Source organism: Mesorhizobium sp. U510 (genome assembly GCF_059180695.1).
This window is the reverse complement of sequence record NZ_CP180532.1, coordinates 4,687,533-4,801,308: the sequence shown is the minus strand read 5'-3', so window position 1 is coordinate 4,801,308 and position 113,776 is coordinate 4,687,533. Positions and strand designations below refer to the sequence as shown.

The 113,776-nt window shown below is 62.9% G+C and carries 102 protein-coding genes and 1 pseudogene (2 of these 103 only partly in view); 56 read left to right on the top strand and 47 right to left on the bottom strand.

Annotated features, from left to right (window positions below):
* On the top strand, positions 1-1,134 hold the 3' portion of the coding sequence (locus tag ACLGL5_RS25025) for a hypothetical protein (protein WP_069093431.1). 438 nt of this gene lie to the left of the window's left edge; only the last 1,134 of its 1,572 coding nucleotides appear in the window; its start codon lies beyond the left edge, outside the window; the stop codon is at positions 1,132-1,134.
* 65 nt (positions 1,135-1,199) lie between these two features.
* Here the strand turns inward: ACLGL5_RS25025 and ACLGL5_RS25020 are convergent, their stop codons facing one another.
* Together ACLGL5_RS25020 and ACLGL5_RS25015 are read right to left on the bottom strand one after the other, a co-directional pair.
* Positions 1,200-1,853 (bottom strand): hypothetical protein, encoded by a 654-nt coding sequence (locus tag ACLGL5_RS25020; protein ID WP_019858401.1) that lies wholly within the window; start codon positions 1,851-1,853, stop codon positions 1,200-1,202.
* Positions 1,850-2,149, bottom strand: coding sequence for a DUF3572 domain-containing protein (locus ACLGL5_RS25015; RefSeq protein WP_027046883.1), 300 nt, complete (start codon positions 2,147-2,149; stop codon positions 1,850-1,852). The genes ACLGL5_RS25020 and ACLGL5_RS25015 overlap by 4 nt, the downstream gene beginning before the upstream one ends.
* A gap of 247 nt (positions 2,150-2,396) precedes the next feature.
* Here ACLGL5_RS25015 and ACLGL5_RS25010 point away from each other — a divergent pair, with 247 nt between their 5' ends.
* From ACLGL5_RS25010 to ACLGL5_RS24970, 9 genes are all read left to right on the top strand, one after another.
* A complete protein-coding gene (locus tag ACLGL5_RS25010) occupies positions 2,397-2,768 on the top strand; it encodes a response regulator (RefSeq protein ID WP_006334976.1) in 372 nt (123 codons plus the stop codon).
* A 33-nt stretch (positions 2,769-2,801) separates the two neighbouring features.
* The gene (locus ACLGL5_RS25005; protein ID WP_019858398.1) at positions 2,802-4,175 is read left to right on the top strand and encodes a PleD family two-component system response regulator; all 1,374 of its coding nucleotides are present in this window, start codon (positions 2,802-2,804) and stop codon (positions 4,173-4,175) included.
* Between the two features lie 513 nt (positions 4,176-4,688).
* Positions 4,689-6,155: an FAD-dependent monooxygenase gene (locus ACLGL5_RS25000; protein ID WP_083246768.1), complete on the top strand. Its 1,467-nt coding sequence runs from the start codon at positions 4,689-4,691 to the stop codon at positions 6,153-6,155.
* Positions 6,156-6,316: 161 nt separating this feature from the next.
* Positions 6,317-7,051 carry a FadR/GntR family transcriptional regulator gene (locus ACLGL5_RS24995; RefSeq protein ID WP_027046881.1) on the top strand — a complete coding sequence of 245 codons (735 nt, stop codon included), beginning with the start codon at positions 6,317-6,319 and terminating at the stop codon, positions 7,049-7,051.
* Positions 7,048-8,235 carry a PLP-dependent transferase gene (locus tag ACLGL5_RS24990; protein ID WP_069092257.1) on the top strand — a complete coding sequence of 396 codons (1,188 nt, stop codon included), beginning with the start codon at positions 7,048-7,050 and terminating at the stop codon, positions 8,233-8,235. Before ACLGL5_RS24995 ends, ACLGL5_RS24990 begins: the two co-directional genes overlap by 4 nt.
* 29 nt (positions 8,236-8,264) lie before the next feature.
* Positions 8,265-9,542 (top strand): ABC transporter substrate-binding protein, encoded by a 1,278-nt coding sequence (locus ACLGL5_RS24985; protein WP_038647038.1) that lies wholly within the window; start codon positions 8,265-8,267, stop codon positions 9,540-9,542.
* Between the two features lie 183 nt (positions 9,543-9,725).
* Positions 9,726-10,649 (top strand): carbohydrate ABC transporter permease, encoded by a 924-nt coding sequence (locus ACLGL5_RS24980; RefSeq protein ID WP_019858392.1) that lies wholly within the window; start codon positions 9,726-9,728, stop codon positions 10,647-10,649.
* Positions 10,649-11,497, top strand: a complete 849-nt coding sequence (locus ACLGL5_RS24975; protein WP_069092256.1) for a carbohydrate ABC transporter permease — start codon at positions 10,649-10,651, stop codon at positions 11,495-11,497. Before ACLGL5_RS24980 ends, ACLGL5_RS24975 begins: the two co-directional genes overlap by 1 nt.
* Before the next feature lie 4 nt (positions 11,498-11,501).
* Positions 11,502-12,569 carry an ABC transporter ATP-binding protein gene (locus tag ACLGL5_RS24970; protein WP_019858390.1) on the top strand — a complete coding sequence of 356 codons (1,068 nt, stop codon included), beginning with the start codon at positions 11,502-11,504 and terminating at the stop codon, positions 12,567-12,569.
* 586 nt (positions 12,570-13,155) lie between these two features.
* Here the strand turns inward: ACLGL5_RS24970 and rpmG are convergent.
* The 8 genes from rpmG to ACLGL5_RS24930 form a co-directional block, all read right to left on the bottom strand.
* Positions 13,156-13,323: a 50S ribosomal protein L33 gene (rpmG, locus tag ACLGL5_RS24965; protein WP_006201775.1), complete on the bottom strand. Its 168-nt coding sequence runs from the start codon at positions 13,321-13,323 to the stop codon at positions 13,156-13,158.
* Between the two features lie 153 nt (positions 13,324-13,476).
* Positions 13,477-13,935 (bottom strand): YqfO family protein, encoded by a 459-nt coding sequence (locus ACLGL5_RS24960; protein ID WP_494372788.1) that lies wholly within the window; start codon positions 13,933-13,935, stop codon positions 13,477-13,479.
* Between the two features lie 111 nt (positions 13,936-14,046).
* Positions 14,047-15,225 carry an MFS transporter gene (locus ACLGL5_RS24955; RefSeq protein WP_010909702.1) on the bottom strand — a complete coding sequence of 393 codons (1,179 nt, stop codon included), beginning with the start codon at positions 15,223-15,225 and terminating at the stop codon, positions 14,047-14,049.
* Between the two features lie 78 nt (positions 15,226-15,303).
* Positions 15,304-16,044 (bottom strand): NUDIX hydrolase, encoded by a 741-nt coding sequence (locus tag ACLGL5_RS24950; RefSeq protein WP_069092255.1) that lies wholly within the window; start codon positions 16,042-16,044, stop codon positions 15,304-15,306.
* Positions 16,045-16,117: 73 nt separating this feature from the next.
* Complete coding sequence (locus ACLGL5_RS24945) at positions 16,118-16,570, bottom strand: DUF983 domain-containing protein (RefSeq protein WP_069092254.1); 453 nt, start codon at positions 16,568-16,570, stop codon at positions 16,118-16,120.
* Positions 16,570-18,876, bottom strand: a complete 2,307-nt coding sequence (rnr, locus tag ACLGL5_RS24940; RefSeq protein WP_494372787.1) for a ribonuclease R — start codon at positions 18,874-18,876, stop codon at positions 16,570-16,572. The genes ACLGL5_RS24945 and rnr overlap by 1 nt, the downstream gene beginning before the upstream one ends.
* 6 nt (positions 18,877-18,882) lie before the next feature.
* Positions 18,883-21,504, bottom strand: a complete 2,622-nt coding sequence (gene topA, locus ACLGL5_RS24935; protein WP_019858383.1) for a type I DNA topoisomerase — start codon at positions 21,502-21,504, stop codon at positions 18,883-18,885.
* Between the two features lie 367 nt (positions 21,505-21,871).
* A complete protein-coding gene (locus ACLGL5_RS24930; protein WP_019858382.1) occupies positions 21,872-22,249 on the bottom strand; it encodes a COG4315 family predicted lipoprotein in 378 nt (125 codons plus the stop codon).
* 177 nt (positions 22,250-22,426) lie between these two features.
* Between ACLGL5_RS24930 and ACLGL5_RS24925 the strand changes: the two genes are divergently transcribed.
* From ACLGL5_RS24925 to ACLGL5_RS24910, 4 genes are all read left to right on the top strand, one after another.
* Entirely contained in the window at positions 22,427-23,173 is a 747-nt protein-coding gene (locus ACLGL5_RS24925; protein ID WP_019858381.1) for a cytochrome c biogenesis CcdA family protein, read from the top strand.
* Between the two features lie 158 nt (positions 23,174-23,331).
* A complete protein-coding gene (gene glmU, locus ACLGL5_RS24920; protein WP_069092252.1) occupies positions 23,332-24,708 on the top strand; it encodes a bifunctional UDP-N-acetylglucosamine diphosphorylase/glucosamine-1-phosphate N-acetyltransferase GlmU in 1,377 nt (458 codons plus the stop codon).
* Between the two features lie 204 nt (positions 24,709-24,912).
* A complete protein-coding gene (gene glmS / locus ACLGL5_RS24915; protein ID WP_069092251.1) occupies positions 24,913-26,736 on the top strand; it encodes a glutamine--fructose-6-phosphate transaminase (isomerizing) in 1,824 nt (607 codons plus the stop codon).
* A gap of 90 nt (positions 26,737-26,826) precedes the next feature.
* Positions 26,827-27,579, top strand: a complete 753-nt coding sequence (locus ACLGL5_RS24910) for a DUF502 domain-containing protein (RefSeq protein ID WP_019858378.1) — start codon at positions 26,827-26,829, stop codon at positions 27,577-27,579.
* Here ACLGL5_RS24910 and recG read toward each other — a convergent pair.
* Positions 27,531-29,639 carry an ATP-dependent DNA helicase RecG gene (recG, locus tag ACLGL5_RS24905; RefSeq protein WP_069092250.1) on the bottom strand — a complete coding sequence of 703 codons (2,109 nt, stop codon included), beginning with the start codon at positions 29,637-29,639 and terminating at the stop codon, positions 27,531-27,533. The two genes, ACLGL5_RS24910 and recG, sit on opposite strands and share 49 nt — an antisense overlap.
* A gap of 92 nt (positions 29,640-29,731) precedes the next feature.
* Between recG and ACLGL5_RS24900 the strand changes: the two genes are divergently transcribed.
* The 4 genes from ACLGL5_RS24900 (at position 29,732) to ACLGL5_RS24885 (ending at position 35,863) form a co-directional block, all read left to right on the top strand.
* Positions 29,732-30,019, top strand: coding sequence for a succinate dehydrogenase assembly factor 2 (locus tag ACLGL5_RS24900; RefSeq protein ID WP_019858376.1), 288 nt, complete (start codon positions 29,732-29,734; stop codon positions 30,017-30,019).
* Positions 30,020-30,092: 73 nt separating this feature from the next.
* A complete protein-coding gene (gene mfd / locus ACLGL5_RS24895) occupies positions 30,093-33,590 on the top strand; it encodes a transcription-repair coupling factor (RefSeq protein ID WP_069092249.1) in 3,498 nt (1,165 codons plus the stop codon).
* 135 nt (positions 33,591-33,725) lie between these two features.
* On the top strand, positions 33,726-35,099 hold the full coding sequence (locus tag ACLGL5_RS24890; protein ID WP_019858372.1) for a class II 3-deoxy-7-phosphoheptulonate synthase: 1,374 nt from the start codon (positions 33,726-33,728) through the stop codon (positions 35,097-35,099).
* A 194-nt stretch (positions 35,100-35,293) separates the two neighbouring features.
* On the top strand, positions 35,294-35,863 hold the full coding sequence (locus ACLGL5_RS24885; RefSeq protein ID WP_223217725.1) for a DUF4337 domain-containing protein: 570 nt from the start codon (positions 35,294-35,296) through the stop codon (positions 35,861-35,863).
* 83 nt (positions 35,864-35,946) lie between these two features.
* Here the strand turns inward: ACLGL5_RS24885 and ACLGL5_RS24880 are convergent, their stop codons facing one another.
* Complete coding sequence (locus ACLGL5_RS24880; protein ID WP_069092248.1) at positions 35,947-37,017, bottom strand: diguanylate cyclase; 1,071 nt, start codon at positions 37,015-37,017, stop codon at positions 35,947-35,949.
* A 415-nt stretch (positions 37,018-37,432) separates the two neighbouring features.
* On the opposite strand from ACLGL5_RS24880, the gene ACLGL5_RS24875 reads away from it, so the two are divergent.
* Positions 37,433-37,849, top strand: coding sequence for a GFA family protein (locus ACLGL5_RS24875; protein WP_064985753.1), 417 nt, complete (start codon positions 37,433-37,435; stop codon positions 37,847-37,849).
* 78 nt (positions 37,850-37,927) lie between these two features.
* On the top strand, positions 37,928-38,287 hold the full coding sequence (locus ACLGL5_RS24870) for a diacylglycerol kinase (protein ID WP_019858368.1): 360 nt from the start codon (positions 37,928-37,930) through the stop codon (positions 38,285-38,287).
* Between the two features lie 23 nt (positions 38,288-38,310).
* Here ACLGL5_RS24870 and ACLGL5_RS24865 read toward each other — a convergent pair whose 3' ends face one another.
* On the bottom strand, positions 38,311-38,898 hold the full coding sequence (locus ACLGL5_RS24865) for a DedA family protein (protein WP_038647009.1): 588 nt from the start codon (positions 38,896-38,898) through the stop codon (positions 38,311-38,313).
* Positions 38,895-39,458 carry a DUF1003 domain-containing protein gene (locus ACLGL5_RS24860; protein WP_064985701.1) on the bottom strand — a complete coding sequence of 188 codons (564 nt, stop codon included), beginning with the start codon at positions 39,456-39,458 and terminating at the stop codon, positions 38,895-38,897. The genes ACLGL5_RS24865 and ACLGL5_RS24860 overlap by 4 nt, the downstream gene beginning before the upstream one ends.
* Before the next feature lie 86 nt (positions 39,459-39,544).
* Here ACLGL5_RS24860 and ACLGL5_RS24855 point away from each other — a divergent pair, with 86 nt between their 5' ends.
* The 6 genes from ACLGL5_RS24855 (at position 39,545) to ACLGL5_RS24830 (ending at position 47,679) form a co-directional block, all read left to right on the top strand.
* Positions 39,545-40,261, top strand: a complete 717-nt coding sequence (locus ACLGL5_RS24855; RefSeq protein ID WP_019858364.1) for a DNA-3-methyladenine glycosylase I — start codon at positions 39,545-39,547, stop codon at positions 40,259-40,261.
* A 151-nt stretch (positions 40,262-40,412) separates the two neighbouring features.
* Positions 40,413-42,089: an NAD+ synthase gene (locus tag ACLGL5_RS24850; protein ID WP_069092247.1), complete on the top strand. Its 1,677-nt coding sequence runs from the start codon at positions 40,413-40,415 to the stop codon at positions 42,087-42,089.
* Between the two features lie 45 nt (positions 42,090-42,134).
* Positions 42,135-42,545: a GNAT family N-acetyltransferase gene (locus ACLGL5_RS24845; protein ID WP_064985697.1), complete on the top strand. Its 411-nt coding sequence runs from the start codon at positions 42,135-42,137 to the stop codon at positions 42,543-42,545.
* A 393-nt stretch (positions 42,546-42,938) separates the two neighbouring features.
* Entirely contained in the window at positions 42,939-44,744 is a 1,806-nt protein-coding gene (locus ACLGL5_RS24840) for an ABC transporter ATP-binding protein (RefSeq protein WP_069093429.1), read from the top strand.
* A gap of 234 nt (positions 44,745-44,978) precedes the next feature.
* Positions 44,979-46,160, top strand: coding sequence for a hypothetical protein (locus ACLGL5_RS24835; protein ID WP_069092246.1), 1,182 nt, complete (start codon positions 44,979-44,981; stop codon positions 46,158-46,160).
* Between the two features lie 145 nt (positions 46,161-46,305).
* Positions 46,306-47,679, top strand: coding sequence for a glutamate--tRNA ligase (locus tag ACLGL5_RS24830; protein ID WP_019858355.1), 1,374 nt, complete (start codon positions 46,306-46,308; stop codon positions 47,677-47,679).
* Here ACLGL5_RS24830 and ACLGL5_RS24825 read toward each other — a convergent pair.
* From ACLGL5_RS24825 to ACLGL5_RS24810, 4 genes are all read right to left on the bottom strand, one after another.
* Complete coding sequence (locus tag ACLGL5_RS24825; protein ID WP_494372786.1) at positions 47,597-48,799, bottom strand: DUF2865 domain-containing protein; 1,203 nt, start codon at positions 48,797-48,799, stop codon at positions 47,597-47,599. The two genes, ACLGL5_RS24830 and ACLGL5_RS24825, sit on opposite strands and share 83 nt — an antisense overlap.
* A gap of 72 nt (positions 48,800-48,871) precedes the next feature.
* Complete coding sequence (locus ACLGL5_RS24820) at positions 48,872-49,552, bottom strand: outer membrane protein (RefSeq protein ID WP_069092244.1); 681 nt, start codon at positions 49,550-49,552, stop codon at positions 48,872-48,874.
* Between the two features lie 194 nt (positions 49,553-49,746).
* Positions 49,747-52,071, bottom strand: coding sequence for an NADP-dependent malic enzyme (locus ACLGL5_RS24815; RefSeq protein WP_494372785.1), 2,325 nt, complete (start codon positions 52,069-52,071; stop codon positions 49,747-49,749).
* Between the two features lie 176 nt (positions 52,072-52,247).
* Positions 52,248-53,027, bottom strand: coding sequence for an SDR family oxidoreductase (locus ACLGL5_RS24810; RefSeq protein WP_069092243.1), 780 nt, complete (start codon positions 53,025-53,027; stop codon positions 52,248-52,250).
* 119 nt (positions 53,028-53,146) lie between these two features.
* On the opposite strand from ACLGL5_RS24810, the gene ACLGL5_RS24805 reads away from it, so the two are divergent.
* A complete protein-coding gene (locus tag ACLGL5_RS24805; RefSeq protein ID WP_027046875.1) occupies positions 53,147-53,962 on the top strand; it encodes a UDP-2,3-diacylglucosamine diphosphatase in 816 nt (271 codons plus the stop codon).
* A 125-nt stretch (positions 53,963-54,087) separates the two neighbouring features.
* Complete coding sequence (locus ACLGL5_RS24800) at positions 54,088-55,353, top strand: MFS transporter (protein WP_069092242.1); 1,266 nt, start codon at positions 54,088-54,090, stop codon at positions 55,351-55,353.
* Here the strand turns inward: ACLGL5_RS24800 and dgcA are convergent.
* Positions 55,273-56,256, bottom strand: a complete 984-nt coding sequence (dgcA, locus tag ACLGL5_RS24795; RefSeq protein ID WP_069092241.1) for an N-acetyl-D-Glu racemase DgcA — start codon at positions 56,254-56,256, stop codon at positions 55,273-55,275. The genes ACLGL5_RS24800 and dgcA overlap by 81 nt on opposite strands.
* A 77-nt stretch (positions 56,257-56,333) precedes the next feature.
* On the opposite strand from dgcA, the gene ACLGL5_RS24790 reads away from it, so the two are divergent.
* Genes ACLGL5_RS24790 through ACLGL5_RS24775 form a run of 4 tightly spaced genes read left to right on the top strand, consistent with a single transcriptional unit; the run spans position 56,334 to position 60,411 of the window.
* Positions 56,334-57,521: an ABC transporter permease gene (locus tag ACLGL5_RS24790; RefSeq protein ID WP_494372784.1), complete on the top strand. Its 1,188-nt coding sequence runs from the start codon at positions 56,334-56,336 to the stop codon at positions 57,519-57,521.
* 4 nt (positions 57,522-57,525) lie between these two features.
* Positions 57,526-58,335: an ABC transporter ATP-binding protein gene (locus ACLGL5_RS24785; protein ID WP_019858346.1), complete on the top strand. Its 810-nt coding sequence runs from the start codon at positions 57,526-57,528 to the stop codon at positions 58,333-58,335.
* Positions 58,336-58,349: 14 nt separating this feature from the next.
* The gene (locus tag ACLGL5_RS24780; protein WP_019858345.1) at positions 58,350-59,723 is read left to right on the top strand and encodes an MlaD family protein; all 1,374 of its coding nucleotides are present in this window, start codon (positions 58,350-58,352) and stop codon (positions 59,721-59,723) included.
* Positions 59,724-59,760: 37 nt separating this feature from the next.
* Positions 59,761-60,411 carry an ABC-type transport auxiliary lipoprotein family protein gene (locus tag ACLGL5_RS24775; RefSeq protein ID WP_051112898.1) on the top strand — a complete coding sequence of 217 codons (651 nt, stop codon included), beginning with the start codon at positions 59,761-59,763 and terminating at the stop codon, positions 60,409-60,411.
* 25 nt (positions 60,412-60,436) lie between these two features.
* On the opposite strand, the pseudogene ACLGL5_RS24770 reads toward ACLGL5_RS24775, so the two are convergent.
* Both ACLGL5_RS24770 and ACLGL5_RS24765 read right to left on the bottom strand, forming a co-directional pair.
* Positions 60,437-61,051, bottom strand: a pseudogene (locus ACLGL5_RS24770) (3'-5' exonuclease family protein).
* A gap of 101 nt (positions 61,052-61,152) precedes the next feature.
* On the bottom strand, positions 61,153-67,566 hold the full coding sequence (locus ACLGL5_RS24765) for a kinesin (protein WP_069092239.1): 6,414 nt from the start codon (positions 67,564-67,566) through the stop codon (positions 61,153-61,155).
* 273 nt (positions 67,567-67,839) lie between these two features.
* On the opposite strand from ACLGL5_RS24765, the gene ACLGL5_RS24760 reads away from it, so the two are divergent.
* From ACLGL5_RS24760 to ACLGL5_RS24750, 3 genes are all read left to right on the top strand, one after another.
* Positions 67,840-68,208: an Hpt domain-containing protein gene (locus ACLGL5_RS24760; RefSeq protein WP_027046873.1), complete on the top strand. Its 369-nt coding sequence runs from the start codon at positions 67,840-67,842 to the stop codon at positions 68,206-68,208.
* A 99-nt stretch (positions 68,209-68,307) separates the two neighbouring features.
* Positions 68,308-68,628 carry a 2Fe-2S iron-sulfur cluster-binding protein gene (locus ACLGL5_RS24755; RefSeq protein WP_010909663.1) on the top strand — a complete coding sequence of 107 codons (321 nt, stop codon included), beginning with the start codon at positions 68,308-68,310 and terminating at the stop codon, positions 68,626-68,628.
* An 81-nt stretch (positions 68,629-68,709) separates the two neighbouring features.
* The gene (locus ACLGL5_RS24750) at positions 68,710-69,741 is read left to right on the top strand and encodes an NAD(P)/FAD-dependent oxidoreductase (RefSeq protein ID WP_019858339.1); all 1,032 of its coding nucleotides are present in this window, start codon (positions 68,710-68,712) and stop codon (positions 69,739-69,741) included.
* A 9-nt stretch (positions 69,742-69,750) separates the two neighbouring features.
* On the opposite strand, the gene ACLGL5_RS24745 is transcribed toward ACLGL5_RS24750, so the two are convergent.
* Both ACLGL5_RS24745 and ACLGL5_RS24740 read right to left on the bottom strand, forming a co-directional pair.
* The gene (locus tag ACLGL5_RS24745) at positions 69,751-71,232 is read right to left on the bottom strand and encodes an MDR family MFS transporter (protein ID WP_494372783.1); all 1,482 of its coding nucleotides are present in this window, start codon (positions 71,230-71,232) and stop codon (positions 69,751-69,753) included.
* Between the two features lie 230 nt (positions 71,233-71,462).
* The gene (locus tag ACLGL5_RS24740; RefSeq protein WP_019858337.1) at positions 71,463-72,086 is read right to left on the bottom strand and encodes a DUF922 domain-containing Zn-dependent protease; all 624 of its coding nucleotides are present in this window, start codon (positions 72,084-72,086) and stop codon (positions 71,463-71,465) included.
* A 99-nt stretch (positions 72,087-72,185) separates the two neighbouring features.
* On the opposite strand from ACLGL5_RS24740, the gene folP reads away from it, so the two are divergent.
* Genes folP through folK form a run of 3 tightly spaced genes read left to right on the top strand, consistent with a single transcriptional unit; the run spans position 72,186 to position 73,896 of the window.
* Entirely contained in the window at positions 72,186-73,037 is an 852-nt protein-coding gene (folP, locus tag ACLGL5_RS24735) for a dihydropteroate synthase (RefSeq protein ID WP_069092237.1), read from the top strand.
* A 3-nt stretch (positions 73,038-73,040) separates the two neighbouring features.
* Positions 73,041-73,400 (top strand): dihydroneopterin aldolase, encoded by a 360-nt coding sequence (gene folB / locus ACLGL5_RS24730; protein WP_027044656.1) that lies wholly within the window; start codon positions 73,041-73,043, stop codon positions 73,398-73,400.
* Positions 73,384-73,896, top strand: coding sequence for a 2-amino-4-hydroxy-6-hydroxymethyldihydropteridine diphosphokinase (folK, locus tag ACLGL5_RS24725; RefSeq protein ID WP_019858334.1), 513 nt, complete (start codon positions 73,384-73,386; stop codon positions 73,894-73,896). The genes folB and folK overlap by 17 nt, the downstream gene beginning before the upstream one ends.
* 3 nt (positions 73,897-73,899) lie before the next feature.
* Here the strand turns inward: folK and ACLGL5_RS24720 are convergent, their stop codons facing one another.
* Positions 73,900-74,445, bottom strand: a complete 546-nt coding sequence (locus ACLGL5_RS24720) for a DUF924 family protein (protein ID WP_069092236.1) — start codon at positions 74,443-74,445, stop codon at positions 73,900-73,902.
* A gap of 15 nt (positions 74,446-74,460) precedes the next feature.
* On the bottom strand, positions 74,461-76,296 hold the full coding sequence (locus ACLGL5_RS24715) for a monovalent cation:proton antiporter-2 (CPA2) family protein (RefSeq protein ID WP_069092235.1): 1,836 nt from the start codon (positions 76,294-76,296) through the stop codon (positions 74,461-74,463).
* A gap of 171 nt (positions 76,297-76,467) precedes the next feature.
* Between ACLGL5_RS24715 and ACLGL5_RS24710 the strand changes: the two genes are divergently transcribed.
* The 3 genes from ACLGL5_RS24710 (at position 76,468) to ACLGL5_RS24700 (ending at position 79,168) form a co-directional block, all read left to right on the top strand.
* Positions 76,468-77,454: an AraC family transcriptional regulator gene (locus ACLGL5_RS24710; protein ID WP_069092234.1), complete on the top strand. Its 987-nt coding sequence runs from the start codon at positions 76,468-76,470 to the stop codon at positions 77,452-77,454.
* Between the two features lie 59 nt (positions 77,455-77,513).
* Positions 77,514-78,722: an MFS transporter gene (locus ACLGL5_RS24705; protein ID WP_069092233.1), complete on the top strand. Its 1,209-nt coding sequence runs from the start codon at positions 77,514-77,516 to the stop codon at positions 78,720-78,722.
* A 179-nt stretch (positions 78,723-78,901) separates the two neighbouring features.
* A complete protein-coding gene (locus ACLGL5_RS24700; protein WP_019858327.1) occupies positions 78,902-79,168 on the top strand; it encodes a hypothetical protein in 267 nt (88 codons plus the stop codon).
* A gap of 90 nt (positions 79,169-79,258) precedes the next feature.
* Here ACLGL5_RS24700 and ACLGL5_RS24695 read toward each other — a convergent pair whose 3' ends face one another.
* From ACLGL5_RS24695 to ACLGL5_RS24680, 4 genes are all read right to left on the bottom strand, one after another.
* A complete protein-coding gene (locus ACLGL5_RS24695; RefSeq protein ID WP_038646972.1) occupies positions 79,259-79,810 on the bottom strand; it encodes a hypothetical protein in 552 nt (183 codons plus the stop codon).
* 123 nt (positions 79,811-79,933) lie between these two features.
* On the bottom strand, positions 79,934-81,019 hold the full coding sequence (locus tag ACLGL5_RS24690; protein ID WP_019858325.1) for a YcjF family protein: 1,086 nt from the start codon (positions 81,017-81,019) through the stop codon (positions 79,934-79,936).
* A complete protein-coding gene (locus tag ACLGL5_RS24685) occupies positions 81,016-82,491 on the bottom strand; it encodes a YcjX family GTP-binding protein (RefSeq protein WP_069092232.1) in 1,476 nt (491 codons plus the stop codon). The genes ACLGL5_RS24690 and ACLGL5_RS24685 overlap by 4 nt, the downstream gene beginning before the upstream one ends.
* A gap of 163 nt (positions 82,492-82,654) precedes the next feature.
* Entirely contained in the window at positions 82,655-83,158 is a 504-nt protein-coding gene (locus ACLGL5_RS24680; protein WP_064985666.1) for a SixA phosphatase family protein, read from the bottom strand.
* A 245-nt stretch (positions 83,159-83,403) separates the two neighbouring features.
* Here ACLGL5_RS24680 and dksA point away from each other — a divergent pair, with 245 nt between their 5' ends.
* Positions 83,404-83,820 (top strand): RNA polymerase-binding protein DksA, encoded by a 417-nt coding sequence (gene dksA, locus ACLGL5_RS24675; RefSeq protein WP_069092231.1) that lies wholly within the window; start codon positions 83,404-83,406, stop codon positions 83,818-83,820.
* 151 nt (positions 83,821-83,971) lie between these two features.
* Here dksA and ACLGL5_RS24670 read toward each other — a convergent pair whose 3' ends face one another.
* Positions 83,972-84,712 (bottom strand): flagellar biosynthetic protein FliO, encoded by a 741-nt coding sequence (locus tag ACLGL5_RS24670; protein ID WP_064985664.1) that lies wholly within the window; start codon positions 84,710-84,712, stop codon positions 83,972-83,974.
* Positions 84,713-85,030: 318 nt separating this feature from the next.
* Between ACLGL5_RS24670 and cckA the strand changes: the two genes are divergently transcribed.
* Together cckA and ACLGL5_RS24660 are read left to right on the top strand one after the other, a co-directional pair.
* The gene (gene cckA, locus ACLGL5_RS24665; protein WP_069092230.1) at positions 85,031-87,607 is read left to right on the top strand and encodes a cell cycle histidine kinase CckA; all 2,577 of its coding nucleotides are present in this window, start codon (positions 85,031-85,033) and stop codon (positions 87,605-87,607) included.
* Positions 87,608-87,697: 90 nt separating this feature from the next.
* Positions 87,698-88,411 (top strand): purine-nucleoside phosphorylase, encoded by a 714-nt coding sequence (locus ACLGL5_RS24660; RefSeq protein ID WP_069092229.1) that lies wholly within the window; start codon positions 87,698-87,700, stop codon positions 88,409-88,411.
* On the opposite strand, the gene ACLGL5_RS24655 is transcribed toward ACLGL5_RS24660, so the two are convergent.
* Positions 88,408-88,713: a ribbon-helix-helix domain-containing protein gene (locus ACLGL5_RS24655; protein ID WP_038646966.1), complete on the bottom strand. Its 306-nt coding sequence runs from the start codon at positions 88,711-88,713 to the stop codon at positions 88,408-88,410. The two genes, ACLGL5_RS24660 and ACLGL5_RS24655, sit on opposite strands and share 4 nt — an antisense overlap.
* Before the next feature lie 253 nt (positions 88,714-88,966).
* On the opposite strand from ACLGL5_RS24655, the gene ACLGL5_RS24650 reads away from it, so the two are divergent.
* From ACLGL5_RS24650 to ACLGL5_RS24640, 3 genes are all read left to right on the top strand, one after another.
* A complete protein-coding gene (locus ACLGL5_RS24650; RefSeq protein WP_027046867.1) occupies positions 88,967-89,362 on the top strand; it encodes a VOC family protein in 396 nt (131 codons plus the stop codon).
* 78 nt (positions 89,363-89,440) lie between these two features.
* A complete protein-coding gene (locus tag ACLGL5_RS24645) occupies positions 89,441-89,971 on the top strand; it encodes a twin-arginine translocation pathway signal (protein ID WP_019858314.1) in 531 nt (176 codons plus the stop codon).
* Between the two features lie 48 nt (positions 89,972-90,019).
* On the top strand, positions 90,020-91,591 hold the full coding sequence (locus tag ACLGL5_RS24640) for a GMC family oxidoreductase (protein ID WP_069092228.1): 1,572 nt from the start codon (positions 90,020-90,022) through the stop codon (positions 91,589-91,591).
* Positions 91,592-91,651: 60 nt separating this feature from the next.
* Here ACLGL5_RS24640 and ACLGL5_RS24635 read toward each other — a convergent pair whose 3' ends face one another.
* Complete coding sequence (locus ACLGL5_RS24635) at positions 91,652-92,050, bottom strand: hypothetical protein (RefSeq protein ID WP_069092227.1); 399 nt, start codon at positions 92,048-92,050, stop codon at positions 91,652-91,654.
* 312 nt (positions 92,051-92,362) lie between these two features.
* Between ACLGL5_RS24635 and urtA the strand changes: the two genes are divergently transcribed.
* From urtA to ACLGL5_RS24605, 6 genes are all read left to right on the top strand, one after another.
* The gene (gene urtA / locus ACLGL5_RS24630; protein WP_019858310.1) at positions 92,363-93,673 is read left to right on the top strand and encodes an urea ABC transporter substrate-binding protein; all 1,311 of its coding nucleotides are present in this window, start codon (positions 92,363-92,365) and stop codon (positions 93,671-93,673) included.
* 115 nt (positions 93,674-93,788) lie between these two features.
* The gene (gene urtB, locus ACLGL5_RS24625) at positions 93,789-95,405 is read left to right on the top strand and encodes an urea ABC transporter permease subunit UrtB (protein WP_069092226.1); all 1,617 of its coding nucleotides are present in this window, start codon (positions 93,789-93,791) and stop codon (positions 95,403-95,405) included.
* On the top strand, positions 95,402-96,637 hold the full coding sequence (urtC, locus tag ACLGL5_RS24620; protein WP_494372782.1) for an urea ABC transporter permease subunit UrtC: 1,236 nt from the start codon (positions 95,402-95,404) through the stop codon (positions 96,635-96,637). Before urtB ends, urtC begins: the two co-directional genes overlap by 4 nt.
* A gap of 5 nt (positions 96,638-96,642) precedes the next feature.
* On the top strand, positions 96,643-97,389 hold the full coding sequence (urtD, locus tag ACLGL5_RS24615; RefSeq protein ID WP_019858307.1) for an urea ABC transporter ATP-binding protein UrtD: 747 nt from the start codon (positions 96,643-96,645) through the stop codon (positions 97,387-97,389).
* 69 nt (positions 97,390-97,458) lie between these two features.
* Positions 97,459-98,154 (top strand): urea ABC transporter ATP-binding subunit UrtE, encoded by a 696-nt coding sequence (gene urtE, locus ACLGL5_RS24610; RefSeq protein ID WP_013895283.1) that lies wholly within the window; start codon positions 97,459-97,461, stop codon positions 98,152-98,154.
* Positions 98,155-98,433: 279 nt separating this feature from the next.
* Positions 98,434-98,610, top strand: coding sequence for a hypothetical protein (locus tag ACLGL5_RS24605; protein ID WP_019858306.1), 177 nt, complete (start codon positions 98,434-98,436; stop codon positions 98,608-98,610).
* 140 nt (positions 98,611-98,750) lie between these two features.
* Here ACLGL5_RS24605 and ACLGL5_RS24600 read toward each other — a convergent pair whose 3' ends face one another.
* From ACLGL5_RS24600 to ACLGL5_RS24560, 9 genes are all read right to left on the bottom strand, one after another.
* On the bottom strand, positions 98,751-99,899 hold the full coding sequence (locus tag ACLGL5_RS24600; RefSeq protein WP_069092225.1) for a GGDEF domain-containing protein: 1,149 nt from the start codon (positions 99,897-99,899) through the stop codon (positions 98,751-98,753).
* Between the two features lie 183 nt (positions 99,900-100,082).
* A complete protein-coding gene (locus ACLGL5_RS24595; RefSeq protein WP_494372781.1) occupies positions 100,083-100,889 on the bottom strand; it encodes a DUF72 domain-containing protein in 807 nt (268 codons plus the stop codon).
* A 59-nt stretch (positions 100,890-100,948) separates the two neighbouring features.
* The gene (locus ACLGL5_RS24590; protein ID WP_038646954.1) at positions 100,949-101,413 is read right to left on the bottom strand and encodes a GNAT family N-acetyltransferase; all 465 of its coding nucleotides are present in this window, start codon (positions 101,411-101,413) and stop codon (positions 100,949-100,951) included.
* Complete coding sequence (locus ACLGL5_RS24585) at positions 101,410-101,820, bottom strand: DUF302 domain-containing protein (protein WP_019858302.1); 411 nt, start codon at positions 101,818-101,820, stop codon at positions 101,410-101,412. The genes ACLGL5_RS24590 and ACLGL5_RS24585 overlap by 4 nt, the downstream gene beginning before the upstream one ends.
* The gene (uvrA, locus tag ACLGL5_RS24580) at positions 101,820-104,741 is read right to left on the bottom strand and encodes an excinuclease ABC subunit UvrA (RefSeq protein ID WP_064985644.1); all 2,922 of its coding nucleotides are present in this window, start codon (positions 104,739-104,741) and stop codon (positions 101,820-101,822) included. Before uvrA ends, ACLGL5_RS24585 begins: the two co-directional genes overlap by 1 nt.
* Before the next feature lie 702 nt (positions 104,742-105,443).
* The gene (locus ACLGL5_RS24575; protein ID WP_245307152.1) at positions 105,444-105,698 is read right to left on the bottom strand and encodes a hypothetical protein; all 255 of its coding nucleotides are present in this window, start codon (positions 105,696-105,698) and stop codon (positions 105,444-105,446) included.
* Between the two features lie 468 nt (positions 105,699-106,166).
* Positions 106,167-106,772: an ATP-dependent Clp protease proteolytic subunit gene (locus ACLGL5_RS24570; RefSeq protein WP_019858300.1), complete on the bottom strand. Its 606-nt coding sequence runs from the start codon at positions 106,770-106,772 to the stop codon at positions 106,167-106,169.
* 22 nt (positions 106,773-106,794) lie between these two features.
* Positions 106,795-107,265: an SRPBCC family protein gene (locus tag ACLGL5_RS24565; RefSeq protein WP_032920587.1), complete on the bottom strand. Its 471-nt coding sequence runs from the start codon at positions 107,263-107,265 to the stop codon at positions 106,795-106,797.
* A 14-nt stretch (positions 107,266-107,279) separates the two neighbouring features.
* Positions 107,280-107,594 (bottom strand): ArsR/SmtB family transcription factor, encoded by a 315-nt coding sequence (locus tag ACLGL5_RS24560; RefSeq protein WP_069092223.1) that lies wholly within the window; start codon positions 107,592-107,594, stop codon positions 107,280-107,282.
* Between the two features lie 228 nt (positions 107,595-107,822).
* Between ACLGL5_RS24560 and ACLGL5_RS24555 the strand changes: the two genes are divergently transcribed.
* Both ACLGL5_RS24555 and ACLGL5_RS24550 read left to right on the top strand, forming a co-directional pair.
* The gene (locus ACLGL5_RS24555) at positions 107,823-108,338 is read left to right on the top strand and encodes a single-stranded DNA-binding protein (RefSeq protein ID WP_019858296.1); all 516 of its coding nucleotides are present in this window, start codon (positions 107,823-107,825) and stop codon (positions 108,336-108,338) included.
* Positions 108,339-108,467: 129 nt separating this feature from the next.
* Positions 108,468-108,893, top strand: coding sequence for an OsmC family protein (locus tag ACLGL5_RS24550; protein WP_069092222.1), 426 nt, complete (start codon positions 108,468-108,470; stop codon positions 108,891-108,893).
* A 36-nt stretch (positions 108,894-108,929) separates the two neighbouring features.
* Here the strand turns inward: ACLGL5_RS24550 and ACLGL5_RS24545 are convergent, their stop codons facing one another.
* The 4 genes from ACLGL5_RS24545 to ACLGL5_RS24530 all read right to left on the bottom strand — a co-directional run bounded on the left by ACLGL5_RS24545 (position 108,930) and on the right by ACLGL5_RS24530 (position 112,079).
* The gene (locus ACLGL5_RS24545; protein ID WP_069092221.1) at positions 108,930-109,307 is read right to left on the bottom strand and encodes a nuclear transport factor 2 family protein; all 378 of its coding nucleotides are present in this window, start codon (positions 109,305-109,307) and stop codon (positions 108,930-108,932) included.
* Between the two features lie 8 nt (positions 109,308-109,315).
* The gene (locus tag ACLGL5_RS24540; RefSeq protein ID WP_010909625.1) at positions 109,316-109,945 is read right to left on the bottom strand and encodes a MarC family protein; all 630 of its coding nucleotides are present in this window, start codon (positions 109,943-109,945) and stop codon (positions 109,316-109,318) included.
* Between the two features lie 218 nt (positions 109,946-110,163).
* The gene (locus tag ACLGL5_RS24535) at positions 110,164-111,291 is read right to left on the bottom strand and encodes an acyltransferase family protein (protein WP_081296200.1); all 1,128 of its coding nucleotides are present in this window, start codon (positions 111,289-111,291) and stop codon (positions 110,164-110,166) included.
* A gap of 257 nt (positions 111,292-111,548) precedes the next feature.
* Positions 111,549-112,079 (bottom strand): hypothetical protein, encoded by a 531-nt coding sequence (locus ACLGL5_RS24530; RefSeq protein ID WP_069092220.1) that lies wholly within the window; start codon positions 112,077-112,079, stop codon positions 111,549-111,551.
* Between the two features lie 85 nt (positions 112,080-112,164).
* Here ACLGL5_RS24530 and ACLGL5_RS24525 point away from each other — a divergent pair, with 85 nt between their 5' ends.
* Positions 112,165-113,031 (top strand): helix-turn-helix transcriptional regulator, encoded by an 867-nt coding sequence (locus tag ACLGL5_RS24525; protein WP_064985633.1) that lies wholly within the window; start codon positions 112,165-112,167, stop codon positions 113,029-113,031.
* A 74-nt stretch (positions 113,032-113,105) separates the two neighbouring features.
* On the opposite strand, the gene ACLGL5_RS24520 is transcribed toward ACLGL5_RS24525, so the two are convergent.
* Positions 113,106-113,729, bottom strand: coding sequence for a ParB-like protein (locus ACLGL5_RS24520; RefSeq protein WP_010909621.1), 624 nt, complete (start codon positions 113,727-113,729; stop codon positions 113,106-113,108).
* On the bottom strand, positions 113,726-113,776 hold the 3' end of the coding sequence (locus ACLGL5_RS24515; protein ID WP_245307151.1) for a SulP family inorganic anion transporter. It continues 1,689 nt past the right edge of the window; the window shows 51 of its 1,740 coding nt (coding positions 1,690-1,740); its start codon lies off the right edge, out of view — the gene reads right to left on this strand; the stop codon is at positions 113,726-113,728. Before ACLGL5_RS24515 ends, ACLGL5_RS24520 begins: the two co-directional genes overlap by 4 nt.

Below are 113,776 nucleotides of genomic sequence, written 5' to 3'. Positions count from 1 at the left end.
GCCGGCATGACGATGGCCTCGAAGGATGCCAAGCAGCAGATGGAGGCCAGCACGGGTGCCGGCACCGCGACGATCGCCGCCACCAAGGCTGCCAATGGCGGCGTCGATTTCACGATGTCGCAAAAAATTTCGAATTTCGCCGAGGCGATCAAACTGGACGATCCCGAGAACGGGCTGAATTTCCCGGTCACCATCAAGTCGCCGGAATTGTCGGTAGAAGCCAGCGGCAAGGGCGTGCAGACGAGGCCGCTGCTCGACCTCCTGGCATTTGCCGTGGCCAATGAGGACGAGAAGACGCTGAAGGCAAACCAGGCGCAGCTCAAGTCGCTTCTGCGCGCAGCGCTTCCGGTGTGGGAGCGCATCGACGGCACCTATGGCTTCAAGGATTTCGCAGTCGACAGCCCGATTGGTACTTTCGGCGCAACCCAGCTCAGCACCGCGTTCGGCAGCGACGGCGTTTCTCAGAGCGGCAAGGTCACCTACGGCATCAAGGCATCGGGGCTGACCGTGCCGCAGCAGCTTTTGCCTAGCTGGAGCGTTGCGTTGCTGCCCACCGATATCGACCTGAACTTCGGCGGTGCCAATATCGATCTCGACAGCATGGCGAAGAAGGCGATCGAAGCCTTTGATCTCAATCAGGATCCGCCGCTGTCGGCCGAGTTTGGCGACCAGCTCAAGGCCGACTTCCTGGCCAAGGCGCCGAAGGTCGTCATCGGCCACAGCGTTGTGAAGAACAAGGACATGGAGATCGCGCTGGAAGGCGAGATGACGAGCTTCGGGCAGAAACCCGACGCAAATCTCACTGTCGATGTCGCCGGCTTCGACAAGATCATGGCGCATCTGCAGGAAGCGGCAAAGGCGGAGCCGGAGGTCGGGCAGTATGTGCCTGTCGCTCTCATGGTCAAGGGTTTTGCCAAGACGCTGCCGGACGGCCGGCTGGAATGGGCCGTCAGCACCAAGGCCGACGGCTCGGTCACCGTCAACGGCGTCATGCTGAAGCCCGCCGATCCGGCGGTGGACGACAGCGTCGGCGACGGTGACGGCGCGGACGACAGCAGCGGCGGCGACAATGGCGATGGCGCCAATGGTGGCGGCAGCGACAATGGCGGAGCCGGTGCGAAGCTGAATCCTTGAGGGTTCGGCTTTTCTGCAATTCCGGGAAAAGCGCATGGCGCTTTTCCTGAGATTGCGTCTGACGTTTAGAGCCCCAGCGCGCCGGCGATCCTCGGCCCGGCTTCGTGCCAGTCCTGGACGACGATGACATCGTCCGGGACCGGCGGCAGGAAGGCGCGCAGCGAATTGTCGGCCATCAGGTGGAAGAGACTGGCGTCGGCGACGGATTCGCGCACAGACGCCAGATTGTGCGGCTGGTCGTCGACGAAGACCACAGGCCGGCCACTCTTGCCGCGCAGCCTGGCCACTGCCGGTCCCTTGGCCATCTCGGTGGTCAGCAGCGGATAGCTCAGCCCGAGCGCGTCGAGATGCGCGCGGCGCACGGCACGATGCCGGTGCGGCATGGCCGTCAGCATTATGATTTCCGCGCGGTTGCCAAGCCTTGCCAAGGTTTCCGCGGCGCCGTCGGTTATGCTTTGCCAATCGGCCTGGGTGTCGAAGAAATCGCCCAGAAGTGCCGTCACTTCTGGCTGTTCGATCAGACGGCCGCTGGCCGTTTCGGCAATGTTGCCGGTCAGCCGGAAGGACGCCAGCGTCAGGCCATAGCCGCGCGACTTCAAGAAATGCGGGAAGGGGCGAATGAATTCGAGCACGACGTCGTCGACGTCGAGCACCAGCAGCGGCCGGTCGTCCGCTGACAGTTCCTCGATCTGGCGCGCGGTCTCGGGATCATCGCTCATATGGAAAGCTCGTGGTTGTCGTCGCCGAGCGGCAGTGCGCGCAACGCCTTGCCGACGGCGGCCGGCGGCGTACCGGTTTCCTCGGCAAAGCGCATCAGGGTCGGCTCATGGGCAAGGATAAACTGCAGCACGCCAGCCAAAAAGCCCGGCTCGCCGGCGGCCTTGCGGATCGAATGCGCCTCTATGCCGGTGATCGCCAGAAAGCGCGGCAACAGCTCCGGATCAGAGGCGACGAAGCCCAGCGCCTTCACGGCAATGGTTTCAGCCTCTTCGCGCATTGACGCCGCGTTTGCCATCACTACCTTCGGTACGTGGAATGAGTCTCTTCCGCAGTAATGGCAAGATTTGCTTGCGGCAAGCCTTTACAGCGCCGCGCGCCGTTTGGACGCGCAGCGAGGCGAGGTGGAATTCGCGCTGCTTTGCAGCCCGGAGGTTTCCGTTTCGTCAATCATATTGCCGTATAGTGAAGCAGGGTTTGGTGCGTTCAACCGGGAGCGCATGACGGCCACCTTCGAGCGGAAGGACGGCCGGGACGGGATGTCGATGCCTAAGAAGGTTATGATCGTCGAGGACAATGAGCTCAACATGAAGCTCTTTCGGGACCTCATCGAAGCGAGCGGTTACGAGACGGTGCGCACCCGCAATGGTCTGGAGGCGCTCGACCTGGCACGTCAGCACCGGCCGGATCTCATCCTTATGGACATCCAGCTGCCCGAGGTGTCGGGGCTGGAAGTGACCAAATGGCTGAAGGAAGATGACGATCTGCACGTCATTCCGGTCATCGCCGTGACCGCCTTCGCCATGAAAGGCGATGAGGAACGCATCCGCCAGGGCGGCTGCGAGGCCTATATTTCGAAGCCGATCTCGGTGCCTCGTTTCATCGAAACCATCAAATCTTACCTGGGCGATGCCTGATGTCCCTTTCCAGCCGAGCCGGAGCGTTGTGAAATGACCGCGCGGATCCTCGTCGTCGACGACATCCCTGCCAATGTGAGGCTGCTGGAGGTCCGGCTGCTGGCCGAATATTTCGAGGTGCTGACGGCCACCAACGGGCCTGACGCCATCGAGACCTGTGAAAACGGCAAGGTCGATGTCGTGCTGCTCGACGTGATGATGCCCGACATGGACGGGTTCGAGGTCTGCCGTAGGCTGAAGAGCGATCCCGCGACGTCGCACATCCCGGTGGTGATGATCACCGCGCTCGACCAGGTTTCCGACCGCGTGCGCGGGCTCGAGGCCGGCGCCGACGATTTCCTGACCAAGCCGGTTAACGACCTGCAGCTGATGACACGGGTCAAGAGCCTGGTCCGGTTGAAGTCTCTCACAGACGAACTCAGGCTACGGGCCTCGACGACGCGCAATATCGGCATCGAAGAGCTGCTCAGCCGCAATTTCGCGTCCGAGGACACGGCGCCGAAAGTGCTGTTGATCGACGAGCGCAAATCGTCTGTCGAGCGCATCCAGAAAATGCTGCTCGACCGTGCCGACCTCGATGTTATCGGCGACCCGCATGCCGGGTTCTTTCAAGCCGCCGAGACGTCCTATGAATGCGTGATGATCTCGACGGCCTTCGCCGATTTCGATCCGCTGCGGCTCTGCTCACAATTGCGCTCGCTCGACCGCACCCGTTTCGTGCCGATCATCCTTTTGGCGGAAGAGGGCGAGGAGGAGCGTATCATCCGCGGTCTCGAACTCGGCATCAACGATTATCTGATGCGGCCGATCGACCAGCAGGAGCTGACGGCGCGGCTGCGCACCCAGGTGCGCCGCAAGCGCTACAACGACCAATTGCGCGCCAGTGTCACCCAGACCATCGAGATGGCGGTGACCGACGGCCTGACCGGGCTGCACAACCGCCGCTACCTCGACAGCCATCTGCAGACGCTGTTCGACCGCGCCGTGGCGCGGCGCCGGCCGCTGTCGGTGATGATCACCGATCTCGACCGTTTCAAGTCGATCAATGATGCCTATGGCCATGATGGCGGCGACGAGGTGCTGCGGGAATTCGCGCGGCGGCTGCGCAAGAATGTCAGGGGTATCGACCTTGCTTGCCGGTTCGGCGGCGAGGAGTTCGTCGTGGTGATGCCCGACACCGATGGCGCCGTTGCCGAGAAAGTGGCCGAACGCATTCGCGCCGAAATCGCCCAGAAGCCTTTCGCCATCGGCGCCGACGGCAAGACGATCGAGGTTACCGTCAGCGTCGGCGTGTCGTCGGTGCTGAAGGGCGTGGATACGGTGGCGGCGCTGATGAAGCGCGCCGATCTCGCGCTCTACGAAGCCAAGAGCGGTGGCCGCAACCGCGTTGTAGCCAAGGCGGCGTGAGCATCCGCGACCGATTCCACGGTCAATCCAACAAGGTTAGCTATTTACCTTAATCCAAGCGATTCGCGAGCCTTGGTTAAGAAACTGTTGATTTTCATAAGCTCTTGCGTAAATGTGAAGGCCAAGACGAAGCCGGCACGAGAGTAGACAACCGGCTCGATCCCTAGAAATACCCCATGATGCTCAGGTCCGCCGCATCTCCTGGGTCCGTGGGGTCGGCCGGCCGGCGCTGGCACATAGTGGCCTCCTCGTACCGCTGCCAAACGCCGACCGGCCCCCTTCCTCCAAACAGAACATCAGAACTTCGTGCCAAGGCACGAAGGACTCTGATTTTTTTGCCTGTGAGCAATCTGGGCTCCCGTCTTCGATCCGCGGCTGTCGGCCGGCCAAAGCGACCCGCGCGGGAGAGGACCCCTTCCATTCATACATATGGCGCACAAGGGGCTTGCGGCAAGACCCGGCTCCTCCCGTAAAAAACCCGCAGATCAGGCGCGAAAACGGGAGTGGCGATCAATGATTTCAGAGCATGCGGTGGTGATCGCCGGGGGCGGCCCGTCAGGATTGATGCTGGCGGGGGAACTCGCGCTGGCAGGGATCGATGTGGCCATTGTCGAGCGGCGGCTGGACCAGCAGCTGATCGGGTTGCGCGCGGGCGGCCTGCACGCGCGTACCATCGAAATTCTCGATCAGCGCGGAATCGCCGACCGGTTTGTCTCGCAGGGGCAGAGCTTCCCGACCGTCGGCTTCCACATGATCCGTTTGGATATCAGCGACTTTCCCAGCCGGCACAACTACCTGCTGGCGCTGCGTCAAAACCACATAGAGCGGATATTGGCCGGCTGGATCAACGAGTTGGGGGTGCCGATCCATCGCGGACAGGACGTCACTGGTTTCGCGCAGGAGGATGGCGGCGTCGACGTGGAGCTGTCCGGTGGCCAACGGTTGCGGGCGCAATACCTCGTCGGCTGCGACGGAGGGCGCAGCACGATCCGCAAGGCGGCGGGCATTGAGTTCCCCGGATGGGATCCGACGATGAGTTGGATGATCGCCGAGGTCGAAATGTCTGGGGAGCCGGCATTGGGCTTTCGCAGCGACGCCTACGGAATTCATGCGATAGGCAAGACCGAGGAAAGCGGCCGGGTGGGTGTCGTGTTGACCGAGAGGCAGTTGACCATCGGTGGCGAACCGACGCTGGCCGATCTCAGCGAGGCGCTTGTCGCAGTCTATGGCACGGATTACGGGGTTCACAATCCGACCTGGATCTCCCGCTTTACCGACGTGACACGGCAGGCCGCCGCCTACCGCGACAGACGTGTCCTGCTGGCCGGCGACGCCGCGCACATCCATCCTCCGATGGGCGGGCAGGGGCTCAACATCGGCGTGCAGGACGCGGTCAATCTGGGGTGGAAGCTGGCCCAGGTGGTCAAGCTGATATCACCGGAAAGCCTTCTCGACAGCTATCACACCGAGCGTCATCCGATCGCCGCTCGCGTCCTGCGCAACGCGAAGGCACAGGTTGCGCTTCGTCGTATGGATGCCAGCACCAAGGCATTGAACGACACTTTTGTCGAACTGCTTGGCATGGATCAGCCGCGCAAACGGATCGCCGCGGAGATGTCCGGTCTGGGCATCCACTACGATCTCGGTGTGGGACATCCACTGCTTGGGCGGCGAATGCCCGACCTCGACCTGGCCACGGCCAGCGGTCCAGTGCGGGTCTTCAGCTTGCTTCATGACGCCCGGCCGGTGCTTCTCAACCTGGGCGAACCAGGCAGGCTGGACATTGCGCCCTGGGCGGATCGGGTCCGGCAGATCGAGGCTGGATATGACGGCCCCTGGGAGCTGCCGGTTCTCGGGACGGTCGCCGCGCCCGCCGCCGTTTTGATCCGGCCCGATGGCTATGTGGCCTGGGTTGGGGTCGGAACCCAACAGGGGTTGGCCGAGGCGCTGACCATCTGGTTCGGGCCGCCCGCCAGTTAGCGGATAAGATGGAGGCGGGTCCACGCAATGTCCTGAAGCGCATCGCGTGGCAGCTTGCGACAAGGCAAAAGCCGACAGTTCTCCTGACAATCGATTGACAGGAGGTTTCATCTGTGCAGAAATTGGTTGGACCATTGGACCACTTGAATTCAGGAGGATTTGTGGACCAGAACAGCCTGCCACCCATTCAGACGACGGCGCGCGATGACGCCGTGCTGAAGGCGTTAGTGGGTTTTGTTCGCGCCGAGGCCTTGCAACCCGGCGACCGGCTTCCGACCGAACGCATCCTGGCCGAGCGGCTGAAGGTCAGCCGCAACACGGTGCGCGAGGCGCTGACGCGGTGGGAGGGGCTTGGCCTGGTTGAGCGCCGGCAAGGCAGCGGCACCTACCTCAAGGCGGCTGTTTCGCCCGACATGCTGCACATGCCGCTGACGCTGGCAGGCGGCAACGACTTCACCAGCCTGATGCATACGCTTGAAATTCGCCGCGCGCTGGAAGCGGAGGCCGCGGCCCTTTGTGCCGAACGCGCGAGCCCCGCGGACATTGCCGAAATCAAGCGCAAGCTCGACATCATGGAGCAGGCCTTCCGCACCCGTGACGGCATGTCGTCGGAAGAGGACTGGGAGTTCCATCAGGCGATCTACCGGGTCTCCGGCAATCCGCTGTTCGAGCAGATCATCGCCGCGATGCACGAACTGTTCCATCGCTTCTGGGAGCATCCGCTCGGCGTGCGCGATTTCGGCCACGCCAGCTTTCCCTATCACCGCACCATCTACGAATGCATTGCCGCGCGCGACCCGCAAGGCGCCCGTGCCGAGGCGCTCAAGCTGATCGCCACCGTCGAGGACGATCTCAAACGCGGTGCGGCCAAACTCAAACTTTCGAGCCAGACATGAACGAGCATCCGACCGGTTTCGATCACGACTATCTCGCCGAGGCGGCGACGCTTTTGGCGCATGACGAGCCGTTCCCGGGTGGCGCGGTGGTGCCGCCGATCTACCAGACCTCGCTGTTTACCTTCGCCAGCTACGCCGAAATGGCCGACACATTTGCCGGCAAACGAAAGCAGCCAATCTATTCGCGCGGCGACAATCCGACGGTGATGGAGTTCGAGGCGCGCGTGGCCGCGCTCGAGGGCGCGGAGGCCGCGCGCGGCTTTTCCAGCGGCATGGCGGCCATCAGCGCCACCGTGCTTGCCTTTGTCGGGGCGGGTGAGCGCATCGTGGCGGTGCGCAATTGCTACGGCGATGCCTACCGGCTGTTCGAGCGGCTTTTGCCGCGGCTCAACATCAAGGTCGACTATGTCGACGGCTCCGACCCGGATGCGGTGGCGGCGGCACTTCCGGGCGCCAAGCTGCTCTACCTGGAGAGCCCAACCTCGATGATCTTCGAACTCCAGGACATCGCGCATCTGACCCGGCTGGCGAAAGAGCAGGGCATTGTCACCACGATCGACAATTCCTGGGCGACGCCGGTGTTCCAGAAGCCGATCTCGCACGGCGTCGACCTGGTGCTGCATTCGGCCTCGAAATATCTCGGCGGCCACAGCGACACGGTCGCCGGCGTGGTGGCGGGCTCGGCCGCTCATATCAAGCATATCAACGAGCAGACCTATTCCTATCTCGGCGGCAAGCTGTCGCCATTCGAGGCCTGGTTGCTGCTGCGCGGCCTGCGCACGCTGCCGCTGCGCCTGCCGCACCACATGAAGAGCGGCCTCACCATCGCCGAACGGCTGAAGGCGCATGCCCATGTCGAGCGCGTCAACCATCCCGCCTATTCGAACCATCCCGGCAAGGCGACGCTGGCCGGCTATGCCGGACTGTTCTCCTTCGAGGTGACGGACGATATCGACATCCCGGTCTTTGTCGACGCGCTGAAATATTTCCGCATCGGCGTCAGCTGGGGCGGGCACGAAAGCCTGGTCGTGCCGGCCAAAGCGTCGCTGGAGCAGACGCCGGGACTGAATTCGATGGCGCGCTTCGGCGTCAGCCCCCGAACCATCCGCTTCAATGTCGGATTGGAAAGTGTCGAAGACCTCTGGGCCGACGTCGCTCAGGCCTTCGAAAAAGCCAGAAAATAACAAACGGGTTCAAAATGGGAGTCTTGAACATGAAAAAACTGACCGTCATGCTTGCCACCGTTGCGGGGCTGGCGATTTCCGCCGGGAGCGCGCTGGCCGATTCGACCCTGAAGATGGTCGAAGTCATCACCAGCCCGCCGCGCACCGAATTCCTGAAAAAGCAGATCGCCGAGTTCGAGGCCGCAAATCCCGGCGTCAAGGTCGAGCTGATCTCGCTGCCCTGGGGCCAGGCCTTCGAAAAGTTCCTGACCATGGTGCAGGCCGGCGACACGCCCGATGTGGTCGAGATGCCGGAACGCTGGATGGGCCTCTATGCCAACAATGCCCAGCTCGAGGATCTCGGTCCCTACATGGCCAAATGGGACGACGCCAAGACGCTGGGCGAGCGCGCCAAGCAGTTCGGCTCGACCGTCAACAACACCCAGTTCATGATCCCCTACGGCTACTATGTGAATGCGCTGTTCTGGAACAAGAAGCTGTTCAAGCAAGCCGGCCTCGACGGCCCGCCGGCGACGCTCGACGAGTTCGTCGCCGACTCCAAGAAGATCTCCGCCATTCCGGGCAAATACGGCTACTGCCTGCGCGGCGGACCCGGCGCCTTCAACGGCATGCACATGTTCATGAATATCGCCCAGGGCAAGGGCGGATACTTCAACGAGGACGGCACCTCGACCATCAATGAGGAGGGCTCGGTCAAGGGCCTACAGATGCTTGCCGACATGTACAAGGAAGGCCTGGCGCCGAAGGATGCGGTGAGCTGGGGCTTCAACGAAACCGTCACCGGTTTCTATTCCGGCACGTGCGCCATGCTCAACCAGGATCCGGACGCGCTGCTCGGCATCGCCGACAAGATGAGCGCCGACGACTTCGCCGTGGCACCACTGCCGGTCGGTCCGAGCGGCAAGTCCTATCCGACGCTCGGCTATGCCGGCTGGGCGATGTTCGCCAATTCGCAGCACAAGGACGATGCCTGGAAGCTGATGTCGACGCTTCTGTCGCCCAAGGACAATCTCGAATGGGCCAAGGAAGTCGGCGTGGTGCCGATCCACAACGGCGCCGACCAGGATCCGCATTTCAAGACCGAACAGTTCAAGGGCTGGTTCACAGAGCTCAGCGACACCTCCAAATATGAAATGGTGACGCCGCCGACGCATCTGGAAAACCTCGGCAATTTCGTCGACCAGGTGGCGATCAAGAATTTCCAGGAAGTGCTGCTTGGCCAAAAGACCGCCAAGGACGTCGCCGACCAGTGGGCCGCCTTCCTGACCAAGGAACAGCAGGACTGGCTGGCGAAGAACAAGAAATGATGCCTCCTCCTTCTCCCCGTTTTACAGGGAGAAGGTGTCACGAAGTGACGGATGAGGGGCGGCGCCATACGTCGACAGGTTCGCGCCGCCCTCATCTGCCTGCCTGCATCTTCTCCCCGCCGTACGGGAAGAAGAACGCTGTTTTGCCTCCTGGCACCCATCCTCCACCGTAGAGCCCAATCGATGACCTACGCCGTGTCCGAAATCCGATCCGCCGGCAAGCCGCGACGAAAGCGGCTGTCGCACGCCGCCATCGAGCCCTGGCTATATCTCAGCCCGGCGATCATCCTGCTGGTCGTGGTGCTTTTGGTGCCGCTGGTCATCGGCATCAGCTATTCCTTCCGCAAATTCTCGGCCTTCAAGTCGGAATATGTCGGGCTTGGCCAGTATCAGGCGATGCTGTCGGACCAGGTGCTGGGCCAGGCGCTGGTCAACACGCTGTGGTGGACGGCCGCCAGCCTGTTCTTCCAGTTCTTCCTCGGCCTTGGCCTGGCGCTGTTGCTCGACAAGCCGTTCCGCGGCCGCAAGGCGGTGCAGGCGCTGGTGTTCCTGCCCTGGGCGGTGCCATCCTTCCTATCGGGCCTGACCTGGGCCTGGCTGTTCAATCCGATCATCGGGCCACTGCCGCACTGGTTGTTCGCGCTGGGGCTGAAGGCGGAGCCGACCAATGTGCTCTCCGATCCTGCCACGGCGATGTGGGGGCCGATCGTCGCCAATGTCTGGTTCGGCATTCCGTTCTTCGCCATCACGCTGCTGGCGGCGCTGAAGTCCATCCCGTCGGAACTGCACGAGGCGGCGGCGATCGACGGCGCTTCGCCCTGGCAGCGCTTCACCAAGGTGACGCTGCCGTTCCTGGCGCCGACGATTGCCATCACTGTGATGCTGCGCACCATCTGGATCGCCACCTTCGCCGACCTCATCTTCGTCATGACCGAAGGCGGACCGGCCGGCTCGACCAACACGGTACCGGTCTACATCTATGTCAGCGCCTTCAAATCGCTGGACAAGGGCTATGCCTCGGCGGTGGCCGTGCTGCTGCTCGTCCTGCTGATTGCCTATGCGATCGCGCTGATCGGCATCCGCCGCTCCCTGGTGAGGCACGTCTGATGATCGCGGGACGCTCAATCTCACAACGGTTCTTCGGCGGTGTCGGCCTTTACGCGGCAATCGCAGCCTATGTGGTCTTCGCCCTGTTCCCGATCTACTGGACGCTGAAGATATCGGTCACTCCGGAACGGCTGCTCTATTCCGAAGGCATCACCTTCTGGCCGTCGCACATGACGCTGCAGAACTTCGTCACCGTGCTCGAGGCCACCGATTTCCCGCGCTATTTCCTCAATAGCGTCATCGTCTCGGTGTCGACGGCGGCCTTGGTGACAATCATCGCCACGCTCGCCGGCTACGCCATGTCGCGCTTCACCTTTCGCGGCAAGGCGGCGCTGGCCTTGATGCTGCTTTTGACCCAGACCTTCCCGCTGGTCATGGTCATTCCGCCGATCTACCGCGTGATGGGGCAGATCGGCCTGATCAACAGCCTGACGGGGCTGATCATCATCTACACCGCCTTCAACACCGCCTTTGCCACCTTCCTGATGCAGTCCTTCTTCGACGGCATCCCGAAGGATCTGGAAGAGGCCGCCATGATCGACGGCTGCACGCGTGCGCAGGCGATGCGCAAGGTGATCGTGCCGCTGACGCTGCCCGGCATGGGCGCGACGCTCGGCTTCGTCTTCACCGCCGCCTGGAGCGAGCTTTTGTTCGCACTGATGCTGATCTCCAGCGACGACCAGAAGACTTTCGCCGTCGGCCTGCTCACCTTCATCGGCAAGTTCGCCGTCGACTGGGGGCAGATGATGGCGGCGTCGATCCTGGCGCTGATCCCGGTCTGCATCTTCTTCGCTTTCCTGCAACGCTATCTCGTCACCGGCCTGACCGCCGGCGCCGTCAAAGGATAGATCGATGGCCTCTGTTACGCTCGAAAAAGTCCGCAAGGATTATGGCGCCGTCCGCGTCCTGCACGCGGTCGATCTTGAAATCGCCGATGGCGAGTTCGTTGTCCTGGTCGGGCCGTCCGGCTGCGGCAAGTCCACGCTTTTGCGCATGATCGCCGGGCTGGAGGAGGCTTCAGGCGGCGAGATCCGCATCGGCGAGCGGCTGGTCAATGATGTGGCACCCAAGGACCGCGATATCGCCATGGTGTTCCAGTCCTACGCGCTCTACCCGCACATGGATGTGTCGAAGAACATGGGCTTCAGCCTGCTCCTGAAGAAGGCGCAGAAGTCCACGATCGATGCAAGGGTGGATGGCGCAGCCAAGCGGCTCGGGCTCGACACGTTCCTGCAACGCTTGCCGCGGCAATTGTCGGGCGGCCAGCGCCAGCGCGTTGCCATGGGCCGCGCCATCGTGCGTGACCCCAAGGTGTTCCTGTTCGACGAGCCGCTGTCCAACCTCGACGCCAAGCTGCGCGTGCATATGCGTGCCGAAATCAAGGCGCTGCACCAGCAGTTGAAGACCACCTCGGTCTACGTCACCCACGACCAGATCGAAGCGATGACCATGGCCGACCGGATCGTCGTCATGCATGATGGGCTGATCCAGCAGGTCGGCGCGCCGCTCGATCTCTATGATCGGCCGGCCAACATGTTCGTTGCCGGGTTCATCGGTTCCCCGGGCATGAATTTCCTGCCGGCAACCGTGGAGAAGGCCGGAAAGGTGGACGCGGTGCTTTCCGATGGCCAGAAGCTGCGGCTGCCGGATGGCCTGCCGCTCAAGGATGGCGACGCGATCACCATCGGCCTGCGGCCCGAACATATAAGGCTGGCCGATGACGGCGCGCTGCGGGGCGAGGTGGTGGTGGTGGAGCCGCTCGGGCTTTCGACGCAGTTCTACGTCAAACTGGCCAACCAGCAGCTCTGCGTCTTTGCCATGGGGCGGGCCGGCGTGAAGCCCGGCGACACCGTGCGGCTGGCGGCCGATCCGGCGGCGCTGCATCTCTTCGATCCGAAAAGCGGCGATCGCATCGGCTGAAGGAGCTTTCGGGCGGGGTTGAGGGAACCCAGCCCGCAGCTTCGGCAGTCGGTGCGCTGCAATTGCCGGGGCAGGTACCCTGCTTCACCAGATTTACGAGGCTCCGTCGCTTCGAAAGGAGAAGCGGGGTTTTTCGTGCCGCCAAACCCGCGTATCGTGCGGGCTATTTGTTGCGCTACTTCGGCGGCCGACTTCTCGGGAAAGGCACGATCGTCAGAGGCGACTTCTGAAATTCCGCAGCCGCTATTTCTTCGATCATCACATCTAGCCTGGCGCGGATCCTCTGACTTGTTTCGTCCTCGCCGCACAGGCGGTTTTGTGCGCATTCCAACAGCTCGCGCGCCGCTGCAAAATCGCTTTGCATCGCAACACCCACTAGCCAACCCAACGCCGCATCGTCCTCCCACTTAGTTTAGGGATTACTAATAGATGAATCGGCAATTTAAGGAATATCGTCTCGTGGTTTAGCCATATTGGCTACCTGACGCGTTATGCTGGCCGTCACTTATCTTAACAAAAACACTGACTTAGATACGAAAACGCCGCCCGATGGGCGGCGTTTTTGTTCGCAAAGGGAAAACCCAGATTACTTGATCTTGGTTTCCTTGAATTCGACGTGCTTCTTGGCGACCGGGTCGTACTTGCGGAACGACAGCTTGTCGGTCTTGGTACGGCTGTTCTTGCTGGTCACGTAGAAGAAACCGGTGTCGGCGGTCGACAGAAGCTTGATCTTGATGTTTGCGGCTTTGGCCATGGTATCAGTCCGTTTGTTCGTGGGGTTTTGGCCGCTGGAGCACGGGAAAACACCCGGACGCGGGAAACTTGGCGCGACACATAAAGAACGTGCCTGGAAAGTCAAGCCCGGCGGAGCTTCTCGACCCCACCGGAACCGCCCCATGGCCTCAAATCATGCGGTTTCTGTCTCCGGCGCCGCAATCTTTTTCCAGTCCCCGGTGGTGTTCCACCAGCAATTCGGATTGGCACGGTCGTCCAGCCCCTTGGAACGGCTGGCGAGGATCGGCTGGATGCGGATCACCGGCTCCTGGTAGGAATGGGCCTGGAAAATCGCCTCGACGACACGGCTGGCCAATGCCTGGTCGTCGGGCAATTCGAATGACACCTCGACCGTGCCCGGGCGGCGGCGCAATTCGGTCTCGGCGCCGGCCGCGGCCCCTTCGAGCGGCCTGTAACGCTCGATGCCATGCGCCGACTGATAGGCGTTGCGGTCATATTTGCCCATCGCCAGCGGGGCGATCGCAACCACCGCGTCCATGATGCGGTCGATATCCGCCGCCGGTGCCTGGAAGGTCACAAGCAGCAGAAGCGTCATTCGCAGGGATGTGGTTTCAAAGCCGCTGTCGATCATGGGAGTGTCCTCAACTACCGATGTTTTAGGGACACTCTTTTACCGCGCGGCTGCTGACATGGTTCTGTCAGCAGCCTGCCGCGTGCGGGAACAGAATCGCTATCCCCGACGCTACAAAAGGATCTTGCGTACCAGCCTGAAGCAGACCAGGGCGATGTAGGCGCCGAAGAAGAGGCCAAGCGACCAGCCGAAGCCGGAAGGCCCGAAACTGTCCATGCCGATGCCGATCGCCTGTGGGCCAAGCACCATGCCGACACCGTAGCACAGCACGAAGGCCGCGTTGGCCGACGCCAGTTCGTGGCCGGAGAGCTGCGAACCAAGATGGGCGAGGCCGATCGTGTACATGGCCGCGACGACACCGCCCCAGACGAACAAAAGCGCTGCCATCAAGTGCCAGTTCGCCGCAAAGAAGGGCATGAACAGCGTGCCGGCAAGGCCAACCGTGGCGCAGGCGAGCAGCAGATAGCGCCGGTCCGAAACGCGGTCGCTGATCATGCCGATCGGGATCTGCAGGAGCACATTGCCCAACCCGATCATGGTCAGCAGCAATGCGGCGTCGGCTTCGGAATAGCCGATGCGGTTGCCATAGACCGGGAACAGCGCGAAGCCGCCGGTTTCGACCGCGCCGAACACCAGTACGGCAAAAGTCGCGGTCGGCACCAGCCAGATGTAGCGCAGGAAATTGCTGGTTTCGCCATCGGCGACGATGGAGGGGCTTTCGTTGCGCGCGGCCAGCACCGGTATCGCGGCCAGTGTCACCAGAGCGATGATGACGCCGAACGGCCTGAAGCCGGAGCTGCCGAGATGCGCGAACAGCCATGGCCCGGCGGCAAAACCGAGCGACAGGACGGTGGCGTAGATGCCAAGAACAAGGCCGCGCCGGTGCGGCGGTGCCGATGTGCTGATCCAGAATTCCGACAGGATGAACAGCACCGTCAACGCGATATGCAGCACGATGCGCAGCGGGAACCACATCCAGAAATTGGGCGCGAAATGGAAGCCGACGAAGGCCAGCGCGCCGGTGGCGATCATGGCGATCATCGTCCAGGCGACGCCAAAGCGCATGGCGAGCGGCGTCGCCAGCGGCGCGCCGGCGATCGAGGCCAGGCCGGCGACGGCGGTGTTGAGGCCGATCATCGAAGCCGAGTGGCCGCGCGTTTCCAGGATGACGCTGAGCAGTGGCATGCCGAGGCCAATGGCGATGCCGACGACGCTGATCGACGAGATCGCCGCCACCATTGGCAGCCAGTGTACGCGTTCGTCGCCCTGTGGTTGGGTATCGACCGTCATGGGATGCTGAATACTCTGTCTCGTTGATCTTACGCAATTCCGGACGGAAAACCGCGTCACACTCTTCCTGGAATTGCCCTACAGAAGTTCGCGGGTGAAGCGGTTGCGGACAAGCCGGTAGAACGGCACGGGGCCGCCCGGACGCAGCAGCGGATCATGGGCGAGGCGCTTTTCCAGCTCGTCCAGGATCATTCGGGTGATGTCGGGTATGTCGGCTTCCCTAGCCTTGGCAAGCGGCAGCCAGACCAGTTCCTCGAGTTCATTGGTCGGGCCGCCCCCTGGCAGTTCAATGGCGACGTCGCTGCGCCAGGCGCTGAAGAAACGCGTGTCGAAGCGGCGCACCCGGTTTGGCGGAGTGATAGCGCGCGCGATGAAGCGCAGCGTTTCGAGCGAAGGCCTGACGCCGTGCTCGACAAAACCTTGCCAGTCGCGCTTGTCGGAGGCAAAGGCGGCCCTCTCGCCGATGAGCAAACCGGCTTCCTCATAGGTCTCGCGAATTGCCGACAAGGCGACAGCGCGGGCTCGGGCGGCACTGGTGCGGCCGGGGCCCGCGAGCAGCTTCGCTTCCTCGTCGCGATGCAATGCGGTGGCCGTCGCGATGCGGCTGTCGGCCGGATCGGTGCGGCCGCCGGGAAACACGAATTTTCCGGGCATGAAGGCGTGGCCGGCGTGACGGCGCCCCATCAGCACCAGCACCTCATCGCCCTTGCGGTCGAGCAGAATCAGGGTCGCGGCATCGCGCGGACGCAGGGGCCGGCCGCCATGTGCGGCAAGACCCTTGTCGAGCTTGTCGACATCCGCCTTGGTCATTGCTTCCATGCGCAGGGACCTAGCGGAAACTTCTTGCATGCGAAAGTGGCCTTAGCGATTGGCGTGTTGCGCCAGCGGCGCATCAGGCGCCGTGGTGGGAGCTCGCCCCATCCTTTTCGCCACCGAATCCGTGCATATAGAACGCCCATTGCAGTCCGATGACGGCGCCTTTGACAGGCTGCAGCAGGGCAACCGACAAGATGATGGTCAAGGGCACCCAGATGAGGATGTGCTGCCAGGTGGACAGCGTCGATGTCGCTTCGACGCCCATGAAGGCGCCGAGAACGATGTGGCCGACGATGACGATGACCAGGTAGGCCGGTAGGTCGTCGGCGCGATGGTGGTGGATTTCCTCGCCACAGCCGCTGCAGGTCTCGACAGTCTTGGTGAAGCCGCGAAACAACTTGCCTTCGCCGCAGTTCGGGCAGCGGCCCAAAAGGCCGCGCTTCATCGCCGTCCACAAGGGGCGGGCAACCCGGCCCGTGTGATGTTCACCGCCGAAAACCTGTTCTTGTATCCCTAATTCCTTTGGCATTATCGTCTCCTGCCGCGCGAACCTGGTCGCGATTGCGACGCACGGGCGCGGCCCTTGGCCTTGTGGAACGACCTGGTGGAGCCTGGCAGGGGCTTCGGGTCGGTCAGCATCTCGAAGCGCATGGCGCCGGCCATCGGTGCCACCTCGACGAGCCGGACCTCGACATGGTCCGCGAGTTGGTAGCCTTTGCCCGTGCGTTCTCCGAAGAGCGAGCGAGCGGTTTCGTCGTATATATAGTAATCGCCGCCCAGAGTTGACACGGGGATGAAGCCATCGGCGCCATATTGCGGCAATTGGACAAATAGTCCTGATTTGGTGACGCCGGAGATGCGGGCGTCGAACCGGTCGTCGATGCGTTCGGCGAGATAGGCTGCAATCAGCCGGTCGACCGTGTCGCGCTCGGCCGCCATGGCACGCCGTTCCGTGCCGGAGATCAGGATCGCAACGTCTTCGAGACGAGCTGCTTCGTCCTGTGTCAGTCCTCCCGGACCGAGGCCGAGTGCGGCAATAAGCCCGCGATGCACGATCAGATCGGCATAGCGGCGGATCGGCGAGGTAAAATGGGCGTAGCGCCTCAGGTTGAGGCCGAAATGGCCGATATTCCCGGGCGAATATTCGGCCTGGCTCTGTGAGCGCAGCACCACTTCGTTGACCAGTGCCTCATTGTCGGCGCCGCGCACGCGCTCGAGAATGCCGTTGAACTGGCTGGGCCGCATCTGCGCGCCGCGCGCCAGCGACAGGCCGAGCGTCTGCAGGAATTCGCGCAGCAATTCCTGCTTGGCGAGCGACGGCGCGTCGTGCACGCGGTAGACCAGCGCCTGCTTCTTCGCCTCCAGCGTCTCTGCGGCGGCGACATTGGCCTGGATCATGAATTCTTCGATGAGCTTATGGGCATCGAGGCGTTCCGGCACGATGACACGGTCGACCGTGCCATCCGGTTTGAGCATGATCTTACGCTCCGGCAGGTCGAGTTCGAGCGGCTGACGGCCGGCGCGACCGCGCTTGAGGATCGCATAGGCATCCCAGAGCGGCTTCAGCACCGTGTCGAGGATCGGACCGGTCTTGTCGTCGGGCACGCCGTCGATAGCCGCCTGCGCCTGCGGATAGGCGAGCTTCGCCGCCGATTTCATCATCACGCGGTGGAAGGAGTGCCGGATCTTGTGGCCGTCGGCGGAGAAGGTCATGCGCACGGCCAGCGCCGGGCGATCCTGGCCCTCGCGCAGCGAACAGAGGTCGTTCGAGATGCGCTCGGGCAGCATCGGCACGACGCGATCCGGGAAATAGACCGAATTGCCGCGCTTCAAGGCCTCGCGGTCCAGCGCCGTGCCATAGCGGACATAGGCTGCGACGTCGGCGATCGCCACGGTGGCGATCACGCCGCCCGGGTTTTTTTCGTCGGGATCGGGCGTCGCGAAGACCGCGTCGTCATGGTCCTTCGCGTCGGCCGGATCGATGGTGATCAGTGGCAGGTCGCGCCAGTCCTCACGGTGATCCAGCGTCGCCGGCTTGACGGCTTCGGATTCGGCGATGACATCGGCCGGGAAGATGTGCGGGATGTCGTGGGCGTGGATGGCGATCATTGAGACCGCTTTTTCGCTGGTCAGCGAGCCGAGCACATTGAGCACCTTGGCTCTCGGCAGCCCGTAGCGGGAAGCCCGCGCCGGCTCGACCTCGACCAGGTCGCCATTCTCAGCGCCGTTCTGGAATTCCTTGTCGACGATCAGTTCGGGCTGGCGCCGTTCCACCGGTTCGATGCGGAAGGTGCCGTCCTTAAGCACGCGGAAGACGCCGAGGACGGCATCGGTGCGCTTCTCGAAGATCTTCATGACCCGGCCGGTGTAGGCGGGGCCGGACGGATCATCGGTCGGGAAGGTCTTGGCCAGCACCCGGTCGCCAATGCCTGGCGCCGGACCGTTGCCACTGCGCGAAACGCGGATCGAGACGACAGGTGGCTCGCCGGTGGTTACGGACTCCGCCGGGTGGGCCAGCAAAATGCCGTCGCCGTCACGGCCAAAGATGTCGAGCACGGCGACATGGGGCAGGGCGCCGACGCGGGCCAGCCGCTTGCGCTCCTTGGTGAGCACGCCTTCATCCTGCAAGTCGCGCAAAATATCTTTCAGCCAGATGCGGTCGTCGCCACGCAGCGCGAAAGCCTTGGCGATGTCGCGTTTTCCGGCACGATCGGGATTTTCGGCGATATAGCGCAGGATTTCGTCGCGCGAAGGCCGGTAGTCGTCCTTGACCTTGGCCCTCGTATCGGCGGTGCGCGGATCGCCGTGGCTCCGTCCGGTGATCCTGCGCGCCACGCCGTCCTACCCTTTTTTCTTCGCCGCCGGCTTCTTGGCGGCTGTTTTCTTGGCTGCGGGCGCCTTGGCGGCTGCCGCCTTGCGGAACGGCTTCTTGCCGCCGCCGCCCTTTGCTTCCTTCTCGGCAATCAGCGCCAACGCATCCTCGATGGTCACCGATTGCGGATCCTTGCCCTTGGGCAGCGTGGCGTTGACCTTGCCGAAATTGACGTAAGGCCCGTATTTGCCGTCGCGCACGACGATCTTGCCGCCACCGTCCGGATGGTCGCCAAGCTCCTTCAGGGCCGCCGGCGTGCCGCCATTACGGCCGCCCTTGCCCTTCGACTGCTTCTCGGCAATCACCGTGACGGCGCGGTTGAGGCCGATCGAGAACACATCCTCGATGCTGTCGAGATTGGCATAGGTGCCATCATGCAGCACGAACGGGCCGTAGCGGCCGAGCCCGGCCGAGATCATCTTGGACGTTTCAGGATGCTTGCCGATATCGCGCGGCAGCGCCAGCAACGCCAATGCTTTCTCATGGTCGATGGTCTCGGGCGTCCAACCCTTGGGCAGGCTCGAGCGCTTGGCGTCCTTACCGTCGCCGCGCTGGAGGTAGGGGCCGAAGCGACCCGAGCGCAGGGTGATTTCCTCGGCCGTGTAGGGATCCTTGCCGAGCACCTTGGTGCCGTCATCCCCGCCGCCATTCTCGCCATTCGGATTGGCGGCGTCGCCGAGCTGGCGGGTGAAGGAGCATTCGGGATAGTTCGAGCAGCCGACGAAGGCGCCGAACTTGCCGAGCTTCAGCGAGAGGTTGCCGGTGCCGCATTTCGGGCAGATGCGCGGGTTCGAGCCGTCTTCGCGCGCGGGGAACACCAGCGGCGCCAGTTCCTCGTTCAGTGCATCGAGCACGTCGGTGACGCGCAGTTCCTTGATGTCGGCGACGGCGCCGGAAAAATCCTTCCAGAAATCGCGCAGCACGTCCTTCCAGGCGAGCTTGCCGTCGGAAATCTCGTCGAGCTTTTCCTCCAGCGATGCCGTGAAGTCATATTCAACGTAGCGCTCGAAGAAGCTTTCGAGGAAAGCGGACAACAGGCGGCCCTTGGCCTGCGGCACCAGCCGGCGCTTGTCGATCGTGACATAGTCGCGGTCCTCGAGCGTCTTCAGGATTGCCGTATAGGTCGAAGGCCGGCCGATGCCGAGTTCTTCCAGCTTCTTGATCAGCGTGGCCTCGGAATAGCGCGGCGGCGGCTCGGTCGTGTGCTGGGTGGCGTTGATCGCCTGGCGGGCAAGCTGCTCGCCGGCGCGGATTTCCGGCAGACGGCGGTTTTCCTCGTCCTCCGCGTCGTCGTCCTTCTGATCGGTGTAGGCGGCGATGAAGCCGTCGAAGCGAACGACCGAACCGACAGCGCGAAGCTCGGCGGTGCGTGCACCGTTGACAGCCTCGATCTCGACTGTCGTGCGCTCGATCTCGGCCGGCTGCATCTGGCTGGCGATGGCGCGCTTCCAGATCAGCTCATAGAGCCGCATCTGGTCGGAATCGAGATATTGCCGAACCGATGCCGGGGTGCGCATGAAATCCGTCGGACGGATTGCCTCGTGCGCTTCCTGGGCATTCTTGGCCTTGGTCGTGTAGAAACGCGGCTTTTCCGGCAGATATTTCGGGCCGAATTCCTTGGCAATGGCGTCGCGGGCAGCGTCGATCGCCTCGGGCGCCATCTGGACGCCGTCGGTTCGCATATAGGTGATCAGGCCGGTCGTTTCGCCGCCGATCTCCATGCCTTCATAGAGCCGTTGCGCCACCTGCATGGTGCGGGTGGCGGAGAAACCGAGGCCCGATGAAGCGGCCTGCTGCAGCGTCGATGTGGTGAAGGGCGGGCCAGGGTTGCGCTTGGTCGGCTTGGCTTCCACCGACAACGCCTTGAAGGTCGCGCCCTCGAGCATCGCCTTGATGTCGTCGGCCTGCGCTTTGTTGGCAATGTCGAGCTTTTGCAGCTTCTTGCGCTCGAAGGCGGTCAGCCGCGCTTCGAAAGTCTCGTTTCGCGGCGTGCCGAGGATGGCGGCGATCTGCCAATATTCCTCGCGGATGAAGCGTTCGATCTCGGATTCACGGTCGCAGACTAGGCGCAAGGCCACGGACTGGACGCGGCCGGCCGAGCGGGCGCCGGGCAGTTTGCGCCACAGCACCGGCGACAGGGTGAAGCCGACGAGATAGTCCAGCGCCCGGCGGGCAAGATAGGCATCGACCAGCGGCGCGTCGATCTGGCGCGGATTGGCCATGGCCTCCAGCACCGACGATTTGGTGATGGCGTTGAAGACGACGCGGCTGACCGGCTTGTCCTTCAGCGCACGCTTCTGCTTCAACACTTCCAGCACATGCCAGGAAATGGCCTCGCCTTCGCGATCCGGGTCGGTGGCGAGGATCAGGCCGTCGGCATCCTTGACCGCCTTGGCGATGTCGGCGAGCCGCTTGCCCGAGGCGGTGTCGACCGCCCAGGACATGGCGAAGTCTTCATCCGGGCGCACCGAGCCGTCCTTGGCCGGCAAATCGCGGACATGGCCGAACGAGGCCAGAACCTTATAGTTCTTGCCGAGGTATTTGTTGATTGTCTTCGCCTTGGCCGGCGATTCGACGACGACGACGTCCATGAGGTCTCATATCAGCTGTGATGCGGCAGAAGAATTCCGCTGCGCGCGACGAAATCTCGTTCTATTTGCCGCTCACATGGCCGCGCTTTTGCATCCGGTCAAGGGGAAGCGCCCAAATTGCGGAGCTGTCCGCAGCAATACACTCTTAGAGTGTATGGAGAAAATCACAGATTTTGGCTTGGAGGGATGACGTCCCCCGCTCGGTGCAAACGGCCCGATTCATTTTTCGCCGAGTCGCGGAGAAGGTGGCTTGCGTACGATGCCGGGACGACGAGGGGAAGGCCGCCTGACGCTGGCCGCCGGCTGCATGGAGGAATGCCCGGCGACCAGCCTTGTCCCGCCGGCAGGCGGGCAATGGTATCGAGGATCAATCGGCTTTGGCGGTATGCCAGACGCCAGCGACGCCATCGCCGCTCACATCTCCGGCTTTCTTGTCCTTGATGAATGTGTAAAGCGGCTTCCCGTCATAGGCCCACATCTTGGTGCCGTCGGTACGGTCGACGATTGTCCATCCTTCCGAAGTCTTCGCGCCGGCCTCCGCCTTCAGCGGTGGCCAGTTGGCGGCACATTTGTCGTAGCAGTTCGACTTGCCTTTCTCATCCTTGTCATAGGTATAGAGCGTCATACCCTTGGCATCGGTGAAGATCTTGGTGCCGCCTACATCGGCCTCCTTCCAGGCGTCGGCGGCAAAGGATGCGGCGGTGCTGAGAAGCAGCGCGGCCAGCCCTATGGTTATGGTTTTCATGGAAATCTCCCTGGCTGATATTGGAGACGCGCGGGAAATCGCGGCCTCTTTGATATCAACGTCGCATGCCGGCGCTTTCGTCCCCATGTCCGTATGCCGCTGAATTTCCACACAATGGTGATTGGCAGACATGCCCGGCCGTCGCTATATCCGCCGGGGAGCGTTTGGAGTTTTGGAATGGCATTGGACATCGGCTATGTCAGCGCCGTCGGGGCGGGAGCCATCTCGTTCCTGTCGCCTTGCGTGCTGCCGCTGGTGCCGCCCTATCTCTGCTACATGGCAGGCGTGTCGGTCGACGATTTTCGCGGCAATGCCGGTGTCACGGCCCGCGAAGGCACACGCGGCGCGCTGCTCTATTCCTCGATCGCCTTCGTGCTCGGCTTCTCGACGGTGTTCGTGGCACTCGGCGCCGGCGCCTCGACCATCGGCCGGCTGTTGCGCGTCTGGCAGGAGCCGCTGGCGATGGGCGCTGGCGTGCTGATCATCCTTATGGGCCTGAATTTCCTCGGCATATTGCGCATTCCGCTGCTGTCGCGCGAGGCGCGCTTCCAGTCGCAAGGCAAGCCGGCCAGTGCCGTCGCCGCCTATGTCATGGGGCTGGCCTTCGCCTTCGGCTGGACGCCCTGTATCGGTCCGGTGCTGGGGCCGATCCTAACGCTGGCCGGCGGGCGCGAAACGGTGGGCGAGGGCGCGCTGCTGCTCGCCGCATATTCGCTCGGGCTGGGCATCCCCTTCCTGATCGCGGCGCTATTTTCCGGCGCCTTCATGCGCTTCCTCGGCAAATTCCGCGTCCATCTCGGCCGCGTCGAAAAGGCGATCGGCGCGCTGCTGGTGGTCGCCGGCGTGTTTTTCCTCACCGGCGGCGTGCAGACCGTGTCCTACTGGCTGCTGGAGAATTTCCCGGTGCTGGGCCGGCTGGGGTAGATCGCCAATGCCGCTATTGCTGTTAGGATCGAGCTGTGGACTAGCTGATTAAGAGTCGGCGGCTCCGTCATCTCACCGGAATTTAACCGCATTGGTGCAGCATGGCGCCACTGCTATCCTGTGTTGATTCCCAACCCTTTTCCTATGGTTGTTCGCCTATGAGCCAGAGATCCTGCCTGTCCGTCATTCTCGCCGCCGGCGAAGGCACGCGCATGAAGAGCGCGCTGCCGAAGGTGCTGCACCAGATCGCAGGCCTGCCGATGGTCGCCCATGTGGTCAAGGCGGCCGACGCCGCAGGTGCCAGTAGCGATGCGATCGTCATCGGCCATGGTGCGGAAGAGATGCGCAAGGCGGTGGCGAAGTTCTCGCCCAAGGCCGAAACCTTCGTGCAGGAAGAGCGCTTGGGTACGGCGCATGCTGTTCTTGCCGCACGCGAAGCGATATCAAGGGGTTATGACGACATCCTGGTGATGTTCGGCGACACGCCGCTGATCGATGCGGAAGCGCTGAACTTGGCGCGGCTGAAACTCGCCGAAGGCGCGGCCGTCGCGGTGATCGGCTTCCGTCCGCCTCTTCCAAACGGCTACGGCCGGCTGGTCGAAAAAGGTGGCAAACTGATTGCCATCCGCGAGGAAAAGGACTGTTCCGAGGCGGAAAAGAAGATCGGTTTTTGCAATGCCGGCATGATGGCGGTGGCCGGCGCCCATGCGCTGAAACTGCTCGACGCGGTAGGCAACAAGAACGCCAAGGGCGAATATTATCTCACCGACATCGTCGAGATCGCCGGTGCGCAGGGCCTTGATGTCGTCGCCACCGAGGCCAGTTTCGAGAATGCGCTCGGCATCAACAACCGCGCCGAACTGGCCCAGGCCGAAGGCATCTGGCAGGCGCGCCGCCGTCAGGAGGCGATGCTGTCGGGCGTGACGCTGATCGCGCCGGAGACCGTGTATTTCTCGCACGACACCGAGATCGGCGCCGACACCATCGTCGAGCCGAATGTCTGGTTCGGCCCGGGCGTGAAGATCGCCGGCGGCGCCAAGATCCATGCCTTCAGCCATATCGAAGGCGCAACCATTGCCGCGAACTGCGATGTCGGTCCGTTCGCGCGGTTGCGGCCGGGAGCCGATCTTCGGAACAAAGCCAAGGTCGGCAATTTCTGCGAGGTCAAGCAGGCTGTCATCGAGGAGGGCGCCAAGGTCAACCATCTGACCTATATCGGCGATGCCCGCGTCGGCGCGGGCGCCAATATCGGCGCCGGCACCATTACCTGCAATTATGACGGCTATTCGAAATTCTTCACCGATATCGGCGAGGGCGCCTTCGTCGGCTCGAACTCCTCGCTGGTGGCGCCTGTTTCGATCGGCAAGGGCGGCTACATTGCCTCGGGCAGCGTCATCACCGAAAGCGTGCCCGACGACGCGCTGGCCTTCGGCCGCGCCCGCCAGAAGACGATCCCCGGAAAGGGCAAGGAATTGCGCGAGCGCTTTGCCTCGGCCGCGGCGGCGAAGAAGAAGGCGGCTGGCGCCGATCACTAGTCTAGCGGTCAGCCGGCGGCTTTACTTCCGCCGAAGCAATCGAAAAACCGACCAATTGCAGTAACCGGATTGCAAGAGCGGTCTGGCATGGTGCATGCGTGGAGAAACGTCCGTTACACCGGACGAAATGCAATGTGACTTTCGCGGTAGGCCGGCCATCCCTAAATAGCGCTGGTTTTCCACGGGGAATCGGGGGCTGTCTGCATGTGCGGTATCGTTGGAATCGTCGGCCATTCGCAGGTTGCGCCGCTCATCGTCGATGCGCTGAAGCGGCTCGAATATCGCGGCTATGACTCGGCCGGTGTGGCCACCATCGAACATGGCAAGCTCGCCCGCCGCCGCGCCGAAGGCAAGCTGATCAACCTCGAACGCCGGCTCAAGGAGGAGCCGCTCGACGGCACGATCGGCATCGGCCACACACGCTGGGCCACCCATGGCGTGCCCAACGAGACCAATGCGCATCCGCATTTTTCCGACGGCGTCGCCATCGTCCACAACGGCATCATCGAGAACTTTGCCGAGCTGCGCGACGAACTGGTCCGCGACGGCTATGCCTTCTCCTCGCAGACCGACACCGAGGTCGTGGCGCATCTGGTGGCGCGCGAACTGGCCAAGGGACTGAAGCCGGTCGAGGCGGCGCATCAGGCGCTGAAGCGGCTGGAAGGCGCCTTTGCGCTGGCCATCATGTTCAAGGGCGATGAGGACCTGATCGTCGGCGCCCGCAATGGCCCGCCGCTGGCCGTCGGCCATGGCGACGGCGAGATGTTCCTGGGCTCCGATGCCATTGCGCTGGCGCCATTCACCAATTCGATCACCTATCTCGAGGACGGCGACTGGGCGGTGGTGCGCCGCGACAGCGTCGCCATCTTCGACATCGACGGCAGACAAGTCGAGCGCAAGCGCCAGCAGTCGCTGTCGACCTCCTTCATGGTCGACAAGGGCAACCGCCGGCATTTCATGGAGAAGGAAATCCATGAACAGCCCGAGGTGATCTCGCACACGCTGGCGCATTATGTCGACTTCGTCTCCGGCGTCTCCAAGCCGCTCGACCTGCCGTTCGACTTCGCCAAGATCGGCCGGCTGGCGATTTCGGCCTGCGGCACCGCCTATCTCGCCGGCCTGATCGGCAAATACTGGTTCGAGCGCTATGCGCGGCTGCCGGTCGACATCGATGTCGCCTCGGAGTTCCGCTACCGCGAGATGCCGCTGTCGGCCAATGACGCCGCCTTCTTCATCTCGCAATCGGGCGAGACCGCCGACACGCTGGCCTCGCTGCGTTATTGCCGCAAGGCCGGCATGAAGATCGGCGCCGTCGTCAATGTGCGCGAATCGACCATGGCGCGCGAATCCGACGTCGTGCTGCCGACACTGGCCGGCCCCGAGATCGGCGTCGCCTCGACCAAGGCTTTCACCTGCCAGCTGTCGGTGCTGGCCTCGCTTGCGGTGCGCGCCGGCGTGGCGCGCGGGGTGATTTCGAAGGAGCAGGAAAAGACCCTGGTGCGCGCGCTTTCGGAAGCGCCGCGCTATGCCAACCAGGTGCTCAAGCTCGAAGAGCAGATCGAGCGGATCGCGCGCGAACTGTCACGCTACAAGGACGTGCTCTATCTCGGCCGCGACACCAATTTCCCGCTGGCCATGGAAGGCGCGCTGAAACTCAAGGAAATCTCCTACATCCACGCCGAGGGCTATGCGGCGGGCGAGTTGAAGCATGGGCCGATCGCGCTGATCGACGAGAACATGCCGGTCATCGTCATTGCGCCGCATGACCGCATTTTCGAAAAGACCGTGTCGAACATGCAGGAAGTGGCGGCGCGTGGCGGCAAGATCATCCTGATCACCGACAGCAAAGGGGCGGCGCAGGTGAGCGTCAAGACGATGGAGACGATCATCCTGCCCGACGTGCCTGAAATCATCTCGCCGATCATCTATGCGCTGCCGATCCAGATGCTGGCCTACTTCGCCGCCGTGTTCATGGGCACCGACGTCGACCAGCCCCGAAATCTGGCGAAATCCGTGACGGTGGAGTAGGGGCCTTAACAGGCGCTCTTTAAAAACTTCGCAGTTCCAAACGGCGTCCCGGTTCACTAATGTTGCGCTGCAACCCGCGCCCGGTGAACCATGTCCGATGCTCCCAAGACCTCCGGCATGACCCGGCTGAGGAACTATTTCCTCACGGGCTTCGTCGTCTGCGCGCCGCTGGCCATCACCGCCTATATCGCCTGGTCGTTCATCGGCTGGGTCGATTCCTGGGTGAAGCCCTATATTCCGGCGCGTTACAGTCCCGACACCTATCTGCCGTTCCCTGTTCCGGGGTTCGGGCTAATCGTCGCGCTGATCCTGATCACGCTGATCGGTTTCCTCACCGCCAACATTGTCGGCCGCGCCATTGTCGGTTTCGGCGAGCGCCTGCTTGGCCGCATGCCGCTGGTGCGCGGCATCTATGGCTCGCTGAAGCAGATCTTCGAGACCGTGCTGTCGAACAAGGGCGACATGTTCCGCCAGGTCGGGCTGGTCGAATATCCGCGCAAGGGCGTGTGGTCGCTGGTCTTCGTCGCCAGCGAGAAGGAAACCGAGATCAACGAGAAACTTGACCAGGAAGGCGACCCGCTGATTGCCGTGTTCATGCCCTGCACGCCGAACCCGACGACCGGGTTCCTGATGTATGTGCTGAAGTCGGACATCGTGCTGCTCGACATGACGATTGAGGACGGCGCCAAGCTGATTGTCTCGGCCGGGCTGGTGGCGCCGGAGGTGAAAAGCAAGATGGTGACGCTGAATGGCGAGCCGATCAACGGAACGGTCGCCAATCCGCCACTAGGGCCTCATCCGGCGCGCAGGAGCCGTACGGCCTCGTCGCGGCCGAACAAATAGAGCAGCAGGCGCAGCGCCTCGCCGCGGTCGGATTGCAATTCCGGGTCGCGTGACAGGATAAGCCTTGCATCGTCGCGGGCTGCCTCCAGGAGATCGGCATGCGCCTCGATGCGCGCCACCTGGAACCCCGGTGTGCCGGACTGGCGGGTGCCCAACAGCTCGCCTTCGCCGCGCAATTTCAGGTCTTCCTCGGCGATCAAGAAGCCGTCCTCGGTCTCGCGCATCACCGACAGCCGGCGTTTTGCGGTCTCGCCGAGCGGATCCTTGTAGAGCAGCACGCAAGAGGAGGGCTTGTCGCCGCGCCCGACCCGTCCGCGTAGCTGGTGCAGCTGTGCAAGGCCGAAACGCTCGGCATGTTCGATGACCATGACGGTAGCGTCGGGCACGTCGACGCCGACCTCGATGACCGTGGTGGCGATCAGGATGCGGGTTTCGCCCTCCTTGAAGGCGCGCATCGCCTCGTCTTTCTCGGCGCCCTTCATGCGGCCGTGGACAAGGCCGATGCGGTCGCCGAACAGCGGTTTCAGCGAGGCAAAGCGATCCTCGGCCGACATCAGCTTGATCTCTTCGGACTCCTCGACCAGCGGGCAGATCCAGTAGATTTTCTGGCCGCCGGCGACGGCATCCTGCATGCGGGCGACCAGTTCGTCGAGCCGTTCCAGCGGCAGCGTGACGGTGCGGATCGGCTGGCGACCGGCCGGCTTTTCCGTCAGCTTGGAGACATCCATGTCGCCGAAGGCGGTCAGCACCAGCGTGCGCGGGATCGGTGTGGCCGTCATCACCAGCATGTCGGGCGCATCGCCCTTGGCGGTGATCGCAAGCCGCTGATGGACGCCGAAACGATGCTGCTCGTCGATGACGGCCAGCACCAGATCGTGGAAGGTAACCGTCTCCTGGAACAGCGCGTGGGTGCCGACGACGATGTCGATCTCGCCGCTTGCCAGGCCGGCCAGTGTTTCGGTGCGTTCGCGGCCCTTTTCGCGGCCGGTGAGTATGGCGATGCGCAGCCCGACTCTGGCGGCGAGCGGCGCGATCGTCGCCAGATGTTGGCGCGCCAGGATTTCGGTCGGTGCCATCAGTGCCGCTTGGCCGCCGGCCTCGACGGCGCGCGCCATGGCAAGCAGCGCGACCACCGTCTTGCCTGAGCCGACATCGCCCTGCAGCAGCCGCAGCATGCGCTCGGGGTCGGCAAGGTCGGCATTGATTTCGGCCAGCGCGAATTCCTGGCTTGCGGTCAGCGAATAGGGAAGGGCTGCGCGCAGTTTCTCGACGATGCGGCCGTCGCCGACCAGGGGGCGGCCGGACAGGCGGCGGATCTTTGCCCGCACCAGCGCCAGCGAGACCTGGCCCGCCAGCAACTCGTCATAGGCAAGACGCCGCCAGGCCGCGCCGTCGATGGAAACGTCGATGGGATCGGCCGGATTGTGGATGCGGGTAAGCGCGTCGGCAAAGGTGGGAAAGGTGTGCCGGCGCATGAAGGCGCCATCCTGCCACTCCGGAAATTCGGGCAGGCGCGCCAGCGCCTGGCCGAACGCGCGGCGCAGCACCTTGCCCGAGAGCCCTGCGGTGAGCGGGTAGACCGGTTCGACCAGCGGCAGGTTCTCTGCTTCGCTGGCCAGCGCGATATGGTCGGGGTGGACCATGGTCGGACGGCCGTTGAACCATTCCATGCGGCCCGAGACCACGACATGCTCGCCCACGGGCATTGCCTTTTCGAGATAGGCGGCGTGCGCATGAAAGAAGGTCAGGCCGATCTCGCCGGTATCGTCATGGGCAAAGACCCTGTAAGGCACCGACCGGTTGCCGCGCGGCGGCGGCTGGTGACGGTCGATGCGCACGTCGAGGGTCACGATCTGGCCTTCCGCGGAACCGGCGATGCCCGGCCGGCTGCGGCGGTCGATGACGGTGTGCGGCAGCACGAACAGCAGGTCGCCCGCGCGGGCCGCTCGATCACCAAGATCCGCCGTGACGACCTTCTCGATCAGCGCGCCGACCTTGGGTCCGACGCCGGCAAGCGAAGTGATCGGAACAAACAGCGGATCGAGGATGGAAGGACGCATGATGTCAGCTTATGTCGCGACGGCCACAGCGCAAGGCTGACAGCCCCTTCTATCCACGCTATATGCGCCGCAGCAAGTGAGGATGCGCCACAATGACCGGAACGAAACGATCAAGCGAGGGGCTGGACGCCCACCGCCGCAAGCTGTTGTTCCGCTCGTGGCACCGCGGCATGCGCGAGATGGATCTCATTCTCGGCACCTTCGCCGACGCCGAGATCGGCGCCTTGACGGCTGAGGAAATCGAACAATATGAGAGGCTCCTCGACATTTCCGACACCGAATTCCTGCCGCTGATCACCGGTGAACGCCCGATCCCGGCGGATATCGATTGTCCTGTCCTGCAAAAGATCCTGGCGTCCCGCCGGACCATGACTTTCTGAACAAAAGCAATTCCAGGAAAAGTGCGAAGCGGTTTTCCCCACAGGAATTGCGACAAACAAAGACCGTGATTTGATGAGCCTCATTCCCACCATTGGTCTGCCGAAAGGCCGTGCCGGCCAGTTCATCGTCGATGGTGTCGCCGATGGATACGAGGCGTTTGCACTGGTGCAGGCCGCATTCGAGATCGCGCCCGACAAGCCGGTGCTGTTCGTGGCGCGCGACGGCCAGCGCCTGCCTGTTATCATCGAGGCACTGGCCTTTGCCGCGCCCGGACTGCCGGTGCTGGAACTGCCGGCCTGGGACTGTCTGCCCTACGATCGCGTCTCGCCCGGCTCGGATGCCGCCGCCAAGCGCCTCGACGCGCTGACGGCCATGATCGCGCTGGCGAAGAAGCCGCATCGCGCCGTCATCCTCACCACCGCCAATGCGCTGCTGCAGCGCATTCCGCCGGCTGATCTGGTCGAGGCACAGACCTTTCATGCCAGGCCTGGCAACCAGATCGACATGAACGCGCTGATTGCGCGGCTGGAAACGTCCGGCTTCGAGCGGGTGCCGACAGTTCGCGGCATCGGCGAGTTCGCGGTGCGCGGCGGCATTCTCGACCTTTTCGCGCCCGGCTGGACCGAGGCGCTCAGGCTCGATTTCTTCGGCGACACGCTGGAATCGATCCGCGTCTTCGATGCCGCCACCCAGCGCACCACCGGCCAGCGCAAGTCGATGGCGCTGCAGGCGATGAGCGAAGTGGCGCTGACGCCTGAAACCATCAGCCGCTTCCGCCGCTCCTATATCGAAGCCTTTGGCGCGCCGCAGCGCGACGACGGGCTCTACACGGCAGTCAGTGAGGGCAGGCGGTTCGCCGGCATGGAGCATTGGCTGCCGTTCTTCTATGAGCGGCTGGAGACGGTGTTCGACTATCTGCCGGATACGCCTGTGGTTTTCGACCATCTGGCGCATGAGGCGCTGGCCGAGCGCCACACACTGATCCTCGATCACTATGAAGCGCGCAAAAAGCAGGCCGATGCTGCGCTGAAGGATGCCGTGCCCTACAAGCCGGTGGCGCCGGATCTGCTCTACCTCTCGCCGGAGAACCTGATCGCCTCGCTCGGTCCACGCGAAGCGATCGACTTCACGCCCTTCGACGCGCCCGATGCCGGCGCGAAAAAGGTCTATCACGCCGGCTCGCGCCATGGCCGCAGCTTCGTCGAGGAGCGCGCCGATCCAAATATCAACGTCTTCGATGTCGTCGTCAGGCATATCGCCGACGAGCGCGCGGCACGTCGGCGTATTGTCATCGCCGGCTGGACAGAGGGTTCGCTCGACCGGCTTGGCCAGATCCTCACCGAGCATCATCTGGGCAATCTCAAGCAGGTCGAGACGCTGGCGCAAGCCGAACAGCTCGAGCCGGGGCAGGCGGCATTGGCCGTGCTGCCGCTTGAATCCGGCTTCGAGACCGAAAAACTGGTCGTCGTCGCCGAACAGGATATTTTGGGCGACCGGCTGATCCGGCGTTCCAAGCGCAAGAAGCGCGCCTCCGACTTCATCGCGGAGGCCTCTGCGCTGTCGGCCGGCGATATCGTCGTCCACACTGACCATGGCATTGGCCGCTTCATCGGCCTGCGCACCATCGAGGCGGTCGGCGCGCCGCATGACTGCCTGGAAATCCACTATGCCGGCGATGACCGGCTGTTCCTGCCGGTCGAAAACATCGAGCTTCTGTCGCGTTATGGCTCCGACTCCGCCGAGGCGACGCTGGACAAGCTGGGTGGCGGCGCTTGGCAGTCGCGCAAGGCCAAGCTGAAGCGGCGCCTGCTCGACATGGCCGGGCAACTGATCCGTATCGCCGCCGAGCGGCAGATGCGCGCCGCGCCGGCGCTGGTGCCGGCCGAAGGTCTCTATGACGAATTCGCCGCGCGTTTCCCCTATGAGGAAACCGACGACCAGCAGACGGCCATCGACTCGGTCAGGGATGACCTCGGCGCCGGCAAGCCGATGGACCGGCTGATCTGCGGCGATGTCGGCTTCGGCAAGACCGAAGTGGCACTGCGCGCCGCCTTCATCGCGGCGATGGAAGGGTTCCAGGTCGCGGTCGTGGTGCCGACGACGCTGTTGTCACGCCAGCATTTCAAGACCTTTTCCCAGCGCTTCTCGGGCCTTCCCGTCCGCGTCGCGCAGGCCTCGCGGCTGGTCGGTGCCAAGGAACTGGCGGAGACGAAGAAGGCTCTGGCCGAGGGGCAGGTCGACATCGTTGTCGGCACCCATGCGCTGCTCGGCTCCTCGATCTCGTTCAAGAATCTCGGCCTGCTGATCATCGACGAGGAGCAGCACTTTGGCGTCAAGCACAAGGAACGGCTGAAGGATCTGAAGACCGATGTCCATGTGCTGACGCTGTCGGCGACGCCGATCCCGCGTACGCTGCAACTGGCGCTGACGGGCGTGCGCGAACTGTCGCTGATCGCCACGCCGCCGGTCGACCGCATGGCGGTGCGCACCTTCATCTCGCCCTTCGATCCGTTGGTCATTCGCGAGACGCTGCTTCGCGAGCGTTATCGTGGCGGACACTCCTTCTATGTCGTCCCGCGCATCAGCGATCTCTCGGAAATCCATGATTTCCTGAAAGAATCGATGCCCGAACTGAAAGTGGCTGTGGCCCACGGCCAGATGCCGCCAGGCGAACTCGACGACATCATGAACGCCTTCTATGATGGGCAATACGATGTGCTTCTGTCGACCACCATCGTCGAATCCGGCCTCGACATCCCGACCGCCAACACGCTGATCATCCATCGCGCCGACATGTTCGGCCTCTCGCAGCTCTATCAGTTGCGCGGCCGCGTCGGCCGCTCCAAGGTGCGCGCCTACGCGCTGTTCACGCTGCCGGCCAACCGCAAACTGACTGACACGGCCGAGCGCCGGCTGAAAGTGCTGCAGTCGCTCGACACGCTGGGCGCCGGCTTCCAGCTCGCCAGCCACGATCTCGACATAAGGGGTGCCGGTAATCTCTTGGGCGAAGAGCAGTCCGGCCATATCAAGGAGGTCGGCTTCGAGCTCTACCAGCAGATGCTGGAAGAGGCCGTCGCCGAGGTGAAGGATTCCGGCGAGGTCCAGGATGGCGGCTGGTCGCCGCAGATCGCCGTCGGCACGGCGGTGATGATCCCGGAAAGTTATGTGCCGGACCTGCAGCTCAGGCTGGCGCTTTACCGCCGCCTCGGCGACCTCGAAAACACCGAGGAGATCGACGCTTTCGGCGCCGAACTGATCGACCGTTTCGGCCCGCTGCCGGACGAGGTGAAGCATCTCTTGAAGATCGTCTTCATCAAGGCGCTCTGCCGCAAAGCCAATGTCGAGAAGCTCGATGCGGGCCCGAAGGGCGTCGTCATTCATTTCCGCAAGCGCGAGTTCTCCAACCCGGTCGCCCTGGTCAAGTTCATCGGCGAGCAGGGTTCGCTGGCCAAGATCCGCCCCGACCACAGCGTCGTCTTCACCCGCGATTGGCCGACCGCCGAGAAGCGGCTGGCGGGCTCGGCGGTGGTCATGACGCAACTGGCGCGCCTTGTTGAGAAGGCTGTGTAGCCCACCCGACCCATTCGCCAGTGCTGAAATTCCGGTCTAGAATAGGAAATCGGCTTCGTGTATGGAGCCGCCAACCCATATAGGGGCGGAAAAGGCGGGCGAGGGTGCTCGCCGGAAAGAGTGTTGGGTGCAGCGATGACGAAATGGTCGCCGAATTCGTGGAGAGCAAAGCCGATCAAGCAGGTTCCTGCCTATCCGGACCTTGCCGCGCTGAAGAACACCGAAGCTCAGCTCGCCACCTTTCCGCCGCTGGTCTTTGCCGGTGAGGCGCGCAAGCTGACGAAGCAACTCGCGGCGGTCGCTGCCGGTGAGGCGTTCCTGCTCCAGGGCGGCGATTGCGCCGAAAGCTTTGCCGAACACGGCGCCGACAACATCCGCGACTTCTTCCGGGTCTTCCTGCAGATGTCGGTCGTCTTGACCTTCGCCGGCGCACAGCCCGTGGTGAAGGTCGGTCGCGTTGCCGGCCAGTTCGCCAAGCCGCGTTCGTCCGACAATGAGACCAAGGGCGAGGTGACGCTGCCGAGCTATCGCGGCGACATCATCAACGGCATCGAATTCGACGCCAAGTCCCGTATTCCCGATCCTGCCCGCCAGGAAATGGCGTACCGCCAGTCGGCGGCGACGCTCAACCTTCTGCGCGCCTTCGCCCAGGGCGGTTATGCCAGCCTGGAGAACGTGCATCGCTGGATGCTCGGCTTCGTCGCCGACAGCCCGCAGGGCGAAAAGTACGAGTCGCTCGCCAACCGCATCACCGAGACAATGGACTTCATGAAGGCCGTCGGCATCACCTCGGAGACCAATTACGCGCTGCGCGAGACCGATTTCTACACCAGCCATGAAGCGCTGCTGCTTGGCTATGAGGAAGCTCTGACCCGCGTCGATTCGACCTCCGGCGACTGGTATGCCACGTCAGGCCACATGATCTGGATCGGCGACCGCACACGTCAGCCCGATCATGCCCATGTCGAGTATTGCCGCGGCATCAAGAACCCGCTCGGCCTGAAATGCGGCCCGTCGCTGACCGCTGACGGCTTGCTGGAGCTGATCGACCTGCTCAACCCCGAGAACGAGCCCGGCCGGCTGACGCTGATCGCCCGCTTCGGCTCCGACAAGGTCGCCGACCATCTGCCGAAGCTGGTGCGGGCGGTGCAGAAGGAAGGCCGCAGCGTGGTCTGGTCGTCGGACCCGATGCATGGCAACACGATCGAAGCCGCCGGTTACAAGACGCGGCCGTTCGACCGCATCCTGAAGGAGGTGCAGACCTTCTTCGAGGTGCACCGCGCCGAAGGCACGCATCCGGGCGGCATCCATGTCGAGATGACCGGCAAGAACGTCACCGAATGCACGGGTGGTGCGCGCGCCATCACGGCCGAGGAATTGCAGGACCGCTACCACACGCATTGCGACCCGCGCCTCAATGCCGATCAGGCGATCGAGCTGGCCTTCCTGGTGTCGGATCTCCTGAAGAAAAGCCATCCGGTGCAGCACAAGCAGGCCGTCAACGGCTGATCCTGCCGATCCCAAACGACCAACATGCGAAGGCGCCTGAGAAATCCGGCGCCTTTCCTTGTTCCGGGACGATGTTCGCCACACGGTCGTCGCGTCAAACCTTACGAAAATTTATGCTGACGCGACCTCCCCAAAACCAAGATTGGGGTGAAGGTTCGCGCTCGACCCGATCATCGGTGGCAAGGATTCGACGAATGGCGATGGAAGACGCTACCCAGGAGCACCTCGAGAACGCCGAGCATGCCGAACATGCCGCGCATGAGGGCAATCCCTTTCTGACCACGGTCTCCGTCACAATAGCGGTGTTGGCGGTTCTCGCCGCGACGGTCGGCAGCTTCGAGTCGCTCGAAACCGCGGAGGCGATAAACGACAAGAGCGAGGCGGCCTATCTCCAGAACAAGGCCAGCGATCAGTGGAGTTTCTTCCAGGCAAAGAGCATCAAGAAGAACAGCTATGAGATCGCGGCGGCGACGGGTGGCCCAGGAACCGACCAATTTCAGGCCGCCGCGAAGCGCAATGAAGCCGATGGTGCAGAGATCCAGGCCAAGGCGACCGAATTTGAAAAGCAGGTCGACGAAAAGCTGCGCGATAGCGACGTGCGCGAACGACGTCATCATGTCCTGACGCTGGCGGTGACGCTGCTGCACATCTCGATCGCCGTCGCGACGCTCTCCATCATCACCCGTGGCAAGCGCTGGCCGTGGATCGGCTCGCTGGCGCTGGGCGCCCTGGGTGTGATCGCGGCCGGCTTCGCCTATCTCTGAATTCGTCTATGTCTGATTGAGCCGGCCGGGCATCGCCATCCAATTGGGAAGAGGCCCGCATTGCCTGTCGACGGCGACTGGCGTCAGTCCTTCTTGTAGAGCAGCCAGCTCTTGCCGGCGCGGCCGGCCATCGTCGAATGTTTGGTGACGCGGTTGCGGCCGCTCACTTTCGAACGGTAGAGCGCCCGGTCGGCCTTGGTGTAGAGGTCCTCCGGGCCTTCGGCCTCGGATGCCATGCAGATGCCCATCGAGACGGTCACCGTGCCGTAATTCATGCCGGTCTGGCTGCTGGTGAACGGCGTCTGCTCGATCAGGGCGCGAATGCGCTCGGCGATCTCGTAGGTGGCGTCTTCGCTGGCACCCTCGACGATCAGCGCAAACTCCTCGCCGCCGGTGCGGGCGACGAACATGTCGCCGCGAATGCTGGTCTGGAAAATCTCGGCGATGATCTGGATGATCTTGTCGCCGACAGGATGGCCGTAGCGGTCATTGATGTCCTTGAACCGATCGATGTCGGCAAGGATCAAGGCGTTGAACAGGATGCCCTTGTTGCTGGTGTAGATCCGGGTGATTTCCTTGTCGAAGGCGCGGCGGTTCCAGATTTGGGCCAACGGATCCGTATCGGCCAGCCGCTTGTATTCCTCGAGCTTCGACTTGACGCTTTCGAGTTCGGCCGTCTTGTCGCTAAGCGTCGAAGCGATCTGCTTGCCGTGATCGATCGTCGAATTGGTGGCAACGGCCATGGCGTTGGCGATTTTTTGCAGAAGATCCTGCGAGAGCAGGCTGCGGCCACTCAGGCCATTCGATGTCTCGTCGAGGATCCTGCCGTATTTTTCGATGTGGCTGCGTTCGCTCCGCAAAAGCGCCGCGACCTCCTCGAGTTCCCTAGCGATGACGTCCCGCGCATGCTCGACGATGCCGGGGCCGTGGTTCTGGGCAAAGAAGGCGCGTCCGATCTGATCCAGCTCGTCCTGCGTCGGCCGGCTGCTCAGCGACACGACGGCGAGACTGAGTTCGCGGTTGGTGCCGCTCAATGCCTCGTAGAAGATTTCGTAATTGCGCGGCAGGCCGAGGACGCCAAGCTGGCGCATGGTGGCAACAACCGTGGCTGCGATGTCGGTGCTTCGTTCGGTTGTGGCGGCTGCCGGCTGCATGTCTGATCCACTCTTCCCCTCGGATCCCGGCGCGGAATTTGCGGGTTCCATTGATCGCCGACCTGGGGAGCGCGACCTGATCGTCCAGAACATCTTGCGAAGAGACGCGTCCCCACCCGCCATCTTCGCTTGGCGTGACCATAGATGCGTTGGCGCTAAAGTTTCCTTAATCCGCACGACTTCCACAGGTTTTTCGCTACCTGTGGCTGTAGAAGCATAAATTTTGTACCACCATCGCGGGACAGAGCCCAGTTTTGAAGGCTTTGACTTCGAAATCCGGGCGTTGTGCTGATGGAAATGAAACTGAATTTCGAATCCGTCATGCCAATCGATGTCGCATTTGCTTGCGCGCAACCACCGCAAAGCTGGAATCCTGGCAACGATGTTGGGCGAGGTTTCTCCAGGGAGTGCCGAAATGAGTGACAGTCACCAGGGATCATGCCTGTGCGGCGCGGTCCGCTTCCGGACAAGGGGAGCATTGCGCGGCGTCGTCTACTGTCATTGCTCGCAATGCCGGAAGCAAAGCGGGCATTTCTATGCCGCGACCAACGTCGCCGACGCCGACATCGTTATCGAAGGCACGGAAAGCATCACATGGTATGAAGCGTCCGCTTTCGCCGGGCGCGGCTTCTGCAGGACATGCGGGTCCGTGCTTTTCTGGAAGCCAAGGGCTCAAGACTATATTTCGGTCATGGCGGGAGCGTTCGACAAGCCGACAGGTCTCAAGGGCGACTGTCATATCTTTGTTGGTGACAAGGGCGACTATTATTCGATCGACGACGGGCTGCCGCAGTTTGAAAAGTCGACGCCTTCGATAGCGGTCGCTGAATGAATTTTGGACGAGACGCCTTATTCCCTTGATCGGGCCGTTGCTTTATCTCGTGCCGATAACTCGGAATGAGGTTTGGGCATGCAGCGGCTGATCGACGCTTTTTTCAATTCGGTGCGGGCGTTTCGCAAGCTGGCCGCCAGCGAGAAGGCTTTCCAGCAGGAACTGATGCTGCTGGTGCTCGCCCTGCCGGCGGCGTGGTTCGTTTCGGTCTCCTGGCGCGGTTATGCCCTGCTGATCGGGGCGGTGCTGTTGCTGATCATGGTCGAGGTGCTGAACACCGGCATCGAGGCGGCCTGCGATGCCTTCAGCCGGGAGTTCAATGTCGACATCCAACTGGCCAAGGATTGCGGCTCGCTGGCGGTGCTGATCTCGGTGGTCATCGTCGCCGGCGTCTGGGGCATTGCGCTCATCGAGCGGCTCACCGGCTTTCCGATCTGACCTTCCGAGTGAGGCCGGCGGCATCACTGCTCCCGGCGACGTTCCCGCTTGGCGATGTGGCGGGCGACAAGCCAGGCCAGCACGGCCACGGTGAGGCCAATGCCGAGCCCGATGAACAGCCGCTCGTGGCGCATCAGCGCCTGGCCAACGAAATGCTCGGCGCCGAGCCCGAAGACATAGCCGATCGTACTGAACAGCACCGCCCAGATCGTCGATGAGATGGCGTTGAGAATGACGAAGCGGGGTGCTGCTATGGTCGACAGGCCGGCCGCGATGCCACCGACCAGGCGCATGCCGTAGACATAGCGATTCGACAGCACGAAGATGTTGGGATGGGTGTTGAGCAGACGGTAGGCGCGGCGGAAGCCCGGCCGCCTGCGCAACCTGACGACATGGCGGTTGTCGGCGAAACTTCTGCCCAGGATGAAGAAGCAGGTGTCGCCGGCGAAGGCGCCGAGCGCTGCCGCGACAATGGCATGCCACAGCACGAAAACATTCTGGTGGGCGAAGAAACCGCCGAGGATGGCAGCACTTTCCCCTTCGGCGACGCAGCCGAGAAAGACGGCAAGCAGTCCATATTGTTCGATGAAATGATGGATCGCTTCGGTCATGAGGCCGACTGCTGCCGCGCCAGCCTCTCGTCGATGCGCTTGACCGCTTCCGCCAGCCGCACGATCTCGTCGCGCATGCCGATGATCTGGCTGTGGCGCAGTTCATCAAGTTTCTCGTGCAGCGCCATGATCTCGATCTCGGCCTTCAGATTGACCTCGTAATCGTGGGCGGCGTCGATGCGGTCGCGTTCGGTCTGGCGGTTCTGCGCCATCATGATCACCGGCGCCTGCAAGGCGGCGACCATCGACAGCACCAGATTGAGGAAGATGAACGGGTAGGGGTCGAAGGCATCGCGCGTCAGAAGCCAGACATTGCCAACTGTCCAGACAATCAGGAAAGCGATGAAGCCCATGATGAAGGACCAGGAGCCGCCGATGCGGGCGATCGTATCGGCAAGGCGGTCGCCAAAGGTCTGGTGAAAAGCGACCGCCTTGTTGGTGTCCCTGGAGATCGTGGTGCGCTCGAGCGTCGATTGCAGCACCCGGCTCTCCAACTTGCTGAGGCCGTCCGGCCGTCGCTTGAGCCAGCGGTTCGCCAGGTCGTCGATTGTCTTGTACATGGCCGTCTCCGTCGTCGGTGGAGATAGACGTAGAGGCTGCCGCCTCTCGCGGGAAGTGTTACATTCAAGCCAACAGCGAGGGACCCATGGCCGATTTCCAGAAAATTCGCCTGCGCGCGGCAAAACGCAAGGGCGGCGAAGCGGAGCTTGCAACGCTGCTCGGGCCAGTGCCCGACAATGCCGCGGTCGCCGATATCCCGGACGATCGCATTCTCTCGACCATGGCCGAGCGGATCTTTGCCGCCGGTTTCGTCTGGCGCGTCATCGAGCAGAAATGGCCCGGTTTCGAAGAGGCGTTTCTGCGCTTCGAGCCGAAGCGGCTGTTGTTCCAGCCTGACGATTTCTGGCACGATCTGGCTTCCGATCAGCGCATCGTGCGCAACCCGCAGAAAATCAAATCCGTCCGCGACAACGCTGCCTTCGTCGAACGCGTGTCGAAGGAGCATGGCGGCTTCGGCGAATTCCTCGCCAATTGGCCTGCCGACGACCAGGTCGGACTGATGGCCTATCTCGGCAAGCATGGCAGCCGACTGGGCGGCAATACAGGCCAGTATTTCCTTCGCTGGCTGGGCTGGGACGCCTTCGTCATCTCGGCCGATATGGCGGCAGCGCTTCGTGACGCCGGCCTCGACATCGCCGAAAGCCCGACCTCGAAGAAGGATCTCGACAAGATCCAGGCCCAGATCAATCAATGGGTGGCGGACACAGGCCTGCCGCGCCGGCACATTTCGCGCATCCTGGCGATGTCGATCGGCGAGAACCATTCTCCGCAGTCGTTGCGCGAATATATGGGCGACGACTGATCGACGGTCTCGACACGATTGACCACGTCAATCGGTCCGACACGATTGACCACGTCAATCGGTCCGACACGATTGACCATGTCAATCGGTCCGGGGTTGGTCCAAGCGAACGCCATTGCGAGGCGAATTTTGCCGCGCTAAGTCAGCAGGCATGACCAAGAAGCCCGACATACTGCGCATCGCGATCGCCCAGCTTAACCCGACCGTCGGCGATGTCGCCGGCAATCTCGCCAAGGCCCGCGAGGCGAGGGCGGATGCCGCGCGCCAGGGCGCCGATCTCGTGCTCTACACAGAGCTTTTCCTTGCCGGCTATCCCCCGGAGGATCTGGTGCTGAAGCCGGCCTTCCTGAAGGCCTGCGAAAAGGCGGCGCAGGAGTTTGCCGCCGATACGTCGGATGGCGGCCCCGGCGTCATCATCGGCACGCCGCTGAAGCGTAAGAGCGGCACGCACAATTCGATCATCGTCGCCGACGCCGGCAAGATCATCGCCGAACGCTACAAGCTCGACCTGCCGAATTATGGCGAGTTCGACGAGAAGCGCGTGTTCCAGGTTGGACCCGAGATCCAGGGACCGGTCAATTTCCGTGGCGTGCGCATCGGCATTCCGATTTGCGAGGATATCTGGGGCGATGTCGGCATCTGCGAATCGCTGGCGGAAAGCGGGGCGGAAATCCTGCTGGTGCCGAACGGCTCGCCTTACTATCGCGCCAAGATCGATGTCCGCCACCAGGTGGTCATCCGTCAGGTCATCGAATGCGGGCTGCCGATCACCTATGCCAATCAGCTTGGCGGCCAGGATGAGCTGATCTTCGACGGCGCATCGTTTGCCATCGGCGCCGACAAGACATTGGCTTTCCAGATGAGCCAGTTCGAGGAAGCGGTCGACGTCATCACGTGGAAGCGCGGGGAGGACGGCTGGGTCTGCTCGGAAGGGCCGATGTCGAAGATCCCCGAGCGGGAGGAGGCCGACTATCGCGCCTGCATGCTGGGCCTGCGCGACTACGTCAACAAGAACGGCTTCAAGAATGTGGTGCTCGGCCTGTCCGGCGGCATCGATTCGGCGATCTGCGCGGCCCTTGCCGTCGACGCGCTCGGGGAAGAGCGGCTGCGCGCGGTGATGATGCCCTACCGCTACACCTCGAAGGATTCGCTCAAGGACGCCGAGGATTGCGCCCGCGCGCTCGGCTGCCGCTATGACATTGTGCCGATCTTCGAGCCGGTCGAAGGTTTCCTGCATGCGCTGACGCAGCTCTTCGAGGGCACCAAGGAAGGCATCACCGAGGAGAACCTGCAGAGCCGCGCGCGCGGCACCATCCTGATGGCGATTTCCAACAAGTTCGGCTCGATGGTGGTCACGACAGGCAACAAGAGCGAGATGTCGGTCGGCTATGCCACGATCTATGGCGACATGAACGGCGGCTTCAATCCAATCAAGGACCTCTACAAGATGCAGGTCTACGCGCTGTCGCGCTGGCGCAACAGCCATGTGCCGCCGGGCGCGCTCGGGCCATCGGGCGAGGTCATCCCGAAGAATATCATCGACAAGGCGCCGTCGGCGGAGTTGCGCGAGAACCAGACCGACCAGGATTCGCTGCCGCCCTATCCGGTGCTGGACGACATTCTCGAATGCCTGGTCGAGAATGAGATGGGCGTCGACGACATCGTCGCGCGCGGCCATGACCGGGCGACGGTGACGCGCATCGAACACCTGCTCTACATCGCCGAATACAAGCGCCGGCAGGCGGCACCGGGTGTGAAGATAACCCGGAAGAATTTCGGGCGCGACCGCCGCTATCCCATCACCAACCGTTTCAGGGATCGTGGGTAAGCGTTCGTCCGTTGGGCGAAATAGACGGTACCGCGAGGATGCAACATGCCGGACTGTGAGATCAGCTTTGACCTCGCGCGGATCGATTTCCGTGCGACCTCCGACCTGTTGATGGCGAGCTATTGGGGGGCTGGACGCAGCGATGAGTTTCATCGCCAGGCCTTCGCCAATTCGTTCTGCGCGGCCGGCTACATCGATGGCAAGCAGGTCGGTTTCGGCAGGGCAATCACCGACCGCACGGTGTTCGCCTATCTCGCCGACATCATCGTCTGGCCGCAGAATCGCGGGCAGGGCATCGGCCAGCGGCTGGTGCAGGCACTCATCGATCATCCCGAGCTCGGTAACGTCTCGCACTGGAGCCTGTCGACCGGTGATGCGCATGGGGTCTACGAAAAGCTGGGCTTCAAGGCATCGACCGACGGTCGATACATGCGCTTGGACCGCATGCCCCAGTGATCGGCGCGCGGCGAACGGCTTCTGCCACCGTTGTTGCAAAATAATCGCAGTGGTTGGACCAGATATGCTTTTGGGCAGAGCCCGTCTTGGCGATGCATCAGAGCGTCTCTATAAGGACCACTCCGCGATTCACTTGCGGGAGATCCGAATGGCAGTATTTAAGATGGTAATGCGAGGCCGCGAAGCCTAGGTCTCATCCGGCGCCCCGCGAAGGTCCGTCCTTCGCATTGGAGCCGGTTTGAGCACAGGCTTTTGCCGATGCCGGTCGCCGCCCGACTACGGGCGTAACGCCAAAATATGCCACTCCGCTTCTGGGCAATCATTCGCCCCTTGCGCGGCTTCTTCAATTTTCGACCTTACTGGGATCGGGCTCGTTTGCGCCCGAATGACATCATGGCTCGTTTCAAGATCGATTTGCGCGCGAGCGCCTTTCGTAGCGTTCTTGGTTTCACGCTTACCCATTGGCGGCGCCAGCCCTGGCGGCTTTCGCTGATCATGGGTGGTTTCCTGCTGTCGACGCTGGCAGACGTCCTGACGCCGCTCTATTCCGGCCGGCTGGTCGACGCCGTCGCCAGCAGCGCCGGCGCGGACGCCATTGCCTGGAATGCCGCGATGACGGCGTTTTCGATGTTGATGGCGCTTGCCTTGACGGGCGTCGTGCTGCGGAACCTGGCGTTCATGGGCATCGTCGAACTGACGCTGAAGATGATGGCCGACATCGCCGCCGATGCCTTCCATCGCGTCCAGCGCTTTTCCACCGACTGGCACGCCAACTCGTTTGCCGGCTCGACCGTGCGCAAGGTGACGCGCGGCATGTGGGCGCTCGACCTGCTCAACGACACCATCCTGATCGCGCTGCTGCCGTCGGTGGTCATGCTCGTCGGCTCGACGCTGCTGCTTGGCTGGTTCTGGCCGCTGATGGGTGTGGTCGTCGCCGCCGGCTCGGTGCTGTTCATCATGGTGACGGCGATGCTGTCGCTTGGATATGTCGCGCCGGCGGCCAGGCTCGCCAACACCTGGGACACGCGCCTCGGCGGTTCGCTTGCCGACGCTGTCAGCTGCAACGCCGTGGTCAAGGGCTTTGGCGCCGAGGAGCGCGAAGAGCGCCGCCTCGCCAGGGTTGTCGCCAAATGGCGGGCGCGCACGCGGCGCACCTGGGTGCGCGGCACCGTCAACGGCACCACGCAAGGGGCGCTGCTGCTGGTCATGCGCGCCGCTGTGATCGGCCTGTCGCTGCTCTTGTGGTCGTGGGGGCAGGCGAGCGCCGGCGACGTCGCCTTCGTGCTGACCTCGTTCTTCGTGCTGCAGGGCTATCTCAGGGATATCGGCACGCATATCCGCAATTTGCAGCGTTCGATCAACGACATGGAGGAACTGGTCGATTTCCAGTCCGAACCGCTCGGCATCGAAGACCGGCCCGGCGCCAGGCCGATCCGGATCACGCAAGGGTCGATCAGCTTCGACAAGGTCACTTTTCACTACGGCAATCACCGGTCGCCGCTCTATCGCGACTTTTCGGTTGATATCGCGCCGGGTGAACGCGTCGGGCTCGTCGGTCACTCCGGTTCGGGCAAGACGACCTTCGTCAAGCTGATCCAGCGGCTCTATGACGTCAATGCGGGCAAGATCCTGATCGACGGCCAGGACATCTCGCAGGTGGCGCAGGCGTCGCTGCGCGGGCAGATCGCGATCGTCCAGCAGGAGCCGATCCTGTTCCATCGCTCGCTGGCCGAAAACATCGCCTATGCCAGGCCGAACGCGACCCAGGAGGAGATCGAGCATGCCGCGAAGCTGGCGAGCGCGCATGACTTCATCACCAGCCTGCCGAAGGGATATGGCACGCTGGTCGGCGAGCGCGGCGTGAAATTGTCGGGCGGCGAGCGGCAGCGCGTGGCGATCGCGCGCGCCTTCCTGGCCGATGCGCGCATCCTGATCCTGGACGAGGCGACGTCGAGCCTCGATTCGGAATCGGAGGTGATGATCCAGCAGGCGATGGAGCGGCTGATGGTCGGGCGCACCACGCTGGTCATCGCCCACCGGCTGTCGACGGTGCGGGCGCTCGACAGGCTGCTGGTCTTCGATCGCGGCAACATTGTCGAAGAAGGCTCGCATGACGAGTTGATCCGGCTGAAAGGCGGCATCTACCGCCGCCTGTTCGAGCGTCAGGCGCTCGAACTGACCAAGGGACTGGTCGTTTGACCCGAGATGGCCTCCGGCATCGGCCGGAGGCCATCTCCATCAGGCGCTGTCAGCCGGAGTGACCTGCGCAGCATGCTCTTGCGGCATTCCCGCGGTTTAGACGTTTTTTACGATGCCGGGGAACGACACGCCATTTCTACCACTGGTTGTCATATATTTACGCAAAAGCAATCCAGGTAGCGTAAGCCCGTATCCTGGGATCAGATTGGTCAGCGCGGGATTTCGGCTTCACTTATGCATCTTGCTTCCGAAGATACTGGTGCGGAAAAAGCAGCTGCGCCGCCGGTGCTGGCAATTCACCATGGCTCGGTTCGGCCACTCGCCGCCGAAGATCTCGAGCGGGTCGCCGCACTCTTCCTGACGAAGTTTCGCCGTCGGCGACGTCACCTCCTCGATCGTGCGATCGCTGAGGTGGCCGAGTATATGAGCAAGATCTATCTCGACCCTGCCGGGCAGCCAGGCGCGAGCAACGCTCTTGTCCAGATCAACCCGCAGGGAGATCTGGGTGGCTTCCTCGGTGTCCTGAAGGCCCGCTACGAGCTCAACGGCGCGACATTGAATGCCGCAATCATTGGTCCGCTCATGGCTGACACCGGCACCGATCACGGTTCGGCCGGGCCGCAATTGCTGCGTGCCGTGCATCAAGGCGAATTCGATCTGCACCTCACCGATTCGGCCAACCGGGTATCCCTGGCCTTCGCGCGCCCGATGAAATATCAGCTGCTGCCGGCGCATTGCCTGGGATGGACCCGCATTTTCCGCCCGGCCGCGGTGGCCTCCGCCGTGGCGCGCGGTAAATGGCCGGGTCTGCCGCGCTTCGTGCTCGATCCCTGCGCCCGAGCATTCGACGCTTTTACGAGAAAAAGGTTCGAGCCGCCTGTCCAGCATTCCTCGTCACACCGGGTCCATCGCGAGCCGATGGATGCCGCGCAGTTTGCGGAGCGGCTGCCGGCCATTATCTCAGATTACGCGCTTCGGCCGCGCTGGCAGGATGGCGAACTGCCACGGCTGCTCGCGCTGGCGGCCGAGAAACGGGCCGACGGCCCCCTTCATTTTGGTGGGACCTACGACGAGACTGGTAAAATGCTCGGTTGCTACGCTTTCTACGGGCAGGCCGGCGGCATCGCGAACCTGTTGCAACTCCAGTCCTCTGGACCTCACTGGGGTGCGACGCTGGATGGCGTGATGAAGGACGCGTGGAATATGGGCTGCGCAGGCATCATCGGGCAGACGCAGAGCAGGTTCATGCCGCAACTCTTCAGCTACAAGAATGTCTTCTTCCGCTATGCCGGGGGGACGATGGTGCGCTCGCGCATCCCCGAGGTCGCGCAAGCGGTCCGCTCCGGCGACATCTTTATCGGTGGGTTGATGGGCGACCGCTGGACCCGCCTCAGTTCCGACGACTTCGGCCGCTGATCGCTTTCAACCAGCTGTTCTGATCGGATAAGGCCATGCGCTTCGCATGGCCTAGTCTTTTCATCGCGCGCATCATGTTCTATGTGTGCCGACCAGCGCGGGGGCGCATCTTGTCAATCACAAAGGCATCCGGTACGCCCCGCTCATGACAGTTACCGTTCGTTTCGCCCCGTCACCGACCGGCCGCATCCATATCGGCAATGCGCGCACCGCTCTGTTCAATTGGCTGTTTGCCCTGAACAACAAGGGCCGCTTCATCCAGCGCTTCGACGACACCGACATTGGCCGTTCGAAGCAGGAATTCGCCGACGCCATCCTCTACGACCTGCATTGGCTGGGCGTTTTTCCCGATGCTACCGAATATCAGTCGCGGCGCTTCGAGGTCTATGACGCGGCGGTCGAGCGGCTGAAGGCAGCGGGCGTTCTCTATGCCTGCTACGAAACACCGGAAGAACTCGATCTTCGGCGCAAGGTGCGCCGCACGCGCGGCCTGCCGCCGGTCTATGGCCGCGAGGCCCTGGCGCTGACGCAGGAGCAGGTGGCCGAATACCAGGCCGACGGGCGCCGGCCGCACTGGCGCTTCCTGCTGCCCAATTTTACCAGCGACCCGCTGCAGCCCGAACGCACCGAGGTTCATTGGAACGATCTGGTGCGTGGCCAGGAAACGGTCGATCTGGCTTCGCTCTCGGATCCAGTGCTGGTGCGCGAGGACGGCACCTATCTCTACACGTTGCCGTCCGTCGTCGACGACATCGAGATGGGTGTCAGCCACGTCATCCGCGGCGACGACCATGTCACCAACACCGGCGTGCAGATTGCCCTGTTCAAGGCGCTGGACGCCGAGCCGCCTGTCTTCGGCCACCACAATCTCTTGACCACCGTCTCGGGCGAGGGGCTGTCTAAGCGCACCGGGGCACTCTCCATCGAAAGCCTGCGCGAGGATGGCATCGAGCCTATGGCCGTCGCGTCGCTCGCCGTTCTGGTCGGCACCTCGGAGAATGTCGCGGCCGCGCATGACCTCGCCGAACTCGCCGGCCGTTTCGATCCGGCCGCGACCTCGAAATCATCGGCCAAGTTCGATCCGGACGAACTGTTCGTGCTCAACCGCGCGCTGATGCACCATATGCCGTTCGACGAGGCGCGCGACAGGCTGATGGTGCTTGGCATCTCCGGCGAACAGGCCGAGCCGTTCTGGCTGGCGGTGCGCGGCAATCTCGACCGGCTGGCCGATGCGGTGGGCTGGTGGCGAATCCTGCGCGAGGGGCCGCAGGACAGACCGGAATTCTCGGACGACGATCGTGACTTCCTCGGACAGGCCTTCGAAGTCCTGCCCGAAGAGCCCTGGAACGGAGCGGTCTGGAAGGACTGGACCGGCAAGATCAGGGAAGCGACAGGGCGCAAGGGCAAGGGGCTGTTCATGCCGCTGAGGCTTGCCCTTACTGGACTGCCTTCGGGGCCGGAGCTTGCAGATTTATTGCCGCTGATGGGTCGGGAAGGAACGTTGGCCCGACGACCCTGACCTTGCGCTGCTCCGGCGGCAAGGCGGATACCGGCGACGTCACCGGCTTGGCGGAAAGCCGCTTGATGGCGCCGCGGTCGAGCCCGCCGTCCCTGTTGGCCAGGGTTTCCGGGTCGGTGCCCGGATCGGGCTTGGAGGCCGGCATGGGAACCAACGGTGCCGCTTCCGTTTCCGGCAGCGACTGATGCGGGGCCGGCGGGTTGCCGCCAATGATCTGGAAATTCTGCGCGGCATTGCAGCCGCAGGCCGGCGGCCGCGATATGTTGGACTGCTTGTAGAGATAGGCGGTCGGAAGCTCGCTGTAGGGCCTGCCGGTGACCGATGACGTCATCGAGGCTGAATTGTCGTCCATGCCGCGCGAATAGAAGACCTGCATCTCGGTGCCGGGGCAGCTCGATTGGCAATTCTTCTGGTCGCGCTCGAAATCGCCGACCGAGGCGGCATTCGACATCGGGAAGAAATAGCCGTCGCAGGTGCGCACGCAGGTGGTGTGGAACTCGCCGCCGGTGCCCGGAGCGTCTGGAACGCCGGGCAGGTTCAGGACGCGGTGGACATTGCGTTCCTCGCCGGGATCGTCCGGCTGGTCAGGCGTGTCGCTCGGCTGGTTGTCGCCGCCGAAAAGCTGGTCGAACAGGTTGGCGTTGCCGTCTTCGCGGTCGGCTTCCTGCAGCGGCGGGCGGCGCGGAGCAACCGTGTCGTCGCGGCAGCCATTGGCGTCGAGCGCAGCCAGGATGCGGCCACGGTCGCGACGCGAGCCGCCGCCACCGGCGAGTTGCGCACGCTTGGCCTGGAGACTGTCGAGATTGGCGTTCATGCGGTCGATGGTGGCGTTGAGCCCGGCGCATCGATTGATGTTGCGGGAAAACAGCGAAAACCCGCAACCTGCATTGTCCGCCTGGTCGCGTGCCTTGGAGATCTGTTCACGCTGCCGGTCGATCGCGGCATCGTATTTGCGGATCATGGCCGGACCACCGCCGCCGCCACGCGAAGCTGCGGCAAGATCGGCCTCCAATTGACGGCAGACCCGCGAGGCGGAGTGTGACTCGGTGATGGTGGCGCCGGACAGCAGGAGGCCAAGCAGCATGGCAGCATGCGCCCGCTTCGACCCTCCGCTTGTCATCCGTCTCAATCCCGCTAGCCTGTGCCCGCCAAGCTACCCCGTTCGCGGTTAATCGTCTATTTCGGCTGCTTGTCAGAACTTGTAGTTCATGCCGATCTTGACCGTGCTGAACTTGTTATCGAACTCGGTGTTGCTGCCGCCGTAGTCGATGGTCTGGTCGCGCAGATCGACATAAAGATACTCGACATTCGCCGACCAATGATCGGTAAATGCCTGTTCCAACCCTGCGCCAAGAGTCCATCCAGTTTTGGTGCCCTTTTCCGAAAAGCTATTGAAAGGCCCGTCAAGGTATCGGTTTTCAACGCTTCCGTAAGCAAGGCCGCCGGTTCCATAGATCAAGCTGTTGTCGAACGCATATCCGGCGCTGGCGCGCAGCGTTCCAAACCAGTCCACCTTGGTATCGTATGTATCGCCGCGGACGCCGACATTGATTTCGCCCGAGTGTCCCTTCATGTCCGCGCCGGCAATGTCGGCTTCGACGCCGAGAACCATGGAATTGATCTGGTAGTTATAGCCGACTTGAACACCACCCAGGAATCCGTCGATGTCGTAGTCCTGGCTTGCCTGAAACGTTGGCGTGTTGGGCGAACTGAAAACCGCGTTGGTCCTGCCGAACCCGTAGCCGATCTGCCCGCCGACATAGACGCCGGACCAGTCATGGACGGTCGCGGGCTCGGAACCGATGACGTCCGCGGCCAGAGCTTGTCCGCCGATCAACGACAGCAATGCGGATGCGAGCAAGAAGCCTTTCATGACGTCCTCGCCGTCAGATCAGATGTGCAACCATATCAGGTCGGCCTTTCCTGCGAAATCTGCTTCCAGCCAAGGCCGAATTTCCACAATCGCAAGTTGCCTATCGGCAACACCACCATTTGCAACAACTTGTCGCCGGCATGTGAGGATGCTGCCCGGAAGACCAGGCCGAGCCAGCTGAAGCCGGCTTCGGCCTAGTCCAGATTGGCGACGGCCTGTGCCTTGTGCGCGGCCTCGACCACCGCCAGCGCAGTCATGTTGACCACACCGCGCGACGTGACCGAGGGCGTCAGTATGTGGGCCGGCATGTCGGTGCCGAGCAGGATCGGGCCGACATGCAACGCATCCATCATGGCGCGCAGCGCCGTCAGCGTGATGTTGGCCGAATCGAGGTTGGGGAACACCAGCAGATTGGCCTCGCCCTTCAGCCGCGAATGCGGATAGACGCGCTGGCGTAGATGCTCGGACAGCGCGGAATCGGCATGCATTTCGCCGTCGCACTGCAACTCCGGCGCGATGCGCGCCAGGATTGCCGCCGCCTGACGCATCTTGAGCGCGCTTGGTGAATTGCGCGAACCGAAATCCGAATGCGACAGAAGGGCCGCCTTCGGCTCGATGCCGAAGCGCTGGATTTCCTCGGCCGCCAGCACGGTCATCTCGGCGATCTCCTCGGCCGTCGGGTCGACGGAGACGTGGGTGTCGGTGAGGAAGATGATGCCGCGCTGCGAGATGAGCATCGAAAGCGTCGACAGGTCATAGTCCTTGATGCCCGCGCGCGGCCCGATGATCAGCGTCACGTTGCGCAGATGCCGCTCGAAGCGCCCTTCAAGGCCGCAGACCATGGCGTCGGCGTCGCCGCGCTTCAGCGCGAGTGCCGCGATCACCGTGTTGTCGGTGCGCACCATGGTGCGCGCGGCCTCCGTCGTGACGCCGCGCCGGCCGGCGAGTTCGATCAGCAGGTCGACATAGTGGCGGTAGCGCGGATCGTCCTCGGGGTTGATCAGGCCGAAATCGACGCCCGGCTTGATGCGCAGCCCGTAGCGCTTCAGCCTGACCTCGATGACATGCGGACGGCCGATCAGGATCGGCTCGGCGATGCCTTCCTCGAGCACCACCTGGGCGGCGCGCAGCACGCGCTCGTCCTCGCCATCGGCATAGATGACGCGCTTGGCGCTCGATGCCTTGGCGGACGAGAACACCGGCTTCATCACCAGGCCGGAGCGGAAGACGAAGCGATTGAGCTTGTCGATATAGGCGGCGAAGTCGGTGATCGGCCGCGTTGCCACACCGGTGTCGCAGGCCGCCTTGGCGACGGCCGGCGCGATGCGCAGGATCAGCCTGGGGTCGAAGGGCGAGGGGATCAGGAAATCGGGCCCGAAGATCGGCGTCTCGCCCGAATAGGCGCGTGCGGCGACGTCCGAAGGCTCTTCGCGGGCAAGAGCGGCGATGGCCCGCACGGCAGCCATCTTCATCTCCTCGTTGATGGCGCTGGCGCCGCAGTCGAGCGCGCCCCGGAAGATGTAGGGGAAGCATAGGACATTGTTGACCTGATTGGGAAAATCGGAGCGGCCGGTGCAGATCATGGCATCGGGACGCGCCGCGCGCGCCACTTCCGGCATGATCTCGGGATTGGGATTGGCCAGCGCCAGGATCAGCGGCTTTGGCGCCATATGCTGCAGCAGTTCCGGCTTCAGCACGCCCGCCGCAGAGAGGCCGAGGAAGACATCGGCGCCCGGGATGACATCGGCCAGCGTGCGCGCCTCGGTGTCCTTCACATAGGGGTCTTTCCAGCGGTCCATCTCTTCGGTGCGGCCCTTGTAGGCGACGCCGAAACGATCGGTGACCCAGATGTTTTCGATGCGCACGCCGAGCGAGACCAGAAGGTTCAGGCAGGCAAGGGCGGCCGCACCCGCACCGGAGGTGACGACCTTGATGTCCGAGATGGTCTTGCCGGCGAATTCCAGTCCGTTGAGCACGGCGGCAGCGACGATGATGGCGGTGCCATGCTGGTCGTCGTGGAACACGGGTATGCTCATGCGAGCTTTCAGCCGTTCCTCGACTTCGAAACACTCCGGCGCCTTGATGTCCTCGAGATTGATGCCGCCGAAAGTGGGTTCGAGAGCGGCGACGGTCTCCACCATGCGCTCGATCTCGGGGGCGTCGATCTCGATGTCGAAGACGTCGATGCCGGCGAACTTCTTGAACAGAACCGCCTTGCCTTCCATGACCGGCTTGGAGGCCAGCGGGCCGATATTGCCGAGGCCGAGCACGGCCGAGCCGTTGGAGACGACGCCGACGAGGTTCGCGCGCGCCGTGTAATCGGCAGCGGTTGCCGGATTGTCGCGGATCTCAAGACAAGGCGCAGCCACGCCGGGCGAATAGGCGAGCGCCAGATCGCGCTGGTTGCCGAGCGGCTTGGTTGCCTGGATCTCGAGCTTTCCCGGCGTCGGATGCTTGTGGAAGTAGAGGGCGGCTTCGTCGAGGTCCGAACGTGCCGTTTTCTTGTTCTCGCCTTCCATGCGGCCGCTCCCTCGAAACCTGTGTCGGGAGTCCTTTTAGCATGCGGCCTAGATTTTTCGCGACGCTAATTGACGCGCCGGCAGCATTAAGTGGCGGCGCGTCGAAAATCAATATATATCAGATGCTTGTGGCCATTTCATGCCAGATGAGTCGCGCCGCTTCGCTGACCTCTAGGTCAGAAGGCGCTGACGTAGAGGCCGCCATCGACCGGTATGTTCTGGCCCGTGAGATAGCCGGCATGGACCGAGCAGAGAAAGGCGCAGATCTGGCCGAATTCCTCCGGCGTTCCGAGCCGCTTGGCCGGGACATCGGCGCTGATGCGGGTCTTGCGCGCGGCGGCAGCCGCCGGATCCTCTGGTGTGCCGGCCTCATGCGGGCCGCGCAGCCGGTCGGTGTCGAGCTTGCCGGGCAAGAGGCTGTTGATGGTGACGTTGCGGTCGATCACCGTTCGCGCCACGCCGGCAAGGAAGGAGGTCAGGCCGGCGCGCGCGCCCGACGACAGGTCGAGACCGGGAATAGGAACATAGACCGACAGCGAGGTGATGTTGACGATGCGGCCGAAGCCGCGCTTCGCCATGCCATCGAGGACGGCCTGCACCAGTTCGATCGGCGTCACCATGTTCTGGGTCACGCCTTCGAGGATTTTGGCGCGATCGAGTTCGCGGAAATCGCGCAGCGGCGGGCCGCCATTGTTGTTGACGAGGATGTCGGGCTCCGGACAGGCGGCAAGCAGCGCCTGCTGCACTTCCGGCTTCGAGACGTCGCCGACGACTTCCGTCACGGTCACGCCGTAATGCGCGCGCAGCTCCGCGGCGGTCTTGGCCACCAGTTCGGCGTTGCGCCCATTGACGACGATATCGCAACCGGCCTCGGCCAGCGCCATGGCGCAGCCTTTTCCAAGACCCTTGCTCGAAGCGCAGACGATAGCCTTCTTTCCGCGGATACCAAGATCCATGACGATTTCTCCTGTGATTTGGCCGGCAAGCTAGTCCTTAGGCTGGACCAATCGCAACCGTCATACGGTTGTTGCATGAATTGGGGCATAGGCTGCGCGAAAGCAAGGGTGAAATCGCGATGTCAGGCCCAGAGCCCCGCACTTTCCGCAGCATGTTCATTTCCGACGTCCATCTCGGCTCGAAGGCGGCGAAGGCCGAGTTCCTGATCGATTTCCTGCGCTACCATGACGCCGACATCATCTATCTGGTCGGCGATATCGTCGATGGCTGGCGGCTGCGGCGCAGCTGGCACTGGCCGCAAAGCCACAATGACGTCGTGCAGAAATTGCTGCGCAAGGCGCGCAAGGGCGCCAACATCACCTATATCGCCGGCAATCACGACGAGTTCGCCCGCCAGTTCCAGGGCGTACATTTCGGCGGCATCGTCGTCGCCGACCGCGCCATCCATGAAACGGCCGACGGCAAGCGCCTGCTCGTCATCCATGGCGACCAGTTCGACACCGTCGTCCACAATCAGCGCTGGCTCGCCTATCTCGGCGACCACGCCTATGACGCGGCGATGATCGTCAACCGCGTGGTGACGCGGCTGCGCCAATTGCTCGGCCTGCCTTACTGGTCGTTTTCGTCCTGGGCCAAGGTCAAGGTCAAGAAGGCGGTCAACTTCATTGGCTCGTTCCAGACCGTGCTGACCGAGGAAGCCCGCCGCTCGCATGTCGACGGGGTTATTTGCGGCCATATCCACCATGCCGCGATCGAGAATTTCGATGACGTGCGCTACATCAACACCGGCGACTGGGTGGAAAGCTGCACGGCCGTGGTCGAGCACTTCGATGGCCGGATGGAAATCCTGACCTGGGCGCAGGTGCTGCCGGAGTCGTTTGACGAACCTTTCATCCCGATGCTCATCGAGGATCGGGTCGGGCAGGCGGCCTGACACGAAGGCCGCGACAACTTTAAGCGTCAATCGATTGGTCCAGCCGGTTTCGCCTGGTTTTCCGCCATGTTAAGGGATCGATCCACGTCGTCGGCCGGTAGAGCGCGGCGTAATTGGATCGATTCATGTCCCTGCCGCCGCTTTCGCCAGAACAGCTCGTCAAACCGCGCCATTTCGAACTGCGCATGAGCCTGATCTTCGGCACATTGTTCATATCGCTCGGCACGCATTTGCCCTATTTCCCGCTGTGGCTGCAGGCCAAGGGATTTCACGCCGAACAGATTGCCGTCATCCTGGCCGCGCCAATGTTCCTGCGCGTGGTGACCACTCCACTGCTGACGACGCTCGCCGATCGGGCGAGGGACCGTGCCAATGTCTATGTCGCGCTGGTGGCAGCCTCCCTGCTGCTGTCGGCGGGTTATTTCCTCACGCCCACCTACGCGATGGTGCTGGCGGTGTCGCTGGCGCTGACCATTGTCTGGACGCCGCATTCGCCGATCGCCGATTCGCTGGCGCTTTCGGGCGTGCGCCGCTTCGGCTCGAACTATGCAAGCATGCGCAAATGGGGATCGATCTGTTATCTCTGCGCCAATGTCGCGGGCGGCTTCATCCTGGCGGCCACCGGACCCCAAGCCGTCCCGGTGATCATATTCCTTGCCCTTGGCGCGGCGCTCGTCGCCGGGCTGCTGGCGCCGCGCATGGGGCGCCCGCGCAAGGCCTCGCCGTTGTCGGCCGCGGAAATCCAGCACGCGGCGCCGAGCCTGTTCAATGCCTATTTCCTCTACTTCACCTTTGGCGTCGGCATCATCACCGCCAGCCACGCCTTCCTCTACGGTTTCGTTTCCATCTACTGGAAATCGATCGGCATCAGCGATTCCGTGGTCGGCCTGCTGTGGGCCTGGGGCGTGGTGTCCGAAGTCTGCATGTTCTTGTTTTTCAACCGTATTTTCGCTTCCGTGTCGGTCGTCAGGGTGATGGTGATCGCCGGCATCGGCTCCATCGTGCGCTGGATCATCTTTCCACTGGTCTGGCCGCTCGGGCTCGGCATCGCCGGCTTCTTCGCCGTGCAGTCACTGCACTCGGTGTCTGTCGCAATGGTGCTCATCGGTCTGCAGAGAATGATCGCCGAGACTGTCTCCGAAGAGCGCACGGGTGCGGCGCAAGGCATCGCCTATTTCTTCAACGGCTTCTTCATGGCAGCCGTTACGCTGGCTTCCGGCCCGCTCTATGACCGTCTCGGCGTCGATGGTTTCCTGGTGATGATCCCGATCGCGATCGTCGGCCTGGTGCTGATCGGGTTCGCCGCGCGCTCAGCCCCAAAGCGCCCGGTCCGGAGGGGAGACGAGCGATCCCTGGTAGACGAGACCCGGAACACGGTCGCGGGCAAGTAGCAGCGGACCGTCGAGGTCGACGAAATCGGCGTCCTGGGCGAGCAGCACCGCCGGCGCCATGGCAAGCGACGTGCCGACCATGCAGCCAACCATGATGCCAAAACTGAGCTCGCGGGCGCGGTCGCGCAGCATGAGCGCCGCCGTCAGTCCGCCCGACTTGTCGAGCTTGATGTTGACGGCATCGTAGAGACCGACCAGCGTTTCCAGGTTCTTCGCCTCATGCACGCTTTCGTCGGCGCAGATCGGCAGCGGATGGGCGATGTGGCGCAGGATCTGGTCCTGGCCAGCGGGCAGCGGCTGTTCGACCAACGCAATGCCTCGCTCCGCCGCGAAGGCGAGGTTTGCGACGATGTTGTCGTCGGTCCAACCCTCATTGGCATCGAGGATGATTCGGCTCTGAGGCGCTGCTTCCGTCACAGCACGAATCCTGGCCATGTCGTTGTCGCCGCCGATCTTGACCTTTAGCAAAGGCCGGCCGGCATTGGCGCGGGCCTGTGCCGCCATCGCTTCGGGTTCGCCTAGCGACAGTGTGTAGGCGGTTTCCAGTGGACGCAGCGGTGCGGGCCAGATTGCGTTTGCCACCGGCTTGCCGCTGATCTTGGCTTCAAGGTCCCAGAGCGCGCAGTCGACGGCGTTGCGGGCGGCTCCCGCCGGCATTGCGTCGAGCAAAGCGGTCCGGTCGATGCCGCCGGCGATCCGCTCGCGCATGGCCTCAATCGCGGCGTGTACGCCGTCCATGGTTTCCCCATAGCGCTTGTAGGGAACGCACTCGCCGCGCCCGCTATGACCATCCTGGCTGATCGTGCATGTGATGACCTCGGCCTCGGTCTTGGAGCCGCGCGAAATGGTGAAGGTGCCGGCGATTGGAAAACTCTCGGCCTCAACCGAAATGACACGCGCCATATTTTTCTGCTCCGGCTGTGCCAGAAGGGTTGTCGGCAAATCGACAAGGTCGGACCCATCAGGCTAAACAGGACGCCATGTTGACCATCGGCAAGCGCGACGCAAGCGGCACCACCGCCTCGGAGGCTGACCACCAACCGCGCGTCGCGGTCGGCGAGGAGGGTGGCGTGCTCGGCTGCGCGTTCTCCGGAATCTGGACGACACGGACGGTGGCGCTGATCGACGCCGACATGCGCAAGATCGAGAAACGAAACGGTTTCAAGACCTTGGCGCTCGATCTTTCGAAAATCGAGAAGATCGATACCGCCGGCGCCTGGCTGATCGACCGGCTGGTCAGCGCCTTCGAGAAGAGGAACGTCGAGGTCCGGATGCAAGGCCAAAGCGAGATCGCCGCCATCCTGCTCGACGCGGTCGGCGAGGCTGTGCGGCGCGAACCCGAATCCGGCCCGGCGCGGCCGCCTAACATCGTCATTCGGGCGCTGGAGGCGGTTGGCCGGCGCGTCTACGAGATGCGCGACGATTTCTTCGCCTCGATGAATATTCTGGGCGCCACCATCCGCGGTGCGCAGATGAAGCTCGGCCGTGGCCATGCCGTCAACCCGGCGGCGATCTTCAACCAGATCGACCGCATGGGCGTCGGCGCCATTCCTGTGGTGGTGCTGATGTCGGCGATCGTCGGCGCCATCGTTGCCCAGCAAGGCGCCTACCAGCTCAGCTATTTCGGCGCCGATATCTTCGTCGTCGACCTCGTCGGAGTGCTGATCCTGCGCGAACTCGGCGTGCTGATGACGGCAATCATGATCGCCGGCCGCTCCGGCAGCGCGATCACTGCCGAGATCGGCTCGATGAAGATGCGCGAGGAGGTCGACGCGCTGAAGGTCATCGGTCTCAATCCGATAGGGGTCCTGGTCTTTCCGCGGCTGGTTGCGCTGGTGATCGCCTTGCCGTGCCTGACGATCATCGCCAATTTTGCCGCACTCGGAGGCGGCATCGTCGCGGCGTGGCTCTACTCCGATATCCCACCCGCCGCATTCATCGACCGCTTGCGTGTCGCTATCGATCTCAGCACGATTTTCGCCGGGCTGATCAAGGCGCCGTTCATGGCCATGATCATCGGCACGATCGCCTCGGTCGAAGGCATGAAGGTCGGCGGTAGCGCCGAATTGCTCGGCCAGCACGTGACCGCCTCCGTGGTGAAGTCGATCTTCGTCGTCATCATCCTCGACGGGCTTTTCGCCATGTTCTACGCAGCCATCGAGTTCTGACACCATGGCGAAGGGCAATGGCATCAAGGTGGAGGAAAAGGACGAGAACGAGATCGTCCTTTCGGTGCGCGACGTCACCGTTGCCATCGACGACAAACTGATCCTCGACAAGCTTTCGCTCGACATCAAGCGCGGCGAGATCCTGGGGTTCGTCGGCGCTTCGGGCGCCGGCAAGTCCGTCCTTTTGCGGACCATTCTCGGGCTGATGCGCAAGCAGTCGGGGACGATCAAGCTGTTTGGTGTCGACGTCGACAAGGCAAGCGATATCGAGCGCCTGCGCATCGACATGCGCCTTGGCGTGCTGTTCCAGCATGGCGCGCTGTTTTCGGCACTGACCGTGCAGGAGAACGTGCAGGTGCCGATGCGCGAATATCTAGACCTGCCAAGGAAGCTGATGGACGAGCTGGCGCTGCTCAAGATCGAGCTGGTCGGTCTGCCGCCGGACGCGGCGCAGAAATTCCCGTCAGAACTTTCCGGCGGCATGATCAAGCGCGCAGCACTTGCGCGCGCCCTGGCGCTCGACCCGGATATCGTCTTTCTCGACGAGCCGACGTCCGGCCTCGACCCCATCAGTGCTGCCGAGTTCGACGAACTTGTCGTCAAGCTGCGCGACACCATGGATCTGACCGTCTATATGGTCACGCACGACCTCGATACGCTGTTTACCGCTTGTGACCACGTGGCGGTGCTCGGCAAGAAGAAAGTATTGGTCGAGGGCACCATCGACGACATGCTGAAGAGCGAGGAACCGTGGGTAAAATCCTATTTCCGCGGAAAACGCGCCCGCCAACTTGATCTTGCCGCACGTGCATAGCCATAAGTGAAATAATGGAAACCAGAGCCAACTACGTCATTGTCGGCATTTTTACGCTGGTTGCGATCCTGGCGGCGTTCGGCTTCGTCTACTGGACGGCGGCGATCGGCGACAGAGGCGAGACGACGCTGCTGCGCGTGCGCATCCCTGGTTCGGCTTCCGGTCTTGGCCGCGGCAGCTTCGTGCTGTTCAACGGCGTCAAGGTCGGTGACGTCAAGCGCGTCTATATCGACGTCGACAATCCGACTGTCGCCATCGCCGACACCGAGATCGACCGGCTGACGCCGATCACCAAGTCGACGCAGGCCGATATCGGGCTTGCCGGCCTCACCGGGCAGGCCAATATCGAGCTCAAGGGCGCCGACCCCAAGGAAGTGAAACTCCTCGACCAGGCCGAGAAGGAAGGCAAGGTCGCCGAGATCGTCGCCAACCCTTCCGCCGTGACCAATCTGCTGCAGACGGCGCAGAACATCTTCACCCGCGCCGACAAGGTGCTGAGCGAACTCGAGGGCTTCACCAGGGATGTTCGGGGGCCGCTGACGCAGACCGTGCAGAATGCGCAGACATTCTCCGATGCGCTGGCCAGGAATTCCGACGGCATCGACAAGTTCCTGTCCAGCGTCAGCGCGCTGTCCGACGAACTGAAGGGCGTGTCCGGCAAGCTCGACGGCACGCTGAAGGCGGCGGAAGGCCTGCTCAATGCCGTCGATAGGGACAAGATCAAGAGCATCGTCGCCAATGTCGATACGGTGACCGCGAACCTCAAGCAGACATCGCAACAGCTCGACGGCGTGATCAAGAATGTCGACACGGCGGTCGGGTCCGTCAATGATTTCGCCAAGCAGACGCAAGGCACGCTGGCCAAGGTCGACGGCGTGCTCGAGGGTGTCGACCCGGCGCAGGTGCGTGAGGCTTTGGCCAACATCCAGAAGGCCAGCGAAAACGCCAACAAGGCCGCTGCCGACATTGCCGTGGTGACCGACAAGTTCGCCAACCGCGCCGATGACATCGACCAGACGATCAAGGATGCCAAGCAATTGGCGCAGCGGCTCAACGACGCCTCGGTACGCGTCGACGGCATCCTCGCCAGGGTCGATACCTTGCTCGGCTCGGGGCAGGCAGACGGCGTGATGGCCGACGCCAGGGATACGCTGAAGTCGTTCAAGCAGGTTGCCGATACGCTGAATGCGCGACTTGGCGTCATCACCGACAATCTGGCGCGCTTCTCGGGCCAAGGCCTGTCGAATGTCGAGGCGCTGGTGCAGGACAGCCGCCGCTCGATCACGCGCATCGAGGAAGCAGTCACGGATCTCAGCCGCAATCCGCAGCGCATTCTTTCGGGTGGCGACGGCGAGGTTCGGCAATTCGACGGCAGGGCGCGGCGTTGACTTCGGCGCCTCCTCGCCCCAAGAACATGAGTTGCGGATGCGGGTTGATCTTACGATCCGGGGACAACGGGGATCGCGCGTGAAGTCGGTGTGGGTGAGAACAGGTGGATTGACACCGGCTGCGGCGCTGCTTGCGCTATCGCTTGCCGGCTGTGCGGTACTGGGCGGCAAGCCTGCGCCGCTCGACACATTCGAGCTTTCGGCGCCGTCGGTTGACGCCCATGGCCATAGCCGCAAGCAAATCCTGATCGCCCAGCCCTCGGCGCTCAAGGCGCTGGACAGCCAGAACATCGTCATCAAGCCCTCCGACCACTCGATCCAGTATCTGAAGGGCGCGCAATGGGCCGACCGGCTGCCGCTAATCGTGCAGGCGCGGCTAGCGGAGACCTTCCAGCGTTCCGGCAGCTTTGCCGGCGTCGGCAAGCCGGGCGAGGGCCTGGCGATCGATTACCAGGTGATCGTCGAGATCCGTTCCTTCGAAGTGAGTGTGGACGGTGGCGAACATGCCGAGGTCGACCTGTTCGTGCGCCTGCTCAACGATCGCAACGGCGAGGTGCGCGCTTCCAAGAGCTTCACCGCGTCCGCGCCCGTTTCGGGCAGCGGCAATCCCGCCTATATCAGTGCGCTCGACAGTGCCTTCGGCGATGCCGCCAAGCAGATCGTTCGCTGGACGGATTCGGTGATCTGAGCGCAATCCCGCCAGACGCTTCAAGCTACAAGCGGTCGAAGGCTTCCGGCCGCAGCTTCCCGGTCTTCATCAGATGCTGCAGCGTGTAGGTTACGGACAGCGCGTCGTCGAGCGCGTCCTGTCCCTGCAATGGCGGGTGTTCGACGCCGTAATAGTCCGCGAGCTTGTTGCTCGGCGTGTGCGCTAGATCCTCGATCGGCATCCCGGCCGCGATCAGCAGCTTGACGGCGTTGTCGAACCGGGTGGCTGGGATGGACGGCCGAATGCCCGCGACATAGCAGCTGATGGCCATCATGTTCAGTTCTCCTTGCCCCAGGACCAGAACCGCGCGCCATCGGAAAAGCGATCGACCCCGGCAAGTGCTTCTCCAAGCGCAACCCCTTCGGTCTCGATGTTTTTCTCGGTGATGCCGGTCAGTCTGGTGAAGAACGGATCGAGTTCGTGTCTCCGGCCAAACCGGTCGATCGGTCTGATATAGGCCTTGTGCGTGCCGAGCAGCGGGAAAGTCATCTTCGAGACCGAGCCTGACCGGGCCGATCTGCGCGATGACCGGGTCGGGATCGTGGGCTGCGCACCAAAACCGACGTTGCGACCCCTCAAGGCAGAGAAACTCGCAGTCGAATATGATGGCCGTCTTCACGGTTGGTACCCTTTTGGCGAGGGTCAGACAGGTGTGAATGGTTCAGCGCGCGACGGAGCCAGGGCCAGGCGGGACCATGGCCCCGCCTGTTCAATTCGTGGTTAGTGCAGGCGCCCGCTGGCGTGGGCCAGCATGGTGTAGACCTTGCCGGTGTCCGAGGTCAGGTAGGTCTGCGCCATGATGTTGTCGCGGTCGTTGCGCGAGACATCCTTGAGCAGTTTTTCGAAGTCGTCGCAGTAACGATCGACGGCGGCGCGGAATTCAGCCTCGCCCTGATACTTGCGGCGGATTTCGTCGAACGTCTGCTGGCCCTTCAGCGTGTAGAGCCGGCGCGTGAACACGTCCCGTTCGCCGCGCCGATAGCGGTTCCACAACTCGATCGAAGCATCGTGGTCGATGGCCCGTGCGATGTCGACGGACAGCGAGTTCAGCGATTCCACGACATGCAGCGGCGAGCGCTGGGCAGGGGCCGCGCGCGGTGCTTCGGCAGGCGCCGAAGGCGGTGCTGCCGGCCTGAGATCCGCCTCGTTCGATGCCGCGGTCAGCAGGTCGCGCACCCAGCCGCCCTGCGGCGTGCGGGCGCCGGCGTCAGGACGCTGGCGCGGCTCTGCCGGACGCTCTAGATCGAGCGTGCCGCGCAGTGCTGCACCGCCCAACGGCGCCTGGGGCGTGCGAAGCTCCGGCTGCGGTGCCGGCGCGCGACGCGGCGGTTCGGCAGGGCGTGCCGCCGGCGCTTGCGGCGCTGGACGCAGATTGCGTGGCTCCGGGCTGTCGCCGCCACCGCGACCGGACTTCGCAACGATGTCCGAAAGCTCCTTCAGGGCGTTGATCTGCTCGGAAACGGCGCGGCGGATGGCAGAGGTCGATTCCTTTGCCTCTTCCGGCATCTCGATAACGCCTTTCTTGAGCTCGGCGCGGGTGAGGTCGAGTTCGCTCTTGATCGAGCTCGCGGTGCGCCGCATCTCATCGGTAGCATCTGCGAAGCGCTTGGTTGCCGAATCGACCACGTCGGTGATGGCGTTGCGGATCTTGTCGGCCGACTCCATCGTCTTGCCTTCGGCGTTCTGCAGCGTCTGGCCGACGAGGTTTTCGAAGGAGCGCATGACCCTTTCGAGGTCTTCCGACTTCTTGACCAGGCCGACGGCGAGGTCTTCGAGCGACGACTGCCTTTCCAGCGTGTGCTCGAGGTTGCTCTGGGCCGAACTCAACAGGTCCGAGGCGCTGGCCAGCAGGCGGCTGTGCTCATCGAACTTGGTGGCGATCGAGGCCACTTCGCGCAAGGTCGACGACGACAGTTCCGTCAGCCTTGTGGTGTTCGAATCGACCAGGCGCGCCGAGCTGGCAAAGGTCTGCGCCGCTTTTTCGGTTGTCGCCGCGAAGCTCTGCGTGCTGCCGGTCAGGCGTTCGTCGACCTGGCCGAGATTGACCGCGGCCTGCTCGATCAGCTGGCCGAGCTGCGAACTGGAATTAGTCATGCGGCCGATGAGATCGGCAACGCTGTCCGACAGCGACGAGCGGGCGCCTTCAACCGCCGACAAGGTCTCGGCGGTGCGGTTGGCGAGCGCGTTGACCAGGGCAGCATTTTCGCTGCGCAGCTTCTCGGTCGCGCGTTCGGTGACCTCCTCCATGCTTTTTTGCAGTTCCGAGCCGCCCTGGGCGAAGCGCTCGACCAAAGGCCGCGCGGTTTCGTCGAGGATCTTCGACATTTCGGCCGACCGCGCCGCGAGCATGGTGTTGAGTTCGCGGGTGTTGGCGCCGATCGTCTTGGCGGCGTCGTTGGTGCTCTGGCCGATATGCTGGCCAACAGCAGTGAAGGTCTCGGCGATCACATTGGCGCGCGAAACGAGCTGTGCCTCGGCGCTCGACACCTGCTCGTTGAGCCTCTGGCCTATCGTTTCGGTGGTGTGGGCGAGGCGGTTCTCGACGCTGGCGATCTGCTCCTCGACACGGGCGGCCGCGGCCGCCGCGGTCGACGCAAGACGCTCGTCGGCGCCGGCAAGTGCCTGCTCGATTTCGCGGGCGTGCACGGCCAGTTCCTGGCCGGTCTGCCGCGCACGATCGGCGACCTTCTGCTCGGTGCTGGCGAAAGCCCCGACGATGGTCTGCGCATGCTCGCCGATCGTCGAAGAGCTGTCGGCGATGCGCGAGACCAGGCGCTGGTCGGCCTCGTCGAAGATGCGGCCGATCTCGGACGCACGGCTGGACAGAGCATCCGAGCCCTCGGCGATGCGCGAGACCAGTTGCTGATCGGCGGCATCGAAAATGCGGCCAAGGTCGGTTGCACGGGCGGCGAGAGCCTCGGCGGATTCGCCGATGCGCATGCCGAGCCGCTGGTCGGCGCTTTCGAAGTTGCGCAGAATGTCACCGGCGCGGGCGGCCAGCGATTGTGCCGTCTCGACGGCGCGGGCGACCAGTTTCTGGTCGGCTGCGTCGAAGGTGCCGGCAATCTCGCTTGCGCGGGCCGCCAGATGATCCGCGGTATCCTGGGCCCGGGCAGCCAACTGGTCGGCCGTTTCCTGGGCGCGGGCGGCGAGCTTCTGGTCCGCCAGCTCGAAGGTGCCGGCGATCTCGCCGGCGCGGGCGGCCAGCTGATCGGCGGTCTCGTGGGCACGGGCCAGCAGCGAGCTGGAGGTGTCGTCGGCGCGAGCGAGCAAGGCGTTGGACGTATCTTCCGCGCGGGCGTGGAGGCGACGGTCGGCTTCCTCGAAGGTACGGGCGATGTCTTCGGCCCGCGCCAAAAGGGCGGCGGACGTCTGTTCGGCGCGCTCGGCGATCTTGCGGTCGGCGTCGCTGAAGGCTGCACCGGCCTGCTCATGCAGCGCGCTGGTGACTTCCAGGACCTTTTCGCGCAGGGCGCCGGCGACGAAGACCGCGCTCTTTTCGAGCACGCTGCGGACATTGTCGACGCCGGTCGAGAGCGCGCGCTCCATGGTTCCGGCGCGTTCCTCGATGATGCCGGTCTGACGGCTGAACGCCTGCTCGATCTTCTCCACATCGGCGGCGATCGCGGCCGAAATGTCGGTGCTTCTGGCGGCGATCTGGTCGATATGACCGGACAGCGAGCGGTCGACGTCCTTGCGGGTCTCGGCGAGCTTGCCGAGATCGTCTTCCAGCGCGCGGCTCAGCATGTCGCGGCCTTCGGCCAGCCTGCCGACATGGCCGGCGATGACGCCGTCGATATCGCCGCGGCTTTCGCTCAGCCTCTGCAGGTCGGCCTCGAGGGCGCGCTTGAGAATGTCGCGGCCTTCGGCGAGCTTCTCAACCTGGCCGGCCACCAGCCCGTCGATGCTGGAGCGGCTTTCGGCGAGCTTGGCGAGATCGGCTTCGAGGGCGCGCCTGAGAACGTCGCGGCCTTCGGCCAGTTTCTCGACCTGGCCGGCGACCAGGCCGTCGATGCTCGAACGGCTCTCGGCCAGCTTGGCAAGATCGTCCTCGAGCGCCCTGGACAGGGTCGAGCGCTCCTGGACAAGCCTGTCGGCATGGCTGCTGACCAGGCCGCTGACGCTCTCGAGGTCGGCTTCCAGCGCCTTCGACAGCGTCGAACGGTCCTGGACGAGCCGCTCGGCATGGCTGTTGACCAGGCCGTTGACGTTGTCGAGGTCGACTTCCAGCGCCTTCGACAGGGTCGAACGATCCTGAACGAGCCGCTCGGAATGGCTGTTGACGAGGCTGTTGACACTTTCGAGATCGGCTTCGAGCGCCCTGGCGAACTGGGCGCGGTCGTCGACCAGCTTCTGCGACTGGTCGGCAACGGTGTTCTTGATGGTGTTGAGGTCGGCTTCGAGGGCGCGCTTGAGAATGTCGCGGCCTTCGGCAAGCTTCTCGACCTGACCTGCGACCAGCCCGTCGATGCTGGAGCGGCTGTCGGCCAGCTTCGCGAGGTCGTCCTCGAGAGCCTTCGACAAGGTCGAACGATCCTGAACGAGCCTGTTCATGTGGTCGGCGATGACGCTGTTCACATTCTGCAAGTCGGCTTCGAGGACCCGCGAAAGCTGTCCGCGATCCTCCGCCAGCCTTTCCGACTGGCTCGATATGACACCCTTGATGGTGCTGAGGTCCGATTCCAGCGCGCGCTTGAGAATGTCGCGGCCCTCGGCCAGCTTCTCGACCTGACCGGCGACGAGGCCGTCAATGCTCGAGCGGCTTTCGGCCAGCTTGGCAAGGTCGGCTTCCAGCGTCTGCGACAGCAGGCTGCGGTCGTTGGCGAGCTTGACCGAGTGATCGTCAAGCAAGCCCCTGATGCCAGATAGATCGTCCTCGAGCGAACGGCCGAGTTGGCTACGGTCTTCCACGAGCTTTGCCGAATGCACCTCGATCAGGCTCTTAATGCCGGCAATATCGTTTTCCAAGGCCTTGGCGAGCACCGCACGGCCTTCGGCGATCTTCTCGACCTGACCGGCAACCAGCCCGTCAATGCTGGCGCGGCTGTCGGACAGTTTGCCGAGGTCGGCTTCCAGGGCGCGCGACAGAATGTTGCGGCCCTCGGCGAGTTTTCCAACATGACCGGCGACCATTTCATCAATGATCGTGCGCGCTTGCACGAGTTTTCCGGAGTCTTCGTTGAGAGCCAGCGAAAGCCGGTTGCGGCCTTCTTCCAGCCTTTCGAGGTGGCTGCCGAGCGACGCGTCGATGGCGGCGCGCGATTCGTTGACCTTGCGCAGATCCTCTTCGAGGGCGCGCGCGATCAGGCTGCGGCCTTCGGCCAGCTTCTGCACCTGGTTGGTCACCGCGGCATCGATGCCGTCGCGGCTTTCGGCGAATTTCTCCAGGTCCGCCTGCATGGCGGCCGCCATGCGGTCGCGGCTTTCGGACAGCTTGCGGCTGTGGTTTTCGACGGCTTCCTCAATGCCGACACGGGCGTCGGCGAGCCGCTGGATGTCGCTATCGAAGGAACGCGAGACGACATGACGCGCCGCTTCCATGCGACCGGCAAAATCGCTGGCGCGAGCCTCCAGCATGCTCGACGTTGAGGTGACGATGTCAGCCATGTCGGCGCCGATCTGGGTCTTGCCCTGATCGATCATCGCGGCCAGCGTATCCTTGCTCTCGGCGAAGGTGTGGGCGATTTCGCGGGCGCGCTCGACCAGCGTCTCGTTGATCTGCCGGGCGCGGGCCTCGAGCGCGGCGTTGAGCTTCTGCGTGCCGGTGTCGAGCGCTTCGGCGCGGGTCTGGAATTCGCTGATCAGGGCCTGGCCGCGTTCGGCCAGCGTACGTTCGATGCCGTTGAGACTGGCTTCGAATTCCGAATTAAGGGTGCGCGCGGCGCCGCCGAGCAGCGAAACCATGCCGGTGGTGCGATCGTCGAGCAGATCGGTCAGCGACCGGGTCAGGCCGTCCGTCGTATCCGTCAGCTTGGCGATGCGCGTGTCGAGCAGGCTGGCGAAGGCCTCGCCGGAGGTCGAAAGCTTGTCGGTGATGGTGTCGAGCCGGCCTTCCACCGAATCGAAGATCGACATCGAGCTTTCATTGATGCGGTCGATGAGCGTGTCGCCGGAATTGGTGATCGTCATCGACAGCTTGGTCGACGCATTGAGGATCGAGTCGCGTATGATGTCGCTGGCGGAGCCGATTTCATCCCTGAGCGTTTCATGCGCACCGGCGATCGAGGCACGGACGCGCTCGGCATGGGTGACGACGGCCTCGCGCTCGCTGCCAAGCCCGTCGACGAGCGAACGGATGCGGGTTTCGTTTTCCGAATAGGAGCGCTCGATCTGGTTGACTTCGCTGTGGACCAGCGTTTCCAGCTCCACGGCGCGGGCAAGCGTGCGTTCGATGCCTTCGCCCATTGCCGCCACCTCGCGGCGAACGGCCTGGCCGATCATCATGACGCGATCCTGTGCCATGTTTTCCGGCTCGGTCAGGCGGAAGGCCACTTCTGTCATCGACTGGGCGGCAATGCGCATGTCCTGGGCGCGGCGAATCATGGCTGCGAAAGCCCAGAACAGGATGATCGGCACGATCGCCGCGACGGCGAGGCCAATCAGCTCGGGACGGGCAAGGAACTGGTCGAGTGTGCGAATCCTCCAGATGCTCGGTCCGAACAGCAGGTTGGCGAGCCCGCCGGCGCCGGCGATCCAGGCGAGCGAGACAAAGGCAACAATCCAGTAGACGGTGTTGGAGGCGCGCCTGTTGAGGCCGTGCAGGAGGGTCTTGTAATCCTTCTGACGATCATCATTGGCCGGCGCGAAGCCCGTCGTGGACTGGGTGCCATTGCCATTGCCATTGCGTGTCTCAACGGGGCGCAGTTCGGCCGGCTTGGCCTTCGGCGCGGGATTCGCGGGCTGATTGGCAATGGGAGCCTGATTGGCGGCGGCTGCCGGCTTCTGGTTGCGTCCCTCGCGTGCCAGCTCGTCGGCGGCCTGGGATATCTGCGCTTCCAGATCTTCCATCGAAGCCGCGATATCGAGATCGCCGCTGCCGATATCGCCGCTGAGGTCGAGATCGAGCGCTTTTTCCAGTTCCCTGGCCACGTCGCTGTCGAGATTTCTCGTCGTCGTCGTTGGTTTCTTTGCCATGCCTTCGCTACCCTGTACTAGCTGCCGCGGGGCTTATAATTGTCTTTTGTCGTACCCCCGCGCAGGAGGCTGAAAATGGACCTTCGTATCGTAATGACACAGGGGGGTAAAGAAAACATGCATTCCGCGGGATACGTAAAACTTTAAATATAAGGTTAACGCAACCGTGATCCGGGCGCCGTTTTGCAACATTTTTCCGGGCCATCCATTAACCCGTTGTCCATTGGATTCGCCTAGTTTTTCAGGCGGCCGAAGAAAACGGAGTTCGAGTTCATGCGTGGCGAAAGCGGCATTGCCTTTTCAATGCCCGGAGGCGACGTCTCGGGAACCAGACAGTCCCGACCGGTCGATTTGGCACACCTTGCCCGGCAAACGATGGGCGACCGCGCCCTCGAGCAAGAGGTGCTGGCGCTGTTTGTACAGCAGGCGCTGTCGGTACGCGACAAAATAGTCGATGCCGATCTCAAGGACCGGCTTCTGCTGGCGCATGGGTTGAAAGGGTCTGCTCGCGGCGTCGGCGCCTTTGCGATCGCCGATTGTGCCACTGAGATCGAGCGGCAGCCGGAAGACGGCCAGGCCCTCAAGCGGCTCGGCAAACTGATCGACGAAGTGCGTGATTTCATCGCCGCCATCAATCGCTGACCCGGTTTGTGGAAAAACGTCACCGAGAGGCGCTTTCGCACGGCAGTTGACTTGTCTGCCGGAGTGATTATCTCGGCGGAAACTCCCTTCAGGTGACAAATGACCAAGCTGACCTTCATCGCCCATGACGGCACACAATTCGACGTGGACGCCGAAAACGGCTCGACGGTCATGGAAAACGCCATCCGCAACGCCGTGCCGGGGATCGAGGCGGAATGCGGCGGCGCCTGCGCCTGCGCCACCTGCCATGTCTATGTCGACGAGGCCTGGACGGCGGAAGTGGGCGAGCCGGAAGCGATGGAAGAGGACATGCTGGACTTCGCCTACGACGTCCAGCCGAACTCTCGTCTGTCCTGCCAGATCAAGGTGCGCGACGCGCTCGACGGCCTGGTGGTGCGGGTACCCGAGCGCCAGGGCTGAAAAGCGGATTTTTCCCACTGCCGCTTGGCAGCGGGCCGGTGGTCATGCAGTCTCACGCCATCCAGCAACGAGGCAGGGCGCATGACCGGGATCATCAGCACAGACGTTCTCATTGTCGGGGCAGGGCCTGTTGGCCTGTTCGCCGTGTTCGAGCTCGGCCTGTTCGACATGAAATGCCACCTGATCGATATCCTCGACAAACCCGGCGGCCAATGCGCGGAACTCTATCCGGAAAAGCCGATCTACGACATTCCCGGCTGGCCTTCGATTTCGGCGCAAGGGCTGGTCGACAAGCTGCTCGAGCAGATCCATCCGTTCAAGCCTGACTTCACCTACAACCGCATGGTCTCCAGCCTCGAGAAACTGGAGGACGGCGGCTTTCGCGTCATCACGGACGAGAACGAGGTGTTCGAGGCAAAGGTGGTGGTGATCGCCGCCGGCGGCGGCTCGTTCCAGCCGAAACGCCCGCCGATCCCGGGCATCGAGCCCTATGAGGGCAAGAGCGTCTTCTATTCGGTGCGCCGGATCGAGGATTTTCGCGGCCACGACCTTGTCATCGTCGGTGGCGGCGATTCGGCGCTCGACTGGACGCTCAACCTGCAGCCGGTGGCCAAGAGCGTGACGCTCGTTCATCGGCGCCCTGAATTCCGCGCGGCGCCCGACAGCGTCAACAAAATGTATGCCATGCAGGAGATGAAGCAGCTGGCATTCAGGGTCGGGCAGGTGACCGGCCTGACCGGCGCCGACGGCCAGCTGTCATCGGCCACCATCAAGGGTGGTCCGGAAGGTGATATCGAAGTGCCATGCACCCGCATGCTGCCCTTCTTCGGCCTGACCATGAAGCTCGGGCCGATCGCGGAATGGGGGCTCAATCTCCACGAGAACCTGATCCCGGTCGACACCGAGAAGTTCCAGACCTCGGTGCCCGGCATTTTTGCCGTCGGCGACATCAACTGGTATCCGGGCAAGCTGAAGCTGATCCTGTCAGGTTTTCATGAGGTGGCGCTTATGGCGCAGGCCGCCAAGCGCATCGTCAGCCCCGGTGAGCGGATCGTGTTCCAGTACACAACCTCGTCGACCAGCCTGCAGAAGAAGCTCGGCGTGGTGGAGTAAAGAGCGCTTCTATTCCGCGATGACGGGCGCGACAGCCTCGTCGCGTCCGCGCAGCGCCTTTTCCGGCATCAGCATCATTGCGACAAGCGCCAGCCCCAGGGTGATGCCGGCGGTGATGAAGATCATCACGAACGGCAAGGCTGACGTCAGCTGGATATGTGTCTGCGAGCCCTCGGCGGAGAGCGGCAGGCCATAGCCCAGCGCCACCGCACCGAGCAGGGCGACGCCCAGCGCGCCACCCAGTGTGCGCAAGAAGGTCAGCACGCCGGTCGCGACCCCGAGATGGGTTCGATCGACGGCGTTCTGGACAGAGACGGTCGCGACGGGGAATGTCGTTCCGCTGCCCAGGCCGATCAGGGTGGTCAGGATCTCGACCTCGAGCAGCGAGGCGTGTCCGGCAATGGCACTAAGCACGCCGATGCTGACAATGGCCAAAGCGATGCCGATCATGGCGATACGCTTGTAGTGCACGAAGCGGGGGATCAGACGGCCGCTGGAGGCGGCACCGGCGACCGTGCCGAGTAAAAGGCCGAGCATGGCCAGTCCCAATTCACTGACGGAGAGCCCGATCACGGTTTGTAGATAGACCGGCAGGTAGACCGAAGCGCCGATATTGGCGGCCTGCAGCAGGAACATCGACAGCGCACCGGCGAGCACGATCGGGTTGCCCAACACTTCAAGCGAGATCAACGGTTCGGCGGCCCTCAGCAGCCTCAGTGCGAACAGGGCCCAGAACACGGCCGACCCGGTCACCAGGCCGAGAATTGCGCCCGAAAACCAGGGATAGGTGCTGCCGCCCCAGTTGAGCGCCAGAAGCAGAAGTGCCGTGGCGATAACCAGAAGCACGGCGCCCAACCCGTCGATACGGTGATGTTTGGCCGCGATCGGCAGCTTCTTCAGTGGCTTGTTGATGATGGCCATGGCCACCAGCCCAAGCGGAATGTTGATCCAGAAGATCAGCGACCAGTGCAGATGCTCGGCAAAGGTGCCGCCCAGCAGTGGCCCTGCAATGCTGGCGACGGCCCAGGTGCCAGAGACCCAGGCCGCGTAGCGTGCGCGTTCGCGCGGCGGCACGAGGTCGCCGATCACGGTTTGCGCCAGCGCAAACAGGCCGCCACCGCCCGCACCCTGGATCGCGCGCCCTATCACCAGCACGAACATGTTGGGGGCCATGGCGCTGACCAGCGATCCGGCGAGGAAGATGAGGATCGCTGCGTAAACGGTAGGGCGGCGGCCATAGACGTCGGAAATCTTGCCGTAGAGCGGTGCCACGGCGGTGGCGGTCAGGAGATAGCCAGTGACCATCCAGGGGAGATACTCGGCGTGGCCGAGTGCTCGCGCGATGGTCGGCATGGCGGGTGCGATAATGGTCTGGTCGAGCGCCGCTAACAGCATGGACAGAAGAACGCCGCCGATGATGGCGTTCTTCTCGCTTTCGGTCAGCGGCGTGGCGTCAGCCGCCATGGTCTGCTTGTCGACAGCCTGGTCCATAGTATTATCCATATGCTTTGCGCGCGATCCGGGTCGACGATTGGGCTTGCTTGATGCGTTCGCCGCGCGATCGGTCGTGGTGCTCGTGCCTTGAGGGTTGCGCCTTGCCAACCCGTGATATGTCGTTCCGTTTAGGCCGATTTCGACTGCCGTTCGAAAATTTTTCGACGCTGGCACTACGCTTCGGCCTGGTTGGCTTGCGTCGGCGCCATCGCGCGCGCCGATGAAATTCAGGCCGGCGGCGGCAGCCGACCGTTCTCGATGCGCTGGATGCGGTAGCGCATGAGCCGCAGGATACGGCTTTCGAAATTGACGCTCTCGACGCGATCGAACTGCACCTGGGCGCGGTCGTGCCTGGCGAGAATGGCGGCGGTGATCTCGGCCGCCTTGGCCTTGGCCGTAGCGCAATCCGTCCGCGGGTAGGTCGCCTTCAGCGCGTTTTCCAGCTCGCGGCCATAGTTCTTGGCGATCTCGACATGGCGTTCTTCATGGCGCTTGATGTCGGCCGACAGCGTGTCCCAGAACAGCTTCACGTCGGGATCCGCCTTGCGCGGGCGGCGCCATTCCGGAAGGATCACCTTGACCTTGACCGTCACGGCGGCGTCGGCGATCCGGCAGGAGCCAGCCTGCGTGGCGTAGCTGATACGGGTGGTGAAGGCCATCTGGGTGGCGCCGGGGTGGCGCGAGCCCGTGCTTTTGACCTGCGGCCCGTGTTTGGAGAGCTGCTTCTCGATGTCTTCGAGCGTGCTGCCGCCAATGGAAAAGTAGCTGTATGTCTTGACGAGATTGGCCGCGCCCGCCGGAACAGCGGTCATGGCAAGCAGCAGCGCGCAAAGCAGGGATCGTTTCATCATATTGCCTCTTTACCCACCTTGCTTTACGGCCGTTGCCGGCGCAACGGAATTGATCCTTTGCGGATCACACATCGTTGATGAGCCCATGGTTGATGAGCAATGACGGCGAGGCGATGGCAGCTGGCGCATGGATGTCATCTCGACCTTGGCGGCAAGGCCGTGGTCGTCGGCGTCCTCAACGTCACCCCCGACAGCTTTTCCGACGGCGGACTGTTCGATGCGCCCGAAGCGGCGCTGGCCCAGGCGCGCCGCATGATCGGGGAAGGGGCACGGATCATCGATGTCGGTGGAGAATCGACCCGGCCGGGCGCCGCCGCGATCTCGGCCAGCGAGGAACAGGCACGTATCCTGCCGGTGATCGAGGCGTTGGCGCGCTCCGGTGACGTGCTGATCTCGGTCGACACCTATCGCGCCGAAACCGCGCGACTGGCCGTGGCTGCCGGCGCGCATATCGTCAACGATGTCTGGGGCCTCCAGCGCGAGCCCGACATCGCGCGGGTCGCCGCCGAAACCGGAGCCGGGCTCATCATCATGCATACCGGGCGGGATCGCGAGAAGCTGCCCGACGTGATCGCAGACCAGTTTGCGTTCCTGGAGAGATCGCTGGAGGTCGCCCGCCGCAACGGCATTGCCGATGATCGCATCGTGCTCGATGCCGGTTTCGGCTTCGCCAAGGAGACGGCGCAGGAAAATCTCGAGCTGATGGCGCGGTTTTCCGAGCTCCATGCGCTAGGCTTTCCGCTGATGGCAGGCACCTCGCGAAAACGCTTCATCGGCACCGTTACCGGCCGCGATGCGGCAGACCGGGCTGCCGGAACGGCGGCGACCAGCGTCATTCTCAGGCTCAAGGGCGCGCATCTGTTTCGCGTCCATGATGTCGCAATCAACGTGGACGCGCTGGCCGTGGCGGATGCTATGCTGGCGCTTGAAACCGCCGTATCGGAACGCTGAGCCATGTATGTCATCCGCCTGAAGAACTGCGCCTTCTTTGCCCGGCATGGCGTGCTCGACGAGGAGGAGGCGCTCGGCCAGCGTTTCTATGTCGACGCGGTGCTGTCGGTCGAACCCGGGCGCGCGCTTGTCGACGACGCCATCGAGGAAACCGTCAACTACGGCATTGCCTTCACGGTGATTGAGAAGATCATCACCGGCGAACGGCGTTTCCTGATCGAGGCCCTGGCGATGGAAGTGGCAAAGGCGCTGACGGAGCGGTTTCCGCAGATCAAAAGGGCCGAAATCACCGTGCGCAAGCCGAACGCGCCGGTGCCTGGCGTGCTCGATTATGTCGAGGTGACCGTTGTCTGGCCCGAGTAACACCGTCTACCTCAGCCTCGGCGGCAATCTGGGCGATCCGGCGGCCTCGATGGCGGCGGCGCTGCGCATTCTCGACGCCGATGCGGATACGCGCGTTACCGCTGTCTCGTCGCTCTACCGCACGCCGCCCTGGGGCAAGCTCGACCAGCCGGATTTCCTCAACGCCGCCGCCGAACTGTCGACCCGGCTCGCACCGCGGGCACTGCTTGACCTCTGCCTCGACGCGGAGCGCAAGCTGAAGCGGGTGCGCGAGGAGCGCTGGGGGCCGCGCCTGATCGACATCGACATTCTGGTGTTCGGTAACCGCGTCATCCATGAGACCGGGCTGGAAGTGCCGCATCCACGCATGCTGGAGCGCGCTTTCGTGCTGGCGCCGCTGGCCGAGATCGCGCCGGATCTTGCCGTCGGCGGGCGAAGCGTATCGGAACGGCTCGGCGCCGTCGACGCCGCCGGAATCGAGCGATTGCCGTCCGGCCGGGATTGGTGGCTGACGTAACGATCAGCCGGAAAATCCGCCTTCGTCGAGAAACGCCTGCTCCTGCGGTGTCGTCTCGCGGCCAAGCATCCTGTTGCGATGCGGAAACCGGCCGAAGCGCTGGATGATGTCGCGATGCTCCAGTGCGTATTTCAGGTTGAACTCGGCCCTGGCGGTGTGCAGTTCGACCGAAATGTCCTGGTCGGCAAGGTTTTCCGTATGTTCGAACGGCAAATACACGAACACGCGGACTTCCGGTTCCAGCGCCAGGTCATGCCCGGCAGCGACCGCTTTTTGAGCAAAATGCTTCGCCAGCGGGTCGGTGGCATACATGTGGCCGGTGCCGCGAAAGCAATTGCGCGGAAACTGGTCGAGCAGGATCATCAGCGCCAACGAACCTTCGGCATGGTCCGACCAGGCGTCGCATTCACGCCGCGCGGCGGCGTAGTGCAAATCAAGAAAGCGATCGCGGAAATCGGCATCGAAAGCGTCGCTCTTCTCAAACCATGCATCCTCGCCGGCGTCGCGCCAGAATTTGGTGACCGACAGGGCTCTGCTGTCCAATTCCATGCATGATTCCTTGGTTCAATCGGCTGTTTCGGATTTGTGCAGAACGCCGGCCGTCTCCTCGTTGAGGGCCTGACCGGGGCGGCGCGGCGTGGAGAGCGGTGTCGGAATCGGCGTGCCGATATTGCCCCGCAGGAAGCGCTGGCCGGCGCGAATGCCTTCGGCGAGCTGGGTTTCGAAACGGTCGGTGTCACGACGCCTGACGTCCTCGATCGTTTCCGCCACGTCTTCGGGATCAACGCCAAGCGATTCCAAGGCCGAGCCGCCGAAAACCAGTGCCGATTCGAAGGTCTCGCGCAGCTGATAGTCGACGCCGGCGCGAATGAGCTGCAGCGCGGTGCCGCGGTCGAAAGCCCGGGCAAGCACGGTGAGCAGCGGAAATTCGGCCTTGATCAACTGGGCGATGCGAACGGCCGCATCGGCCTTGTCGACGCAGATCAGCACGGCGCGCGCCCGGCCGGCGCCGGCCGCGTGCAGGATATCCAGCCGGGTGCCGTCGCCATAATAGACCTTGAAGCCGAAATCCGCCGCCGCCTGGATCATCTCGACATCGTTGTCGATTATCGACACATCGATGCCGCGCAGCAGCAGCGGCTGGCTGGCGATCTGGCCGAAGCGGCCGAAACCGATGATCAGCACGCTGCCGGTCAGTCCGTCGGCGACATCGACGCCGTCGAGCGACTGCTCGTCGCGCGGGGTGACATAGCGCAAGGCGATGATCGCCAGCGGTGTCAGCACCATGGAGATGATGACGATCGCCGTCAGCGTCGCGTTGGCCTGGTTGTCGATGATGCCGACGGCAGCGGCGGCGGAGTAGAGGACGAAGGCGAATTCGCCGCCTTGCGCCATGAAGACCGCGCGTTCCAACGCTTCACGATGGCCGGTCTTGAGGATGCGGGCGACGATGTAGATGCCAAGCGCCTTCATGACCATGTAGGCGACGACATAGATGGCGATCAGCTTCCAGTTCGCGGCGACCACATGCAGGTCGAGCGACATGCCGACCGCAAGGAAGAACAGGCCGAGCAGGATGCCGCGGAACGGCTCGATGTCTGCTTCCAGCTGATGGCGGAAGGTCGATTCGGACAGAAGCACGCCGGCCAGGAAGGCCCCCATCGCCATCGACAGGCCGCTGAGCTGCATGGCGAGCGCCGATCCAAGCACCACCAGCAGTGCCGCGGCCGTCATCACCTCACGGGCACGGGCATCCGCCAGGATGCGGAAGAACGGGTTGAGCAGATAGCGCCCCGCCAGCACCAGTCCGAGGATCGCGGCAAGGCCGATGCCGACCTCGGTCAGCCTTTCCGACAGGCTGGTGTCGGCGCCGCCCGGCGCCAGGAACGCGATCAGGGCCAGCAGCGGCACGATGGCCAGATCTTCCAGCAACAGGATGGAGACGATGCGCTGGCCTTTCGGCGAGGCGATTTCGCCGCGTTCCTCAAGAAGTTGCATGACGATCGCCGTCGAGGTCAGCACGAAACCAGCCCCGGCGACGAAGGATTGCGAGACCGGAAAACCGCCGGCCATTCCCACGCCGGTCAACAGGACCGCGCAGACCCCGACCTGGAGCGCACCGAGCCCGAAGATTTCGCGCCGCAGGCCCCAAAGCCGCGACGGCTGCATTTCCAGCCCGATGATGAACAGGAACATGACGACGCCGAGTTCGGCGACGTGCAGGATGGCGCCCGATTCGGAAAATATGCGAAGACCAAACGGGCCGATCACCACGCCGGCGGCCAGATAGCCTAGGATGGAGCCGAGGCCCATGCGCTTGAAGATGGGGACGGCGACAACCCCAGCGGCAAGCAGCGCCACCACCTGAATGAGATCGCTGCCTGATGTTTCCGCTGCCATGCCTCTTGTCCCTAAGTCTCCCTATGTCCGACAGCACTCCTTGCATGCAGTTGGAGCGGGAGGCAAGGGCGGGGAGCCTGCCAGGACGGGTAGGGTGCCGTCGAAGCGTTTCCCCTGGTGGAACAACGGTCTCCGCTTGCCTACCGGACGAATGGTATATATATCGGTAGGATGATTGACCATTCGTCCCGGCCGTCTCCGCCAGATATCCCGATGGATGCGCTCAGCGAAATCCTACAAGACTTTCGCTTGAGTGGCGTCAATTATGGCCGCTGCGAGCTCCAACATCCCTGGAGCATAGAATTCCCGCAACAATCGCTGCTTCGTTTTCACTTTGTCGGTCAGGGTCCATGCTGGATCCACACCGAAGCGCAGGGATGGCAGGAGTTGCGCGATGGCGATCTGGTGCTGCTGCCGCAAGGCATCGCCCATCGGCTGGCCAGCGCGCCGGACGTTGCAGGCGGCTCGCTCGATGATTGCCGGGTGACCAAGTTGGGGAGCAACGTCTGCGAAGTCGTACGAGAAGGCACGGGCGCGACAAGCACCCTTTTCTGCGGCTCAATGGCCTTGGGCGCCTGTGCGTTAAATCCATTGATCACGCTGATGCCGCCCATCATCAAGGGTTGCGACGTGGCCGGCAATGATCCGGTCGTTGGTCCTCTGCTGGCGGCCATGACCGTGGAGGCCGCGCAACCGCAGATGGGCAGCGCCACCATCTTGTCGCGCATGGCGGACTTGTTGACAGCCCGGCTCATTCGCTGCTGGGTCAATTGCACCGGAGCTTCGACCACCGGTTGGCTCGCTGCCATCCGCGACCCCCATATTGGCCGCGCCCTGGCAGCCATGCACAGAGACCCCGGCCATAACTGGACGCTCGAAAGCCTCGCCAGCCTGGCAGGCCAATCGCGCTCGATTTTCGCCGAGCGCTTCAGCGCTGTATTGGGAGAGGGTGCTGCACGCTATCTCGCCCGTTTGCGCATGCAGCTTGCCCGCGAGTTGTTGGGGCAAAACGGTTTGTCGGTGGCCGAGGTTGCTACTCGCTTGGGCTATGATTCCGAGGCATCCTTCGCTCGCGCCTTCAAGCGCATCACCAATGTCTCGCCAGGCGTTGTGCGTCGCACAATTCCCGGACGAATAGACATGGATTTCGGATTTTGAGGTACATATAATCCGAAAGGACTCGTTTATGAAGATCTCCAAACCTTGGAGATCTTTCAGTGACCGACACAACATTACAACTTGAAGACGCGGCGATAGGCGTTGATGCCGATGCGCCGGCCGCGTGGAGCGCAACCACCTGGTTCGCAGTCATTTCATTGGCCGCCACCAGCTTTGCCCTGGTCTCAGCCGAATTCCTGCCGGCAGGTTTGTTGACGCCAATGGCGCGCGATCTCGGCATCAGCGAGGGAACGGCCGGACAGGTCGTCACCGCCACCGCTTCAGTCGGCGCCGTGACGGCCATGTTGAGCAATGTCCTCATCGGTCGATTGAACCGCAAGACGGTGCTGGTCGGCCTTATGGCCCTAGCGGTTGCTTCCAATATTCTTGCGGCGCTGGCGCCCAATTTCTGGCTGCTGTTGCTGGGCCGGGCCGGGCTGGGGATCGCTCTCAGCGCTTTCTGGGCGCTTTCGGTCGCCGTCGTGGCGAGGCTGGTTGGCGCCAGTGCGACAGGTCGGGGCATGGCTATCGTCACCCTCGGCGTCTCGCTCGCAACCATTGCCGCACCGTCGATGGGCGCGTTGATCAGCGACTGGCTGGGTTGGCGCAGCGCCATGGCCATGACGGCGGGGTTGGCCTTGCTTGCCATGCTGCTGCAGTTGCTTAGCCTGCCGTCTTTGCCTGCAACGGCAAGCAATAGTCTTGCAGACGTCCTTCGGCTGACACGGCGGCGTGGCATTCAACTTGGTATGCTTGCCATCCTTTTGCTGATGACGGGGCATTTTGCCGGCTCGGTCTATGTGCGTCCCTTTCTCGAACATGTGACGCTCCTTGCAACCGGGCCAATTGCCCTGGCGTTGCTTGGATTTGGCATCGCCGCAGTGATCGGCAATATTGCCGGTGGCCGCATGGCCGACGCCAATATCCACGTGGCTCTCGTGGTTACCGCCGCATTGATGGCGTTTGCGGCGCTGTCATTAGTGCTTTGGGGCGTGCACATTGGCGTTGCCTTTGGCTTCGTGACACTGTGGGGCTTCGCCTTCGGCATGGCGCCGGTGGTGTTGCCGACAAATTTGTCTCGCGCCGCGCCGGACGCGCTGGAAGCAGCGGGCAGCCTGATGGTCGCCTCTTTTCAGGTCGCCATCACCGTCGGCGCGGTTGTCGGCGGCTATGTTGTGGACACCTACGGCCCTACGGCGCCTTTGACTGTGACTGCTATCCTTGCTGCATCGACAGCCGTCTTGGCGCTGCGACAGCCGCGTAACTGAACTTTGCCGCCGCTGACACAGCAGCCCGAATCCGACCCGGACAATATTGCAGACGCGTTACACAAGTTTACGCAATGCGCGCGTTGCTTGTTGCCACAATCGAAGGCTAAGGACGCTCGGCTTCGGCCATTGGAGGGTGAGCGACGATCAAGTCGCGCCCTTTTGAGGAGATGACTGACATGAAGAAGTTTTTGCTTGTTGCCGTCGGCCTGGCGGTGCTTGCCGGTTCGGCCTGCTCGAAGGCGCCGGAATGCACGGCCGAGATCGCGACCAAGAAGGCGCAGGACATGGCCGCCGCACTGCAGGAGGCGATCACCAAGGATCCGTCCAAGGCGGCTGACCTGACCGCCAAGGTCCAGGCAGTAACAACCAAGTACCAGGGCACCACGACACTCGCCGACGCCTGCAAGGCGTATGACGAGGTGACGGCCGCCATCAAGGGCTAAGCGCCTTTTTGCTGGTTCGAGGGGGCGGTGGCGATGGGCTGCCGCCTCTTTGCTTTTGGGGATGTGCTAGGGGCAGGCGCGACAATGCGCTCAATTCGGCGCGATGGAGCCGACTTCGACGGCATCGACGCGCTTCAGGCTCATGCCGATGACCGGCACCAGTTGGTCCTGGACACGCACGGCAACCGTCACCGTCATCGAATTGTCGTCGGGAATGCGGGCTTGCATGACGCCGCGGAGCTGATTGCGGTTGATGGTGAAGACCACCTTGCGGGCATCGACAACGTTGCCGCCGATGATGTCCAGGCCCGCACCGTCAGCGCCCCCCATGAAGGAGCCCTTGTAATCGCGGCCCTTGCGCTCGATCTTGGCCGACATCGGCTGGGTGAACATGCCGACGCGGCAGCCGCCGTCCAGAGTCATGCCCATCTTGCCGTCCGGCGTGGAGCCGGTGAAGCTGCAGTTGAATTTCGTGCCCTTGTACTTGCCGGCGACGATTTCGCCCGGGCCGACCCATTTGCCTTCGGCCGACTGGAAGAACTGCTTGTCCGGCTCTGCGGCGGAAGCCTCCGAGGCGAGACCGACGACTGCTGTGATCGCAACGGCCAGGGGCAGGACGCTGGACAGAATTACGCTTTTCATCGACGACACCTGGCAACAAAGAGGCTGTTTGGAACCGGTTCGACCATGAAGAACATTGGTTAATGCTTCGTCACTGCGGGCCTTCGAAACGGCAATCCGCTCATCGTCAGGAAGAAGAGGACGCTATTTGCCGGAGCCTGTGGTTTCGGTGTCTTTCTTCGCGGCAAACGATGTCAATGCCGAGAGGAAATCGCCCAGTCCCGGACGCTTCGCGGCGCTGAAGGGCAGGGGACGCGCGGTTTCCATCGCCGCGATGCCGATGCGCGCCGTCATCATGCCGTTGACGACGCCCTCGCCAAGCTTGGCCGAAAGCCGTGCCGCCAGGCCGTGGCCGACGATCTGCTGGACGAAACTGTCGCCGACGGCGATCGAGCCGGTGACCGCCAGATGCGCAAGCACGCTGCGCGCCAGGCGGAAGAACCCCAGCGTTCCCGGGCGTCCGCCATAGAGTTCGGACAGACGGCGAATGAGGCGTCCGGCCTCGAACACGACATAGGCGACATCGACGAGCGCGCGCGGGCTGACCGCCGTCACCAGCGAGACGCGTTTGGCCGCTTCGAGAATCATCACCTTTGCCCTGGCGTCGAGGGGGCCGAGGATTTCCGCTTCGGCCAGGCGCACCAGATTGCCGCCGTCGATGATTTCGCCGCGCAGTTCGGCGAGCGCACGCCGGCCGGCCGCGGTCTCGGGCTTGGCCGCGACGAAAGCCGAAAGCTCGTCGACCACCGACCGTGCCGCCTTGGGGTCGTCGCGCGCGATGGCGTCGAGCGCGCGTTTTTGCAGTTTTTCGACTTCGGCAAGGCGGGCGATCGCCAGGAATTCCCGAATCAGGATCACCACGAGTGCCAATACGGCGATCGCCGCCATGCCGGCGGCCAGCCAACCCAGCCATTCGGCGCGGGCGAAGAGATCGCGAACCAGCTGGTCGGTCCACAGGCCGACAGCCAGCGAAACCAGCACGCCGATGGCGCCGAAGAAGATGCTGCCAAACAACGAGCGTTTCCTGGGGGCGACCGCCGGCGGCGGTTCCGCGGCCACGATGTCCGGTTCGTCGAAGACGTCGACTTCCGCCGGTATGACCAGCGCGACATCGGTCTTCAGCCCGCGGGGTTTGCGCGGGGGCTCGGCCTGCCGCGTCTTTGACGCCTCTTGTGTTGGCGCGGCTTCCGGCTCGATGCGGAAGGCCGCCGGTTTGCGGGGCGCGGTCATGCCAGATGGTCTCCGATCAGGAACTGCAAGGCACGGTCGAGCCTGATATGCGGCAGAGACAGCGTGACGCCTTCGGCCGTGCGTTCGAGTTTTGGTGGGCGGAACCGGACAAAGCGGATTGCCGGGTCCGTGGAATCCTGCCTGTGATCGGGTCCGGAGACGTCGAATACCGCATCAATCTTCTCCGGTAAGTCACCGGGAAATATGGCAGTTTCGGTCTTTCCGTCGAACGTTTCACCGTTGATCTTCTCGCCGGCGATCGGCGTGCCGATGATGACAGGCAACGTCTCACGGCCTTGCTTGACCGTGCCTTCGCGGGTCGCGCGCACCGCCGCCATGGCGACGACGTCGACGTCGGCGCCGGTGAAGTTCGCTCGTGCCACGGCACGGTCCGCCAGCCGCCGCACGATCGCCTGCAACCGGTCATGGCTTTCATGGTGCAGGTGATCGGCCTTGGTCGCGGCGACCAGGATGCGATCGATGCGCCGCGAAAACAGGTCGGTGAGGAAGCTACCCCGGCCGGGGCGAAAACAGCTGAGGATCTCGGTCACCGCACGCTCGAGGTCGGCCATGGCGCCGGGGCCGGCATTCAGCGCCTGCATGGCATCGATCAGGACGATCTGGCGATCGAGGCGGGTGATGTGTTCGCGGAAGAACGGTTTGACGACATGCGTCTTGTAAGCCTCGTAGCGCCTTTCCATCATGGCGTGCAGCGATCCCGGGCGCGGACGCCTGTCGAGGCCAGCCAGCGGCGCGAAGGTCAGTGCGGGCGAGCCTTCGAGGTCGCCAGGCATCAGGAAACGGCCGGGCGGCAAGGTCGAAAGCGCGCGCTCGTCGAGCTTGCAGGCCTTGAGATAGGCCGCGAAGCTTTCGGCGAGGCGGCGTGCCGTCATCTCATCGGCGTCGCCATTCGGGTCGATTTCCGCCGAGATCGCCCGCCAGGCCCGCGAAAGATCCTCGCGCACCGGCAAAGTGGCCATCTCCATGGCCTCGTGTGAAAAATCGGCGAAGGATTTGCCGAGCAGCGGCAGGTCGAGCAGCCATTCGCCGGGATAATCGACGATGTCGACCGACAGTTTGCCTGAAGAGAACATGCGGCTCCAGCCGGAGGCCGATTCATATTCGATGGTCAGCCGCAGTTCCGAAATGGCGCGCGTGGAATCGGGCCAGGCGCGGTCGTTGACCAATGCGGCGATATGATCCTCGTACTGGAAGCGCGGCACGGCGTCGTCAGGCTGCTCTTCGAGGAAGGCGCGGGCGATACGCCCGGATTTCTGTGCCTCGAATAGCGGCAGGCGTCCGCCGTGGATCAGATTGTGCACCAGCGCGGAAATGAACACCGTCTTGCCGGCGCGCGAAAGGCCGGTAACACCCAGCCGCAGCGACGGAGAAAAAAGCCCGGTGGCGCGTCCCGACAGCGTATCGAGGGCAATTTTTGCCTCGTCGGTGAAGGTGGTCAGCGATGATGCCAAAATGTGATCTCTCAGGCTTGGGTCCGTCCGATATAGGCGCTGGAACCCGGCTTTGAAATGGCGCCGGAAATCGATGCCGAAGCAATTCCAGGAAAAGTGTGGAGCGGTTTTCCCGGGAAGAGCGCATAGCGCTTTCCCTTGGAAATTGCGCCAAAACAGGGAGTTAGAGATCGGCCGGTGTCAGGAACGCTTCGAGATAGCCCGTGTCCTGGCCTGCTTTCGTCAGATTGTCCAGGAAACGCACGACAGCCAGGCCCGAGGTCGGGAAACCATGGTTGAGCATCGCCCGCGCCGTCTCGTCGCCATCGCCCGAGACCGCCATGGCGAGATCCTCCGTCATCGGGTTGTGACCGATGACCAGCAGCGAACCTGGCCCGCCATGCTCCCGGATGAGGCGGAGATAGCCGGCCGCATCTTCGCTATAGAGTGTGTCGAAAAACAAGACCTTGCCGGTATCGGTCTGGCCGGCCAGCCCTTCGAGCGTTTCCTTGGCGCGCCGGGCGTTGGAGCACAATGTCAGGTCGGGGACATAGCCACGCGAGCGCATGGCTGCGCCCATCGTCTCGGCATCGGCGCGGCCGGATGCGTCAAGCGGTCGATCGAAATCGCGCATGCCGGGCAGCGCCCAGCCAGCCTTGGCGTGCCGCAACAGATAGAGCCTGCTCACCCAACCTCCGATGATGCCGAAGCCGCGGTACGATTAGCCACAAGAAGGGCGCCGCGCACAATGGCCCCTTGTTCTTCCGCGCAAAGAATCAGCGGCACTTTCTCCATCGAATCAGCGACATCTCGCTCCAATGGGTGCCGCGGGGGAACTTTAACAATTGCGTGAGTCGGTGACTGATTGCGCTTGTGCAGGCGTCGGACGGCGAATATATAAGCGCCAAATTTGGGGCAGTTTGGGTGAGTCGAATGAACGACATCGTTACCGCCGATTACGTACCCTCCGAAGACGAGCCGTTCATGAACGATCGGCAGAAATCCTACTTCCGCCTGAAGCTCGTCACCTGGAAAAATGACATATTGCGCGAAGCGCGCGAAACTCTCGAAATCCTGCAGCAGGAAAACGCCAACCACCCCGACCTCGCCGACCGCGCCTCTTCCGAAACAGACCGCGCCATAGAGCTCAGGGCTCGCGACCGTCAGCGCAAACTCATCGCGAAGATCGATTCGGCGCTGCAGCGCATCGACGAGGGCACTTACGGCTATTGCGAGGAAACCGGCGAGCCGATCGCGCTGAAACGGCTCGACGCCCGTCCGATAGCCACCTTGTCGATCGAAGCGCAGGAACGGCATGAGCGCCGCGAAAAAGTCTATCGCGACGACTGACGCATTGCTTCTGGACTGCATCTCAAGGCAGTTACAAGTGAAGTCATTGTCAAAAATGGCCGGGTTTTCCGGCCATTTTTGTTGGCTGTATCACAAATCCGTTGCAGCAAGCGAAAGCAAAACCCGGCCGGCGGGGCGCCTCAGGCGGCAATCATTTCTTCTGGCTTGAAAGTTCGCCCAGAAGCCTGGTCATTTCATCGTCGAGCGATTGCGGCGCCTTGGCCACCGGTTTGCCAACCGGACCACCGGATCGCGGCTGGTCGAGCGAAACCTCCAGGTCCTTCATGAGCGCGTCGTCGATACTGTTCTGCGGTGGCGGTGGCGCGTGCCTGACAGCATTGGCGTTGGCGGAGCCATAGGCAGGCAGCGGCGTGACGTTGGTCGATTGATAGGGTTGCGCCGGTTTCGGTGCGGGGGCTGGGGCTGGTGGTGGCGCTGCCGGGCGCGGGCGGGCAGGCGGCGCCGAGGTCGCCGGCTGCGGCGCAGGTCGTGCCGGTGCGGGAGCCGGTTGAGGCGGCCGCGGTTTTGCCGCCGGGGCCGCGGTGGCCGGGACGGGCTGCAGACCGCCATCTCCGGTCAGCGCTGGACGGCGCGGCGCGGCAAGGCGTATGTCGCGTTCGACGACTACGTCGGTCGGACCGCCGATCAGAAGCAGATGTTCGATGTCGTCGCGGCGCACCAGCACCAGCCGACGATGGCTGTCGACGGCGGTGGCGTCCATGACGGCGAGCCGCGTCTTACGGTTCCGGCCACCGGCGACGAACGTGCCGAAGGTCAGGTTGCGGACCAGCCTGATGATGACGAGCACGATGACCAGCAGGATCAGCGCCGCGAAGGTCCACAGGAGTGCCGCCGCATAACCAGGGCCCGCCACGCTATCCAGCCACTGCATTGGTTTCCCCTGATCGGTCTTGGAAAGAGACGCGACACTAGACCGTTGCGGCTGGCCACCGCAAGTTGCCTTTCACGCATCGTGAACAGCTTGAAACACGGCCGGTATCATTTTTATCTGACATTTGCCGCCCGGGCCTTTTCCGGACTGGGAGAATGTGATTCAACCGGCTAAAGCGGGTCGCGCTGAAGCGGATTCACGCGAGGCGCTCTAGGGCCTTGTTTTCGTGCATGTCGTTTTCCCAAAACCGAAGTCACTTTTGGGCGACATGCATTAGGGGCGGGTGTCGGAACGTCGGACTTCACGAGCAGGGGGCATATGGCCAAGGAAGCGCGCGGCGATTTCTATCCGGTACCGATCGTCGACCAGAACACGCGACCGGGTGCGGTCACCCGGCTCATCATCTTCATCGTCGTTCTGACGGGGGCCGCGATCGTCTTCGGTCTGTTCCGCGAGCGCCTAGGCGATCCCTTCCTGCTCGGCATGCTGGGCGTGCTGGCGATGATCGGCGTCGGCTTCCTGTTCGCGACCGCGATCGGCTTCGTACAAGTCACGCCGCGCTCGACTGGCGATGAACTGTCCAAGGCTTTCGTCGATTCGATGGCGCAGGGCCTGCTGGTGACGGACACCAAGGGCCGCGTCGTCTACGCCAACCGTGCCTATGCCGACATGACCGGAGCGTCCTCGGCCGCCGACCTCAAGACGGTCGAAGGGCTCCTTTCGGATGTTCCCGAGGCCTCGGTGACGATTTACCGGCTGGCCTCCGGCCTGCGTGACGGGCAGCCGGGCGACGGCGAGTTCCGGCTGGCGCAGTCGATCCGGCCGGGAGCCGAAGCGGGCGCCCGCTGGTACCGGGCGCGCGCCCGGACCTTCAACGTTCCGGGCCAGCGCCTGCCGATGCTGGCCTGGCAACTCGCCGACATTTCGCAGGAGCGGGCCGAGCAGGAGCGTTTCTTCCTCGACCTGCAGAAGGCCATCGATCACCTCGACCACGCCCCGGCAGGCTTCTTTTCCGCCGACCAGGACGGTCGCGTCACCTACATCAACGCCACGCTCGCGGAATGGCTGGGCATCGATCTTGCCAGTTTCACGCCCGGCGCCGTGACCTTGCCGGATATCGTTGCCGGCGACGGCATGGCCTTGGTGCGCTCGGTCAAGGCCGACCCCGGCACGACGCGCAACGCGGTCATCGATCTTGATTTGACGACGATGACGGGAGAGGCGCTGCCGGTGCGCTTCATGCATCGCGTTTCGGCCAGCCGCGAAGGTATCGGCGGTCCGACGCGCACGATCGTGCTCAACCGCACGCAGGGCGAGGATGCCTCGGCCGATCTGCGCGCCTCGGAAGTGCGCTTCACCCGCTTCTTCAATTCGACGCCGATGGCGATCGCGGGTGTCGATGCCAGCGGGCGCATCCTGCGCACCAACGCGCCGTTCCTGTCGCTGTTTTCCTCGGTCGTCGACCGGGACGCCGTGGACCGCCGCGTGCGGCTCGATACGGTGATCCATGAGCGCGAGCGGCCGGCCTTTGCCGCGGCATTCGAGAAGGCCCGGCAGCGGCAGGCCGACATCGAGCCGATCGACACCGTGCTGCCCGGCAACGAGGAGCGGCATATCCGTTTCTACGTCAATGCCGTCGCCGACGGCACCGGCGGCGAGGGCGCAGAGGAATCGGCCATCGTCTACGCCGTGGAGACGACCGAGCAGAAGGCGCTCGAAGGGCAGATGGCGCAAAGCCAGAAGATGCAGGCGGTCGGGCAACTCGCGGGCGGCATCGCCCACGACTTCAACAATGTGCTGACCGCCATCATCATGGCGTCGGACCTGCTTTTGACCAATCACCGGCCGTCGGACCCGTCCTTCCCCGACATCATGAACATCAAGCAGAACGCCAATCGGGCGGCTTCACTGGTCAGGCAGTTGCTGGCCTTCTCGCGCAAGCAGACGCTGCGGCCGGAAGTGCTGAACCTCACCGACGTGCTCGCCGATCTCAGGATGCTGCTTGCCCGCCTGGTCGGCAACGACATCAAGCTGAAGATCGACCACGGCCGGGACCTGTGGCCGGTCAGGGTCGATATCGGCCAGTTCGAGCAGGTGGTGGTCAATCTGGCGGTCAATGCGCGCGACGCGATGCCCGCTGGCGGCGATCTCACCGTGCGCACCCGCAACGTCACCGCCGAGGAGTGCAAGACCTTCTCCTATCGCGAACTCGCCGCGGCCGACTATGTCGTGGTCGAGGTCGAAGACACCGGCAGCGGCATCGCGCCGGACGTGCTGAAGAAGATCTTCGAACCGTTCTTCACCACCAAGGAGGTCGGCAAGGGCACCGGCCTTGGCCTGTCCATGGTCTACGGCATCATCAAGCAGACAGGCGGCTTTATTTTCTGCGATTCCGAGGTCGGCAAGGGATCGACCTTCCGCATCTTCCTGCCGCGCCACATCGCGGAAGCGAAGAAGGCGGCCGAACCCGGGGAAACCCCGAGTGCCACGCCGGTCAAGCCGGTCGACAGCACCAAGGACCTGTCGGGGTCGGCCACGGTGCTGCTGGTCGAGGACGAGGATGCCGTGCGCATGGGCGGCATGCGTGCGCTGACCTCTCGGGGCTATACGGTGCATGAGGCATCCTCGGGCGTCGAGGCGCTGGAAGTGTTCGAAGCCCTGGGCGGCAAGGTCGACATCGTCGTTTCGGACGTGGTCATGCCGGAAATGGACGGGCCGACCCTGCTTGGCGAGTTGCGCAAGCGCCAGCCGGATATCAAGTTCGTGTTCGTATCCGGCTATGCCGAGGACGCCTTCGCCAGGAACTTGCCGGCCGACGCGCATTTCGGCTTCCTGCCGAAGCCGTTCTCGCTCAAGCAACTGGCGACGATCGTCAAGGATATGCTGGAGTCCTAATTTAGCTTTCTCCAGTGGTCTGCCTTGCACAACGCCCCGACAGCGCCATGATTGCGGGCGAGAGGGCAGGCGGGCTTGGGGGAGCAGCGATTGACGCCACACATAGAGGCAGGCAAGGGCGACTACGCCGAAACGGTGCTGTTGCCGGGTGACCCGCAGCGCGCCGAATGGATGGCGAAGACATTTCTCGAAGCGCCACGCTGCGTCAATCGCAGGCGGGGTGCTCTCGGCTTTACCGGCCTTTATCGCGGCCGGCCCATCAGCATTCAGGCAACGGGTATCGGGGTTTCGTCGTTCCTGATCTATACCCACGAATTGCTCGACTATTATGGCATCCGAACATTGATCCGCACCGGGACCTGCGGTGGCCTGAGCGCCGAGGTAAAGCTGCGCAGCCTGGTGATCTCGCAATCGGCACGGCCGGAAAACAAGGAGAGTGGCCAGGTCTTTGGCCTTTATGACGCTGACGCCGGTCCGGATCCGGCGTTGCTCGCCCGCGCATTGGCCAAGGCAGCCGAACTCGGCATTGACCACCATGCCGGCCTGACAGTCTGCACCGACATATTCTACCATCCTGAAACGCACGCTCGATATGCCGAGGCAAGGGCACTCGGAGCGCTGGCCGTGGACATGGAAACCAGCGCGCTCTACCGCATCGCGACGCATTTCGGCGCGAGGGCGTTGTCGCTGTTGACCGTTGTCGACAATCTGGTTACCGGCGAACAGGCCAACTATTCCGAGCGCCAGGCGCTTTTCACCGATATGAGCCGGCTGGCGCTCGAAATCGCTGGGGAAGGGCGCTAGGCAGCTTCCTGCTTCAACGCCATTCGCTCGTCCACGCTGGGCCGATGGCCGCGCAGATAGAGCGCGCAGGTGGTACGAAGCATGGATGCGAAATTGGGTATCTCGCCGTTGATCTCGATGGCTTCGTCATACAGCTTCGAGATGAATTTCGGCGTCGTCAGGTCCTGGCTGTCGGCGATTTCGTCCAGCAAGGTCCAGAACGTTGCCTCGAGCTGGATGCTGGTCGAATGTCCATCAATGCGGATCGACCGGTTGATCTGGCGATAGCCTTCCGGATCCTGTGCGGCAAACACTCTGCACATTGGTACCTCCCGTTTTTGTTGGTCTTGGGCGTCGACGGAGCCATCGGCGCCTTTTGAACACTGCCTGCGATTTCATCTTCGACCGGACCGTCGATAACGGCAATCAGACTTTCGTCCTTATGGCGATGGCCTCCTTGGAATCTTGGGCGACACTAGCCATTTTCAAGCCGCATGCGTGGTAATCGGCTGCCACCACCTTTTTTCGCCGGCGCGCATAATCGGCTTCGAAAGTACGAACGCTGCGGGGTCTGATTTGGCGAAGGCAATCCACACCATGATCCGGGTTCTCGACGAGGCCCGGTCCATCGACTTCTACACCAGGGCGTTCGGGCTGGAGGTTGCCCAGCGGCTGGATTTCGAGACCTTCACGCTGATCTATCTCAGCAATACCGATACGCCTTTCGAAGTTGAGCTGACCGTCAACAAGGGGCGGCAGGAGCCTTATGCGCTTGGCGACGGCTATGGCCACCTGGCCGTCTCTGTCGCCGATCTCGACAGCGAACATGACCGGCTCGGTGCGCTCGGCTTCAATCCGAAGAAGATCGTCGAGTTCAACCGCGACGGGTCGCTCATCGCACGCTTTTTCTTCATCGAGGACCCCGACGGCTACAAGATCGAGGTCCTGCAGCGAGGGGGGCGCTTCCAATAGGGGACAACCCGCCGCGTGCACCGGCGCGGCGCCAGCAACGGCACCCGAAGGGTGCGAACAGCAAGCAGGGAGGAAACTATGGTCACGATCTATGACGGAAAGCCTGGACTTTCACGTCGCGAGCTTCTCAAACGCGGCAGCATCGGCGCGTTGCTCGTCATCTCCGGCAGCGCGGTCATCAGCCCGGAACAGGCCTGGGGGCTTGAAACCTCGGCGCTGAAGCCCGAGACGATGGCGACACTGATCCAAGTGGCGCGCGACATCTATCCGCACGACCAGGTGCCGGACAAATATTACGCTATCGCCGTCAAAGGCCATGACGAGACAGCCGCCAAGGATCCTGCCCACAAGGAGCTGATCGAGAAGGGCATCGCCGATCTCGACAGCAAGGCTGGCAAGGGTGGTTATCGCGGGCTCGGCTGGGAAGAGCAGCGTGTGGCGCTGCTCACCGAGATCGAGAAGACGCCTTTCTTCCAGGCGGTGCGCGGTGGTCTCGTCGTCAGTCTCTACAACCAGAAAGAGGTGTGGCCGATCTTCGGCTACGAGGGCGAGTCCTACTCCAAGGGCGGCTACATCGCGCGCGGTTTCAACGACATCGAGTGGCTCTGAGCCGCTCTGTCCGTAACCGCTTTTTGACCGATCTCATGGGAGGAAACCATGGCAGCACAATTTGATCTCAAGAATGACGGCGTGGTCGTCATCATCGGCTCGGGCGCCGGCGGCGGCACGCTCGGCAACGAACTGGCGCAGAAGGGCATCGATGTCGTCATCCTCGAGGCGGGCGCCCGCCACGAATATGAGGACTTCATCAATGACGAGTGGGAATCGTTCGCCCAACTCGCCTGGAAGGACAAGCGCACCACATCCGGCGACTGGCGTGTGGCGAAGGATTTCCCGAACCTGCCGGCCTGGATCGTCAAATCGGTCGGCGGCTCAACCACGCACTGGGCCGGCGCGTCGCTGCGCTTCCAGGAGCATGAGTTCAAGACGCTGTCGACTTACGGCAAGCAGGCCGGCGCCAATCTTTTGGACTGGCCGATTTCGCTGGCCGAGATGGAGCCTTATTACGCCAAGGCGGAAGCCAAGATGGGCGTGACCGGCACCAATGACTGGCCGCGGCTGCCGGGCAACAACAATTTCAAGGTGTTGAAGGCCGGCGCCGACAGGCTCGGCTACAAGGAATGCCATACCGGCAACATGGCGATCAACTCGGTCGAACGCGACGACCGCAACTCCTGCCAGCAGACCGGCTTCTGCTTCCAGGGCTGCAAATGGGGCGCCAAATGGTCGACCCTCTATACCGAAATCCCCAAGGGCGAAGCGACAGGCCACCTCGAAGTGCGGCCGAACGCCATGGTGATCAAGATCAACCATGATGCCAAGGGGAAGGTGACCGGCGTCGTCTATGCCGACAAGGACGGCAAGTTGCAGGAGCAGAAGGCCCGTATCGTCGCGGTGGCCGGCAATTCGATCGAAAGCCCGCGCCTGCTGCTCAATTCGCAATCGAGCAAATTTCCGCATGGGCTCGCGAATTCATCAGGGCAGGTGGGCAAGAACTACATGCGCCACACCACCGGATCGGTCTATGCCATCTTCGACAAACCGGTGCACATGTATCGCGGCACCACCATGGCCGGCATCATCCGCGACGAGGCGCGGCATGATCCGTCACGTGGCTTCGTCGGCGGCTACGAGTTCGAGACGCTGTCGCTTGGATTGCCGTTCATGGCGGCTTTCCTCAACCCTGGCGGCTGGGGGCGCTCCTTCACCACCGCGCTTGATCACTATGACCATATGGCAGGCCTGTGGATCGTCGGCGAGGACATGCCGCGCGAGGAGAACCGCATCACGCTGCATGCCGATGAGAAGGACGAACACGGCATGCCGATCGCCGACGTGCATTTCGACGATCACCCGAACGACACGGCGATGCGCAACCATGCCTATAAGCAGGCTTCAGCGCTTTACGATGCGGTCGGTGCGACGCGCACCTTCCCGACGCCGCCCTATCCCTCGACCCACAATCTGGGCACCAACCGGATGAGCGAGAAGGCGGAGCATGGCGTCGTCAACAAGCATGGCCAGACGCACGACATCAAGAACCTGTTCGTGTCGGACGGCAGCCAGTTCACGACGGGTGCCGCCGAAAACCCGACCTTGACCATCGTGTCGCTGGCGATCCGCCAAGCCGACTACATCGCCGCCCAGATGTCGGCGAGAAGCATCTAGTCCACCTCCCGACTGCCTGCTGGCGCGGGACCCGACAGGGTTCCGCGCCTTTTTTGGCGTTCAACCCCGGGTGCAGGTCGAGGCGGAGAAGGCGCCGTCGGGCTGCTTCATGATGATGTCGAAGGAGGGCGGGTTCTGGCCGTCCAGCGTCGCCTGGGTCATCGACAGCGAGTTGCCGCCGGCGGTGTAGCCGCCGAGCGGTCCCAGCCAGGAGATCTCGCCGTTTGCGTTCATCTGATAGTTGTAGGCCTGCTGGGCGGTTCCGAAGGTTACAGGGCCTGTATAGACGTTCCCCTTGATGGTGATGTCGCCGAGGTCGAGGAACATGCCGAGCAGGTAGACTTCGCAGTGATAGGTGCCGTCAGGCATCTTGCCGTCGCTGAAGTCGGCCTGCGCGGCGCCGGTCGCTGCCGCCAGAAGCGCGGTGCCGATAAAAATGCGTGAAATCAGGGATGCCATGACGTCGCTCTGTTGAGCAGGGAGCTTGCCCTATTTTTGCGCTGGGCCGCAACATTTGTCGCCCCGCCGCACGCACGGAGGCCAAAATCTAGGCATTTGGTGAAATTGGGCAAAATTTAGGCAGATGCTGTGTGCACTGCGCAAATTTCCCTCAACCAATTCTTAACCGGCCCTCTTATGTTTGTTCAATCTAATATAATAATTATCTGATAATGTTGGTCTATTTGCCGTTTTTTAGCGTCCCGGCACCGGTTGGCATGGGGGTTGCATTGTATCGTTGCGGTGCAATCAACCAGCTTGGGAGTCTTCCGTATGAGGGGTAATTTCTCGACAATAACAAAAATGTTTTCGGCGAGCGTGGTTGCGGCCGGCCTGTTGATGTCGGCTCCCGCCAGGGCGGCCGACGATACGATCAAGGTCGGCATTCTCCATTCGCTGTCGGGGACGATGGCGATTTCGGAGACGACGCTGAAGGACGCCATGCTGATGCTCATCGATGAGCAGAACGCCAAGGGCGGCCTGCTCGGCAAGAAGCTTGAAGCCGTCGTCGTCGATCCGGCTTCCAACTGGCCGCTGTTCGCCGAAAAGGCGCGCGAGCTGATTTCGAAGGATAAGGTCGCGGCGGTGTTCGGCTGCTGGACCTCGGTGTCGCGCAAATCGGTGCTGCCGGTGTTCTCCGAGCTCGACAACATCCTGTTCTATCCCGTCCAGTATGAGGGCGAGGAGAGCGAGCGCAACGTGTTCTACACGGGCGCCGCGCCCAACCAGCAGGCCATTCCGGCGGTCGACTATCTGATGAGCGAGGATGGCGGCTCGGTGAAGCGCTGGGTGCTGGAAGGCACCGACTACGTCTATCCGCGCACCACCAACAAGATCCTCGAAGCCTATCTGAAGGCCAAGGGCGTCGCGGCCGAAGACATCATGGTCAACTACACGCCGTTTGGTTTTTCCGACTGGCAGACCGAAGTCTCGGCGATCAAGAAGTTCGGCTCGGCCGGCAAGAAGACCGCCGTCGTCTCGACCGTCAACGGCGACGCCAACGTGCCGTTCTACAAGGAACTCGGCAACCAGGGCATCAAGGCCGAGGACATCCCGGTCATGGCATTCTCGGTCGGCGAGGAAGAGCTGGCCGGTCTCGACACCGCACCGCTGGTCGGCCATCTCGCCGCGTGGAACTACTTCGAAAGCGTCGACACACCCGAAAACAAGAAGTTCATCGCCGACTGGCACAAGTTCATCAAGAACGACAAACGCACCACCAACGACCCGATGGAAGCCCACTACATCGGCTTCAACATGTGGGTGAAGGCGGTGGAGAAGGCCGGCACCACCGATCCCGACAAGGTCATCGACGCCATGATCGGCGTTTCGGTGCCGAACCTGACGGGCGGCTATTCGACGATGATGCCGAACCATCACATCACGAAGCCGGTGCTGATCGGCGAAATCCAGGCCGACGGCCAGTTCGAGACGGTTTCGCGCACGCCGGGCCTGGTGATGGGCGACGAATGGTCCGACTACCTGCCGGACTCCAAGGATTTGATCTCCGATTGGCGCAAGCCTCTGTCGTGCGGCAACTTCAACGTTGCCACCGGCAAGTGCGGCGGCAAGGGAACGAACTGATCCTCCCCGGGCTGACTAGTCAGACCCGGGCTGACCTAGTCGGACCGCGCGCGTCCGGACGGTTTCCTCCACCGTCCGGACGCCCAATTCAACCTCCAAGGATCGCCTGAAGCCGATGAGTCTGCTCCGCACGATTGGCCTGGTGCTGCTGTTTCTGATGACGACGCTGTCGTCGTCGGGCGCGGCGGAAGCCGACCTGCGTGGCATCATCGCCAAATTCGCGGCGGCCAAGGGCTTTTCGGACATCGGAGCTGTCGTCCATGAACTGGCGGCCACCGGTGACCCGGCCGTCGAGCGGCCGCTTGCCGCGCTCGCCGACGGCAACCTCTATGTCCGCAAGGCCGATTCCGTGGTCTTCGTCGGCAAGGAAGCCGGCGAAAGCGTCCAGCTTTTCGATCCGCTGAGCAGCGAAGCATCCGGCGAGGCGGCCAAGGACGACATCACCAAGATCAAGGTCAACAACACGCTGCGCCGCGTCATTCGCGATGCGCTGGGCACGCTGACGCTTGGCGCCAAGGACCCGACTGTCCGCATCGCCGCCGCCGACACCATGTTCAAGACGCCCGACGCGGCCAATATCGAACCGCTCGGCGCGGCGATAGCCAAGGAGACGGTTGCCAGCGTCAAGGCCCTGCTCGAACAGGCCCGAGCCGCCTCGATCCTTGTCTCAGACCGGCCTGAAGCCGACAAGCTGGCAGCCATCGCGCTGATCGGCGCGCGCGGCGACCGTGATGCGGTTTCGCTGCTCACCTCGGTCGAGGCCAACGCCTCGGGAGCGGTGAAGGAAGCCGCGACAGCCGCGATCGCCAACATCAATTCGACATTGGCGCTTTGGGATGCCGGGCAGAACATCTGGTACGGCATTTCGCTGGGCTCGGTGCTGCTGCTCGCGGCGATCGGGCTTGCCATCACCTTCGGCGTCATGGGCGTCATCAACATGGCGCATGGCGAGATGGTGATGCTCGGCGCCTACACCACCTTCGTCGTCCAGCAGGTGATCCGCACATCCTTTCCCGGCCTGTTCGACTGGTCGCTGGTGATCGCGCTGCCGCTCGCCTTTCTGGTCGCCGCCCTCGTCGGCCTCGCCATCGAACGCGGCGTCATCCGCTTCCTCTACGGACGGCCGCTGGAGACGCTGCTGGCGACCTGGGGCGTGTCGCTGATCCTGCAGCAGGCGGTGCGCTCGATCTTCGGGCCGACCAACCAGGAGGTTGGTAATCCCTCCTGGATGTCGGGTTCGTTCGATATCGCCCAGCTGGCCATTACCTGGAACCGGCTGTGGATCTTGGTCTTCGCGCTCACCGTCTTCGGCGTCCTGCTCTATGTGATGAAGCGCACGCCCTGGGGCCTGCAGATGCGCGCCGTCACCGCCAACCGCCGCATGGCAGCCTCGATGGGCATCAGGACGCCATGGGTCGACGCGCTGACCTTCGCGCTCGGATCCGGCATTGCCGGCATTGCCGGTGTCGCGCTCAGCCAAATCGACAATGTCTCGCCCAATCTCGGCCGCGGCTACATCATCGACAGTTTCATGGTCGTCGTCTTCGGCGGCGTCGGCAATCTCTGGGGCACGCTGGTCGGTGCGTTTTCGCTTGGCATCGTCAACAAGTTCCTCGAGCCCTATGCCGGCGCCGTGCTCGGCAAGATCGTCGTGCTGGTGCTGATCATCCTGTTCATCCAGAAGCGCCCCCGCGGCCTGTTCGCGCTCAAGGGCAGGGCGGTGGAAGCATGATCACGGGACGCTTCTTCGCCGCCGGCGCCGACCGCCGCATCGCCATCACCATCTTCATCCTGTTGGCCGCGGCGATTGTCGTGCCGCTGCTCAACCTTGCGGTATCGCCAACCAGCGCCCTCTACGTCCCGGCCTATATCGTGGCGCTGACCGGCAAATATATCTGCTATGCGCTGCTGGCGCTCTCCCTCGACCTGGTCTGGGGCTATTGCGGCATCCTTTCGCTCGGCCACGGCGCCTTCTTCGCGCTCGGCGGCTATGCGATGGGCATGTATCTGATGCGCCAGATCGGCTCGCGCGGTGTCTATGGCAACCCGATCCTGCCTGATTTCATGGTGTTCCTGAACTACAAGGAATTGCCGTGGTTCTGGCATGGCTTCGACCATTTCTGGTTTGCGGCGATCATGGTGCTGGCGGTGCCCGGCCTGCTCGCCTTCGTCTTCGGCTGGTTCGCCTTCCGCAGCCGCGTCACCGGCGTCTATCTCTCCATCATCACCCAGGCGATGACCTATGCGCTGCTGCTCGCATTCTTCCGCAACGATATGGGTTTCGGCGGCAATAACGGCCTGACAGATTTCAAGGACATTCTGGGCTTCAACGTGCAGGCCGACGCAACGCGTTCGGCGCTGTTCGCCGCCAGCGCCGTGATGCTGGCGCTCGCCGTGTTCATCACCTGGGCGATCGTCGGCTCCAAATACGGTAAGCTCCTGATGGCGGTGCGTGACGCCGAAAGCCGCACGCGCTTCCTCGGCTGGCGGGCGGAGAATGTGAAACTGTTCGCCTTCACCGTTTCGGCCGTCATGGCCGGTATTGCCGGCGCGCTTTACGTGCCGCAGGTCGGCATCATCAATCCCGGCGAGTTCGAACCGTCCAATTCGATCGAGGTGGTGATCTGGGCCGCCGTCGGCGGGCGCGGCACCATCGTCGGGCCGATCATCGGCGCGCTGCTGGTCAATGCCGGCAAATCCTGGTTCACCGGCGTGCTGCCGGAATTGTGGCTGTTTGCGCTCGGCGGCCTGTTCGTCGCCGTCACCTTGCTCTTGCCGAAGGGCATCATCGGCATGTGGGACAGCTGGCGCGGCAATGCGAAGGCGCTGCGGGCGGCCTCCGTCGCTGAAGAGGCCGGCACCAAGGTCGCAGTGGCGTCCGCGACCTCGAAGCCCGCTCGCTCGCCGGCGAGGAATCCGGGCGAGTGGTCCTTGTCCGACCCTGAACCGCAGGCGGCGGAGTAGCGACCATGAGCAAGTCGAACACCATCCTCTATCTCGACGGCGTCTCGGTCTCCTTCGACGGTTTCCGCGCCATCAACAATCTGTCGCTGGTGCTCGACAAGGGCGAGATGCGCGCCATCATCGGCCCCAACGGCGCCGGCAAGACGACGATGATGGACATCGTCACCGGCAAGACGCGGCCCGACGAGGGCGAAGTGTTCTTCGACGGCCAGGTGGATCTCACCAGGCATGACGAGGCCGAGATCGCCATGATGGGCATCGGCCGGAAATTCCAGAAGCCGACGGTCTTCGAAAGCCATACGATCGAGGACAATCTCATGCTGGCGCTGAAGGGGCCGCGTTCGATCTTCCCGGCGCTGTTCCACCGTCGCTCTGCGGCCGAGGCGCGGCAGATCGACGACATTCTCGGCGTCATCCGGCTGGGCGACAAGCGCCACGAGCTGGCCGCCAATCTCAGTCACGGCCAGAAACAGTGGCTGGAGATCGGCATGCTTCTGGCGCAGGACCCGAAATTGCTTTTGGTCGACGAGCCGGTCGCGGGCATGACCGATGCGGAAACCGAAGAGACCGCGCGGCTGCTCAAGGACATTGCGCGCGACCATTCGGTCATCGTCGTCGAGCACGACATGCATTTCGTGCGCGAACTCGGCGTCAAGGTCACCTGCCTGCACGAAGGCTCGGTGCTGTCGGAAGGCACGCTCGATTTCGTCTCAGCCGACGAACGTGTCGTCGAAGTCTATCTGGGGAGATGAGCATGATCTGGCGGGTGCAATTTCATCGCTTCGATCTGTCGTTTCTCCGGTTCTGGAGAAGGCGCTGACATGCTCGAAGTTTCCAACGCCACGCTCCACTACGGCGCCGCCCAGGCGCTGCGCGGCGTTTCGCTGAAGGCGGGCGCCGGCAAGATCACTTGTGTGCTCGGCCGCAACGGCGTCGGCAAGACCAGTTTGATGAGATCGATCGTCGGCCACCACCGGCTGACGAGCGGAAGCGTTGCCTTCGAGGGGAAGGCGCTCGACCGGAGCGCGGCGTATGACCGCGCCCGGTCGGGCATCGCATTCGTGCCGCAGGGCAGGGAGATTTTTCCCCTGCTCACGGTGCGCGAAAACCTGGAATCCGGCTTTGCGCCGTTGAAACGTGCCGACCGCAACGTGCCGGCGCATGTCTTCGAGCTGTTTCCGGTGCTGAAGCAGATGCTTGGCCGCCGCGGCGGGGACCTTTCGGGCGGCCAGCAGCAGCAGCTCGCCATCGGCAGGGCGCTGGTGATGCGGCCGAAGCTGCTGGTGCTGGATGAACCCACCGAAGGCATCCAGCCGTCGATCATCAAGGATATCGGCCGCGCCATCCGCTATTTGCGCGACCAGGCTGGTATCGCCGTGCTGCTGGTCGAACAATATCTCGACTTCTGCCGCGAGCTTGCCGACGAGGTCAACATCATGGACCGGGGCCAGATCGTCCATACTGGTCCCGCGGAAGATCTAGACCGGGCTGACGTCCGCAAGTTCCTTACCGTCTAGAATCGGTGCTGGACTTCGGCTGACAATCCAAGTCCCTGCCCAAGTTCTTGGCAAGTCCAATATTTCTTCCATCCAGCGATCTGCATCTCTGGCGCACCAGAGGCTGCATGCTAGTCTTTCGTTGGCTTCTGTGAGTTGGCCGCTTCCGTATCAGTCTGGTTATCGCAGATCGAGGGCGCGGCGAAGGCCGGCAAGTTCCACGCAAGCAAGGCTTCCTAGCTTCCCTCCTGAGATCTTTGTCGTTCAAACGCGTTTGGGCACACAGGCTAAGGGACAGCCATGGAACGTTTCGTCGAGGACTACCAGAAGCGGCGGCTTACCGAACGGGTCGACATCATCGCGGCCATCAACATTTTGAGGTCACAGGGCTGCGAATACGACGACCTGATCGAGGAGATCACCAAGGTGTTCTACGTCGACCTCGATACTTTCAATGAAATCGTGATGGCGGCCTAAAGCGCGTCGCGTCTGAATGGATTCCTGCGACGCGCTTTAGGTCCTTGATTTCATGCATTCTACCGGGGCCACTTTTGGGCGACATGCATTGGAGCCGCTTTCGCCCATCCAATGGTCACAGCTCGGCATGATACGCGCGGTCAGCTCGCGCGCCGGAACGGAGAGGCGGTGACGCGGTTGCGACCGCCGCGCTTGGCGTCGTAGAGCGCCTTGTCGGCGGCACTGAGCACCTTGTCGAAGCTGAGCCCCTCTTTGCTGCCGAATGCAAAACCGGCGCTGACCGTGCACCTCAGTGAGCCGGTTTCGGTTTCTATCAGGCGTGTCGCGAAGGCGGTCCGGATGCGCTCTGCCGCGTCCTCGACCGCTTCCGGCAAGGTGCGCTTCAATACCAGCGCGAATTCCTCGCCGCCCATGCGCGCGGCAACGTCGGTCTGGCGCAGATTACCGGCGAGTTCGCTCGCAAACACCTTCAGCACCTCGTCGCCCGCCGCGTGGCCGAACTCGTCGTTGATGGTTTTGAAATTGTCGAGATCGAAGACGACCACGGCTGTGAAGGCGCCGACCGGGAGATGGCCATGCATGTCGAACAGCGCGCGCCGGTTGAGCAGGCCGGTCAAGGGATCGGTGAGCGCGTTGCGGCGGTGATGCCTCGCCAGACGCCCCTGGTTGAGCGCAAGTGACAGGGCGCCAATACCCGTCATACTGGCGATGACGACAATGAGGCTCAGTTCCTCGGCCCAGTTGCTTGGTGCATGGCCGAGCAGCAGCTTGCCGTCCCATGCCAGGACCGCCGCGCACAGCATGAAGGAAACGGCAGTGGCCGAGTAGAGCGTGGTGATGCCGACCGTCAGGGCAGGGGCTTCGTCGCGGCCGCGCCAGTATTCGAATGCCGTCGCGAACAGGAGCAAGGCGGCGAACAGGTTCTCGAACATGAAGCCAAGGCCATCATAGCCCAGAGCCATGGGAGGCAGCGTCACTGCCAGTGAAACACAGCCCAACAGTGCTCGCGGCAGCGGCGAGCCGCCGGTTCTGAACTGGTAGGCCGCACCCAGCATGGTCGAGAAACCGAGCAGCAACAGGGCAAGGGTGGCGATGCCGAGCAAGCGCCCGGGCATGTCGATATAGGCGTCATAGACAAAGATATCGCCGACCACGAACACCAGGCTGATCGCCCATGTCAGCAGGAACCGCTCCGTGCGGGCGGTCAGCCACATGCCGAACAACGTCAGGCTCAGGCAAGCGGCGGAGAAACCGACGGCCAGCAGAAGTGAAGTGTAGTCGAGCGACATGCCCCTCTTTCCCTGCCGGCGGCGGCTCAAGCTGTGCGGCTTGGCGTCGCCGCATTCATGCAGCAAGGAAGTGTCGATATGGTTACGATCGTGGCGAAGATGCCCAGGAATAGGCGCTTTGCTACGCGCAAAACGCATAGATGATGCGCTTACAGCATGTAGCCGAACAACAACGGATGCTTGTCAGCCGGCTACCCGCTTCATCAGCGCCATCGCCCCGAACGGTGCGCGCGCCTTGCCTTCGGTGATGAAGTAGACGAACACATCGCGCGGCTGCACAGGCGCGTCGGTGGCGGGATCGGCGCGCCGCAAATCGGCCGGCTGCTCGCCTTCCGCCCATGTCTTTGCCCGCACCGCCCATTCGTCGAGGCCCTTCGGCGTGTAGCAATCGGGATTGTCGTCCGAGCCGGTCTGCAGCCGTGCGTAGACGAAGTCGCCGGTGATGTCGGCGATATCAGGATATTTGGCATGGTCGGCATAGACGATCGCCGCCTTGTATTTGCGGGCAAGCGCCGCGAATTCCGGCACGATGAAACTGTCGTTGCGCACTTCCAGCGCGTGACGCAGTGCGACACCATCCTGTTTCTCCGGCAGCAGTTTCAAAAAGGCTTCGAAATCGTCCGGATCGAACTTTTTCGTCGGCGCGAACTGCCACAGGATCGGGCCGAGCTTGTCGCCGAGCGCGGCAACGCCGGAACCGAGGAAGCGCATCATCGATTTACCGGCTTCGCCCAGCACGCGACGGTTGGTGACGAAGCGGTTGCCCTTCAGCGAATAGACGAAACCGTCCGGCGCCTCGCTTGCCCATTTGACGAAGGTCGGCTCCTTGAAGCTGGAGTAGTAGGTGCCGTTGACCTCGATGCTCGGCACCTGCCGGCTGGCGTAGTGCAGTTGCTTGGCCTTCGACAATTTGTCCGGATAGAAGGACGTGTCCCAGGGCTCGAAGGTCCAGCCGCCCATGCCGGAGCGGATTGTTCCCGATTTGCTCATTATCGTCCTCCCGAGTGCGGTGTCTGGCCAAATTCAGAAGTCTGGCCGCGTTCAGAAAATCAGGCTGTCGTGGTCTCGTCGACCGGTTTTGCCATGTCGACCAGCACCCATCCTGGCCGGTAGGGGTTGGGCCGGCGACCCGTTTCGCGATAACCGTAGGCGAGATAGAGCGCGATGTTCCGCTCCATTTTCGCATTGGTGTAGAGCCGTATCTCCGGCAGGCCCCACAAGCGCGTCTGTTGATCCGCGTGATTGAGCAGCTTTGTGCCAAAACCCTTGCGCTGGAAGGCGGGCGACACAGCGACGGAGAAGATCATCGCGTGATCCTCATGCCGCTCCAGTGTGAGCACTCCGGCAGGTTCGCCACCGCTCTCCAGCAGCCAGACCTCGCCGTTCGCGATGCGCGGCGCGTAGTCTTCGGTCACCGGGATCGGCGGCGCTTCGAGTATGGCGTTGTAAGGAGCGTAGGCGGCTTCCGTCAGCGCGACGATCGCAGCAAGATCTTCAGGGCGGGCAAGTCTCATGACTGATCCATTCCAGCAGCAGCGGCGATCACCTTCTCCATGCCTGTGGCAATCGCCGCGACTGCAGCGCGGCTGACATCGCCCAGGCCGTGGCGACCGGCGATCCAGTGCGGATCGTTGTAGGACAGCCAGGCATTGCCTTGTTCATCTTCCCAGCCCAGCGCCTTGACGGGCAGATCGATGCCGGCAAGCTGACTGTCCTGCATGAGAGGGGTGCCACCTCTGGGGTTGCCGAAGATCAGCAGTTCGGTTGGCCGCAACGCAGCGCCGACATCACGTGCGCCGGCGGCATGATCGATGCGCGCGAAGACGACCAGGCCGGCACGCTTGACCACCTCAGCAAGGCGGTCGATGGTTTCGGTCACGCCAAAGCGGCTCTGAACCGTGATGAGACCATCCCCAGCCATCACTCCGCCGCTTCGCGCTTGCCTCCGGGGCGCCGCTCCAACAGCTCCTTGAGGAACTGGCCGGTGTAGCTGCGCTTCTCGCGCACGATCGCTTCCGGTGTGCCCTGGGCAACCAGCTCGCCGCCGCCGTCGCCGCCTTCGGGGCCAAGGTCGAGCACCCAGTCTGCGGTTTTGATCACTTCGAGATTGTGCTCGATGACCACCACCGTGTTGCCCTGGTCGACCAGTTCGTGCAGCACCTCCAGGAGTTTGGCGACGTCGTGGAAATGCAGGCCGGTGGTCGGCTCGTCGAGGATGTAGAGCGTCTTGCCGGTCGCCTTGCGCGACAGTTCCTTGGCGAGTTTGATGCGCTGGGCTTCGCCGCCGGACAGCGTCGTCGCCTGCTGGCCGATATGGATGTAGCCGAGGCCGACCTGCTTCAGCGTGTCGAGCTTGTCGCGCACGCCCGGCACGGCGGCGAAGAAATCGACGCCTTCCTCGACGGTCATGTCGAGCACGTCGGCGATCGACTTGCCCTTGAACAGGACGTCGAGCGTCTCCCTGTTATAGCGCTTGCCGTGGCAGACGTCGCAGGTGACGTAGACATCGGGCAAAAAGTGCATCTCGATCTTGATGACGCCGTCGCCCTGGCAGGCCTCGCAGCGGCCACCCTTGACGTTGAACGAGAAGCGTCCCGGCTGGTAGCCGCGCGCCTTGGCCTCGGGCAGGCCGGCGAACCAGTCGCGGATCGGCGTGAAGGCGCCGGTATAGGTGGCGGGGTTCGAGCGCGGCGTGCGGCCGATCGGCGACTGGTCGATGTCAATGACCTTGTCGAGGAATTCCAGACCCTCGATGCGGTCATGCTCGGCCGGATGCTCGCGCGAGCCCATGATGCGGCGCGAGGCCGCCTTGAACAGCGTCTCGATCAGAAAGGTCGACTTGCCGCCGCCCGACACGCCGGTGACAGCGGTGAAGGTGCCGAGCGGGATCTCGGCGGTGACATTCTTCAGATTGTTGCCGCGCGCGCCGACGATTTTCAGGCGCCGGTTCTTTTTCGCCTCACGCCGGACCCCGGGGGTGGCCACTTCAAGCGCGCCCGACAGATATTTGCCGGTGATCGAATTGGGGTTGGCCATCACCTGCTGCGGCGTGCCCTGGGCGATGATCTCGCCGCCATGGATGCCAGCGGCCGGCCCCATGTCGACGACATAGTCGGCATGCAGGATGGCATCCTCGTCATGTTCGACGACGATGACGGTGTTGCCGATGTCGCGAAGGTGCTTGAGCGTATCGAGGAGGCGCGTGTTGTCGCGCTGATGCAGGCCGATCGACGGCTCGTCCAGCACGTAAAGCACGCCGGTCAGGCCCGAGCCGATCTGCGACGCCAGGCGGATGCGCTGGCTCTCGCCGCCCGACAGCGTGCCCGAATTGCGCGACAATGTCAGATAGTCGAGCCCGACATCGTTGAGAAAGCGCAGGCGCTCGCGGATTTCCTTCAGCACGCGCACCGCGATCTCGTTCTGCTTATCGTTGAGCTGCGCAGGCAGATCGGTGAACCATTTGTCGGCATTGCGGATCGACTGTTCCGTGACTTCGCCGATGTGCTTGCCGCCGATCTTCACCGCCAGCGCTTCCGGCTTCAGCCGATAGCCTTTGCAGACGGGGCAGGGCGTCGCCGACATGAAGCGCTCGATCTCCTCGCGCATCCAGGCGGATTCAGTTTCCTTCCAGCGCCGTTCGAGATTGGGGATAACGCCTTCGAAGGTCTTGGTCGTCTTGTAGGAGCGCAGGCCGTCATCATACTGGAAGGTGACTTCGCGCTCGCCGGTGCCGCGCAGGATCGCGTCCTGTGCCTCGGCGCTCAAATCCTTGAACTTGTCGCCGAGCTTGAAGTTGTAGGCCTTGCCCAAGGCTTCGAGCGTCTGCACGTAGTAGGGCGAGGTCGATTTCGCCCATGGGCTGACGGCGCCGTCGCGCAGCGACACGTTCTCGTCGGGCACGACGAGGTTGGGGTCGATGGCGCGCTGGCTGCCGAGACCGTCGCAGGTCGGGCAGGCGCCGAACGGGTTGTTGAACGAGAACAGCCGCGGCTCGATCTCGGGAATGGTGAAGCCGGACACCGGACAGGCGAATTTTTCCGAGAACAGGATGCGCTCATGCGTCTCGTTCTTCGACTTGTTGACCGAATCCTCGCCGGTCTGGCTGGAATCGAGCGGCCTGTCGGCGAATTCGGCCACCGCCAGCCCCTCGGCGAGCTTCAGCGCCGTCTCGATGGAATCGGCAAGACGCGTGGCCAGATCGCCACGCACGACTATGCGATCGACGACGACGTCGATGTCGTGCTTGTATTTCTTATCGAGCGCCGGAACATCCGCGATCTCATAGAAGACGCCGTCGACCTTGACACGCTGAAAACCCTTCTTCTGCAACTCCAGCAGTTCCTTGCGATACTCGCCCTTGCGGCCGCGCACGATCGGCGCCAGCAGGAACAGGCGCGTGCCTTCCTCCAGCGCCAGCACGCGGTCGACCATCTGGCTGACCGTCTGGCTCTCGATCGGCAGGCCGGTGGCCGGCGAATAAGGTACGCCGACACGCGCGAACAGCAGGCGCATATAGTCGTAGATCTCGGTGACGGTGCCGACCGTGGAACGCGGGTTCTTCGACGTGGTCTTCTGCTCGATGGAGATGGCAGGCGACAGGCCGTCGATCTGGTCGACGTCGGGCTTCTGCATCATTTCGAGGAATTGCCGGGCATAGGCCGACAGGCTCTCGACATAGCGACGCTGGCCTTCGGCGTAGATGGTGTCGAAGGCCAGCGACGACTTACCGGAGCCCGACAGGCCGGTCATGACGATCAGGCTGTCACGCGGCAGGTCGAGATCGACATTCTTCAGATTGTGTTCGCGCGCCCCGCGAATGGAAAGGAATTTATGGTCGGCCATCGCCGGTCGCCGCCTCAGATCTGGAATTCGTGGGATTGGCGGGATTTCCCGGCCATCCCCTATGTAGGTGTTTTTGCCGCCACGTCGAGAGACGCCACAATTCCCGACAGAAGTCGTTTAACCGCCTTTCACGCGAAGGGGCAAGCAGAAAGAACAAAGGCCGAACACGCTCCTGACAAAGCTGTGCAGAAACCTGACCTGTACGTAACCTCCCGGCGATCACAATTTTCCGTAACCGGCTATTGAAGGTTGACGTGGCCGGCTCAGGGGAGCAGTCTCCTGAGGTCAGCGAAGCCGGCCGTCTTTCGATGGCCTCGCCGCCCCAAGGCGGCCTGCGAGACGCCGCAGGTATTTGCGATTTGCGCTTCGCTACGACAATGTCGCAACGGACACAGGAGCGGAGCATGACGCCACCGGATAGTCCCCAAGGGCTCCACGCCTCGTTGGAGCCGCGGCAGGCATAAGTGCCAGGGTTTAGCGTTTGCGCCACCCGACAAACCGTGACTTGCCGTATTCCCCAAAAATCAGAGACTGCTAGTCGGATCGGCGGCTGACGCCGCGTAGCATCCGAAATCAAACGCCGGCAGTACACTCCCGGCAAAATATGGATTTGAGATCCAGAAAAGCCCCGTCCGTTTGCCTAAGGCACGGCGGGGCTGTTCGTTTGAGGAAATGGCTGAACTGGCCCAGCGGAGGGGCTGCTCACCTTGGGGGCTTAAACCCGCCCGTGGCCATATCGACCGTGATGGTGCCGGAAATCCTGACATCGGTATCGCCGATCTTGAACGTGCCGTTGCCGTCGCTGGGGAACGCATCGTCGGGTTCCGGCTGGGGAGCCGGCTTGGCGATGCGATAATCACCGTTCACGCCGGGCAGGGCGCCTTTCTGTGCCTGGGAGGTATTGTCCGCGGCAAAAGCCCCGCCGGACGTCGCGGCGGTGATCGCAATGGCTGTCATCAGTCTGTTCAGGCGGTAGCGCATGGCATGACTATAGTGCCGCGCTCATTGCGAAACCAGACCAGCGGCGGCGAAATGGATGCGACGCCGTCAGCCTTCGATATGGTGATCAGGCTTCAAGGTCTTCAAATTTCTATCTTAGTCTGACACAGGGCGTGCTGGCTGGCCTGGTTGCCAGTTGCTAAAATCCATGTAGCAGCGAATGGATATACCTTCGATTCGCACGTCGCCGCCACGCGCCAGACATCCATACCCTCCGGGAACATTAACTAGCAAGAAAAATGCCATGCATATTCCTGCTATAGCTAATATAGCGCGTAATGCTCGTTTGTTTGGATCGTTAGGCTTTGGCATTTATACCTCTGTTGATAATTCAACGGATTCAATAGCGCCGAATTCATTGATAGGTGATAAAAACTATTTTCTGCATTTAGTGCATCTGCATTTAATTGATGACCAAAACCAGCCTCATGCCGCCTTTTTGCGGGTGTCGAAGACATGGTCGACAATGCCCCATGCCTGGGCCTCGCGAGCGGTCATGAAATGGTCGCGGTCGAGCGTGCGTTCGACCTCCTCATAGCTGCGGCCGCAATGCTGCGCGTAGAGTTCGGCCATGCGCTGTTTGGTCTTGCCGATCCGCTCGGCATGGCGCTGGATGTCGGAAGCCTGGCCCTGGAAGCCACCCAACGGCTGATGCAGCAGAACGGTGGCGTTCGGCAGCGCGATGCGGCGCCCCGGCGTGCCCGCCATCAGCAGGAACGAGCCCATCGAGGCGGCGAACCCCATGCACACGGTCGATACCGGGCAACTGACGTACTGCATCGTGTCGTAGATGGCGAAACCGCTGGTCACCACGCCGCCCGGTGAGTTGATGTAGAGCGATATCTCCTTGTCGGGATTATCTGACTCCAATGACAAAAGCTGCGCGCAAACCAGCGCCGAGACATCGTCGTTGATCTCGCCATTGATGAAGATGATGCGCTCGCGCAGCAGCCGCGAGAAAATGTCGAAGGCGCGTTCACCGCGGCTCGATTGCTCGATCACCATCGGCACCAGACTGGCAAGACCACTCATTTTTCGTCTCCGATTTCCGTGTTCAGGCTGCGAGCAGCAGGGTGTTCGGTATGTTCGCGGCGACAGGCTTTGCGCGCCCTTGCAATCCAAGCGAGAGCCGGCAGCCGGCGCCGGCCATAGCGACGGCAGGCATCGCTTTCCCCGCAAAACCGTCATGGACGATGCGCAGATGCGTACCGCCGGAAACGGTGCGGGCGAGCGTGAAGGTGACGACACTGTCGAACGGATCCCCAGCGTCGCCCGGCTGCTCACGCCAGGAATAGCGCAGCAAGCGCTCCGGCTCGGCGTCGAGGATTTCGCATTCGATGGCAGTGTCCGGCCCGGCGAAGGCAAAACGACTGCCGGTCTCAGGCTTGATATCGTTCGGCATCATCCAGGCGGCGAGCAGTTCAGGCACGGTCAGCGCCCGCCATACTTTTTCCGGCGGTTCGGCAAGGTCGTATTCGAACTCGAGCACATCCGGGGTCGCTTCGCTCTGGTTTCCTGCGTTCATTGATCCCACGCTCGTCATTGATCCATGTCCTTCAAAACCGTCTTCAGCCTTTCGATGCGCTCCGGCCAGAAGGTTCGGTAGCGCTCGATCCAGGAGAGCAAGGGGGCAAGCCCCTGCGGATCGGCACGATAATAGGCGTTGCGGCCGGCCCGCCGCTCGATCACCAGGCCGGCGCTACGCAGCACCGCCAGATGCTGCGACACTGCCGGCTGCGACACCGTCAGGCCGCTGCGCAATTCCGACACGCTCATCTCAGCTGCGGCGAGGCGCTCGAAGACGGCGCGGCGCGTCGGGTCGGCCAAAGCGCGGAAAATTTCTGCTTCGATCATGACAAAAGCATAAGTCGATACTTATTGATTTGGCAAGCGCTGTTTTGAATCCCATATGATGGGCTCGGGCATTGTTGCCATTCCTTGACAATCAGCAGCAGTGCATATAGGAACGAAAAGGGAACAAAAACCTTGTGGGAAAAGCCAGCCTTAGCAGGCGGCTGACGTTCGTAGCCTGTAAGGTGCTGCGACAAAAATTTGTTTCTCGGATGAGCGCGGAGAAAAATCATGGCGGGTAGCGTCAATAAGGTCATTCTGGTCGGCAATCTCGGCGCGGACCCTGAAATCCGCCGCCTGAACTCGGGCGAGCCGGTCGTCAACATCCGTATCGCCACGTCGGAAAGCTGGCGCGACAAGAATTCTGGCGAGCGCAAGGAAAAGACCGAGTGGCACAATGTCGTCATCTTTAATGAGGGCATCGCCAAGGTGGCCGAGCAGTATCTGAAGAAGGGCATGAAGGTCTATGTCGAGGGCCAGCTGCAGACGCGCAAATGGCAGGACCAGACCGGCGCTGACAAGTACACGACGGAAGTCGTGCTGCAGAGATTCCGCGGCGAACTGCAGATGCTCGACGGGCGCCAGGGTGAGGGCGGCCAGGTCGGTGGTTATTCCGGCGGCAGCAGCCGCGGTTCCGATTTCGGCCAGTCCGGCCCGAACGAAAGCTTCAACCGTGGCGGCAGCGCACCCAGGGGCGGCGGTGGCGGCGGTTCGTCGCGCGAGCTGGACGACGAGATCCCCTTCTGATCGAAAGCAACCAAACTGCCGACGTTGTGTGATCGATACGCCCCGAGGGTCCCGCATGGACTTTCGGGGTTTTGCGTTGTTGATTTGGCCTGACAGCAGGCGCGGCCAAAGGGCTGAAAGGACAAAGCGGTGAAGGCACGGATAAAATGGGTCGAAGAGCGCACCTTCGTCGGCGAGTCCGGCAGCGGCCACAAGGTGGTGCTGGGAACGGCATCCGGCCCTGATGGCAAGACGCCAGGCCCGAGCCCGATGGAACTGGTGCTGATCGGCACTGGCGGCTGCTCGGCCTATGATGTCGTTCATATACTGGAAAAGGGTCGCGAGGCGGTCGAGGACTGCGTCGTCGAACTCGACGCCGACCGGGCCGAGACCGACCCAAAGGTGTTCACCCGCATCCACATGCATTTCATCGTCAAGGGCAGGGCGCTGTCGTCCGACAAGGTTCAGCGCGCGATCAATCTTTCGATCGAAAAATACTGCTCGGCCTCCGCCATGATGGCCAAGACGGCCACGATCACGCATGATTTTGAAGTGATTGATACGGCGGCGAAGTAGGGCAGGCGGCACTTACCTGGAATCACCTGCCTGAACTCATGAGGCTGTCGAAGCTGCACGAGTTCCCTGGTGGAACACCAGTCGCCAATTCCCGTCACAATGTTTCCAGATAGAACTGCGTAACGACGCGACTGCGCTTTCTGCTCTGGGTCGCAGGCGATAGGTGAGAAGCACGACCTCCGGAGCCAGTTGAACCGCTCTGATATCGGTCATCTCCAAATGATCGTCGGGCGCTGGCTGTTCCTTCGAATCCGTCAGCGCCGCCAGGATCGATCGTTTGTCATATTCGAAACCGGATTTGCCGAACTCGATCATGCTGTCGTCGAGAACGGCGTCAAGAAAACCCGGATCAGAGCGGGTTGGCGCCTTCAGCAATGCCAACTCCAGTTCGACAACCCTGGGATCGACAGCCATTCCCAACCTCACCCCGCCATCAGCGCCTTGATGCCGTCGGCCACGAACTGCACCGCCAGTGCGGCCAGGATGACGCCGAGCAGGCGGGTCAGGATCGAGCGGCCGGTCTGGCCGAGTATGCGGTCGATGCGTTCCGACAGCACGAACACCAGATAGGTGATGGCGAGGCAGACGAAGATGATGCCGACAAGTGCTGCCTGCGCGGCAAAGCCCTGAAACGAGCCGGAGAGCAGCACCGTCGCGGAAATCGCCCCGGGGCCGGCGATCAGCGGGATCGCCAGCGGGAAGGCGGCGATGTTGTGGATCATGTCCTTGGTGATGGCGACGTCGCCGATCTTCTCCTTGCGGTCCTGTCGCCGCTCGAAGACCATTTCGAAGGCAATGAAGAACAGCAGGAAACCGCCGGCGACCCGGAATGCCGGCAGCGTGATGCCGAACACCGACAGGATCGAGGCGCCGGCAACCGCGAACAGCGCCATCACCAGGAAGCCGATGACCGAGGCGCGGACCGAAACCTGCTGGCGCTCCTCGCGGTTCATGCCGCGCGTCACGGCGAGGAACAGCGGCGCTAGCCCCGGCGGATCGATGGTCACGAGAATGGTGACGAAGGCATTGAACAGGCTGTCGAAACTCGGCATCGCTGACCCTCCCACCGGGCCGAGCCCGCTTCGCATTGGTAGAGCAAAGCCCGGTCGGTGGGAACTGTCTTGACTGCGAAACTGCGGAGCTCAACAGGGTTAGCCGGCAGCGCTGCAATAGGCCTCCAAGCGATAGCCGTCCGGGTCGCCAAGGCAGACAGATTCCTCCGATGCCGGCCAATCGGCGATAACAACGGTGCGGCCGTTAGGCCCTGAAATTAAGTCGGGACGGCAACAGTCGTTGGCGCAACTATCCGCTGCGCCATGGCTCGTCCCTTTGTCTGGAATGGGGCTTCGATGAGGCGGCACGCGATCTCGGCGATGGCGGCGGTGAGGATGAGCCCCCCCGCCAGAATAACGACGGAATGCGCCGAGTTCCGGATGGCTTCCGCACTGCCGGCGTAGCGGGCGCAGCCCTCTTTGACCAGCCTGAAGGCTATGGAGTGGAAAAGGTAGATGGCGTAGGAGCGCTTACCGATCCAAAGCAGCAGACGTTGGTTTTCCGCGTTTCGGAACAGGTAGCCTCGATCATAAGAGGCGATCCAGACCAGAGAGCCAGCCAGCAGAGCTATCAACCCGACATAGAACGAAACGATCAGTCCGCCCGACAAGAAACAAATGGCGGTGATGGCGAGCGCCGCGAAGAGAAGACCGATGTGGCGGTGGCGAAAGATGGTGGGAGCCAGTCGCCAATAGTCGGCATGCTGCGAAAACAGCGCGATAAGGACGCCCCATGAGATGGCATCGGTCCGCGTGATCCAAAGCCATGAGGTGTTGGGTCGGTAAAGCGGAAACTGGATGACGATGAGGAGAGCACAGATCGCTGCAAGCCATTTACGCGAGAAGATGAACACCAGCGGAAGGGCGATATAGAACTGTTCTTCCAAGGACAGCGACCAAAAATGAAGGTTGATGCCGCATGTCTTCCAGCCGGCTGACAGGCATTGGAAAAAGTGCCAGTTCTGGACGTAGATCACAACAGCCACGGCGTCGTAGAAATTGTTCTGCGGGCTGCCGAAAAAGCCGAACCCGTTCCAGGTGGCGGCCAACACTATCGAGAGAGCCAAGGTCATCCAGGAAAGCGGGGCGAGACGAAAGAAACGCCGGATCCAAAACGACTTCAAGGCGATGAGGGGCGTTTCAGACCGGATATGGCGCAGTAGCGTGGCAGTGACCACAAATCCCGATATCGCGAAGAATATATCCACGCCAGCCCAAAAATTAGCTACCCTGAATACAGGCCACCAATACGCCGATTCCCAAGCCAGTATGAACGGAACGTGCGCAGTGATCACCATGAGGATGGAGATCGCGCGCAGAATTTCAATCTCGGCGTTCTTGGCCATTGGAGAAAAACCCCGCCTTGGGCGACCCTATATCGTCGCCCGTCGCCGATTCAATACGCGCGTCGTCTCAGCAGTTTCTTTTTCACAATTGGGCCGGCCAAGCCAGCTCGCCATTTCTGAAAAGTTCGACATGGAATCTGCCCGCGCGGGCCGGGCGGAAGGGATTTCTCATGCGTACAATCACGAAATGGCGTCGCGGATGCCGATCGAGAAATGATCGAACATGGTTTTCCCTATCGTTACAAGAGGTTGCTGGTTCAGGCTGTTGCAACGCGCCGCGCCAGGAACTCGACCTCCAGCCGCCATGTCGCGCCATTGTCGTGCGAGCGCTCGCCGAGCCAGCGGAAGGAATTTTCGGTGATCCGCGAAAAGCTCCAGCGCACCGAGGAACCGGTGCCGTCGGCGCCGACCTGCACAATCGCGTCGCCCTCGGCCCGGCTGAGCTGGCGGCTGAAATATTGATTGCGCGGATCGCTCCAGAAAATGTGCCAGGCGTCCGCGCCGGGATCATAGATCCGAAGCGTCGTGCCGTAGAACGTCCACTTGCCGAGGGACGGCTGGGAACCGATGTTCCGTGCGGGCAGGATCCAGACGTCCTGGATGGCGCGGCCCTCGAGCACCCAGCCGAAATGCACCTCGCCACGCCCGGTCAGCACGGTGCCATCCTCGAGGTGGCGCGAGGCGTCGAAAGTCCAGGCGCCGACGAAGCGGCCGTAAAGGTCCAGTTTTTCGGCAAGCCCGCCGATCGGACCGGGACTGTGCAGGGCTTCGGCAAAGGGGTCAAACATGACTGCGGTCTCTTTCTGTCAGGAGACCGCGAGGAGTAGGCGCTGACGGGGTTCTGGGCTTGGGAAAAATTGCTATATTTCGGCCATGACAGCGACGACCCGCACTCTCGCATCCGGACCCGGCTGGCATGTGGCGGATGTGATCTGCACGGCCGGCGCGGGCGACCGGCCGTTCGAGGAGGCCCATCGGGATTTCTGTATCGCGGCGGTCACCAGCGGCACGTTCCGCTACCGCGCGCAGCAGGGAACGGGCATGATGGCGCCCGGCGCGCTGCTGCTCGGCAATTCCGGCACCTGCTATGAATGCGGGCACGAACATGGCAGCGGCGACCGCTGTCTCTCGTTCCATTTCAAGCCTGTCTACATGGAACGGATCATCGCCGGTGTGCCGGGCGCGAGCACGCTTGCCTTCGAAGCGCCGCGCCTGCCGCCCTTGCCGGCCCTGGCGCCTTTGCTGGCCGAGGCGGAGGCCGCGCGCGAAATGGCCGACAAGGGTGCCTTCGAGGAACTTTCCCTGCGCATTGCCGCCGCGGCTGTGGCCACGGTTTCCGGCGCCACATCCACTAGGCGCGGACCTAGCCGCCGCGATCAGAAACGCGTGGCCGAAGCCGTGCGGCGGATAGAACTGGATGCCGACGGGCCGGTTTCGCTGTCGACACTGGCGGATGAGACGGCGACCAGTCCCTATCATTTCTTGCGCATTTTCCGGCAGGTCGCCGGCATGACGCCCTACCAGTTCCTGCTGAAGACCCGCCTGCACCGTGCGGCATTGCGGCTGCGCCTGTCCGCCGACGCGATCTCGGCGATCGCCTTCGACGCTGGCTTCAACGACCTGTCGACGTTCAACCGCCGGTTTCGACGGGTCATGGGTCAGACGCCGGGCGATTATCGCGCCAGCCGATCGGGCCGCATCGTCATACGCGCGCCTAAAGCGCGTCGAGACGCGCTTTAGGTTTTGTTTTTATGCATGTCGTTCTCCCAAAACCGAGGTCACTTTTGGGCGACATGCATTAGGCCGAGGCAGGCTCAGTCCGAGGTCGGGCCGCACCAGCCCGGCAGATAGTCCGCGTCCTTGCCCTTGGCCAGGCTGAGTGCCTCCTTCATCGCCTTGTCGAAGTTCTTCGCAACCGCGTTGCGATCGATGCGCCGACGAAGGAAATCCGCCCAGATGAATTCGCTGAACGGCGTCGTGTCCTTGGCAAAGCCGCCCATCCGGCGCAGTTCGCCTGCCATGCTCCGGTAAGGATCATCGATCAGTTCGCCGATTGTCTTGGGAATAGCCGAGTAATCGCGGCGCCGGCCGCTCTCGTCGAACGGGTGCATCCAGCCTCTGTTATCGAGCACGAAAAGAAATGTGTCCTTGTCGAGCGCGGACAGGTCGCTGATCACGGTCACAAGCACGTCCTTGACGCCTTCCTCGAGCAGGGCGCGAGCGAGGTGATGGTGATCGGTGACGTAGTTGCGATTCTTGGGACCCAACACGACCGGCACCATGTGTTTGCCGAGAAAAGCGCCGGTCTTCTTCTTGGCGTCCTGCTCCCGGATCATCTGGCGCTTCAACGCAACTTCCCGCATGCCGACCGTTATCTGCGTCGGCCTCAATTCCTCGACGGGAACCGGCGTGACAATGGGTTCTCGCGGGTCGATCATGACACTCCATCCTGTCCTTGCTGCTGCTGTTTTCCCGGACTAAGTGA

Bases quoted from the DNA above. Each gene is read 5' to 3' on its own strand.
- ACLGL5_RS25020 (WP_019858401.1), bottom strand. From the start codon at position 1,853: ATGAGCGATGATCCCGAGACCGCGCGCCAGATCGAGGAACTGTCAGCG.
- ACLGL5_RS25015 (WP_027046883.1), bottom strand. From the start codon at position 2,149: ATGGCAAACGCGGCGTCAATGCGCGAAGAGGCTGAAACCATTGCCGTG.
- ACLGL5_RS25010 (WP_006334976.1), top strand. From the start codon at position 2,397: ATGCCTAAGAAGGTTATGATCGTCGAGGACAATGAGCTCAACATGAAG.
- ACLGL5_RS25005 (WP_019858398.1), top strand. From the start codon at position 2,802: ATGACCGCGCGGATCCTCGTCGTCGACGACATCCCTGCCAATGTGAGG.
- ACLGL5_RS25000 (WP_083246768.1), top strand. From the start codon at position 4,689: ATGATTTCAGAGCATGCGGTGGTGATCGCCGGGGGCGGCCCGTCAGGA.
- ACLGL5_RS24990 (WP_069092257.1), top strand. From the start codon at position 7,048: ATGAACGAGCATCCGACCGGTTTCGATCACGACTATCTCGCCGAGGCG.
- ACLGL5_RS24985 (WP_038647038.1), top strand. From the start codon at position 8,265: ATGAAAAAACTGACCGTCATGCTTGCCACCGTTGCGGGGCTGGCGATT.
- ACLGL5_RS24980 (WP_019858392.1), top strand. From the start codon at position 9,726: ATGACCTACGCCGTGTCCGAAATCCGATCCGCCGGCAAGCCGCGACGA.
- ACLGL5_RS24975 (WP_069092256.1), top strand. From the start codon at position 10,649: ATGATCGCGGGACGCTCAATCTCACAACGGTTCTTCGGCGGTGTCGGC.
- ACLGL5_RS24970 (WP_019858390.1), top strand. From the start codon at position 11,502: ATGGCCTCTGTTACGCTCGAAAAAGTCCGCAAGGATTATGGCGCCGTC.
- rpmG (WP_006201775.1), bottom strand. From the start codon at position 13,323: ATGGCCAAAGCCGCAAACATCAAGATCAAGCTTCTGTCGACCGCCGAC.
- ACLGL5_RS24960 (WP_494372788.1), bottom strand. From the start codon at position 13,935: ATGATCGACAGCGGCTTTGAAACCACATCCCTGCGAATGACGCTTCTG.
- ACLGL5_RS24955 (WP_010909702.1), bottom strand. From the start codon at position 15,225: ATGACGGTCGATACCCAACCACAGGGCGACGAACGCGTACACTGGCTG.
- ACLGL5_RS24950 (WP_069092255.1), bottom strand. From the start codon at position 16,044: ATGGAAGCAATGACCAAGGCGGATGTCGACAAGCTCGACAAGGGTCTT.
- ACLGL5_RS24945 (WP_069092254.1), bottom strand. From the start codon at position 16,570: ATGCCAAAGGAATTAGGGATACAAGAACAGGTTTTCGGCGGTGAACAT.
- topA (WP_019858383.1), bottom strand. From the start codon at position 21,504: ATGGACGTCGTCGTCGTCGAATCGCCGGCCAAGGCGAAGACAATCAAC.
- ACLGL5_RS24930 (WP_019858382.1), bottom strand. From the start codon at position 22,249: ATGAAAACCATAACCATAGGGCTGGCCGCGCTGCTTCTCAGCACCGCC.
- ACLGL5_RS24925 (WP_019858381.1), top strand. From the start codon at position 22,427: ATGGCATTGGACATCGGCTATGTCAGCGCCGTCGGGGCGGGAGCCATC.
- glmU (WP_069092252.1), top strand. From the start codon at position 23,332: ATGAGCCAGAGATCCTGCCTGTCCGTCATTCTCGCCGCCGGCGAAGGC.
- glmS (WP_069092251.1), top strand. From the start codon at position 24,913: ATGTGCGGTATCGTTGGAATCGTCGGCCATTCGCAGGTTGCGCCGCTC.
- ACLGL5_RS24910 (WP_019858378.1), top strand. From the start codon at position 26,827: ATGTCCGATGCTCCCAAGACCTCCGGCATGACCCGGCTGAGGAACTAT.
- recG (WP_069092250.1), bottom strand. From the start codon at position 29,639: ATGCGTCCTTCCATCCTCGATCCGCTGTTTGTTCCGATCACTTCGCTT.
- ACLGL5_RS24900 (WP_019858376.1), top strand. From the start codon at position 29,732: ATGACCGGAACGAAACGATCAAGCGAGGGGCTGGACGCCCACCGCCGC.
- mfd (WP_069092249.1), top strand. From the start codon at position 30,093: ATGAGCCTCATTCCCACCATTGGTCTGCCGAAAGGCCGTGCCGGCCAG.
- ACLGL5_RS24890 (WP_019858372.1), top strand. From the start codon at position 33,726: ATGACGAAATGGTCGCCGAATTCGTGGAGAGCAAAGCCGATCAAGCAG.
- ACLGL5_RS24885 (WP_223217725.1), top strand. From the start codon at position 35,294: ATGGCGATGGAAGACGCTACCCAGGAGCACCTCGAGAACGCCGAGCAT.
- ACLGL5_RS24880 (WP_069092248.1), bottom strand. From the start codon at position 37,017: ATGCAGCCGGCAGCCGCCACAACCGAACGAAGCACCGACATCGCAGCC.
- ACLGL5_RS24875 (WP_064985753.1), top strand. From the start codon at position 37,433: ATGAGTGACAGTCACCAGGGATCATGCCTGTGCGGCGCGGTCCGCTTC.
- ACLGL5_RS24870 (WP_019858368.1), top strand. From the start codon at position 37,928: ATGCAGCGGCTGATCGACGCTTTTTTCAATTCGGTGCGGGCGTTTCGC.
- ACLGL5_RS24865 (WP_038647009.1), bottom strand. From the start codon at position 38,898: ATGACCGAAGCGATCCATCATTTCATCGAACAATATGGACTGCTTGCC.
- ACLGL5_RS24860 (WP_064985701.1), bottom strand. From the start codon at position 39,458: ATGTACAAGACAATCGACGACCTGGCGAACCGCTGGCTCAAGCGACGG.
- ACLGL5_RS24855 (WP_019858364.1), top strand. From the start codon at position 39,545: ATGGCCGATTTCCAGAAAATTCGCCTGCGCGCGGCAAAACGCAAGGGC.
- ACLGL5_RS24850 (WP_069092247.1), top strand. From the start codon at position 40,413: ATGACCAAGAAGCCCGACATACTGCGCATCGCGATCGCCCAGCTTAAC.
- ACLGL5_RS24845 (WP_064985697.1), top strand. From the start codon at position 42,135: ATGCCGGACTGTGAGATCAGCTTTGACCTCGCGCGGATCGATTTCCGT.
- ACLGL5_RS24840 (WP_069093429.1), top strand. From the start codon at position 42,939: ATGGCTCGTTTCAAGATCGATTTGCGCGCGAGCGCCTTTCGTAGCGTT.
- ACLGL5_RS24835 (WP_069092246.1), top strand. From the start codon at position 44,979: ATGCATCTTGCTTCCGAAGATACTGGTGCGGAAAAAGCAGCTGCGCCG.
- ACLGL5_RS24830 (WP_019858355.1), top strand. From the start codon at position 46,306: ATGACAGTTACCGTTCGTTTCGCCCCGTCACCGACCGGCCGCATCCAT.
- ACLGL5_RS24825 (WP_494372786.1), bottom strand. From the start codon at position 48,799: ATGACAAGCGGAGGGTCGAAGCGGGCGCATGCTGCCATGCTGCTTGGC.
- ACLGL5_RS24820 (WP_069092244.1), bottom strand. From the start codon at position 49,552: ATGAAAGGCTTCTTGCTCGCATCCGCATTGCTGTCGTTGATCGGCGGA.
- ACLGL5_RS24815 (WP_494372785.1), bottom strand. From the start codon at position 52,071: ATGGAAGGCGAGAACAAGAAAACGGCACGTTCGGACCTCGACGAAGCC.
- ACLGL5_RS24810 (WP_069092243.1), bottom strand. From the start codon at position 53,027: ATGGATCTTGGTATCCGCGGAAAGAAGGCTATCGTCTGCGCTTCGAGC.
- ACLGL5_RS24805 (WP_027046875.1), top strand. From the start codon at position 53,147: ATGTCAGGCCCAGAGCCCCGCACTTTCCGCAGCATGTTCATTTCCGAC.
- ACLGL5_RS24800 (WP_069092242.1), top strand. From the start codon at position 54,088: ATGTCCCTGCCGCCGCTTTCGCCAGAACAGCTCGTCAAACCGCGCCAT.
- dgcA (WP_069092241.1), bottom strand. From the start codon at position 56,256: ATGGCGCGTGTCATTTCGGTTGAGGCCGAGAGTTTTCCAATCGCCGGC.
- ACLGL5_RS24790 (WP_494372784.1), top strand. From the start codon at position 56,334: ATGTTGACCATCGGCAAGCGCGACGCAAGCGGCACCACCGCCTCGGAG.
- ACLGL5_RS24785 (WP_019858346.1), top strand. From the start codon at position 57,526: ATGGCGAAGGGCAATGGCATCAAGGTGGAGGAAAAGGACGAGAACGAG.
- ACLGL5_RS24780 (WP_019858345.1), top strand. From the start codon at position 58,350: ATGGAAACCAGAGCCAACTACGTCATTGTCGGCATTTTTACGCTGGTT.
- ACLGL5_RS24775 (WP_051112898.1), top strand. From the start codon at position 59,761: ATGCGGGTTGATCTTACGATCCGGGGACAACGGGGATCGCGCGTGAAG.
- ACLGL5_RS24765 (WP_069092239.1), bottom strand. From the start codon at position 67,566: ATGGCAAAGAAACCAACGACGACGACGAGAAATCTCGACAGCGACGTG.
- ACLGL5_RS24760 (WP_027046873.1), top strand. From the start codon at position 67,840: ATGCGTGGCGAAAGCGGCATTGCCTTTTCAATGCCCGGAGGCGACGTC.
- ACLGL5_RS24755 (WP_010909663.1), top strand. From the start codon at position 68,308: ATGACCAAGCTGACCTTCATCGCCCATGACGGCACACAATTCGACGTG.
- ACLGL5_RS24750 (WP_019858339.1), top strand. From the start codon at position 68,710: ATGACCGGGATCATCAGCACAGACGTTCTCATTGTCGGGGCAGGGCCT.
- ACLGL5_RS24745 (WP_494372783.1), bottom strand. From the start codon at position 71,232: ATGGACCAGGCTGTCGACAAGCAGACCATGGCGGCTGACGCCACGCCG.
- ACLGL5_RS24740 (WP_019858337.1), bottom strand. From the start codon at position 72,086: ATGATGAAACGATCCCTGCTTTGCGCGCTGCTGCTTGCCATGACCGCT.
- folP (WP_069092237.1), top strand. From the start codon at position 72,186: ATGACGGCGAGGCGATGGCAGCTGGCGCATGGATGTCATCTCGACCTT.
- folB (WP_027044656.1), top strand. From the start codon at position 73,041: ATGTATGTCATCCGCCTGAAGAACTGCGCCTTCTTTGCCCGGCATGGC.
- ACLGL5_RS24720 (WP_069092236.1), bottom strand. From the start codon at position 74,445: ATGGAATTGGACAGCAGAGCCCTGTCGGTCACCAAATTCTGGCGCGAC.
- ACLGL5_RS24715 (WP_069092235.1), bottom strand. From the start codon at position 76,296: ATGGCAGCGGAAACATCAGGCAGCGATCTCATTCAGGTGGTGGCGCTG.
- ACLGL5_RS24710 (WP_069092234.1), top strand. From the start codon at position 76,468: ATGATTGACCATTCGTCCCGGCCGTCTCCGCCAGATATCCCGATGGAT.
- ACLGL5_RS24700 (WP_019858327.1), top strand. From the start codon at position 78,902: ATGAAGAAGTTTTTGCTTGTTGCCGTCGGCCTGGCGGTGCTTGCCGGT.
- ACLGL5_RS24695 (WP_038646972.1), bottom strand. From the start codon at position 79,810: ATGAAAAGCGTAATTCTGTCCAGCGTCCTGCCCCTGGCCGTTGCGATC.
- ACLGL5_RS24690 (WP_019858325.1), bottom strand. From the start codon at position 81,019: ATGACCGCGCCCCGCAAACCGGCGGCCTTCCGCATCGAGCCGGAAGCC.
- dksA (WP_069092231.1), top strand. From the start codon at position 83,404: ATGAACGACATCGTTACCGCCGATTACGTACCCTCCGAAGACGAGCCG.
- ACLGL5_RS24670 (WP_064985664.1), bottom strand. From the start codon at position 84,712: ATGCAGTGGCTGGATAGCGTGGCGGGCCCTGGTTATGCGGCGGCACTC.
- cckA (WP_069092230.1), top strand. From the start codon at position 85,031: ATGGCCAAGGAAGCGCGCGGCGATTTCTATCCGGTACCGATCGTCGAC.
- ACLGL5_RS24655 (WP_038646966.1), bottom strand. From the start codon at position 88,713: ATGTGCAGAGTGTTTGCCGCACAGGATCCGGAAGGCTATCGCCAGATC.
- ACLGL5_RS24645 (WP_019858314.1), top strand. From the start codon at position 89,441: ATGGTCACGATCTATGACGGAAAGCCTGGACTTTCACGTCGCGAGCTT.
- ACLGL5_RS24640 (WP_069092228.1), top strand. From the start codon at position 90,020: ATGGCAGCACAATTTGATCTCAAGAATGACGGCGTGGTCGTCATCATC.
- ACLGL5_RS24635 (WP_069092227.1), bottom strand. From the start codon at position 92,050: ATGGCATCCCTGATTTCACGCATTTTTATCGGCACCGCGCTTCTGGCG.
- urtA (WP_019858310.1), top strand. From the start codon at position 92,363: ATGAGGGGTAATTTCTCGACAATAACAAAAATGTTTTCGGCGAGCGTG.
- urtB (WP_069092226.1), top strand. From the start codon at position 93,789: ATGAGTCTGCTCCGCACGATTGGCCTGGTGCTGCTGTTTCTGATGACG.
- urtC (WP_494372782.1), top strand. From the start codon at position 95,402: ATGATCACGGGACGCTTCTTCGCCGCCGGCGCCGACCGCCGCATCGCC.
- urtD (WP_019858307.1), top strand. From the start codon at position 96,643: ATGAGCAAGTCGAACACCATCCTCTATCTCGACGGCGTCTCGGTCTCC.
- urtE (WP_013895283.1), top strand. From the start codon at position 97,459: ATGCTCGAAGTTTCCAACGCCACGCTCCACTACGGCGCCGCCCAGGCG.
- ACLGL5_RS24605 (WP_019858306.1), top strand. From the start codon at position 98,434: ATGGAACGTTTCGTCGAGGACTACCAGAAGCGGCGGCTTACCGAACGG.
- ACLGL5_RS24600 (WP_069092225.1), bottom strand. From the start codon at position 99,899: ATGTCGCTCGACTACACTTCACTTCTGCTGGCCGTCGGTTTCTCCGCC.
- ACLGL5_RS24595 (WP_494372781.1), bottom strand. From the start codon at position 100,889: ATGAGCAAATCGGGAACAATCCGCTCCGGCATGGGCGGCTGGACCTTC.
- ACLGL5_RS24590 (WP_038646954.1), bottom strand. From the start codon at position 101,413: ATGAGACTTGCCCGCCCTGAAGATCTTGCTGCGATCGTCGCGCTGACG.
- ACLGL5_RS24585 (WP_019858302.1), bottom strand. From the start codon at position 101,820: ATGGCTGGGGATGGTCTCATCACGGTTCAGAGCCGCTTTGGCGTGACC.
- uvrA (WP_064985644.1), bottom strand. From the start codon at position 104,741: ATGGCCGACCATAAATTCCTTTCCATTCGCGGGGCGCGCGAACACAAT.
- ACLGL5_RS24575 (WP_245307152.1), bottom strand. From the start codon at position 105,698: ATGACAGCCATTGCGATCACCGCCGCGACGTCCGGCGGGGCTTTTGCC.
- ACLGL5_RS24570 (WP_019858300.1), bottom strand. From the start codon at position 106,772: ATGAGTGGTCTTGCCAGTCTGGTGCCGATGGTGATCGAGCAATCGAGC.
- ACLGL5_RS24565 (WP_032920587.1), bottom strand. From the start codon at position 107,265: ATGAACGCAGGAAACCAGAGCGAAGCGACCCCGGATGTGCTCGAGTTC.
- ACLGL5_RS24560 (WP_069092223.1), bottom strand. From the start codon at position 107,594: ATGATCGAAGCAGAAATTTTCCGCGCTTTGGCCGACCCGACGCGCCGC.
- ACLGL5_RS24555 (WP_019858296.1), top strand. From the start codon at position 107,823: ATGGCGGGTAGCGTCAATAAGGTCATTCTGGTCGGCAATCTCGGCGCG.
- ACLGL5_RS24545 (WP_069092221.1), bottom strand. From the start codon at position 109,307: ATGGCTGTCGATCCCAGGGTTGTCGAACTGGAGTTGGCATTGCTGAAG.
- ACLGL5_RS24540 (WP_010909625.1), bottom strand. From the start codon at position 109,945: ATGCCGAGTTTCGACAGCCTGTTCAATGCCTTCGTCACCATTCTCGTG.
- ACLGL5_RS24535 (WP_081296200.1), bottom strand. From the start codon at position 111,291: ATGGCCAAGAACGCCGAGATTGAAATTCTGCGCGCGATCTCCATCCTC.
- ACLGL5_RS24530 (WP_069092220.1), bottom strand. From the start codon at position 112,079: ATGTTTGACCCCTTTGCCGAAGCCCTGCACAGTCCCGGTCCGATCGGC.
- ACLGL5_RS24525 (WP_064985633.1), top strand. From the start codon at position 112,165: ATGACAGCGACGACCCGCACTCTCGCATCCGGACCCGGCTGGCATGTG.
- ACLGL5_RS24520 (WP_010909621.1), bottom strand. From the start codon at position 113,729: ATGATCGACCCGCGAGAACCCATTGTCACGCCGGTTCCCGTCGAGGAA.